Source organism: Bacillus sp. H1a (assembly GCF_000633475.1).
Taxonomy (GTDB): Bacteria; Bacillota; Bacilli; order Bacillales; family Bacillaceae_G; genus Bacillus_A; species Bacillus_A paramycoides.
Window position 1 is genome coordinate 57,672 of the sequence record NZ_AYMH01000003.1, and the last position, 115,343, is coordinate 173,014.

Genomic DNA, 115,343 nt, shown 5'->3' on the forward strand with positions numbered 1-115,343 from the left:
TTTAAATTCTTTTTCTAAAATATCTTTCGCCGTTAATTTAATTTTATCCGAAATCATTTTCTTCACCTCAAATTTTTGCCAAAACTTTCATTAACTAAATTTTTTCAGAAACAACGTCTTTTGTCAATCATATATACGAGCACTATATTACATATTACTCTGCATTATTCCATTGTTCCTCTTCTATTATATCTTGTAAATCAGAAAAAAGAATGAAATAACTGTGATAATTTTCTATTTCTCCTTTTTTCTTTGCTGCTTCTACAATATATTTCGGGCTCCCAGGCTTTTCTTCATCATATACCGCTAAAAGCGCATCGCTTTTTTCAATAAAAAATTGATTCTTTAATTTAAATTGCTCCGGGCTTTCGTACTTCCGTTTCGTAATACTATCAATGTGATCTGCTTGCGAAAGAATATGCTCGTAATATTCACGGTTATCTTCCTTCCAATTTTCTTCTTGCTCTAAAAAAGGGGTAAATACCGCTAATTTCAAATCCGGATACTCTACTTGAATCTCAAAAACAACTTCAGCAGCCCATAACTCGACTCCTAACTGGCCGCTTATAATAACCCACTCCAAACCTTCTTCTACAAAGGCAGTTAATTTACGATGCAACGCCTTTTTTATACATTCTACTCCTGGATGATCATTTTTAAATATTCCAAGTTCAAATGGCTTATATCCTGTTACAGCAACAACTTTCATACCAACACTCCAATTACAAAAAAAGAACTAGCATTTTGCTAGTTCTAACATATCATTTACTTTTTAAACATTCCACCAACATTTGGTCCCATATTTGGTCCAAATGGAGATACATTCGGTCCTGGTCCAAATGGAGATATTTGATGCCCGTGGTGAGGATAGTGATGATGGCCATGACCACATGGTCCATATCCACCACCGAATCCACCGCCGAATCCACCAACAAATCCTGGATCACCAGGGTCCACAACATTTACGTTCGAGTTTGTTTGTGGGAAGAAGCCTTGATTTTTAATTTGTTGATGGTGTACATGTGTTGTATGCGTTGGGAAAATGTGTGGCACCACCGTTGTTGAAAAAGAATGTGTTACGCATTGTTTCGTCGGATGAATGACAGGAGCAGTTGTACAAATAGGTCCTGTTGGCTTATGCCCTCCAAAGCAAGGATGACAATGATGCATAGTTTTTCTCTCCTCTCTCATTAAAAAAATCTGACTACACTTTACAATATGAGAAAGGAGGTAAGGCCGCTTGTTATATATACCCATTTATTTCACGGAAATTTGTCTAGTGCTGCATTTCATTCATAATATACATTACGGACAACATCCTACTATCATTTACCAAAGAACCCCCCGACTTGCTTAACAATCCCCGTCACTTGATTCATCGCATTCATCATTTGTCCAGCCGTATTCATCATTTTATTCACATCATAGTTACCATCTGATGTTTTAAATTGTGAAACAAAACTAGAAAACTGACTTGGTTGCTGTTGCTTTTGTTTATTCATTGTTGGGTATGGTTGTTTTGGTGGATAAAACATAGCCTGTTGATTTCCATATTGAGTTGGTGGCATGTAGTATTGTGAATTCATATACATTTGTTGCGGTTGATCCGTATACATTTGCTGTGGCTGATTCATATGCGTTTGTTGCGGTTGATTCGTATACATTTCCTGTGGCTGATTCATATGCGTTTGTTGCGGTTGATTCGTATACATTTGCTGCGGCTGACTCATATGCGTTTGTTGCGGTTGATTCATAAACGATACTTCAAATGGCTGATAATAATTTTGATTTCCATAATAAGGTTCGAAAGGATACATATTATATCTTAAATATGTATCCTCATTATATTGGTACATATTTTGCTGCGCGTACGGGTTTGCTTGCTGATATACATTAGGTTGTTGAAACATGCATTCTCTCCTCCTTCACATAAGTTTCTACATATAGAATATGTACCTATAAAATAAAATGTGTGAAGGAGTATCTGTCTGTTTTTGTCGGAAGTTTAAATTTTTAAAAAAATTAGAAAGAAAGCCCTTCCATGCTATGATAATAAGGAAGAAGATTCTCATGGGGGAGGAATCAACATGGTATTAGGGGATTTAAAACAAGCGTTTTCTCAAAAAAAGGGGTATTGCACAGAAAATTCGAATGAACTGTTAGACTTTGCAAGACATTGTTATTTAGAAGGAAAAATATGTATATCAGATTACCGAACATTAATACGAGAATTAGAAATAAACGGTGCAACAAAACCTACAACAGTAACAGAGGCATAAAAAAACAAGAGGGTTTTTCCCTCTTGTTACTTACATTGCTCTACGATATTTTGCAAAGTATACGAAATAGCTTGATGAGTTTCAAAGAAACGTTTACCTTTTCCCTTATTTACAAAGCATTGTAGTACATTAGTTTGTAAATTATCGTACACTTGATCAATTTGTTGTACATGTATATACTTAGGTCTTTCTTTCTTGATCCACCTATAAGCTAAGTCTTTCCACAGCTCTAACTCTTCATCTACAGTTTCAACAAATGGCTTCATATCCTTATAAAAATCATACTCAGCAACTTCTCTTTTTTTCACATTCGCTTCATCATTATACTGCATTAACTTTTCCGAGGACTGGATTAATGCTTCATACTCCATTTTATTCCCACCTTACTATGCACTCACTACGATGTTTTGAAATGTCTTTACCCAACTCCCTTTTTCTTGGTGATGCACTAATTTATTTTCCATATGCTCGATATGCATTTCTGTTATTTCTATCTTATTGCATATTTTTTCACGCTTATCCTTCAACGCATGATTTATTCTAATCCCAATATTCATTTCCAGCAAATCGAGAGAACTTAACATTTGATCCATTTTTTTCATAACATCTTCCTTCTGAACCATCGCCATAAATAAAACGCCCCCTTCTTTGCCTTTCCTTTGTCATGTAATTTCGCCGATTTATCGATCACTCCTGCCCACATGACAAAACTAGTTGATATTCGTCAAAGAAATCATTTTGCATGCCATTTATAGAAATGGTAACAATACAAAAAGGAGGTGTATTACGATGGCAAAAAACAAAAACGAAAAAAAGAAAAATCAAAACAAACAACAAAACAAACCTGAGACTGGTAATCCAAAGCTTGATGGTCCAAATTTCCCTGCTACATAAAGTGACACTTTAATCTGAGTGACTCTTACAAACAGCTATTTTCCGACCTAAGCTCAACCTGTTTGCTTTCGCTAAGTTTTGAGGTTAAAGCCGTAATGCCCGCAAATAGCGGAATCAAAAGTAATTTGTTATAGAGCATATTACTTTTAATTAAGAAGTCCCGCCTTCCTAAATGAAGGCGGGACTTCTTTTTAATTATATCATGAATTCATCCATTCTTTTAACAAAACTATTTAATATAGAAAGAGTATGTATTTGCTCTCGCTTCTTTCTATACCATTCTGTTATATTAATTTCCCCTTTAGGTTTTTCAAATAAAAATAATGAATTCGTTTCTAGTCCTTCACTAAACCAATCTTTTTCAATTATTTTTTCATGAGTAACAATAGTATACACATCTCTTAGAGCCGACGTACCTGACTTTCTAGTTCCCTTTAAGTAGCATTCATAATCCATCCTCGATCCTGTATGCCTAGTTTGCAATGTAAATTTATAAAACAAATCCCTATACTTTGGATGATACAATAACCAAGCTAGTTTTTTCCCAAGTTCTATACGTTTTTGTAACGTTTCAAATTGATAAACTGAAAACCCATATATTCTCCCTTCCACCGTTGGAAAAACAACTGCACTAACATGAAATATTTCTTGAAATTTAAACAAAGCGGTATCAAATACATGTTTTTGAAAATATGTATTCTCAATTACTGGTTTTTGAATTATATTTTGTTCATTTATAATAAGGGCCGTCATTAGCCTTATTACATCTCTTTTCTCCCAGAAATATATCCATTCTTTTTCCATAAAAATTGATGTGTTGAAAAATTGTAACAACTGGAAAAGAGGTACACATCTCCTTTTACTTTCCTCATATAGTAATAGTTGAGGGAAGGCATCTAAGAAAATAAGCCAATTAGCCTTTTCGTACGTGAGAAATAAATGTTTCTTTACTGTTGGAGATAGAACATTAGAATAGTACTTTCCTTCTAGATCTGTCATGTTCCAGCCTCCATTCCTTGAGACCATACTCGCTAAAAAAGACCATCGAATTTCTTTATTTCTCAAATAATATTCTTGGTAAGATTGTGTACGTGAAATATTATCTACATTAGCTATATCTGTTCTCTCCTTAATATTGTTAACTATAGATTTTTCATCTTCTGTGCAAAAATAATCATTGCGATTTTGTTTAATTTTTTCGTAATCGTGCCAGCTAAACATGAATAAGTACCATACCTTTCTTGAAAAAGGTCACATCTTTTTTCATTTTTTGATATAATCACCTTTGTAAGTAATTCTTAACAAGTTGGGAGTGGACACAATATGACCATTCGTTACCCAAATGGAAAAAGGTACGATCAAGCTTCACACCCTCATAAAACACCAGTTAAAAAACATACTTATAGTAATAGAGGTATGTCCCTTGAAGAGGAATTGAATGACACAAATCAATATTACTTAACCCATAATATTGCATGCGTACATAAAAAACCTACACCTCTTCAAATTGTAAAAGTAGATTACCCCGCTCGAAGTGCTGCTGTGGTAAAAGAAGCGTATTTCAAACAACCTTCTACAACAGATTACAACGGTGTATACAAAGGGAAATACATCGATTTTGAAGCGAAAGAAACAAAAAATAAAACCAGTTTTCCCCTTCAAAACTTCCACCTTCATCAAATTGAACATATGAAGCAAGTAATCGCTCATAACGGAATTGCATTTGTTATTATTAAATTTACACTTTTTGATGAACTTTATTTATTAGATTCAAAACATATTATTGCATTTTGGAATCGTCAAAATACAGGTGGACGTAAATCGATTACAAAACAAGAAATAGAAGCGCATGGATCTTTATTATCATGCGGTTATCACCCTCGGATTGATTATATCCGTGTACTAGACACGGTTTATTTTTCGTGATAGAGTCATCACTAAGGCTCTTTTTTCGGCTTTTTGGGGAGAGAATGAAAGGTAGGAGAAAGTATAATGTCAGATAATTATCGTTCTCGTACAGAACGAAATCATGTAAAAAATCAAACGAAAGAAACAAATAAAGAAGAAAAACCAAAGAAAAAAGGTTCCTTTTTCAAGAAATTTCTTATAGGTTGTCTACTTCTTGGTATCGTCGGTCTCGTAGCTGGCGTTTCGGCTTTCTTTGTTATGGTAAAGGACGCTCCAAAATTAGACAAATCAAAACTTGTCAATCCTTTATCAACAAAGTTTCTTGATAAAAACGGAAATTTCTTCTATGAATATGGTGCTGAAAAACGAACCCATGTTACATACGATCAAATTCCAAAAGTAGTGGAAAGTGCATTCCTTGCGACTGAGGATGCTCGCTTCTACGATCATAATGGAATTGATTTTATACGTACTGGAAAAGCAGTTATGGAAAATGTCACTGGTGGTTTCGGATCACAAGGTGGTAGTACGATTACACAGCAAGTAGTTAAAAACTATTTTCTAACGATGGACAAAACTGCAAAAAGAAAAGTGCAGGAATGGTACTTATCTTATAAGTTAGAGCAACAGTATTCAAAACATGAAATTTTAGAAATGTACTTAAATAAGATTAACCTAGGTAATCGCTCTTATGGTATTTCAACAGCAGCTAAAAAATATTACGGCAAAGATTTAAAAGACATACAATTACATGAAGCTGCAATGCTCGCCGGTTTACCCCAAGGTCCTAACATTTATGATCCAACAAAAGAAGAAAACGTTGATCGAGCAAAGAAACGTCGTGATGTCGTATTAACATTAATGAATCGACATGGCTATATAACGAAACAAGAAATGAATGACGCAATGCAAATCCCTGTAACAGAGGGACTTCTTCCGTCTTCAGATGCAACTGAAATGCCATATCAAGCGTATTTAGATGCCGTTTTCAAAGAAGTAGAAAAAGAGATACCTGATGTGAATATTGGCTCTGATGGTTTAACAATTCAAACAAATATTGACCTTGAAGCTCAAGACTATGCAGATAAAATAATGGATGGAAATCTTATTAAATATCCAAATGATCAATTCCAAGGTTCATTTGTATTTATGGATACGAAAACTGGAGAAGTTCGTGCAGTCGGTGCCGGTCGTAAAGAAAACAAATCAACATTTAAAGGACACAACATGGCTATCGATTTAAAACGTCAGGTCGGTTCAACAATGAAACCTATTTTTGACTATGGTCCAGCTATTGAAAATCTACAATGGTCTACGTACCATCAATTAAATGACTCAGAGTACACATACTCTAATGGTACAAAAATTAAAAATGCTACAAACAGTTATAAAGGAGATGTGTCCCTACGTGACGCACTAAAAAAATCTTTAAATATTCCTGCTTTAAAAACAGCTCAAGCGGTCGGGCTTGATAAGTCAAAAGAATTCGCCAAAGGTCTAGGCATGACATTTAAAAATGATGATGTTTTTGAATCAACTGCAATCGGTAGTAATGAAAGCTCTCCGTTAGATGTCGCTGGAGCTTATGCAGCATTTGGAAATGACGGTATGTACAATAAGCCTCATTTCGTTAAAGAAGTTATTTTCCCAGATGGGAAAAAGAAAAGCTTTAAACCGAAAGAAAAACGAGCAATGCACGATTATACAGCTTACATGGTTACCGATGTACTTCGTGATGTTGTAAAACCTGGTAGTGGCGGTACTGGGCCAACGGCTTATGTTCCCGGTTTTGACGTTGCTGGTAAAACAGGAACACAAAACTTTGATAAATCTGTTATTGAAAGATATGACATCCCAGCAGATGCAAACAGAGATAGTTGGTTTGCAGGGTATACACCTCAATACACAATGGCTGTATGGACTGGGTACGAAAAAGATAGTAAAGAAAATTACATTGGAGATCGTTCTACTAGAATTGCTCAGCAAATGTTCCAAGTGATGATGAGCAAATTTGCTACAGATAAATCTCGTTTCGAGCGCCCTTCTTCTGTACAAGAATTAAATGGAGAATTATATGTAAAAGGTGCAAAAAAAGATGCAGTTAAACAAATTAAAGTAGATCCGCCTAGTGGCCTTAATGTCGCTTTCGATGGGTCTAGCACAGTTACACTAAACTGGTCTGGACCATCAGAGGTTGATGCATATGCCGCAAGCTATAAAGCTACTGACGGTACTAGTGGTAGCTTATCAGTAAGTGGTACAACAGCTACCCTCGGAGGCATTAAACCAGGTGTTACTTACAGCTTCTCTGTAGTAGCGAAACAAGGTACTGGAACAAGCCCTGCAGTCGGTGCATCCTTTACCGCTCCTGGAGGAACTCCAGACGCGAAAAAAGCCGAGGAAGAGGCTAAGAAAAAGGCTGAAGAAGACGCTAAGAAAAAAGCTGAAGAAGACGCCCAGAAAAAGGCCAATGAAGATAAGGTAAAGCAAGAAGAAGCTAAGAAAAAGGCTGAAGAAGAACAACGTAAACAACAAGAGCAACAACAGCAACAACAACAACAACAACAGCAAGAGCAACAACGCAAACAGCAAGAAGAAGCTCAGAAGAAAGCTGAAGAAGAGCAGCGTAAACAACAAGAGGCTCAGAAAAAAGCTGAGGAAGAAGCTAGAAAGAAAGCTGAAGAAGAGCGTAAACAACAGGAACAACAGAATCACCAACAAGAACAACCGCATAGCGGAGGAGATACTACTCCGCACGCAGACGGAAATGTTGTTACAACAGAATCATAATAAAAGAAGTCCATTTCTCCTAACGAGAAATGGACTTCTTTTTTGTTATGATTTTCTTTACATGTAGCTTCTCTATTTCGATATACAACTGTGCTAATTGAATATAAGAATGATAATTACTTGGTTTCTTGATAATAAATGAATATCGCTCCATAAAATTAACAGGTTGTACTTCCAATTTATTCGTATTTACTTGCATTTCATTCAAACCATGAACAGGTTGCTCATTTAGCCAATATACAACCGATAGCAAGTGAGCTGCAAAAAGAATCATCGGTCCCTCAGCTTCTTGTTTTTTTCTGTTTCGAAATAGCGTAGCAATTTCGTCTTGTTTCGTTTTCCATGTATTTAACACCGCTGGAATACTTTTTTCAAGTTCATTCCATGGCTCATACTGTTTTTCTATATCAAATATAAAATAAATATTTTGTATTATTTCTTCAAAAGATTGATCAGTATGATACGTAATCGATTTTACATCCTCTTCAAAAAATGGTAAATATCGAAACGTTTTCGGCACTTCTACAACTCTCTCCATCCCTTATTTCCCCTTCATCCGCTTTTTCCCTTCACGGCATACATCTAATAGCGGGCACTTTTCACATTGTGGACGTTGCGCTTTACAATGATAACGTCCAAAGAATATCATACGATGATGCGTCACTCCCCATTCATCCATTGGAATTTTCTTCATCAACGTTTTTTCCACCTCTAATACTGAATCTTTCCATCTGCAAATCGCTAAGCGCTTACTCACTCTCTCTACATGCGTATCAACAGCAATTGCTGGAATCCCAAACGCAACCGAAACAACTACATTCGCTGTCTTCCTCCCTACACCTGGTAACTTCGTCAGCTCGTCACGGTCTTCTGGAACTTTTCCGTTATAATCATCAAGTAACATTTGACATAATTTTTGAATGTTTTTTGCCTTGTTTCTATACAATCCAATTGAACGTATATCTTGTTGTAATTCTTCTAAAGGCACACTTAAATAATCTTCTGGTGTTTTATATTTTTGAAATAAGTTTTTCGTCACTTTATTTACAAGTGCATCTGTGCATTGCGCAGATAATGCCACTGCGATTACAAGTTCAAATGGATTATCATGAATTAATTCACAATGTGCATCTGGATACATATCCGCCATTGTATCTAGACAATAACGAATTTGCGTTTTGTTCAACATATCTTTCCTCCTACATTACTGCTCCAACCAATTATAAAAAGGCACTTTCCCAGTAAATTTCGTCTCTTGTTTTGTCGTTTGTTGTGTACGTTGTTGATTCGCTCTAAATTTCTGGCCTTGATTTTGCGCTTGATCCACCGTTTTAATTCCATTCTTTTTCCACTCAAATAAGATGCGATCAATATACCTGAAATTAAGTTTACCACTCATAACAGCTTCCCGAAGAGCCGCTTGAATTAAATTCGGATGATGTTGATCTTGATCTTCCCACATTCCCAATGTTTCACATTCAAATGGCGAAAGTGGTCTTCCAAATTCTTTTTCAAATACTGTATATAAATTTACTTGAATTTGTTTTTTTTCTTGTCGCTCTTCTTCTATAGATTCATTCATTAAAAAGTGCAATATTTTTTCCCATAGTGGTTGTAAAGAATAACTTTCACACATCATCGCTTCAGATCTTTGCCCACCTTCTAGTGCTAAAAAACCTTTTTGAATTAATGTCTGAATCACTTCCATACATTTCATTTCTGTTATCGTCATCCGTTCTGAAATCTCTGAAGGAGTCGGGAACGAATTACCTGATTCTAAAAATGTGTGTACATGAAGTACCACCATAAATTCCGTTTCATTTAAACCTAGCTTTTTATAATGCATCATAAGCAATTTAGGAATCGCTATGCTTCCCTGTTCAAACCATTGTAACATCATTTTCTTTTTCATCACCAAACACCTCGCTCTCTAGTATAACACACCTTTAGCTATTTCTTTTTGCCACAATTCGTCAAAAAAACCTCCCTATATGTAGGGAGGTTTTTTTGTGTTTAATACAAGGAACAGCCGATTAAGCCTGCACTTTACTTTTCATAAATGTATGAATTCGTTCCAATGCTTTCTCTACTTGCTCAAGAGATGTCGCATACGACAGTCGAACGTTATTTGGTGCACCAAATCCTGTCCCTGGAACAAGAGCCACTTTTTCCTCTTCTAATAATGCCTTTGCCCAGTCATCAACTGTCTCATATCCAGTTAACGCTACAGCTTCTTTTACATTTGGGAATAAGTAAAATGCACCTTGTGGTTTGATGCAAGTGAAACCAGGAATTTGAATTAATTTATCATAAATAATGTTCAATCTTTCTTCAAATGCTTGACGCATCGTTTCTACAGGTTCTTGTGAGCCTGCATATGCAGCAATTGCACCGTATTGAGCAATTGAAGTAGGGTTTGACGTACTATGACTCGCTAAGTTCGTCATCGCTTTAATAAGCTGCTTATTTCCTGCTGCATATCCAATACGCCATCCTGTCATAGAATGAGATTTAGATACACCATTAATAATAAGTGTTTGTTCTTTTAATGCATTAGAAAGCTGGGCAATTGAAGTATATTCTGCATTACCATAAATTAATTTTTCATAAATTTCATCAGAAACGATTAAGATATCATGTTCTAAACATACTTCTCCAAGCTGTTGTAATTCTTCTTTGCTGTAAATCATTCCTGTTGGATTGCTCGGTGAATTAATAATAACTGCTTTCGTTTTCTCTGTAATTGCCTCACGCAGCTGCTTTGCTGTAATTTTGTACTCATTGTCTTCTAGACCTTCTACATAAACTGGCTTACCACCAGCAAGCTTTACTTGCTCAGGATAACTTACCCAATAAGGAGTTGGGATGATAACTTCATCTCCTTCATCAAGTAACACTTGGAATAATGTATATAATGCATGCTTGGCACCATTACATACAATAATTTCAGATGGATCATACGCTATCCCTTGATCGCGAGTAAATTTCTTAACGATTTCTTGTTTTAACGATTGTAATCCACCTGTTGGTGTATATTTCGTATGTCCTTCTAACATCGCTCTATGTGCGGCTTCCATAATATGTTCTGGCGTATTAAAGTCAGGTTCTCCTGCCCCTAATGCAATTACATCATGACCTTCCGCTTTTAATGCTTGTGCCTTTGCTGTAATTTCTAAAGTTGAAGACGGTGTTAAAGCAGCTACTCGCTTTGCTAATTTCATTTGCGGTTCCCCCTACATCTATTTTTCAATGCTATATCGTCTTAAAAACTTGCCATCTTTAAATTCAAGATAGTAGTAACTATAACGATTTTCATCATCAATATATGTAACTTCCCATAATGGTATATTGTTTTCAACGCCTAATTTTGCTTTTAAGATTTCTTTCGGTTTGCTTTTTGATTCTTTACTTCCATCGTCGACCTGTTCAACCGTTCTTTGTATAGCTTCTTTTTCAGAAATACCTTCGCTCTTTTTTCTTATTATAGTATCTCCTTTTTTCTCAGGCACCCAAACAATGATTTGTTCTCCTTTTTCATCTGTACCTTGTACGACGGTATATGAAGATTTTCCATTAAAATAATCAACAGATTTTACTTTTGTAAGTTTTGCCTTTTCTTTTGCAATTTCTACAACCTTTGATTCTTTTGGAATTTTATTTTCCATCGCTTTATTATAAACATATGCCCCATATATTCCACTAGCAACGATAACGATAATGATTGCAAAGATCCACTTTTTCATTGTATCACTACGTTCTGTAAATCGTAAATACAGCTGTTTCTTTGTCTTTTTCGTCTAATGCTAATCCGAACATGAGGTCTTGCTCTTTTAACGTACGATTCAAGCTATCAACAATTTTATACAAATCAGACGAATATTTAATACGCGTCGTTGATAGTGCTTCAATTTTCTTCTCCATGAAAAAACTCCTCCGTTACACAAAAATTTCTAATTATAGAAGAACGCAATGCGGTTACAATAAGAGTACATTCTTTACAACCCCTGCTTCATCACCCATCTATTATAGCAGGACATGTACAGCAAAAAAAGGTTTCAAATCGAAAAGCAATACATTTTGTATACAAGAAGTAAGAAAAATAAAATTCCTCCTACCCACATTTTTTACGCCTGAAGTTTAAATGTACTTCAGGCGTATTTTTCTTCCAATTTTTATTTATTTGGCCGTTCTTCTAATTGCTCTAACAATTCTTCTAACGGTCCTTCATAGAGCGGGACAGTCGGGATTGATTGTAAGAATCGTTTTCCATAGGAAGAGCTTGTCAAGCGACGATCTAACACAAATACCGTTCCCGTATCTGTATTTGTTCTAATAAGACGACCAAATCCTTGTTTGAAACGTAATATCGCTTGCGGGAGCGCTAACTTATCGAATACGTCTTCTCCTTGATTTTTTAACCACTCACCTTTCGCTTCCATCATCGGCTGATGAGGAGGTGTGAATGGGAGACGGACAATAACAAGACAACTCAAGGCATCTCCTGGAATATCTATCCCTTCCCAAAAACTGCTTGTTCCTAATAAAACCGATTTGTCGAACTCCTGAAATTTACGAATTAAGCGACTTCGACTTCTATTATTCACACTTTGTGTTAGCAATAAATATCCTTCTAATGCATCATCATTTTTCAAATGCGTATACGCTTCTTTTAACATTTCATACGAAGTGAATAAAACGAGCATTCTACCTTTTGTAGTCTTCGCTATTTTTGCAATATGTTCCGATACGGATTCAATATAGTCCTCATTACTAACTTGCTTAATAAAAGGTACATCCGTTGAAACCATTAATTTCATTTGTTCTTCAAAATGAAACGGCGACGGAACCTTTAATGTATTTGGAGCAAAGTCATGTAAGCCTAGCTCCTCTTTTATATAGTCGAATGTATCGTTAACTGTTAGCGTTGCTGATGTGAAAATAACACTCTTTTTTTGCGTTAAAAATTCATCAGCAAATCTTTCACCAATATGAACAGGCTGCGCATATAAAACTGTTGAATGAATCGTCCCCTTCGTTTCGGTCTCCATCCATGTCACGTATGAATTTTTTTCTAATATGAGTAATTGTAAAGCTTGTGCCATCTTTCTCAACAACTCAATTAGATGCATAAATTCACCTGTAACAACATGCATCTCCCACTCTAATTTACTTTGCAGTATATCAACTTGTTTCTCAAGTGTAGTCACTAATTTTCTTAACTCATATACAAAACGATTTGTTAATTCAGTAATACTATCCCATAACTTACCGTGCTCCACTTCCGTGTTATATCGATAAACGAGCGGCATATTACTCGCTCCTTGTTCTTGCTTTGTTTGTTTAAATATGAAAGCACGTAACATTTGGAATAGTTCATCAGCATCAAACTTCAGTTCCTTCAAACTATGACTCATCATACGAAAAATCGAACGAGAGGCTTGCTCTGATCTTTTCATCATTGTATATACTTTGGACAGCACATCATCTGTTTCTAGCGTACCAAGACGAGATAAAACTAATTGAAAATACATACATGAGAACTGTTCACCTAATGTTCTACTAGCCGCTTCTTCAATATGATGAGCTTCATCAAAAATAATATGTTCACATGAAGCAAACAGTGGCTCTTCACTTGAAAAATCTTGAAATAATAACGCATGATTTGTAATAACAATATCTGCAAATAATGCTTTATTCTTCGCTCGCTGATAAAAACAACGACTAAACCAGTTACTTTGCATTCCGCCCGGGCTATATGCATCACTGCAAATACGATTCCACAGCAACTTTCCGCCCTCAGGAATATTTAATTCATCACGATCGCCAGTTTCAGTTTGCAGTAACCACACTAAAATTTTCGCCTTCGTAAGCGCCATATCATAATTTTTCTCTTCTTCTTGCAAAGCATATTCAAATTTATGTAAACAAAGATAGTGCTTTCTTCCTTTCAGAAGAGCCACCTCAAATGAAAATGGCATTATTTTTTGTAATAACGGAATTTCTTTTTCAAGTATTTGCTGTTGCAGTTGTACAGTTTGTGTACTTATAATGACAGGTTCTTCTTTTTTCCTTGCAAAATAAATACTTGGAAGTAAATATGCAAGAGTCTTCCCCGTACCTGTTCCGGCCTCAATAAGTGAAAACCTGGAGTCTCTTAAAGCTGTGTATATTTCCTTCATCATAAGCTGTTGGCTTTCTCTTTTTTCAAACTTTGGCATGTTCAATTCAAGTTTATCCATTGTCTTATGTAAGAAAGCATCAAATTTAGATGAGCATGTTTCACTTAGACTTAAGGAATAATTCCGCTTTCGAAGTGCAATATTTCGATACACTTCATACCCCTCTGCCTCTTCTTTACCATGCATCATTTTCTTTAAAATATTTTCAGAAAGCACATCAGCTATATCACTTTGGAAAACATCACTTAATTCATAAAGCGATTGTAATGTGACAAGTGGTAAATTTTCAATTTCATTTAAAAATTGTAAAAACAACTCCGCTGTTGCAAGAGCATCACTATCCGCACGATGCGGTTGATCGTGCTCTAATTCATGTTTCTTGGCTAGATCACGTAATTTATAACTATCGGCTGTCGGCAAAAGAATTTGCGCCAATTCAACTGTATCGATTTTAGGACAATGTACTTCTGTATATCCAGCCTGCCTTAATTCTTCATTTAAAAAATTCCAATCAAAGTGAACATTATGCGCAACGAAAGCCGCACCTTGTAATAGCTCAACAATCATCGGGGCTACATCTCGGAATAACGGGGCTTGTTTTACTAGATCTTCATCAATCCCTGTTAATTCTGTAATAAATAGGGGAATCTCTCTCTTCGGGTTAACAAAAGATGAAAAAATTTCTAATATCTCTCCATCTTCTACTACAACAGCTGCAATTTGGGTGATTTTATCCTTCCCATCTTTCCAGGAGTTCCCTGTCGTCTCTAAATCAACAACGACATAACGCTTACTCATATATGTAACACCTCAATTTCTTACCTTTCAAACAACAAAATTCATATATTGTTACTATACCACGTTTTATCTCATCTTAATGAAAAGATACAGAAAAAAGCTATCTCCTTAATAGAGATAGCTTTCCTACTTATAATATCGTGCTAGCTTTTTCAGCACCTAACATTTCAATAATTTGATTATGATCGTCTAGTACTGCAATTTTCGGTTCTTGTTTATGAACATTTTCTTCTGCCACTAAACCATAGCAAATAATAATAACTTTATCACCTGGTTGTACAAGCCTTGCAGCTGCACCGTTTAAACAAACAACGCCGCTACCGCGTTCTCCTTTAATAACATATGTCTCTAATCGAGCTCCATTGTTATTATTTACAATTTGTACTTTTTCATTTTCTATAATATTTACCGCATCCATTAAATCTTCATCAATTGTAATACTACCTACATAATTTAAATTTGCTTCCGTTACAGTTGCGCGATGTAACTTTGCTCTCATCATTGTGCGAAACATAGCTGCTCCCCCTATTTCCCCATTAATGTTATATTGTCAATTAATCGTACATTTTCAAACTTAACTGCAATTGCTAAAATGATTCGTCCTTCAATTTTATCTATTGCTGTCAATGAAGGATATGCATATAAATCAGCATAATCTACAGTGCCTTTCGTATACTTCTCAATATGCTCTTTCACAAGATTCATAATGATTTCTGGATTGTGTTCGCCTGCCTCAATTCGTTCCTTCGCTATACATAGACTGCGGTATAAATGAGAAGCCTCTTCACGTTCTTCTTGTGATAAATACACATTACGAGAACTTTTCGCTAATCCATTCTCTTCCCTTACAATATCAACTGGCACGATCGTAACTGGAATATTAAAATCAGTTACAAACCCTTCAATTACAGCAACTTGCTGTGCATCTTTCATACCGAAATAAGCACGAGTTGGCGTTGTAATATTAAATAGTTTCATTAGTACAGTAGCAACACCAGCAAAATGACCAGGTCTTTGTTTGCCGCATAATACGTCCGTACGTTTCACAACCTCTACTGTTGTTGTTTGTTCTGCTGGATACATCTCTTCTACACTCGGATAAAATAAATAGTCAACACCATTTTCTTTCGCTACACTTTCGTCTCTATCAATATCACGAGGGTATCGATCTAAATCTTCATTTGGTCCAAATTGCAATGGATTTACAAATACACTTAAAACTACAATTTCATTTTCTCCTCTTGCCTTACGTAATAAAGTAGCATGCCCTTCATGTAAATACCCCATCGTTGGAACAAAGCCAATACTTTTTCCACTTGCACGAAGTTCGCTCGTAATTTGCTGCATCTCTTGCACTTTTGTTATGATTTTCATTATTGTTTTCCCCCGTATAACGCTAAGCATTCTTCCTCTTTCATTGTGAACGAATGTTTTTCTTCAGGAAATTGCCCTGTCTTTACTTCAGCAACGTATTGCGAAATCCCTCGCACAATCTCCTCTTGAACAGACGTATATTGCTTCACAAATTTCGGAACACGTTTTACGCCATACGAGATAAGATCGTGATAAACAAGTACTTGCCCATCTACTTTCCGTCCTGCTCCAATTCCGATTGTAGGAATTGTTAATTGCTCTGAAATAAGTTCTGCTAACTGCATTGGCACACACTCTAACACAAGCGCTATCGCACCAGCTTCCTCACATTTCTTTGCATCTTCTATTAATTTCTTTGCACTTTCAGCATCTTTTCCTTGTACTTTATACCCACCTAGAACTCCTACAGATTGAGGAGTTAAACCTAAATGTGCCACGACAGGGATTCCCGCATTCGTTAAGTAGTGAATAGTCGATATAACTTCTCCAGCACCTTCTACTTTTAATGCATGTGCCCCGCTCTCTTGAACGATGCGGCGTGCATTAATCATCGTATCTTGCAATGATACGTGATAAGACATAAAAGGCATATCAGTTACAATAAACGTCTCTTTCGCTCCGCGGTGTACAGCTTTCGTATGATGGATCATATCCTCTACTGTTACTGGAACCGTTGAATCATATCCAAGTACAACCATCCCAAGAGAATCCCCAACTAAAATCATATCAACTTCAGCCTCTTCTGCTAATTTAGCAGATGGATAATCATACGCCGTTAGCATTGTAATCGGCTCACCTTGCTCTTTCATTTTCAAAAAATCTGTTTTTGTTTTCAAAAACTACTCCTCCTTTATGCAGGAGAGAGGAGATGGCCGAAATCATATAAAAAACCCCTCTGGCCATAAAAGGGCAGAAGGGTTGTGTGTTAGTCGGCATTATTCATCCCTCTGTCCCAGTCCGTTATTGGATCAAGGCAGAATCCAAATTATTATTTTTTCATACTGCTTTAAATAATGGTGCAGTTCGCTTTGATACTGCCCATATTCGAACTAATTATAGCAAACTAAGAAAAGGAATTGCTACACTTTTTCGAAAAAATAATTTTCTACTTTCATTACGATATGTGAAATTTACAAATGTCCGATAAGTAAAAGAAGTTCCAATTTGGAACTTCTTTTACTTAATTTCTATATCAGCAGAATGAATGTGATGCACTTGTCCTTGATGATCCTCAAGTACCAATACACCATCGTCCGTAATCCCTTTTGCTATCCCAGTAATCGTTTCCTTCATCGTTCGAGCTGTAATTTCTTTTCCGATACTCACTGCGTAACTTTCCCAAAGAATTTTAATAACAGAGAAGCCATTTCTTAAATACTCTTCATACAATTTCTCTAGTTGTAAGAAAATTTGTTGCATAACTTCCGCACGAACAATCGGCTTACCCGACTCAATTGCTAACGAAGTTGCAATTTGCTGAATTTCCTCATCAAAATGTTCTTGTTTCTGATTTGCATTAATGCCAATCCCCATAATAATAGCATTAATTTTATCCGGATCAGCTTGCATTTCCGTTAGTATACCGACAGCTTTTTTCCCTTGAATTAATATGTCATTGGGCCATTTTATACCTACATTTACACCGGTACATTTTTCAATGGCTTGCGCTACGCTAACAGCTGCTAATAAAGTAAGCTGTGGTGCATGATGAACTGGAATAGATGGACGCAAAATAATACTCATCCAAATCCCTGTGCCTTTTGGAGAATACCATTTTCTACTTAAACGTCCTCTACCTGCTGTTTGTTCTTCTGCAACGACAATTGTTCCCTCTTCTGCTCCTTCATAAGCAAGTCTTGCTGCAATATGCTGAGTAGATTCAACTGATTCTTCAAAATAAACCGTTCTACCGATACGCTCTGTTTGTAATCCTAATTGAATCTCATTAGCAGTTACCTTATCAGGTTTACTAGCAATCCGATAACCTAAGCGGCGTACAGCTTCCAGTTCATACCCTTCATTACGAAGATCCTCCATATGCTTCCATACAGCGGTTCTCGAACAACCAAGTTTATCACTTAGCGTTTGACCAGATACAAATTCACCATCTGCTTCAGAAAAAACTTGCAATAACTGCTTTCTTATAGTAGATTGCATCTTTGTAGCCACTCCCTTACATTCTCATTCTCATTAGCTAAGTTTCCTTCTACGATAGATTCTTCAATTTTTTGAAGCATTTCTGCAACCCAAGGGCCTGGCTTTTTATCTGCCCAAATTAATAAATCATTTCCCGTCACATTCATTTCTTGGCGACTCTTTATAGGTAATGACTCAAATAATGTTTCCACTTGTTTAACAGACGAGCTACCATAACTTTCTATTATCGCTTCATATACTCTCTCCGCCATTACTGCGATGTGAATCCCAGTTTTATAAAGAAAGACTGCATTCCATTCCGCCTTATTTCTAAAACGGATTGCTAATAGAACTGCTACAATATCTTTAATTTTTTTATTTGAAAACTTCCATTGTCGTAAAAAGACAGAAGGATGTTCTTCCCCAATACAATATAAGAAAAATGCCCATGCCTCAACGTCTGTTTCGAAAGAATCCCATTTATATTGCGTAGCTTTTAATAATTTCTCTTCTGACATTTGTAAATATGGGAGATGAGAAAATAACTTCGTTTCTACTAACTCGTGAAGCCCCTTCGCACAATATGTACCAGTCAACAATTTTTCAAATTCTACTGTAATTCTTTCAATTGCAATATGTTCGAGCAAATGCCCATACGTTTCAATTGCTTGTTTCGTCTTTGTTTCCAAAGCAAAGCCTAACGTACTAACGAATCGAATACCACGCATCATTCGCAGTGCATCTTCTTGAAAACGGTCTGCAGCATTTCCAACTGTTGCAATTTCTTTCAGTCGAATTGCTTCTTGCCCAGCAAATAAGTCAATCATTTCGCCTTCTTCTGTCATTGCAATTGCATTCATCGTGAAATCACGTCGTTTTAAATCCTCTTCTAATGAACGGACAAATTGAACACTACTAGGTCTCCGAAAATCTTCATATTCGCTCTCTGTTCGAAAAGTTGTTACCTCATACGGTTCACCATCTTCTACAACAATTACAGTTCCATGCTCAAGACCAACCGGAACATGTCTGGGGAAAATAGCCATTACTTCTTCTGGTAAAGCTGATGTTGCAATATCGATATCTCCAATCGGTCTATCGATAATGAGATCGCGTACACTTCCACCAACGAAGTAAGCCTCATGTCCTTGCTGTTTTAGCGCTTCAATAATTGAACTAGCTTTTTTAAATCTTTCCATTCTTGTCATCCCTTAGTATGTCATAATAAATTGCCTCGTACTGTGAAACGATTTTTTCTGAACGAAACTGCTCATATACAGATTTCATTGCTCGCTCTCCCATATTACGGTGAAGCTCTTCATTTTCTAGTAGTTGAATTGCTTGCTTAGCTATGCCGTCTGTATCTCCAACTTCACATATGTATCCTGTTTCACCATGTTGAATGACCTCTGGAATACCTCCAACCCGCGTTCCGATACAAGGTACACCACACGCCATTGCTTCTAATAAAACAAGACCAAAGCTTTCCTTTTCTGATAAAAGTAACATTAAATCGCTCATCGCAAGAAGCTCTGCAACATTATCTTGCTTTCCTAGGAATAAGACACGATCTTCAATCTGTAAATTTTTCACTAACTGTAAAATCGTACAGAATTCTGGTCCATCCCCAACAAGAAGCAACTTTGCATCCACTTCCTTAACAATTTTAGCGAATGAATGAACAACATCCTGTACTCGCTTAACTTTTCGGAAGTTTGAAATGTGAATTAGTACTTTTTCAGTTTCCTGTATACCATATTCCTTTTTTAACTGATACATATCACGCTTAAAATATACGCGTTCATCAATAAAATTGTATACGGTCTGAATCTCTTTATCTGGTTTTACAACCTCATGCGTTTCTTCGATTAGCGAATGCGATACCGCGGTAACAACATCAGATTGTTCAATACCAAATCGAATTAAATTATTTAACGAAGGGTCGGAACCTAACACAGTAATATCTGTTCCATGTAAGGTTGTAACAATTTTAATACGCTCCCCAATCATTTGTTTTGCTAAATATGCACAAATAGCATGTGGGATTGCATAATGCACATGTAAAATATCAAGATTTTCTCTTTGAGCAACCTCGGCCATTTTACTTGCTAATGCTAAATCGTAAGGTGGATATTGAAATACCGAATATTGATTTACTGTTACTTCATGAAAATAAATGTTTGGATACACTTTATTCAACCGAAATGGTACACCCGATGTAATAAAGTGTATTTCATGCCCACGTTCCGCCAATTGTTTTCCTAATTCCGTTCCAACAACCCCAGAACCACCTACAGAAGGATAACATGTAATACCTATTTTCAATTTCATTTACATCCCCCTATTAAATCAGCATGTAATAAAAGCGGCTTCTTACTCATAAACCCTTCGGCATACTTCACTCCAACTTCTTTCCCAAACATCTTCTCGCGAGCGATTACAGTTTCAACGTATCCGTCAGTTAATGGCGTCTTAACACCATCACTCCCTGTTGAAAACTGACTTTCATACGCTTCTAACGCTTCGACCTTTTTAGAAAGGTACTCACTTATATCTATACAAAAATTCGGCTTATGAAAACCATTAATCATATAATTATAAAAAGACTCTACACGATGCGGTGGAAGTTCAGGCATATATTTACGAATTCCTGCTGAAAAGATAGCTTCTTCCACAAGTTTCGCACAATTCGCATGGTCTGGATGACGATCTTCATAATATGGTGCAAAAATTAGCGTTGGTTTATATGTACGAATAACCTTTACAATTTCACGTATATATTCTTCTTTCATATACAAACCACGGTCTGGCATCGCCAAATTAATTCTCGTATTTACTCCCATAATACGAGCTGCAGCCTGCGCTTCTTCTTTCCTCAGTTCTACCGTTCCATTTGAAGAAAGGTCAGCTTCTGTTAAATCGCAAATGCCTACTTCATATCCTTGCTTCGTATATTTTGCAATAGTACCTGCCATGCCGATTTCAACATCATCGGCATGAGCACCAAACGCTAATATATGTAATCCACTCATAATTGTTCCCCTCATTTTCTTAACTTTCGGTAATCTAAATCTCCTCGCTCTAATGCATGCATTAACATTTCAGCACTTGCCATATTCGTTGCTAATGGAATAGCATATACATCACATAAACGAAGTAGCGCATTGACATCCGGTTCATGCGGCTGCGCTGTTAGTGGATCCCGAAAAAAAATCACCATATCCATATCATTTTTTGCAATCATTGCACCAATTTCTTGATCGCCACCAAGAGGACCAGATTGATATCTTGTTACAACTAAACCAGTTGCCTCCATAATACGAAGTCCTGTCGTTCCTGTTGCAAAAAGTTCATGTTTTTCAAAAATTGGTTTATATGCGTATGCAAACGAAACCATATCATTTTTCTTTTGGTCATGTGCGATTAAGGCAATTTTCATCCGTTGTCTCCCCTTTAGTCGATAATATTTTCTAAACCGTACACAAGATGATCAAGGTTCATTACTGTTTCAATTGATAGTTTTACACCTGACATAAATGATGCACGATTGAATGAATCATGACGAACTGTTAACATTTGTCCATCTCCGCCAAATAACACTTCTTGATGCGCAATAAGTCCTGGTAAACGTACGCTATGAATATGAATACCGTCCACATTTGCACCACGTGCACCTTCTAGTTGTTCGATTTCATTAGGATGGCCTTGCTGCTTTGGCTCGCGGTTTTGACGAATTAATTCTACTGTTTTTACAGCAGTACCAGATGGCGCATCTAACTTTTGATCGTGATGCAACTCAATCACTTCCACATCTTGGAAGTACTTCGCTGCCATTTGAGAGAATTTCATCATAAGTACTGCACCAATCGCAAAGTTTGGAGCAATTATCGTTCCTACTTCTTTTTCTTTTGCAGTTTCCGTTAAATGTTTAAGCTCTTCTTCTGTAAATCCTGTCGTACCAATAACAGAACGTAGTCCACGCTCAACTGCAAGTGTAACGTGTTGTTTCCCAACTTCTGGCGTTGTTAAATCTAACAACACATCTGCTTCTACTTCATCTAAACAAGTATGTAAATCGGCGTAAATCGGCGCATCTAACGCAGGCATTCCTGGTAAATCAGAGATTTTCTCTCCGCCATGTTTATAGTCAATTGCTGCTACTAAATTGAAATGTTCTGTTCTTTCCATAAGAAGGACTGCTTCATGTCCCATACGTCCTCTTGGTCCGGCGATAATTACTTTAATTTCTTTCATGCTTCTTTCTCTCCCTCATCAATACGTGTCCAGCGATCTTTATCACGTGTATTAAATTTATCCATTACAATGTTATGCGCTGTTTCTAAATCAATATTTAAACTATTTGCCATACAAATCATAACAAATAATACATCTCCAAGCTCTTCTTCAATACTTCGTTCTTTCTCAGTCGTTTTCTTCGGTTTCTCACCATAATAATGATTAACCTCTCTTGCAAGCTCTCCCATTTCTTCAGTTAAACGGGCCACCATTGCAAGCGGACTAAAATAACCTTCTTTAAATTGACCAATATATGCATCTACTTCTTTCTGCATATCTTTCATCGTTTTTGTTTCCATACTATTCACCTCTAATCCTTCCTCTTTCATGTTAGCCAATTCATCGCGATTTGACAAATATTATTCTCTCATATCACTATTTACGACCCTTTTTTGGATAGACTATAATAAAGTGAAACTTCTTTTGCGTGCTTTTTCGCAAAAGATTAGCCCGAACCAATCGGCCTCTTACGACGTTTACTATTTTTACTAGCAGCTAGAAATAACTTATTATGTTTTACCGTTTAAGCGGAGCAATGCAAATCCATACATAATTAGGGGGATTTCTATATGACAGCAAACTTAAAGATTCGAAATATCATTTTCATTTTAATCGGTTCCGCTATTTTTTCTTTCGGTATTGTGAATATCAATATTGAAAATCACCTAGCAGAAGGTGGATTTACCGGCATTACACTATTATTATATTTTCTATTTTCTTTTGACCCTTCTTATACAAACTTGATTTTAAATATCCCTATATTTTTCATCGGTTGGAAGTTGCTCGGACGAACGACGTTTTTCTACACATTAATAGGTACATTTAGCGTGTCTTTATTCCTATGGATTTTCCAGCGCTACGAAGTACTCAACTTACATTTAAACTTGCAAAATGATATGACACTTGCTGCTTTATTCGCCGGGGCATTTATCGGTATCGGCCTTGGAATTATATTTAAATATGGTGGGACTACTGGCGGTGTTGATATTATCGCAAGGCTAGCTCACAAATATGTTGGCTGGAGTATGGGAAAAACGATGTTTATGTTTGATGCAGTCGTTATTGTCATCTCTATTCTTACATATTTATCATACCGTGAAGGTATGTATACGTTAGTTGCTGTTTTCATCGGGGCTAAGGTCATTGATTTTATGCAAGAAGGAGCCTATGCAGCAAAAGGAGCAACTATTATTTCTGATAAGAACGATGAAATTGCTGCAAAAATTTTATCAGAAATGGAGCGCGGGGCAACCTTTTTAAAAGCTGTTGGATCCTATACAAAAGTTGAACGAAATGTACTATATTGTGTTGTAGCTAAAAATGAAATCGTGAAATTAAAAAATATCATTACTTCTGTAGACCCTCACGCGTTTGTTGCTGTGAGCGATGTACACGATGTCGTCGGCGAAGGATTTACATTAGATGAAAATAAAAACCCGTTACATAATTAAACATAACTAGAAAAGCCACATGGCTTTTCTAGTTTTTTATTGCTATATATTGCTTCAGCTTCTCTAAATCCTCGTAAATTAACTCCAATAAACTACGATTATAAAAAATTGAAGCCGGATGAAAGGTAGGAAAAATTTTATATTCTTTTTCAGTCCATATAAACTCTGCATGATCTATATCTTTTAGTTTTTGAATCGGCTGCTTTAATAGTTGCCCATGAATATCCGTAATCTTTTTATTCTTTCCGGCTAAACGTTTTAACGCAACATTACCAAGTGTAACGATAACTGGCGGATCCATATGTGCCAATTCAAAATCTAACAACGGAGCGTGTGCAAGTATTTCGCCTTGATTCGGTGTTCTATTATACTTTTTCTGTATTAATTCGCCATTTCGCTCTCTTTTCTCGCGCCACTTAAACGGTCTACTTCGAACTGCACTCGTAATGTACACTTCTTCCCTTTTGATGTGAATACGTTCTAAAAACTCCATTAAATGTTTTCCGGCTTTTCCGCTAAACGGTATGCCATTATAAATTTCTGTTTCACCAGGTGCTTCTCCAACAATCATTAATTTCGGGTTTTCAGGGCCTTGTCCACTTAAAAAACCTTCTAATTGATACGAAACGCTACGCTCCTTCACTTGTTTTACCAAATGATCTGGATATATTATTTCTGTCACCTTCTTTCACCACTACACACTTATATTTATTATTACTAGTTCTAGACCTCTCATTATCTCTATTATTTCCATTTATAGCGTATTATAAGATTCAATCCACAAAACAAAAAAAGACTATCAAAATTGATAGTCTTTAATCGTCGCTACGCTGCATACCAGTATAAATTAATACGAGACGTAATAATTCAAATACTGCCACAGCAGCTGCCGCTACATATGTTAATGCTGCCGCATTTAATACTTTACGAGCTTGACCGTATTCATCTGTCGATACGATACCTAGTGCTTCAATTTGTTGCATTGCGCGTTTTGATGCATCAAACTCAACTGGTAATGTAACAAGTTGGAAAATCACACCTGCTGCCATTAAAATAATTCCTAGTAACAATAAACCAGACATTTGTGCAAATACACCGATTAGGACGAAAATCCAAGACATATTTGAACCAAAATTAGCAACTGGCACTAACGAATGGCGTACACGCATGAAGTTATAATCTTTCGCATCTTGAATTGCGTGTCCTACTTCGTGTGCTGCTACTGCTGTACCAGCAACTGAATGTCCATAATAGTTATCTGTTGATAATCGAACTGTCTTTGCAGTTGGATCGTAATGATCTGATAAATGACCTGGCGTTTCTTCTACAGCTACATTATACAATCCATTTTCATCTAAAATTTTCCGAGCCACTTCCGCTCCTGTCATACCTGATGTTGAATAAACTTGTGAATACTTGCTATAGGCACTACGTACTTTTGACTGTGCATACAACGGTATGATCAAAATGATCGCGAAGTAAATTAAATAAAACATCATAAACCTCCATTGAAGTTTTAATTATAGTACTTCTCATTCTATTTTTTTCTTCCATCATTGTCAATAAATAAACCTTACAATCCGGATCTTTATTTATACGCATTATCTATTTTTAGAATGCAAGTTACTTTTCCGCTTCTCTCTTTCCCCTTTATATTTTCTCCATCCAACATACGTTAAAGTAAATAAAATAAGTCCCCCAGTAATTGTCATAAACCAAATGAGAGAGGGAGCAATCTCATCTTTTTTTACTGTATGAAATATTTTTTGTAAATCACCTTTAATAATTCCTAGTTGCATTTGTCCACCTTTCGTTTTTAACATAACGTTACGAAATTCATCCAAATAAGATAAATGCGCGTTTACCCGCTGCGCTTCGTTATCTGGCAGGGCAATCATTAAACTCGGATAAATAATATTAAATTCATTTAAAAACGTATTTAGCGCCTGTTGGAACTGTCCATCATCCTCTTTTTTCATCGCTTTTTCCACTTGAGAAAAGGCATCCATTATCTTTCTTTCTCTTTCCATCCAAAGTGGCTGATATTTCGATACTTGTGCATCAACTGCAAGTTGTAATGCTAACATATTATCAATTTTGATCTGCTTTCCTACAACATTTTCCTCCGAGAGAGATTGAATCGCCTTGTCATACGCTAAAGAGATCACTCTAAATTGATCTGGGTTTATTGGTTTGCTTTTTTCATTTCCCTTTAATACAAACTGTTCCGAAAAACGTTTCAATACTTGTATTGCTTTTTCATCTTCATTCCGCTTAACTAACTGCAAAGAATCATCTAACAATCCAGTTAGTTCACTCCACTCCTCAGCATATATACGTACTGGAAACATTAAAATTAGAAATGCTATTAGTCCAATTAATGTTCTCTTCATCCCGGTCCCCCCTATAACTACTAGTACAAAATATGTAGAGTTGGACAAGAATAGAACAGAACAAAACCGAAAAATATATTATCTCTATGGAAACAAAAAAAATTCTCTTTAAACAGAGAATTTTTTCTTTGAAATCCTTTTCTTTTTCACTAAATATTTATACACACCGTAGCAAAGTATGCTACCAGTTAAAATCAATAATAAAATAACACATGCAGCATACATAAAGAATTCTTCTGGTAGCATTAAAATAATCGGATCTGTTTCAATATCAAACATCCAATAATCATTGCTAAATAAAAGCTTATGAAATAATACGAAACTCTTTTCAAAATTAATGGCAATTGGTAACGTAAGAGCTATCGGAAAAATAATTGTAAGAATCGATCCGTGAAGTAAAAACTTTTCTTTTTTCTTTTTTAATAAATACGCTCCTCCTAATACAGCAATTACAATCGTTCCATACATTATATATTGAATCTTTACTAAAATGTTTTTAACATCTACAAAATGAATTCGTCCATTTGTAGACATATCTAATGTCGGCAATTGTAATGCCCCTTCATAAAACGGAGATAAATATGTAATAAGCACATCATAGTTTCTCTTAATTTCATCCTTTGTCATATCCGCTAAATCTGGAATGTTTAAAAAATCAATTTCAAAATAATATAGCCACTTTCCATATACCACTGCCATTGTCGCGAGAGCGAAAATAGAAAATGCTATGCTATATGAAACAACTAAAGTGATCATCCGATCCAATATTTTTATACCAATCTTATTTTCCTTCATTTTCTCCCCCTAGATTTTAACATCATAAAGAAAACTGTTTTCGATGCTCACGTAAGCAATAATAATATGTAATACATAGTACAGCAATACTTAACCAAAACGTAAAATAGCCTATCTCCTCTACAAACAAATGCATAATTCCATATCTCGGCATTTGCCAAAATAAATAATCGATTGCATCATTATGTAACGTCCATATCCCAGCTACAACGAAATGCCATTTTTTTATCCGATAAAACGGAGCGTATAGTACTCCCTGCACAGCCATTGCAAAATGAGAAAGCATTAACATGTAGCCCATAATACCAATAGGACCTTTTACATAAATCATAATTCCATTTACAACAACAGCCCATATACCATATTTTATTAAAGAAACAATCGCCAACGCCTCTATTAATCCCCAGTTTTTCTTTTTCAAAAAGGCAATTAAAACAAATACAAAAAAGAGACTTGCCATCGGGCTATCTGGCACAAACGGCCAAAATATTAGAGACGTTTCTTTTAATTGATTTCCATACCATATAAACCCGTAAATTGTGCCTAATATGTTAACAATCAATAAAAATAATAACACTGAGCGCTGTCTTAACATTGCATACACGTAAACCAATCTGTATGTCCAACACCTTTCAAGCAAAGTAATTCATTCACTAAATCCTACTCTATTATAACAAACTTCCTCTAACTAAATAGAAAAGCTGACTACAAAATTTGCAGTCAGCTTTTCTATTATTTTTTATTATACTTTGCAACGAATTCCGAAAGCTTTTTCACCTCTTCATCCGTTCCTTTAAATACACCTTTAGGCATTGCACCTTTACCATCTTTCGCAATTTTAGCGATTTCTTCTGGTTTTAAAGTTAAGTTTTGTAGAGCCGGTGCTGCTGCACCACCTTGTAAATTGTCACCATGACATGTTAAACAAGTATTTTTTTGCATTAATTTGTAGCCGTCATCATTTTTATCAACTTGTGTTGTTTTTACAATTGCACCTTGTTTTTTAGCAGCTTCCCAGTCGTGGTGTGCTACAGATTCCCAAGTTAAAAAGATAATCGACGCAATCGCCAAAAGCATAAATCCAGTTGCTACAGGACGCTTCAATGGGCGTCTTTCTGGACCTCGATCAAGAAATGGAGCTAACAGTAGTGCTCCAAACGCAATCCCTGGCATAATAAATGCTCCAATTACAGTAAATGAACCTGAAGCATAAGAATACTTTAATAACTGATACAAAAATAAGAAATACCAATCTGGAAGTGGTATATATCCTGCATCTGTTGGATCCGCCATTCTCTCAAGCGGTGACGGATGTGCCACTGTTAAACATAAATAACCGATTAAAAAAACTGCACCAACCATCCATTCTTTTAACAAGAAATTCGGCCAAAATGCTTCTGTTTTTCCTGGGTATTCAGAATAGTCTTTTGGAATATTTGGTTTCCGAGCTACTGGTACCCGAGAATCTCCTACAAACTTCATCCCTTTGCCGCGATGCATAATCTCCCTCCTTTAGTTCTTTCCCCTTTAATTTAGCAATCTCTTATAGCGGACCGGAAATACCTTGTTTGCGAATCATGATGAAGTGGAAGGCCATTAAACCTAGAAGTGCTGCTGGTAAGAAGAAGACGTGAATAGCAAAGAAGCGAGTTAATGTTTGAGCGCCAACAATTTCGGAATGACCAGCGAGTAATGTTTTAATATAAGGACCAATGAGCGGCGTTTGCTCTGCAATTTGAATCCCTACTTTCGTAGCAAATAACGCTTTCATATCCCACGGTAATAAATATCCGGTAAAGCCAAGACCTAACATAACAAAGAAAATAAGAACACCAACAATCCAGTTTAACTCACGAGGCTTTTTATACGCACCTTGGAAGAAAACTCTGAGTGTATGTAAAAACATCATTACAATTACGAGACTAGCACCCCAGTGGTGCATACCACGAACAATTTGCCCGTAAGCAACTTCATTTTGTAAATAGTAAACCGATTCCCAAGCATTTTTAATATCCGGCACATAATACATCGTCAAAAACATTCCAGATAAAATTTGAATTACAGTAACGAAAAAGGTAAGTCCTCCAAAGCAATAGACGAATGCAGAAAAGTGATGTGCCGGGTTTACATGTTCAGGTACTTCATGATCAGCGATATCGCGCCATATTGGTGTAATATCTAATCGTTCATCTACCCAATCATAAATTTTATTTAGCATCTACTTTCCACCCCCTCTTGGCTTCGCTTTTCCTAAATACAGCGTTCCATCTTTCACTTTAGACTCGTACACATCAAGCGGAGCAAGGGGCGGTGTGCCTTTAATGTTAATCCCATCTTTTGTATAACGCCCCCCGTGACACGGGCAAAAGAATTGATTCGGATGTGCTTTGTCCGAATTCCAGTTAACTGTACATCCTAAATGTTTACATACTGGAGAGAACGCAACAATGTCTCCGCTTTCATCTTTATGAACCCAAGCTGATTTTGGCTCTTCAGACTTGTACCAACCATCAACCTGCTTCACCTTAAAGTCGAAACGCTTCGGCTCTGTTGTAATATCCTTTACTTGTGCAACAGCAACCATATCCGTTCCTGCTTCTTTTCTTAACACCGGATCAAGCGCAAATCGCGTCATCGGCATTAAAATACCCGCTGCCATAAAGCCTCCTACCCCTGTAAGTGTGTAATTTAAAAACTGTCTTCTTGACACACGATGTTCTTTCTCGCTCACGAAAATTTCCCCCCTCTATCAGAAATTGTCCCCTCGTGAAAAATAATATAAAAAATAAAAACTAGGACACTATCATGATATAATACCCTCATGCACAGGTCAATATCATACTACTCATAATAATAAGAACTTTCTGTTTATTATTGCTTTCCCCATTTTTCTTCTAACATTACCATTATATTTTTTATATGAGCGTGAATGACTTCTCTCTTCGCTTGATCACTAAATTGTTCTAACGCCAATGAGGGAAACCAAAATAAATCCCCTTGTAACTCTTGCATATCTTCTTTCCATGAAAAATCACTTGTCACATAGGCAATATGCTTAAAACCTTGCCTTTGCAAATGGTCTGTCCATTCTTGCAAACGGTCTTTTTCATTCTTTTGACTTTCTACTAAATACGTAAATGCGGGTAATAAAAGCACTCTTCCTTTATATTCCCTTTCCAACTCCATACTCAAAGCCTCAATAAACTCACCTTGTTCTACAACCATTTTCATTTCTTTTGCTGCCGAAATTGACACAAGTGGTATAATCCCTGTATCTACATACTCCCTTGCTTGCTCAAACTGTTCCACATCTTTTACAATCCATTTCACTTTTCTCCCCTCCTCCACTTAAAATGACAGAACTTTCACTTTATATATATTAAACCATACTAAAAGAGGTAAAAAAAGAAAAACTACCTAATAATAGGTAGTTTTTCTTAAAAGACTCTGAAATTTGTAAAAATTGTATAATCCAAATAAATTCTATAAAGTTTTTAACTCCGCTGTTAACTTGTGAAATGCTTCCTTATCTTGCTTATCCAGCGCTTCATCAATTTGTTTCAAAAGACGCTCTCTTCTAAATGAGAATACACTTTCTTCTAAAAATCGCTCTGCAAGTAAACGATCTTTTTCATTCACTTCAATATGCTTTGGCAAATATGGATTTTCTTCTAACACAGCTACATAATTTGCATTTTGGAACGACGATTTAAAATTAAGTTGAATATAAATATCCTCATCTCGATTCAAACGAATATCATGAAACGACTTTTCTGCATCTGTTGTCATTACATTTTGTTTAAAAAAGTGAAACGGTGTATCTTTCACACAATTTGCTGACATTACTAAGCCACGTGGACAAAATTTTGCATGTTCTACGAAGTGGACTTTATGCATTAATTGATCGTGACTCATTAAATAATTCAAAATCCATACACATTCACGCTGTTTCAGTTGGTAATTATTCAAAAACCATTTGACAAAATCCTTCTTCTCGTTTACAGAAACAGGGGTATTCATAGCGCTTAAGTCCCTCCTCTGTCTTTCTCTTTTCTTTTTAGATTCAAGAAGCGGCATTCAGTTTCCTTCCAACTTATGAAAAATCCTCTAAATTATATAACAATTCTTCAATATGAATTTGTGTCGGGTCTAGTTGTATTAACTGAGTAAATACTTCTTTCGCCTCTTTTCGCATTCCTTCTTCTAACAAGAAATAACCGTACTCTTCCAAGAAATCTGGATGATTCTTAAAAGAAGTATATGCACTTTCATAGTGTTTTAATGCATCAGAATACATTTCTAATTGTTTTTTTGCAAATGCAAGATCCCAAAGTAGCTGTGTATCTGGCTCTCCGCTATCAATAGTTCGCTCTACAACTGCAATTAGCTCTTCATATTTCTCTTGTTCTTTTAAAATATACGCATATTTTAATGTCGCACCTAAATGTCCCGGATCTAGCTCAAGTGCTTTTTGAAGCACTTCTTCTGCCTCCGCTATTTCCCCTAATTTCGCTGCAATATTTGCTAATTCTACATAGAAAGGAACAGAAAGCTCATCTACTTTAATTCCTTCGTGAAGTGTTTCATAGCTTTCTTGAAGCATACCTTCTTTTTCATAGCTTTTCGCTAAATACATGTATAACGATGCGTACTCAGGGTCTAATTCTTTTAATTCTTGCCAAGCACCAATTGCTCTTTGATATTCTTCCCCTTGATATAATGTGAAGGCATATCCAAATAATGAGTGAATATCTTTTTGCTCCTCTAACCCTGCTTCATAATATGAGATTGCCTCTTCCCAGTTCCCAATAGCACTTAAAGTTTCTGCTAGACGAAGTGCAATGACAACACCACCCATTACTTTATGTTCTGCTAGTAACGACTCATAATAAGTGATTGCCTTTTGCTCTTCTCCTTTACTACTATACAATTCTGCTAACCCAAACGTAATAACAGGCTCGTCTGGCATTATTTCTTTCGCTTTTAATAGCTTATGCTCTGCTACATCATCAAAACCTTGCATTTGGAATAAATCCGCAACAAGTAATAGCGATTGAACATATAGATCATCATTTTCTGGAATATCATGAAGCACTTCAATAGCTTCATCTTCTTTATCTAAATCAATATATAACTCTGCTAAAAATAACGTAAATTCACTTTCTTCTGGATATAACAAGCGTAAATCTTCAATAATTGCTAACGCCTCATCCATAAACCCAAGTGTATGATAGTAACGAGCGATATCATACCTCTCTTCATCATTAGCAACTTGTAGTTGTTCTTTTAATAATTGTAATCCTTTTTCTGCTTCACCATTTTCAATATACGAAACAGCTTGTTCAAACTTTTGCATAAACGTCTCCTTTAACTCTAAAAAATATTCTCTTCTGTTCATTTATCATAAGCAACTAGGTGTAAGAACGCAACCTTTAGAATGAGTATGCTTCTTCATACATTTTCTCTTATAGCGCAGCTAATTGTTCAAAAAAGTTCGGATAAGATACAGCGACCGCATCACTATTTTCTATTTTAACTTCTCCAGCTACAATACAGGACGCGATTGCAAGCATCATCCCTATACGATGATCGCCGTGACTATTAACAGTATTTCCTTTTAAATTTTGCTTACCATATATAATCATACCATCTGGCGTAGCTTCAATTTTCGCACCTAATTTCCCTAGTTCATCTACAACTGTATCGATACGATTTGTTTCTTTCACTTTTAACTCTTCAGCATCTTTAATAACAGTAATTCCTTCAGCCTGCGTCGCTAATAAAGCGATTACGGGAATTTCATCAATTAATCTCGGAATAAGAGATCTGCCAATTTCTATTCCTTTTAGCTTCGATGTTTCAATCGTAATATCCCCACATGGTTCAAACTCTTCATTTCTAATATTATCGATAGAAATACGTGCACCCATCTTTGTTAAAACATCTAAAATCCCTGTTCTCGTTGGATTTAAACCGACATTTTTCAATACAAGCTTACTATTTTGGACAATTGCACCAGCTACTAAGAAAAATGCTGCGGAAGAAATATCTCCTGGAACTTTTATTTCTGTCCCTTTAAGTTGTTGTCCACCTTGTAATGATACGGTCCGTTCATTAACCTCTACTGTACAACCGAATGCACGTAACATTCTTTCCGTATGATCACGAGACTGCATAGGCTCTGTTACTGTAGTTACACCTTCTCCTTGCAAACCTGCAAGTAAAACTGCTGATTTCACTTGTGCACTTGCTACCGGTGCATGATAGTGTATACCTTTCACTCTTCCGCCACGAATAGATAAAGGGGTATACTGTCCATTTTCTCTACCATCAATTTGAGCATGCATCTTGCTAAGCGGGTCTGTAACACGTTTCATAGGACGTTTTCCAATTGATTCATCACCAATTATAGTACTATGGAACGGCGTATTAGATAAAATACCAAGCATAAGACGAATAGTCGTACCTGAATTCCCTACATCTACTACTTCTTTTGGCTCTTGTAAATTTTCTAACCCTTTACCATAAATCGTGACATCGTTACCACTCTGTTCAATCTTAACACCTAGTTTTTGAAAACATGCAATTGTACTTAAACAATCTTCTCCTAATAAAAAATTAGATACTCTTGTCGTTCCTTCCGCTATTGCCCCAAACATAACAGCACGGTGTGAAATAGATTTATCTCCTGGAACAACAATTTCTCCATTCAAACTATTTTTTCGTCCTACTAGTTTCAAACTGTATCCTCCTCACATTTTAAATAACTCATATGTATAGCAGTTCTTCTTATACGTCTACCTCTATTGTAACGTTTTCTTTCTGGAACGTGCAAACAACTCCCCTTATTACAGTTCAAATAAAAAAGACTCCTGTAATAGGAGCCTTCACTATTTATTAAGAATACGTTTCCTCTTTCTTCACTTGTTCTTTTACAAGTTCCGTAAGCAATTCAATAATTTCATCATTTTCTTCTTTAAGCCCAACAGTAATACGAATACCATCATGTATACCAAATGCTGCACCAGAACGAACGATATATCCTTTTTTCATTAATCGTTCAAAAGCTTCATTACCAGGTATACCGAGCTTCAAGAAAATAAAATTCGTTTGAGATGGATAATAGAATACGTTATATTCCTTACAAAATGCATAATATTGATTTAACCCTTCGGTATTTTTCTTTACGCACTCTTGTAAAAATTGTTGATCCTCTATTGCAGCTACCGCTACCGCTTGTGCGATAGTTGATGTGTTAAACGGTAGCCTCGCTACCTCTAACTGTCCTATAAGCTTTGCATCACCAATCGCATATCCGATACGAAAAGCAGCTAAACCATACGCTTTTGAGAATGTGCGCAGCACCATAAGATTTTCATACTTTTCAAGAAGAGGCAATGTTTGCGGGTAATCTTCTGCCCCTGCATATTCATAATATGCTTCATCCATAATAACGAGCACTGACTTTGGAACTGATTCTAAAAATGAAAGTAATTTTTGTTTTTCTACATATGTACCTGTCGGATTATTCGGGTTACAAATCCATACAATCTTTGTTTTCTCATCTACTTGCTGTAACATTGCATCTAAATCGTGAATGCCATCTGCAAGTGGTACTTCACGAACTTCCGCTCCTTCAATAACAGCATGGTGATGATATTGCGAGAACGTAGGATTCGCCATGACAACATTCGTTCCATTATGTAGCAAAGCACGACTAATCATTTGAATGACTTCATCTAGCCCACTACCAAATAAAAGTTGTTCCGCTTTTACACCTAAATGCTCTGCTACTTTTTCACGAAGCTCAAAAGCTGCTCCGTCTGGATAGAGAGCATATTGATTCGCTAACGAAGTTAACGCTTCTGTCACACGTGTAGAGCAGCCAAATGGATTTTCATTCGATGCTAACTTCACAATTTTTGATAATCCATATTCTCTTTTTACTTCTTCAATATTTTTCCCAGGTACATATGCTCTCAAAGTTAACAATTGCTCTTTTACTCTCATTTCTCTTCCCCCAGTCATTTTATTCAATCGGATTACAATGTGGTTTATAGTTCCTTACTGTAATCTTTTATCATAACCGTCATCATTACGAGAATACCTTTAAATAAGCATTTCATACCTATGCAATAATCTTTTAGGCCATGCCTTTTTGAAACGCCTCTAACGCAATATGAACAGTCTTATCTGAAATAGATACGACATTCACTACCCCGTATTCCTGCATAAGCACCATATGAATTGTCCCACCATTTGCTTTTTTATCTTGTTTCATCAATTGAACGAGACGTTCTACATTCAAATCGCTTTGCATTTTTGGATAGCCGTATTTCAAGAACCATTGCTTCATTTCTTCATAAGCAAGATCAACTTTATACACTTGCTCACTTAAAAATAAAGCAAATAACATTCCAATCGCTACTCCGTCACCGTGAGTAATATTTCCATATCCCAACTCTTTTTCAAGAGCATGTCCTAACGTATGCCCAAAATTCAAATGAGCACGTACACCTTGTTCTGTTTCGTCTTGCGCCACAATATTCGCTTTCACAGGAATCGCCTTCGTTAATATGTGAATTAACTTTTCATCACGAAGGTCAGCTAGTGTCTGCACTTCTTCTTTTAACCAATGATACAACTCTACATCACCAATAAGAGCATGCTTTATCACTTCTGCATAACCTGAGCGCCACTCTTTTTCAGGAAGTGAATGTAAAAATGGCGTATGATATACAACCGCTTCTGGCTGATGAAACGCTCCTATCATATTTTTTCCTAGCGGATGATTAATTGCCACTTTCCCGCCTACTGCACTATCGTGAGCTAATAAAGTCGTCGGAACTTGTACAAAGCGAATGCCACGCATGAATGATGCAGCAACAAAGCCAGCTAAGTCTCCTATCATTCCGCCTCCAAGTGCAATGATTAAAGAGTTTCGATCTAATTTGTTTTCAAGAGCAGACGTATGCGCTGCATAAAAGTTCTCAAAAGACTTCTCTTTTTCACCACTCGGAACAACGAACGAAAACACTTTTTGCTCTACTTGCAAGGCATCAACAACTGTCTCTAAATGCAATGATGCAACAGCTTCATCGGAAATAATCATTATATTAGATACAGCCGGTTTCATATTTTGAATAAGCGTTGTTATATGTGACAACGCCTCTTTTCCAACATGTACATCATATTCTTTTGACTTCGTTTGAATATGTATGTTCTCCATTAAAATCCCCTCACATATTCATTATGTTTCTCAATATTTTCACGTATAAGATCCATACGATCTGATCCAAATTGTTCAATTAAGGCTGTCGCTAACTCCCAGGCCACAACCGCTTCTGCAACAACGCTAGCTGCTGGAACAGCACAACTATCTGAGCGCTCAATACTCGCTGTGAAAGATTCTTTCGTGTCAATATCGACACTTTGAAGAGGTTTATATAATGTCGGTATCGGTTTCATCACACCGCGCACAACAACCGGCATACCAGTTGTCATACCACCTTCTAATCCACCCGCATTGTTCGTTCTTCTTCTGTATCCTTGCACTTCATCCCAAAGAATTTCATCATGCACTTCACTTCCAGGTCTATGCGCTGCTTCAAAACCAATTCCAACTTCAACACCTTTAAAAGCATTAATACTCATAATTGCCGCTGCTAATTTCGCATCTAATTTTCTATCATAATGTACATAGCTACCTACCCCAATTGGCATTCCTTCTACAACTACTTCAACAATGCCACCGATAGAATCACCATTTGCCTTTGCATCATCAATTGCTTGCATCATCTTTTTACCTGCTTCTTCATCTAAACAACGTACAGGAGATGCCTCTGTAATACTTTGTAATTCCGCAATAGAGTTATATGTAATATTTTCTGCCTGCACACCACCAATTTCGACAACATGTCCTGCAACTTGTATTCCTAACTCTGCTAATATTTTTTTCGCTACTGCACCAGCTGCAACACGAACTGTCGTTTCACGTGCGGAGGAACGCTCCAATACATTTCTCATGTCTCTATGACCATATTTAATCGCACCATTTAAATCAGCATGTCCAGGTCTCGGCTTCGTAACTTGTCTTTTCATTTCTTTCTCTTCTTGTTCAGTTAACGGTTCTGCACCCATAACCTTTGTCCAATGGGTGAAATCACGATTTTCAACAACGAGCGCAATCGGAGAGCCCATCGACTTCCCATGCCTAACGCCGCTTACGATTTGCACTTGGTCTTTTTCAATTTGCATGCGTCTACCGCGTCCGTATCCTTTTTGCCTTCTAGCTAATTCTTCATTTATATCATTCGCTACTAAAGATAACCCTGCCGGAACACCTTCTACAATTGTCGTAAGTTGTGGACCGTGGGATTCACCAGCTGTAATATATCGCATACGTTATTCCTCTTTTCGTATATGTATTTATCCCGCTACATAAAGTAGCAATTGTACCTTTCATCATTCTATAAGAAAACATTGAAATTATATAGAAAATCAACTACTTGCTTTATCCTACTTGTAATCATTCTATCATTTTCATAACGGTAAACCTTTTACTTTACATACCAATATATCATAACAGCTCTAGCTTCGTAACAAATCAAAATAAAAAAAGTGCAAGAAGAATACCCCTATTCTTCTTGCACTTTTTACTATTATCACAGTTATTAAAGCGTTTACAAATTATTTTAAAATAATTAGTAAATCCATTGATTCATTAATTTTGAGTAGTCTACTAATTCTTCTTCCTTAAAGAAAATAGCAATCTCGCGCTCTGCACTTTCTAAAGAATCAGAACCGTGGATAATGTTTTTCGCAACAGTTACACCGAAATCTCCACGAATTGTTCCAGGAGCAGCTTCATGTGGTCTTGTTTTACCCATCATATTGCGAGCTGTATCTACTACACCTTCACCTTGCCATACCATTGCGAATACAGGTCCAGATGTAATAAAGTCTACTAATTCACCAAAGAAAGGTTTTTCTTTATGCTCACCGTAGTGTTGTCCAGCAATTTCCGGAGTGACTTGCATTAATTTTGCACCAACCAATTGAAAGCCCTTTTTCTCAAAACGAGCTACAATTTCCCCAATGAAGGCACGTTGTACACCGTCTGGTTTTACCATTAGAAATGTTTTTTCCATAAAAAATCTCTCCACTTCTGAATTATGTATGTAATTGTATATCCCCACACACATATTAACACCCTTATCACAATTGTGCAATAGTTTTGAAATAGAGAGATTATTTTATTTTTTAGAAAAAACACTAAAATTTTCGTTTTCCAATATACTTTGCAACATTTTGTAATGCATACTTTGCCTGCCCACGCGGGAGTGGTTTTATTATTTCTAATGCTTTATGTAAATAACGTTCACTAAACGAAAATGCTTTATCAATAGCTTCGCTCGCTTTAATATCATCAATAATTTCTTTCATCTCAATTGATGTTGTATTTTCGTGCACAGATGTAATTTTCGCACGAAGCACCGGATCTTCCATGGCATATAAAGCAGGTAATGTAATATTCCCTTGCAATAAATCGCCACCAGCAGGCTTTCCAAGCTTCTCTTCTGTCGATACGAAATCTAAAATATCATCAATAATTTGATAAGACATACCAACAAAATATCCATACCAAAATAGACGATTTACTGTATCACGATTGGCACCAGCAGCAATCGCTCCCAACTGACAACTTGCGGCAATTAACAATGCTGTTTTTCGTTTTATCCTTCTTAAATACGTTCTTAAATTTTGATCATAGTTATATTTATCTTTAATTTGTTCAATTTCGCCTTTACAAACTTCTAAAATTGTATGAGACAGCGCCTGATGTGCCTCTGGAATTTCTATGTTCGTTATACATTCAAGAGACTTCGCAAACAAGTAGTCTCCTGTATACATTGCAATACGATCTCCCCATTTCGCATTCACTGTTGCACTACCGCGTCGTAAAAACGCGGCATCAATAACATCATCGTGAACAAGAGAAGCCATATGAATAAGTTCTAATGCAACTGCCACATGCTTAATTGCATCTAGCTTATAATCACCAAATTTTCCAGCCAGCAAAACAAAAACAGGGCGAATTCGCTTCCCACCAGCTTCGATAAGCTGTAATGCAGCTTCTTCTACTAACGGTTGCTCAGATGCAACCGTCTTCTTCAATTCTTTTTCTATTACATTAATATCCGATCGTAAAAAAGAGTACATAAGTTGTAACTTCATATTGTTCACCTTAACCTAAAACGTCTTTTTTCTATTTTGATTCTGGTTTAAAACCTAAATGCATAGCTGCTACACCAAAAGTAAATGGTTTCACTTGCACATGTTCCAGCCCAGCTTTTTCAAACATATTCGCTAGCTCTTTCATTCCTGGGAAAGTACTAGCAGATTCCTGAAGCCATGAATATTCTTTATAACTTTTTGCAAACATCTTTCCAAATAACGGCATGATATATTTAAAGTATAAGATATACCCTTGACGAAAACCTATCATTGTTGGTTGAGATGTTTCTAAACAAATTACTTTTCCACCAGGCTTTACTACACGCGTCATTTCTTTCAATACTTGCATGTAATCCGGAACATTACGTAAACCAAAGCCAATCGTTACATAATCAAACGTATTATCTTCAAAAGGAAGCTCCATTGCATTTCCATGCATAAGTTCTACTTGCTTTAACTCTAAAGCTTCTACTTTTTGTTTACCGACAGCTAGCATATTTTCGCTAAAGTCTAAACCGTAAACCTTTCCATTTTCTCCTACAGCTCCCGCTAGCGCAATTGTCCAATCTGCCGTCCCGCAGCACACATCGAGTGCTTTACTCCCAGGTTTTACATCCATAATTCGCATTGTCTCTTTGCGCCATGCCTTATGCCTTTGAAAACTAATTACAGAATTCATCACATCGTATTTATCAGAAATTTTTTCAAATACGTCATGTACTCTTTCTTCTTTTGATTGTTGCATGCTCGTACCTTCTTCCAATGTAAAATTGCTTATGTTCTTGATTTATCTCTTAACGTAGAAATTATCTCACTAATTTCTGTATGATTTTCTAAAAAATTATTTTCCTGCTTTCTCATTTCCATAAGCCATTCATTAATAACTGTTTTTACATTTTTATCATCATCCAATGAGATTTCTTGAACTGCTTGAAAAACAGGTGAATTTTGTTCATCAGCATACAATTGACACTCTTTTTGAAGACGATTTTTTCCTAACGCATAAGTTATATATGGTTTCCAATTGGATAAATGAAAATGATCACATGTTTTTTGCAAAAGTGCAGATTCAATCATTACTACACTTTCCATTATGTCTTCAATCGTCACATGTGCTTTTTGATATAACATAATTTTATGTTCATTAATCTCCTTAATTCCTTCAGCAAGTGCACGAATTAAGACAATATCACAATTCATTGACAATAAGTAATAGTATAGACCACTATAATAATCACCCGCAAGAACTGTCAATTGGCGACGCTTATGGAAACCACTCGTCTCTTCATTTGCTTTATTTGATACTTTTTCATGTGTATCAAGAGCAATTTGTACAAGCATAATCGTTACTACATAATGATCAATTTGTTCTTTATGTAAATTTGCGCTTTTTAATGCGCCATATAACAGCGCTATTTTTTCTTCATCAATAAATGGTTCTTCAATATAGTTTATAAAATAAGGATGGCGTAATTTCTCCATCAAATTCTCTTTAATATCCGCATACCCTCCGTAGATGTCACACACAAAAAATCACCCTTGTTTTCTAATTCATAAAACTTATTATAACACATACATTCTATTTTCTATAATCAAAACTTGGCTACTTCTGCCAAACTGCCACCGAATTAAGTAACAGCTTTCATTCATACGAGTTATCTTCTTCTCTAACAACTACAAACATTCATTTTCAGAAAAGGAGGATGTAACACGTAACCTTTATATTCTTGCTCTTTCATACTAAAACTATATCATTTATTTACATAAAAAAAAAAGAAAAGCAGTTTCCCGCTTTTCTTTACTTCGTCTTAATAAACGATAAAATTTCATTGCGTGCTGCTGCATCTTTTTCTAACACGCCACGTACTGCTGTTGTCACTGTTTTCGCACCAGGTTTTTTCACACCACGCATTGTCATGCACATATGCTCTGCTTCTACGATTACCATTACACCATGCGGCTCTAATACTTCCATAATAGAATTCGCTACTGTTGATGTAATACGTTCCTGTAATTGTGGACGACGTGCAATTGTGTCTACAGTACGAGCTAATTTACTTAGCCCCGTTACTTTTCCACCTTGCGGAATATATGCAACGTGAGCAACTCCATAGAACGGAACAAGATGATGCTCACACATCGAATAAAATGGTATATCTTTTACTAGTACAAGCTCTTCGTGATCTTCTCCGAACACTTTATGTAAATGCTCTTTTGGATCCTCATGCATGCCCGAGAATACTTCTGCGTACATTTTCGCAACACGTTTCGGTGTATCAAGTACTCCTTCACGATTTGGGTCATCTCCGATTGCCTCTAAAATAAGACGTACTGCATGTTCAATTTGCTCTAAATTAACTTTTGCCATCCGCTAGCCCTCCCGAAAAACCTAAAAGTGATACGAACACATTCTAGCATATTTATGTTTTTAAAAGCAAAAAGAAGAGTTTCCAAAAAGGAAACTCTTCTTCCCTGTTAATATGTAAGGATTATTTAACCGCATCTTTTAACGCTTTACCAGGTTTGAATGCAGGTACTTTACTTGCAGCGATTTCAATCTCCTCACCTGTTTGTGGGTTACGACCTTTACGAGCCGCACGCTCACGAACTTCGAAGTTACCGAATCCGATTAGTTGTACTTTATCACCTTGTTTTAAAGCTTCTAAGATAGAATCAAAAACAGCGTCCACTGCTTTTGTTGCGTCCTTTTTAGAAAGGGAACTTGCTTCTGCAACAGCATTGATTAAATCTGTCTTGTTCATGCCATTCACCTCCTCCCAAAGATAAGACTGTATAATGATCATAAAATGAGTCTTACTTTCATTTGTAGGCAATTTTTACAAATTCTATACTACAAAGATGTAGATAAATCATTATCAACGCCTATATTATACGATTCTCCTTTATAATTCAATATTTTTAAGGAAATTGTTACTCTTAAAATGTGAAAATCTGATGAAACTTGACAAATTACAACAAAGTATTAGATAATGACTGTTTATTTTTCTATTACATAATCAAAAAGAAAGAAAATCCCTCTACAATTAGAGGGATTTTTTTCTTATAATATAATCGCAATTAATCCACCAGATCCTTCATTAATAATTCTTTCTAGCGTTTCTTTCAACTTATATCGAGCGTTTTCTGGCATTAGAGATAACTTCGCTTGAATTCCTTCTCTAACAATGGAGCTGAGAGAGCGCCCAAATATATCAGAATTCCAGATTGATAGCGGATCATCTTCAAAGTCCTGCATCAAATAACGAACTAGTTCTTCACTTTGTTTTTCAGTACCAATAATCGGTTCAAATGTTGATTCTACATCCACTTTAATCATATGAATAGACGGGGCAACAGCCTTTAATTTAACACCGAATCTTGAACCGTGACGAATAATTTCCGGTTCATCTAAACTCATATCAGCTAACGCAGGCGCCGCTACTCCATATCCTGTTTGTTTTACCATACGTAAAGCATCTGCCACTTGATCATATTCTGTTTTCGCATGAGATAAATCGAGCATAAGTTTCAATAAATGATCTTTCCCTCGAATCTCCACTCCTACTACTTCTTTTAAAATTTGATCATATAATTCATCTGGTGCATATAAATCAATCTCCGCTACCCCTTGCCCCATATCAATGCCAGCTAAACTTGCTCGATCAATAAATTCATATTGACTAAACTGCCAAACGACACGATCCACATCACGAAGACGTTTTATATCCTTCACAGTCTCTTGAACTGCTTCTTGATAACTTTGGCGTAACCAATGTCCTTCATTTAGCACCATTACCCAGCTTGGAAGGTTTACATTCACTTCTAAAACCGGGAACTCAAATAGTGCTTCTCGAAGTACATTATACACATCTGTTTCTCTTAAACTCTCAACACTCATTGCAATTACTGGGATATCATATTCTTCAGATAAACTTTGGCGTAACTGCTCTGTATCTGGATGGTATGGCTGCACAGTGTTGATAATCATAATGAAAGGCTTTCCTACTTCTTTTAACTCATTTACAACGCGTTCTTCTGCCTCTATATAATCTCTCCTTGGAATTTCACCAATCGTTCCATCTGTTGTAATAACTACACCAATTGTTGAGTGCTCTTGAATTACTTTACGCGTTCCAATTTCTGCAGCTTCATGGAATGGAATAGGCTCTTCATACCAAGGAGTATTAATCATGCGCGGGCCGTTCTCATCCTCATAGCCTTTTGCTCCTGGAACTGTATATCCAACACAATCTACTAATCGAATATTCACTTCAAGACCTTCATCTACTTCGATAGAAACCGCTTGGTTTGGAACAAACTTCGGTTCCGTCGTCATAATTGTACGACCAGCAGCACTTTGAGGCAGTTCATCCTGCGCTCTTTGACGGTCTGACTCATTTTCAATATTTGGAATAACAACAAGTTCCATAAATTTTTTAATAAATGTTGATTTCCCTGTTCGAACAGCTCCTACAACTCCAAAATAAATATCACCGCCTGTGCGTTCCGCAATATCTTTAAAAATGTCTACCTTTTCCAAGTGATTCCCTCCCTCGAAATTTTTGGGAATAATTCCACATTTATAGTCAACTAATACCTTCTCTAACGTTGCCTATAATATCTGATATAATATAATGGTATTCTAGAAATCCGGACAATATATCATATAATTTTGTCCAATTTCATATGACTATTTAAAAAATACCTTTTGTTTGCATCGCAAGTTGTATAACATAAAAAACCTTTCTTCTAGAACTTATTCGCTAAAAGAAAGGTTCATGACTTATGATTTAAAAAAAATTGGTTCTCCGTCCTTTACTGTATACGGTAAAGAATATGCAGGAACAAATGGGGAATCTTTCGATAGTATATTCCGAATATCTTCTCCCTCCTTAAATTGCCCTTCATTTTTTTTCAACGCTTCATATAAATCAATTCTATAATCAACAAACACTTCACCTTTTTCATTGATTACAAGAGGGAGTCCCTTTCCAGAATATGGACTTTTCACTTGCGGTACATCTTTATATCCTAGTTTTTTGAAATCCAATTCATAAACACCATCTGTAATTACTTTTTTAAAAGGTGGATATTGATGTTCATCACGATACATCTTAAGCTTTAATGTCACTTCTTGAATTTGTTCCGCCATCCTAACATCAATTAACTTTACTGTTGGATTTGTTTCAACATCTATTAATACATATTGATATACGCCACCACTTTCATATGCATTCCCTGGTGCCTCTTGTATGTATCGAGGAGCAATTTTTTGAAAGTCAATTGGATACTTCTGATAAATCGGTGTACTCATATCACGTGTCTTAATTGGTAATAAACCATCAGTTTGCTCCCTATATGTAGTAATGGCTTTTTGTACAACTTGTAACTGATCTTCATAAGGAATAGCATTTTGTTTCATATTTTCTCTCGGATACATACACCCTGTTAAAATGCTTATGCAACAAAATATTAAAATAATATAGATTTTTTTCACTGACAATCACCTTTTCATGCTAGTATGGACTGTTTCTTTTGTAACATTTATCAACTACACATCCTCTATTGCTCAATAGGACCACTAAATACAACAAGAAAAATAACAATTCCAGATACAATCATGAGGGTGTACGCTACTAACGCTGTAATCCCTTTCAAAAATTTATTCTTCATTTTATGCCTACTTAATAAAATAAAAATTACCGCAAGAAACATAAATCCAATTGAACCTAAAGCAAACCACATTTTTATAAGCCCTTCCGACATATATACACCCCTTTGCTTTTTAACTATTTTTATACTATTTTAACAAATTAAAATCTTTAAACAAATAGAAATTATCATTTTACCGTGAATTAACAAAATTTATATAAAATAATAAAACCGAAGCACGTTATTTCGTGCTCCGGTTGACCAAATATGCCCTTAACAGCTCTATTCCCATTCTTTCATGACTATCATATGCATTCTCTAAACTCTTTGTTTCTCATATTTTACTTTTTAAACATTTTACTTAACGAGCTAAAATCCGCTGGCATATTATTGTTAATGATTGCTTTTACAATTTGATCCTCTTGCTCTTTTGGCACTTCACGTCCTGCCATTAGAGCAACTTGATGAATCAATTGGCGAAGCACTTTCTCATCACGTAAGTTCGCATTTTGAACAGACGACGCTAATTTAAAAATATCTTCTTTGTTCACTTTCGCTTCTTTTTCAATGTTACTAAAAATGTTGTTATCCATTCTTTTCACCCTCTCCTCAAGTTACTCTTCATCCTATGCAAAAATGAAAAATTGGTGAAAAGACCCATAAAAAATAAAAAAGCGATAGAAGTACGAAATGTACTTCTACCGCTTTTTTTATAACAAATCAGGTATCGCTTCAACTTCATGTTTTCGAACACGTCCCATCAATGAGCCTACTGCATATTTTACATTATTCTCATTGAACAACACGTCATATAAAGCCGCTGTAATCGGCATTTCAACTTCCATTTTCTCTGCCAGCTCATGAGCAGCTTTCGTTGTTCGTACACCTTCAACAACCATACCCATGCTTTCTAACACTTCTTCTAAAGAGTGTCCTTTTCCAAGCATATTTCCTGCACGCCAATTTCGGCTATGCACACTTGTACAAGTTACAATTAAGTCACCCATACCAGTTAAGCCAGCAAATGTAAGTGGATTTCCGCCCATCTTTCTTCCTAAACGAGCAATTTCCGTTAAACCACGTGTCATTAATGCCGCTTTCGCATTATCACCTAATCCAAGTCCGTCAGTTATTCCGGCAGCTAGTGCAATAATATTTTTTAAAGCACCACCAAGTTCAACTCCAACGATATCTGGATTTGTATATACACGGAAATAGCTATTCATAAACAAATCCTGTACTCCCTCAGCCGCTTCCATACGTTTAGCTGCGGACGTGACAGTTGTCGCTTGACGTAAACCTACCTCTTCAGCATGGCTCGGTCCAGACAGTACAACAACATCTTTGATCAAGTTCTCTGGAATTTCTTCCTCAATCATTTCCGAAATACGTTTTGACGTGCCTGGTTCGATTCCTTTACTTGCATGAATCCAAGTAATTGGTTCTGTAACAATTTCTTTCATCTCTTGCAATACGTCTCGGTACGCTTTCGTCGGTACTACTAGCAGTACTGTGTTTACATCTACTAATGCTTCTTCTAAAGAAGAGTAGGCTACGATTGTGCTTGGCAATGTAATCCCTGGAAGATATCTACTGTTCTCATGCTTTGTATTAATTTCATCCATGAGTTCAGAACGGTTTCCCCAAATACGTACATCATGCCCATTGTCAGCTAATACCATCGCTAACGCTGTTCCCCAGCTACCTGCTCCAATTACTGTGATTTTTGTCATAAAATCACATCCTCTCCATTAGTCTCTTGCTCTAGCGATAATGTGAATCGGCGTTCCTACAAAACCGAACGCTTCACGTAAACGATTCTTTAAGAAGCGCTCATATGAAAAGTGCATTAATTCTGTATCGTTTACAAACACAACAAATGTTGGTGGTTTTACCGCAACCTGTGTCGCATAGAAGATTTTTAGGCGGCTACCATTATGAGTCGGCGTTGGATTCATCGCTACCGCATCCATAATTACATCATTTAATACATTCGTTTGTACACGGATACTATGGCTTTCATTTACTTCATTAATAACCGGTAATAATGTTTGTGTACGTTTTTTCGTTTTCGCAGATAAGAATACAATCGGCGCATAATCTAAAAATTGGAAATGAGCACGGATGTTTTCTTCAAATGCTTTCATTGTTTTCTCATCTTTCTTAACTGCATCCCATTTGTTTACGACGATAATAACAGCTCGTCCTGAATCATGAGCATATCCAGCGATTTTTTTATCTTGCTCAATAATTCCTTCTTCTCCGTCTAAAACGACTAAGACAACGTCAGAACGTTCAATCGCTCTAAGCGCACGAAGTACACTATACTTTTCTGTACTTTCGTATACTTTTCCTTTTTTACGCATACCAGCTGTATCGATGATTACATAATCTTGACCATCTTTACTATATGGTGTATCGACAGCATCACGTGTCGTTCCCGCTACATTACTTACAATTACACGTTCTTGACCAAGAAGTGCATTTACAAGTGATGATTTCCCTACGTTTGGACGTCCAATTAAAGAGAAACGGATTGTTTCATCGTCATACGCTTCTTCTTCAATCTTTGGAAAATGATTCGCAGCCTCATCTAACAAATCACCTAGTCCTAAACCGTGCGTACCTGAAATTGGGAATGGCTCGCCAAATCCTAATGCATAAAAATCATAAATATCACTACGCATTTCTGGATTATCAACCTTATTTACCGCAAGTACAACAGGTTTGTTTGAACGATATAAAATTTTAGCAACTTCTTCATCAGCTGCAGTTACACCATCGCGACCATTTGTCATAAAAATGATAACATCTGCTTCATCAATCGCTACTTCCGCTTGTTGACGAATTTGTGTCAAGAACGGCTCGTCTCCAATATCAATTCCACCTGTATCAATAATGTTAAATTCATGATTTAACCATTCTCCCGCACTATAAATACGGTCTCGTGTTACACCTGGAATATCTTCTACGATTGAAACTCTTTCTCCAACAATTCTATTAAAAATAGTAGATTTCCCTACGTTCGGGCGGCCTACTATCGCTATTACTGGTTTCGGCATATACTTTCATCCTTTCAACTTGCTTCTGTTTATTATGTAAAAAACCCTTCTTTGTGCAAGAAGGGATTTGCATTCCAGAATATTTCTCAACGTATCAAAACACCTCACATTATACCACACGTTGCTAATGTTTCACAATAATATATACATTCTCTTGTAAGCGATGCGCAATACCATCTAAAATGGCTTCTAAATTATTTGCAACAAATTCTAGTTCCTCTGTCGACTCACAAACAAATAAAGGGGCACCACCTGCAAATTTTTCCGGCGTTGTTGTAATAACTGCGAGAATAACACTTTCTAACATCATCTCTTATCTCCCCTTCCCTTCGGAGCTTCCGATGACATATGAACAGCACTCTCTAATGTTGGGACATTTCCAATTACCCCTATCGCTTTCTCTGCATCTTGATCTTGCGGAAGAACAAAAATCCCGACTCTCCCATCCTCTAAATCACGCTTCGCTAACGGCACAAGTGCCGGTGTACCAGAATCTTTATATACCCCTAAAGCAACAGAAACATCATGTAAAATAGCTTGACGTTGTCCTAAATTCGCGATTGTAACCATCGCATCGATCGATTTCGGCTTTAAAATAAAGCCCATTCCATATTTCATAATTTCTTCTTGCCTTGCTGGCAATCCAATATTCATAATATAAATATTATCAATATAAAGTCCCGCCCCTTCAAAATGGAGTGGAACATGCTCAATCTCTACAAGATCATGGAGCCTTTTACCAGACATTAGTATTTTCGAGATAAAAAATGCTATTATACCAGTTATTATCCCGGCAATCCATGAATGGAATCCTATATACGCAAACGTTGTCACAAACGACGTTAACATCGCCAAATAGTTACGACTTTCAAATACTAATGCAATTCCTTCAATGTATGTATTGCCACGCGGTACGAGCTCATATCCATCTAATTGTTGAAGTGTATTTCTTTCCATGTTGCGCACATCACGAAATTGCGTCGCTGCTAATGTAAGAAATGTAATTGCAGAAAAATCTTTTTTCAAAATAGACGGGATAGCAATCGCTCCTAAAGCCGCTGCAATTAAACCCATCGCAATATGAATAATTTTTCCGTGAAGCCTCGTCGGATATTGCCTCGTATCTGTGCGAAGCATTAACACCCTAGTTACTGTCCCTGCAATTACGCCACATAAAATGGCTGGTGTATATTCAGTCATGTATTACCCTCGTCTTTCTTTTACGTGTTTTCCGCTTAAACTGTTCCATGTATACTGATGCTTTTGCAATCCAAAATAAAATTGCCATAAATAATGTAGAAACGGCGACGATATCAAAAAATGCTAAACTACCGTAATCATAGGGGAAATTTAGTTTCCGAAAAATAAGTGTCACTAGCAATTCCCCTTGTAACATCCCTATATATAAGGAGCATAATCGTAATATACGATCCCCATGTAATAAAACCGATGCATACACAAGAGCACTACTTAACAAAAACAACCTATCAACCACGATCCAAATCGGATCATATACTTCTAACAAATGAAAACTTGTATATAACATTGCAATAATAAGTGCCGAAAGTAAGGTATATAATTTTTTCCAAATAGAATATTGCGTGATTCCTACAAAAGAAATAAAACAAAGTAAAAGAGCATTTACTGATACCGTGAAAGAAGCAATCGTCACATTTAATGGAGAACAAATAATAAACAGCAATATAGCAGCACTTAACTTCCAGCGAATAGATTCCTTTTTCATAAAAAACGTCACGACAATCCAGCCTATCCAAGCCACAAAATAAAAAGAACTCCCATCCATCGTTACACCTCCTATGTTTTCCATTATGGGAACTTTTTATAAAACTTAATCCCTCTCTTCTTTTTGCATAGTTTTTCTTATAACAGCAACACTTAGAATAAGGAGGTGTTACATACAATGGGTAAAGATCGCCAAGAACGAAAACTAAGAGAATCACGCCGCGTTGAATCTGATCGCAACCAATCACTACAATATCCTGGTGCAACAAGTCTTGACACACCGGAGCAAGCTCGAAAGCAGAATCAGCATTAAATTTAGTGAAGCTTTAATCAGTGGATTTTTTGTACGCCTCCACTAATTATTAGCCTTCACCAATCGGGCTTTTACGGGCAGTTCGACTCCCACCTAACTTCCTCGCATTCGCCGAATTTTGAGGTGGGGCCTACTGCCCTCAAATAACGGGATAACCTCAAATAGACAATACAAAAAGACGGTTTCGATATTGTACGAAACCGTCTTTTTACACAATTATTTTATTAATTTCCATTCATAATATAATTCTTTCGTTTTCGCATTTTAAACTCGATTACTTAACGAGGCACCAATCGTAACTATACCTGTTGGTTTTTTAGAATATGTAATAACATAATACGTATGAAGAGAAGGATCTTTACTCTTCACTTCTACACGTACCTAATCCGTCTCCCCTATTTCATTTACCTTTCGCTCAACCTCTTTTTTCACGCCTACAATATCTTCTTTTCCTTCCTTGATTTTCCTACTTGCAATGGTATTTCCTCGATCAGAAAGTAATACTACTTCAGCATCACTTAAACTCACTTCATTTGGTATATTAAAATAATAAATTACATACGAATCTTCCGATGGGTTATTTTTGTCTCCTCCTAATTCCCTTGGAAAATTAGTGCTTCCATTCCACTTCCCGCATTCACCATTGGATTCCTATACAATTTATTCCCGACTGCGATTACAATATTCGCCGTTTTAATTGTCGATTGTTCTGTTGTTGAACTAGAACCCCCTTCTCTTACATTTGAAGTTAATGAAATTTCAACTTTTTGATTATATCCAGAAATCGCTGTATTTTCTCTTATATTCCGTGCATGGATATTAACATCTTCACTATTATATGCTTCATCGTGATCTGCATCTACAAAATACCCTTTTAATCCCTCAGCAACACTTTCCTTTTCATTTGCACCACTTTCAATAAGACCAGCATACGCGATTAAATCTTTCTTTACCTCGTTATCAGAAAGAGCAATATTTTCATTTTTGACCTCTTCATTTTTTTGCTTTACATCTCTTTTTTCATCGGCTGTAACTTGCTTATCAGAATGACCATTATAGTACAAATAGCCACCCACGCTCATTGTTCCGATAGTAATGACACTTATAATAGAGAGCAATACTTTCTTAATTTTGTCATGTTTGTGGGGAGAAACATGACAAAATTAAGCACCCTCCAATAATTCAGCAGCACATTTTCTACATTTCTTCATTTGTATAACCCCTTTTTTTCAATTGCAGCTTCTCTAAACAATATTTACATATACTTTAATCATAATATAATTTCTCTCTTTTTTTCATTTATAGAATAAGATCTCCCTACTTCATAAAAAAAACAACCGGACGGTTGTTTTTTTATCTCCTGCTATAATGCGCAGTATCAATACCACGCTGCATTAACCAATGATACGTTTCACCTTTTACAACAAGAGGTACAGATTGTAACTCTTCTATCGTCTTCGCACCAAGAGCCGTCATGATAAATTTCAAATCCGTATGCAATAGATCGATTTCATCAATTAACTTCTCGACACCATCTTGTATTAAAATACGTAAAAAGTATCCAGCAAACGCCGTCGTATTCGCCCCTAATGCGATTGCCTTTGCCACGTCAAACGCTGTTTGTATGCCCCCAGATGCAATAAGAGAGAGGTTATTATTTGTAGAGGTTACTTCAATGATCGAGGTAGCTGTTTGTATGCCCCAGTTATTAAAATAAGAAAGCATTCGCTGTCTTCTTTCGTTTTCAACAGCAGCAAAGTTCGTACCACCTTGTCCGCCGATATCAACCGCTGTAACACCTATATTTGCTAACTGTTGCACCGTTTCCTTACTCATCCCAAAACCTACTTCTTTGACAATGACAGGAACTTTACTCTTTAGAACAATTTGCTCAATTCGCTGAAGTACCCCCGTAAAATCACGGTCTCCTTCAGGCATCGTTAACTCTTGTATAACATTTAAATGAATTTGCAGTGCGTTTGCTTCAATCATATCAACGGCACGCTCTGCCTGTTCAACAGTTGCCTCACTACCCAAATTAGCAAAGAAAATACCATTTGGGTTTACCCTTCTAATGATCTTATAAGAGGCCGCCTCACTTTCATCTTTTAACGCTGCCATTTGCGAACCTACAGCCATAGCAAGTTTGTGATGTTTCGCTACATATGCTAATTGCTCATTAATATGTAACGTTTGCTCTCCACCACCACCAGTCATCGCATTGATAAAAATCGGCGAACTTAGTGAAAGTTCGCCGATTTTTGTTTCACATGTTACACTATCAACAGTTGAGTTTGGCAAACTTTGATGCACAAACTCAATGTCATGAAAGCCATGTGTACGAGACTGTCCAGTGGAAAGAGCGTATTCAATATGATCTAATTTACGTTTTGCCCTTACCACTTGTACCCCTCTTTATTTCTTTAATTTTTTCAGTTGTTCACCGATAATATCACTTAATTGGAACGTTGCAGAATCAGAATTCGGCTCGTATTGGCTATAATCTTCTACTACATTATTTTCTTCAAGCGCTTCTTTTATGCTTAAAGAAATACGTTTTTCTGCCACGTGTACTTCAAGTACTTTAACCGTTACTTCCTGTCCCATTTCTAGTACTTCATTTGGATTTTTCACATGACGATTTGCAATTTGAGATACATGCACTAGACCTTCAACGCCAGGTAAAATTTCAACGAATGCACCGAATGTAACAAGACGTTTTACCACTCCCTCGCGAATATCTCCAGCTTTTATTTCACTAGCAACATTTCCCCAAGGTCCTGGCTGAGCCGCCTTAATTGATAAAGAAATACGCTGTGTATCTGCATCAACAGATAACACTTTCACCTTTACCTTTTGACCTTGCTCTAATACTTCAGAAGGTTGTTCCACACGTTCGTGTGAAATTTGTGAAATGTGAACTAAACCGTCCACACCGCCTACATTTACGAATGCACCAAAATCAGTTAATCGTTGTACTGTTCCCTCTACGATATCTCCTTCTTTCAACGAAGAAATCGCTTCTTTTTTCTTAGAATCTAGTTCTTGTTCTACTACCGCTTTATGCGAAAGGATAACACGATTTTTTTCACGGTCTAATTCAACAATTTTCACCGCTAACGCTTTCCCTTTATATTCAGTAAAATCTTCTACATAATGCACTTCTACAAGTGAAGCTGGAATAAAGCCACGAACACCAAGATCCACAACTAAACCACCATTCACGATATCCTTTACAGTAACATCAAATACATGACCTGAAGTAAATTTCTCTTGTAATTCTACCCAAGCTTTTTCTGCATCAACAGCTCTCTTAGATAATACAAGATCATCATCTTCTAATTTAATAATTTTTAATTCAAGAGTTTGATCTAATTCTACAACATCGCTTGCTTTTTCAATATGAACGTTAGCTAATTCACTAATTGGAATCACACCATCTGTTTTGTATCCAATATTTACAAGAACTTGTTTCTCTTCAACTTTCGTTACAGAACCTGTAACAACGTCACCAACTTGTAATTCTTTTGAATTCATAACTTCTTCATTCATTTTTTCTACCATGGAAATACCTCCCTACAGAATTGACAAAGCATTTTTATGTATATACGAAATGAAAACTAATGTTTTCATTTGCATGTTATAAGAATTTATCATCACATACTCATTTTCAATACATTTTACAAGAAAATCTATTAAACCTATATAAATAGTATACAGCAAAATCGTCTTGAATAAAGTATGTTTTGAAATATAATAGCGAATATATTCTGACAGTTTTATTCCTCTCTAACTAACTTCTTATAAATCGACTCATTTGTCAAGACAAGCGACTCATAATTCACTTATCCTTTACAATTCTAAACAAACAAAAAAGAAAGAGGATTATCCTCTTTCTTTATTTTGCAAACACCCCTGAAACAATCCCCATAATTTTTTGAACAACTTCTTCAATTGATAAAGAAGTTGTATCTAACTCCAATGCATCATCGGCTTTTTTTAGAGGAGAAACTTCACGCTCTGAATCTAATTTATCGCGCTGAGCAATTTCTTCTTTTAACTGCTCTAAATTAGAATCGAAACCTTTATTCATATTTTCTAAATGTCTTCTTTCCGCTCTTTCTTCTACAGAAGCAAGCATAAAGATTTTCACTTCAGCATCTGGTAGTACATGTGTACCAATGTCACGGCCATCCATTACTACACCGCCTTTTTTAGCTAATTCTTGTTGGCGACGTACCATTTCTTCACGAACAAGACGATGTTTTGCCACTATAGATACTCGATTCGTCACATCAGGCGTACGAATAACCTCAGAAACATCTTGTCCATTTAAAAATACAAGTTGCGTATTTTCTCCTTGCTGAAATTCAATATTCACATTTTTTACAACTTCCATTAACTTTTCTTCATTTTCAATATCCACTTTTTGTTCAAGGGCTGCATATGTAATAGTACGGTACATTGCACCTGTATCAATGTAAACATATGAAAGTTTTTTTGCAACAACTTTTGCAACTGTACTCTTTCCAGCAGCCGCTGGACCATCTATAGCAATCGAAATTCGCTTATCCATTGTAACACCTCATTTTTTACTTATAATACAAAACGAAAAGCAGGTATTCGCTCCCTGCTTCTTCTCGTTTGCTTCACGTCATTAAATCCTCAATTATTGTAGCATAATCCATCATAGAAGAAAATGAAAACTACTTATTCACCTTTAAGATTTCCGCCTTATTTTTCGTGACGACACCTTCGTAATAAACAATTTTTGATAAATATTTCACTGAAGATTTATGTATAAAGAGTAGCTGTATAACAGAAAGACAAATAAATTGAATTAGCAATATACGAATAAATATTTTCTCCACTTTTTTCAAAACACTCACTCCTTTTCCCTCTATACTCACGCATCTGATTTCATAAATTTATATAAACAAAACTCCACCTAATAGCCACTTCGCGCAACGCACATGAAGTAATTAAGTTTATTGTCATTTTCTAAGCGTACTTTTATACATTTTCATTGTCGAATTTACTCAAAACATGTTATGTTCTAAATGTATTTTTCAACTTGAAAGGGGCATAAGCATTGAAAAGAATCCTAGTTTTACACACAGGTGGAACAATTGCAATGGAGGAAGATAAAGAAACTGGGGTCGTACAACCAGGCGAAAAAAATCCTCTTTTAAAATTTATTCCTGATTTAGAAGGCGATGTTGATTTAATTGTTGAAGATGTGTTCCATCTTCCATCTCCTCATATGACTCCTAGCGAAATGCTACAATTACAAGTCATCATTGACGAAAGAGCAAAACAAGACGATATTCATGGCGTAGTCATTACGCATGGTACGGATACATTAGAAGAGACAGCTTATTTTCTTGATTTAACAGTGCAAGCAACTATTCCAATCGTTGTGACAGGGGCAATGCGTTCTAGTAACGAATTAGGTGCTGATGGTCTATACAACTTCTTATCCGCTGTAAAAGTTGCTAGTAGTAATGAAGCTGCTGAAAAGGGCGTTTTAGTTGTATTAAATGATGAAATACATTGCGCAACAAATGTAACAAAAACACATACAAGTAATGTTGCGACATTCCAAAGCCCGCAATACGGACCCATCGGTATGGTAACGAAACGTGGTGTTGTTTTCCATCATGCTTTAGTGCATCACGAAACATATACAATACGACAAATCTCTAAAAACGTTGTCGTTCTAAAAGCATACGCAGGTATGGATGATACATTATTATCAGCAATCGAATCACTACCAGTAGACGGAATTGTTATCGAAGCGCTCGGACAAGGTAATTTACCTCCAAGAACACTCCCTAGTCTAGGACGATTAATAGACAAAGGAATTCCGGTTGTATTAGTTTCTCGTTGCTTCAACGGTATCGTTCAAGACGTATACTCTTATGAAGGTGGCGGAAAACAATTAAAAGATATGGGCATTGTTTTCACATATGGCTTAAACGCTCAAAAAGCACGAATTAAATTACTAGTCGCACTAGAGAATACAAATTCTCACGAAACAATCCAAAACATGTTTATGCACGAATAAAAAGAAGCTGTCGAGGTTTTCGACAGCTTCTTTTTATTGTCTTGATGCAATGGTTTGCGCAATCGCATCTCCATGGAATCTTCCGTTTTCGATAAATATTTCATTTGCATTATTTCCCGCAGCAATTACACCTGCAATAAAAACATTTTCAGCGTTTGTTTCCATACTGTCTTCTGTATAAATCGGGCGCCCTGTTTCTTCATCAATCCGAACTCCCATTTTTGTTAAGAAGCTGTGATCCGGATGGTAACCAGTCATAGCAAATACAAAATCGTTTTGAATTGTATGCGCCTTACCCTCTACTGTATATGTTAACGTATGTTCCGTAATTTCTTTTACATGCGCATGAAAATGCATTTGAATTGTTCCATTTCGTACTAATGCCTCAAATTCCGGCAAAATCCATGGCTTAATACTCGGTGAGTATTCCCCACCACGGTATAACACCGTTACACGTGCACCCGATTTAACAAGTTCTAACGCCGCATCTACACTTGAATTTTTACCACCTATTACAACGACATCTCGATCAAAATAAGGATGTCCTTCTTTGAAATAATGAGCTACTTTTTCTAGCTGCTCGCCAGGTACATTCATATAATTCGGATTGTCATAATATCCAGTCGCTACAACAATGTACTTCGCCACATATATTTTTTTACTTCCATCACGCTTCGTCGTTTCAACTTTAAAAACATCACCATCTTTTTGGACTTGTTCTACGCGTTCAAATGCATTTACACGCACCGACTTACGTTTTACTACTTCACGATAATATGCAAGTGCTTGATTACGAACTGGTTTACGGTTCTCTGTAATGAAAGCAACTTCACCAATTTCTAATTTTTCACTAGAAGAGAAAAATGTTTGATGGGTTGGATAATTATAAATTGCATTTACAATGTTTCCTTTTTCAATTACTAACGGATTTATCCCTACCTTTTGTAGCGAAATTGCCGCTGCTAATCCACATGGGCCGCCTCCAATAATAATAGCTGTTTCTTTTTGCATACTCGGTTCACTCCTAGTCTTCTGCCTCTACTCTATTTATATAAACAAGAAAAAACCTACTTACAGCAGTAGGCACCTATCTTTATTGTATTCATTTTTCTTATATTTGTCATCTAAACGAAACGTACATCCGATAGACATCTGCTAAAAACTGCTGAAATTTTATTCCTTGTTGCCCTAATACATTTTCAGGATCAATTTTCCGAGTAGGATCAAGTGTTTTATGTGACACAATATCTTTTTTCGGATTCAAACCGAAATTTTGACATAAATAAGCGTGATACCATGTAAAACGGTTATACGCTTCCCAAAAGTTAATCTCTCCCCCATAACAAAGTTCAACTCCAATAGCAACCTTATTCGCATCATAACCATACAAATCATTATCAGTCGGTGCATTATACCTAACATGATATGCCACTTCATTTATCGGAATAATTTCTAATATTGTTTTGTCATCTATAAATGTATGCGCTGAAGCTTTCGGTTGTATTTCATTAAAGTAATCCCGATTCCCTATCGCATTGCTACCAGGATTCCCGGTATCATGACTAACAATAAATCTTACCTTTGAAAGAGGAATTCCTGGCCGTGAAGTTCCGTATCCAATATAGTTGCGCTCTATAGGGAACATCGCCATCGCTATCAACTCCGCTCTAAAAAATTACCTTTCTTCCTTATATATGTATTCGGTGACAATGTCCATATAGCATATTTCTTACGCGAAGAGAAAATCGAAAATATTTGATGTGAACACCATAAATAATAAAATACTTACAGCTACTCCATAAAAACCGTAAAACCAAACACAATCTTCTTTCGTATCTAAACCGAAAAACTTATTTACTGATTGTAATAATGTACCACGCTTACTATGTTTATTTCGTAAAACTTCCACTCGTTCTACAACATCCGCTGGCATCATAAATCTTTGGTCTACTGTCATTTTCATCATTTATCTCTCCTTAAAATCATTTCCGTTTTGTTTATCTAAGGAAAGTATAGCACGTTTGTTCGCTAGGAACAAGTGTTCTTTTTTATTTTTCATTCTATTTTTCACCAATCTACGTAATAATTCCAAATACTACAGCGATAATCTGCCCTACAACAACCACTCCAAAAACAAAATGTAATAGACCCTCTCCAATAATCCGAATGACACTAGTTCTCTGAGCATTTTTAGTTCTTCCTAGCTCCCTTTCTAATTGTTTTACTCTTTCTTCTAATTAACCTACTTAATCCATTATTTCATTGTTCCTATTCAACACCTCTAACTAGTAACTTCAACAAAAAACGCGATTCCCTCGAAAGGAAATCACGTTTTCTCAAAACATTATATATTATACCCAACCTCTGAAGCGACTAGCCTCAGCCATTTTACGAACACCAACCATGTACGCAGCTAAGCGCATGTTAACTTTACGAACTTGTGATGTTTCATAAATTGAATCAAATGATCTTACCATTACTTTTTCTAAACGTTGTTCTACTTCTTCCTCAGTCCAGTAGTAACCTTGGTTATTTTGTACCCACTCAAAGTAAGATACTGTAACGCCACCAGCACTTGCTAATACGTCTGGAACAAGTAAAATACCACGATCTGTTAAGATTTTTGTTGCTTCTAATGTAGTTGGACCATTTGCAGCTTCAACTACAATTTTCGCTTTAATCTTATCAGCATTTTCTTCTGTAATTTGGTTCTCAATTGCAGCTGGCACTAAAATGTCGCAATCAAGTTCTAACAGTTCTTTGTTTGAAATTGTATTATTAAATAGTTTTGTTACGGTACCGAAGCTATCGCGACGATCTAACAAGTAGTCAATATCTAATCCGTTCGGATCATGTAGTGCACCGTAAGCATCTGAAATTGCAATTACTTTCGCGCCTGCATCATGCATAAATTTAGCTAAGAAGCTACCCGCATTACCGAATCCTTGAACAACAACGCGTGCACCTTTAATATCAATGTCACGTTTTTTCGCAGCTTCACGAATACAAATTGTTACACCTTTCGCTGTCGCTGTTTCGCGTCCGTGTGATCCACCTAATACAAGTGGTTTACCTGTAATAAATCCTGGTGAATTAAATTCATCAATTCGGCTATACTCATCCATCATCCATGCCATAATTTGTGAGTTTGTAAATACGTCTGGAGCTGGAATATCTTTTGTTGGACCAACGATTTGGCTAATTGCTCGTACATAACCACGGCTTAATCTTTCTAACTCACGGAATGACATTTCACGTGGGTCACAGATAATTCCACCTTTACCTCCACCATATGGTAAATCAACAATACCACATTTTAAACTCATCCAGATTGAAAGTGCTTTCACTTCATTTTCTGTTACGTTTGGATGGAAGCGAATTCCACCTTTCGTTGGACCAACAGCATCATTATGTTGTGCACGATATCCTGTAAATATTTTAACAGTCCCGTCATCCATACGAACTGGAATCTTCACCGTCATCATACGAACTGGTTCTTTCAATAATTCATATACTTCGTTTGGATAACCCAATTTTTCTAATGCTTCATTAATAACAATTTGTGTTGAATTCAACAATTCAAAATGTTGTTCCCTTTGTTGTTGTGTTTTCGTTTGAGTTCCCTTTTCGGCTACCATAGTAAGTAAACCCCCTGTAATTTCACTTGTTTAGTAAACCTTCATTGCCTAGTATACACCGTTAAATTTGGAATGCAATAGAAAACGCTAACAAAAATATACAAACTATTTTATATTGCAAGCGTTTTCACTATTATTATAGTCCTTTTATTGCTTTTAGAGAAGTAAAATACTTAAATATTTAAATATTTTTTAATTTCATCAAAATATAGTGCGATAAAATAAATATTTAACCAAGAAAAATTAATTAAGTATTTGCAAATAGATCAGCTATTCTTCTTGTCCCCTCAGTTTTCAAAACTTTAGATTTCCCTATCCTTTTCAGGATAAAAATAAAACCTCAAGCTACTTTACATTAGCTGAGGTTTTGTTTTTTCACAAAGTAATTGTATATTTGTTCAACTGCTTGAGAATCCATTAACTCCTTACCATATTCCATGATGCGGTAAATGGTTGCTGTAGATGAATTACCGTATTCCGCTAAAATAGCTATAAAATCCGCCTTCAGTAATTGAAATTGCTCTTCTTCTTCTATCCAAAGATAAAACCGCCCATCCCACGTATACAACTTTCCACCAGTTACACCAAGGTTATATAAGCGATTTGACAAATTGATTACATCATCCAATGTCGCAAACTCGTAAAGTATATGCTCACTTTCATCAAGAGTCACTTGCATTTCAATAAACTCGTCACGGAACTCATCTTCTGTGTCCATTTCGTGATTTTCTTTTGTTACAATTACAACCATCCCTTGCGCTTGTAGAGAAAATACTTCAACAGCAATCGGACCATCCGCTTCAAATCCTAATTCTTTATTCGCTTCTTGCATCATATCACGGAATAGCTGCTGTACTTTCGGTGCGTTTCTCCACAAATCTTCTTTCGTTAATCCTCGTTCAGATAAATCATCAAATGTTAGGAAAATTTTTATCTTATTGTAATTTAAACGTTCCAGCCTCATCTCATACCCTCCCTACGTAACCATTGAATCTAATTTTTATTATATGAAATAGAAAATAGATGGTTCTTTCCGAACAACTATTCTGATAATTTTAACCATCCATCCCATTCTTCTTTTGTGTTGCCAATTAGGACATTTTGAAGATTTAATTGACCTTGAACACCTTTTCTCCCTATAAAACCAACAGAGAGGTTTTTATTTTTTTCCTGCAACAAATCAATGAATCTCACTGCCTTCTCAAGTTCTCGTTCATCATCAAAAGATATAAACAAATATTTAGGTCGTAATTGTTCAATGGCTAGTATAATACCTTCTTCATCTAAACTTGTCCCAATATACATCGCTTGATATCCTTTTAAACGTAAATACGTCGCGAAAATAAATCCTTTTAATATATTATTTTCTAAAACGAAAACTTTGTGTGCGGAAGGCTGCAGTGACGCATTATGATAAACCATACCTAGACGTGTTTGCAAGAATGATACTACATATTTGAATTGTGACATTGTAATCTCATTATTATTTTTTAAAACTAACAATTTGTTTGTCACTTGAAGGATGATGCTTGTAATGACTTTTTCTGCTGAATATATACTAAAAGCTTCGTTTAATAATGCAGAAGTTGTAATTTCATCAAATTTTAACAAAGCTTGTAGTATATCGTCCACTAAAACAACTTCTTTATCGTAAAGATTTTCTTTTTGAACGTTATTCTGCAACCGATTCCCTTCTAATAACTGAACTGCTTGTCCAATCATCATACCCTCAGAAACTTTGTCCATTAACCATTTCAAAATTTTGATATGCTCTTCTGTATATAGACGATGCCCCGCATGATTCCGCTTTGGAGCAATAATATGATAGCGTCTTTCCCATGCACGAAGTGTACTCGGCTGAATTCCGAGTATATTTGAAACAGCTTTTATATTATATTTTCCATTTAAAGTTGGCATTATTTCCCCCTGCATAGCGTAATGATATGTGTTTGGGAAGGTGCCCGAAAACGAAGAGGGAACAAAGTTGTTCCATACCCATTACTAACAAAGAGAGTCGTATTTGAATGCTTATATACGCCCCCCTTTAAATGCTTTTTAGACGGGAACAATCGAATCTGTCCTCCATGTGTATGCCCACTTAGCACGAGCGAAATTCGTTCTTTCCCAGACATTTTTTTTATTATATCAGGGTTGTGACTAATTAAAATGCGCAAACCCTCTTCTTTGCAATCTGCCAACGCTAAATCTAAACGATCCCGTTCTAATCCAACGTCATCTACACCGAGTAAGCAAATCTTCTCACCTGATTCAGATTCAAATACAACTCGTGTATTATCTAAAACCTTCACGTTATTTTCTAACAATAAAGCATCTAATTCGTGATATTCAATTTCATAATCATTATTTCCCCACACAAAATATACAGGAGCTACTTCTCTTAGTTTTTGAATATTTAAAGAGATTTGCGATAAAGGTACGCCCTTTTCCGCTAAATCGCCGCCAATAATTACGAAATCTACTTTTCCTTTTACTTGTTCAATTAGCGAGTTAGAAATGATCCTTCTATGAATATCCGAAATAAAAAAAACATTAACTTTTTGAAAACTTGCCGGAAATTCTTCGAATACTAGAGTATGTTCCAACACCGTATTACGCATCGCTTCTTTATACATTCCAAGAAGACATACAAAACCAACGCATATGAGAGTACCTAATAATATAATCCATGACATATATTTTTTTACTCCCCCTCCTCGTAAAGTATAGTCCATAATTTTTATATCCAGCTATGAATCACTTATTTTACTAGCTCTCTTGTTTCGTGGACTTATCTTTAATAGGAATTTTTAATTCTTGCCCTACTTTCACTTTATCTTCTTGTAAATTATTATATTTTTTAATCACTTCAATCCCAGTTTCATCTGAAAAATATTGCTTCGCTATACTTTCTAACGTTTCTCCCTCTTTCACAGTATGAGTTGCTACTTTCTCAGACTGCTTCTGAGATTCAGTCTTAGCTGAATCAAAGAAAATTACTTCAAACGCACTTTTTCCAGCATTATTACTATCACTTTTCACCTGTATATATTTATCTGTATACCATAGAATACCAATAGGTAACAATATGAATAGAAATGTTAACACTCGGACGAAAATATGATTCATTTTAAATTTTGGTTTTTTTTCTTTATTTCTACGAATTTCACTACGCGGCGGTAAACCTTCATCTTCTTCCACTCGCTCAACTTCTAATTCCTCTTCAAAATCAGGAATTCGTTTTCTCATGTTGTTCACCACCACCTTCCATTTATTTTCTTAATTGAAGCCCCATTATAAAATCAACAAGAAAGTGTGCAAAGATTGTTATAAACAAATTTCCTGTCCACTCAAATACATAACCAAAAACAAAACTAATAAAGCAGACAAAACAGAACAAAAAAGGCTTCGTTATATATCGAATATGTAACACAGCAAAAATTAAACTCGCTATTACAATTCCAAAATGAGTCTGCATTACACCTCTAAATAAAAATTCTTCAGCAAAACCAATAATAAACGTAATGACGAGTAAATGCATGACAGAAATCCCTTGAAACATTCTATCGTTAATGCCACCGTCATCAAACCAAGACTCTGGAAACACTCTCATTGCAATATAATCTAATAACACAATACCAATCGCTAACAAACCACCTATTACAAGTATGGAAACAGGTTCCCATTTCCACAAACTATAAACTTCTTTCTTATCTTGAAATAATATATATGCTAGTAAACAACCGATACCAATAATAATTAATTGTGTTATGTAGAGATTCAGCCTTATTTCCCTCGGACTCATATCTTCAACATTATGCCTTTGAATGTTCATCATTCCTCCATCTTTTCTAGGCCGAAAAGCTTTTGTAACTCTGTTTCCCAATTATAGTCGAAAATTGATTGTTGCGCTCGTCTTTTTTTATAATCCGTTTTTGTAATACCACAGTAATCACAACAGTTTTTTAACTCTTGGTCTTTTCTATAACCGAATTGTTGTAATAAATATTCACGTCTACACCCTTGAACTTGTATCCATGACTTCATATTTTCTAGCTGACTATATTTATTACGCAATCTCACTTCCACTTCCGCTATTAATCTGTACATTATTTCATCTGACAAGCTCTCTAGCATAAGATTTCGCTGTTGTATGATTCCAAGATGTTCAAGATGATAGCGGATGAAACGCCAATATTGTTCACTAAATCCTGCTGCATCATAACAAATTCCTTCTACATCTTCTATTGGTAATGCTTTCATTTGAAACATTCTTTCTTGTAGTAACGAAAATAAAAATTGTATTTGCGACTTACTTGGCAATTCATCTTCAATGATTGAAATTGGCAAATCATGATCCATTGGGCTACATAATAAAATGGCTATACTCGGTTCGCCATCTCTTCCAGCTCTTCCGATTTCTTGTAAATAGGAAGCTACATTTGTCGGATAATGAAAATGAATAATATATCTCGTATTCGACTTATTTACTCCCATCCCAAAAGCACTTGTACATATTACAAGCTGCAATTGATCATTCATAAACTGTTGTTGAATTAACATACGCTCTTCGTGTTCCATACCACCATGATAAAAAGCTACACCTGTAACCCCTTTTCCTCTTAAATACTCAGTTAAACGCTCTGTCCATGCCCTACTTGAACAATAAACAATACCCGGTCCTTGTAAGTACATTACATGCTCAAAAAGCGCCTCTTTTTTTTCTTCTATCGTCTCCACAAATTGTACTTCCATCGCAATATTTGGACGATCAATTGAGTATACATGCTCAGCGACATTTTTTAGACTTAAACTCTCCGCTATATCTCGTAGGACATCCTTTGTCGCGGTCGCCGTTAATGCTAGTACCGCTGGAGATCCGATACTCTCAATTACTTGATCTAACTTTTTATAATCCGTCCGAAAATCATAGCCCCATTGTGAAATACAATGAGCCTCATCTACGACAAACAATGAAATATGAATTCCCTTCAATTCTCTTATTAACAATTCCGACTGCAACATCTCTGGTGATACAAAAATAAATTTATAAAAAGCTAGCTTTTTCATAGCCTCTCTTTTTTCACTTAACGTCCGAAAACTATTAAATGCAATAACTCGATTTTTCACAACATGCTTTAATTGCATAACTTGGTCTTCCATTAAAGATAATAATGGTGATACAACAAGCACCGTTCCCTCTTGCATAAGCCCCGGAAGTTGATAGCACATGGACTTCCCCCTTCCAGTCGGAAGCATTGCTATAACATCTTTTCCTTCCAATAGGTCCGTAATAACTTCCTTTTGTCCCGGACGAAATTCAGAATATCCAAACCACTTATATAAATATTCCTCAAGCTTCATTTATACCCTCCATCCGTGCCAATACAAGACGGACTTCAAAATAAGAGATTTCCTCCCCAACCGCTTGCTTCAACACACGCAATTTACGTGTTTGTAATGCTTCAATTACTTTTGTTACTTTTTCTATTTTGTCTTTTTCCATAAACATCTCAATAGAAAATTCTTTTTCTCGTAAAGCAATTTCTACAAAATGATCTTCTATTGTTGCAACCTTCAAATTCCTAATTGTTGCTATTTCTTCTAAAGAACGCCCTTGTCTCCAAAGATTGTATGTTCTTTTCGTCGACAAGCTAAACAAATCAGCTCTCTCATTTGGATAAGATATAATTTCAGCTAATAATGGAAACTCATTTTCTTTATTGCGAACTTCTTGAATAAAGAAGTGAATTGTACCCCAAAATAAAAAATGCACTCGAAATACATCTTGTTTCGTAATTTCCGCTAATTGTTGTACAGTACAACCAATACGTTCATAGCCAGTTAAACGATATGTTACAATTGTCGCCTCTACTGGATTACTTTTTTCTAAAAGACCATGTATTTCCTTCCACAATCTTTGAGCCAATTCACTCCTCACATATGGAATTCCAGTGAGAAAACGTTTCACCCACATCATTATTTCTGTATCTTGTTGAATTGGAATAAATTTCGTATTCGCCTGTTGTAAATTCGAAATAGTTTGGACAATTAATGATAATCTCTTCCAAAACGTTGCACCTAATTCACCATAGTGTAAACCATGTAAATACGTCGGAAAAGCAAATACATCTTCCCATTTGTTTAATTGTATTTTACCAGTAGTCGTTAACACGTATGTATTTTCATGTATAGCTTGAACCAACTCCGCTTGTAACAACTTTGAAACTTCTCGATCATAATCAGCTCTATCTAATGATTTATATATCCCAAACAAAAAAGAAATTCGGAACATATTACCATCTTGTAATGTTTGCGAAGATCGCTTTCCTTTTAATAAATAATAAATAGAAGAAACGGTTCTTTCACCATTCAATTGTTTTAAACAATATAATAAAGTATATTGTAGCTGCATTACCGCTTCCACCCTTCAATATAACTTAATTTCTTTTTCAGTATGATTACACGTTTACTGTTACTAATTAAACTTATCATATTCGCGCTCTATACTTGTATATATTCTATTGTATCAAACGTAGTAACATTTAAGTATTTTGGAAATCTTATGAAATAATTCAAAAATAAGTTGACACTCTAATTGATAAGCATTATCATTATAATTTTATGTTGAAAAGTTTTAAAAACCGTTTTACAATAAAGTTATAATTTTTATGGCGAACTTTTCACATACATATTATCAGGAGGGAAAAAAGATGGCAAAATATACAATCGTTGATAAAGATACTTGTATTGCATGCGGTGCTTGCGGAGCTGCTGCACCAGACATTTATGACTATGATGATGAAGGTATTGCATTTGTAACATTAGATGATAACCAAGGTATCGTTGAAATTCCAGATGTATTAGTTGAAGATATGATGGATGCATTCGAAGGTTGTCCAACTGACTCAATTAAAGTTGCTGACGAATCATTTGATGGCGACGCTTTAAAATTCGAATAGTCGTTTATTAACTTCAAAAAAACCCCCTCCTAAATATGAGGGGGTTTTTTTGTTCACTCTTTCATTTCCCTTAACAAAAAACCATCAGCAGTAATACTGCCGATGGTTTAATATTTTCAAGCGTTTTTCATCTTTGCAAATACCCATACTTTCAGGCGTGAAAATAACGCTACAAATACAATCGTCACAACAATTCCTTTAATTATATTAAACGGTAATATAGCCGTTATAATAGTTTGCCGCATAACATCACTAGACATAGCTGGTGAATTTAAAAACCAAGTGTACGCTGGTAAAATAATGAAGTAGTTTAACACACTCATAATAACCGTCATAGTAATTGTTCCTAACATTAATCCTGTAGTTAAACTTTTTACTGAACGATACTTTCGGAATAAGAATGCTGCCGGACCTATAAATAAACATCCCGCTATAAAGTTCGCTATTTCTCCAACTGGCACTCCCGTTAAACTCCCTTGAATTCCATAGTATAAAACATTTTTAATAGCTTCTACAATTACTCCTGCAATCGGACCAAAAATAATCGCTGCAATTAAAGCTGGTACATCACTAAAATCAATTTTTAAAAATGGCGGAAGCCCTGGGAATGGGAAGTCCAACATCATCAGTAAATATGCAATACTACTTAGCATCGCCACACTCACCATCTGCACTACACTGTTTTTTTGTTTCATCTTTCTCTCTCCTTTTCCATCGATCTTCTCATGGAAAGTGGAAAGGTTCTGCTATGCCTATTTTTTCATAGAACGAAAAAACCCCTTGTGATTTACACAAAGGGAGAATTTCAAGGCACATCAAACAGACGCTCAAATACTTATCTTTTTTGAACGCTTGAACCTCCATCTTCTCCCATCCAGACTATACTGTCGGCTTTGGAATCACACCAAATCCTGCCTTAACGGCTCGCGGGCTTAGAACGACATCATTAACTGTTCATCACCGCCGGTCGGGATTTTCACCCTGCCCCGAAGATAGACCGATATTCTATTTTCTCCTTCATTATACAACAACATGATCGTATTGTGAACTAAAAAAGTGTAACTTATTATAAATAAGTTTCCTACTTTAAGTATATGTGATGGACTAAAAAATATTTTACAATACAACCCATATTTTTTATAATTCGGTATTTCTCTTATGAATCCCCTAGTCATATATAGTTAAAAGTGATAAGATGTTGAATTGTTAAGATAAGAACATTTTCTGAATTATGGAGGAAATGTCATGAAGAAAGAGAAAAGACACTCTATTCGAGAAGCAATGAAAAAAAACTTAAGAAAAGAATACTTTTACTTAAAAAAGGAATTGCTTTTCTACTGTCCAATTGATTTAGGCACATTCTCAAGTGAGACATACTACGCTACTTTTGATCAAGATGGCATAAGTATTTATCAGTATGATAAAAAAACAGAAAGTAAATTAAAATTGTGTGAGCGTCATCCATGGAAAAGTTGGAATAAAGTGAAAGTTGATCACTATTTGACAACTTCTCAATTTATTTTCCAAGGTGAGCGAAATTGGATTTTATCCCTTTTCCAAAAAGGAAAAGAAGCTCAAAAAATAATTGAGGAACATACATCTTTACAAACAGAAGTTGTTTCCCGTTCTTTTTTCAAAAAACTTCCTGGTTTCCGTTCTAATACACCATTGAATAAATACATCGGCAGCATTTGTTACACTGCACTTATTGCATTTTTATTAAAATGGATGATTCCATTTCAAGCACCACAAATCGCCCTGTATTCTATTTCAATTGGCTTTATGCTTCTTGGCTTACTTTGTCTTACAATCGGTTTAATCGAACCAACTATTGTACTGTTTCGGACAAAAGAAAAAACAAGAACAAAAGTCTTTTACTTATATAGCTACTTAGCTATTTCTGGATTTATATGTGTCTTTATTTTTTGGTAAAAAAAGAGCTAGTTTGACTAGCTCTTTTTTAATCAACGTATAATTGTTGATTCGGATAGATTCGCTCTTGTTGCAATCCATTTCTCACTTTAATTTCATCAACTGTCATACTAAATTTCCGAGCAATGCTGACTAAAGTATCACCTTTTTGTACGACATATAATGATGATGACACGACTTGATTTTTTTGTTCATTTAAAACAAGCAACGGATTCATCGCATTCCTTTTCTCCATCGTCCATCTTCCTTGATGCACTTCTAAATGTAAATGCGCGCCTCGCGATTCTCCTGTATTACCGACCTCTCCAATTAGCTCTCCTTTTGAAATATTATCCCCTTGAACTACATATCTCTTATTTAAATGCGCATAAACAGCCTCGTATTCTCCATGTTTAATAAACACAACATTCCCATAACTACTTGAAAAATAAGACCTCGTCACCTTACCATTTTGAATAGCCGCAACAGGTGTTCCAATAGGCGCAGCTATATCAATACCATAGTGCTTCCCATGCCTTGTCCCAAAATAATCACTTATCCGCCCTTCAACAGGCCATATCCACTGATTTTCTTCAGCGTAAACATGTAATTGAGATAAAAATAATATACTCAATAGCATCACGCTACATTTTAACGCTTTCATATACATCCTCCGTTTTCTAATAACCATCATACCTTCTCTATTGTGGTATATTACAGAAAAAAGTATACAAAAAAAGAAAGTGAATTACTCCACTTCCTTTTCTTCTTTATCACGAAAAACAATTGCACTGCGGTTATATTCCACATCTTTCACTTGTAAACGAGCATTTATTACTCTAGCAATCGCAAAGAAATAGTCAGATAACCTATTTACATACTTAAGGACAATTTCATTTATTTCTCCTTCTTTTTGCAATGACACGATGCAGCGTTCCGCCCTTCTTATAACTGTACGTGCAATATGGATAGTGGCCGACGCCTCGCTACCGCCTGGTAAAATAAAACGCTCTAACGTCGGTGCTTCTTCTATATACGAATCAATCCTTCTTTCTAAATACTCGACCATTTCTACCGTTACTTTATAAGGAATTTTTTGCTCAACTACCGCTAAATCTCCTCCACAATCAAATAGTTCATGTTGAATATTTTCAAGTTCATTATAAATGTCACGAAAGCGTTCTTCTTGCAACTTAGTCATCGCATATCCGATATGAGAATTCGCCTCATCAATTGTGCCATAGGCTTCTACACGTATATGATCTTTATCCACTCGACCACCTATTACACTTGTTTTCCCTTGATCTCCTGTTTTTGTATATAGTTTCATTTCATTACGACACCCCTCTTATTATTTTCAGTTCTAATCAATATAGAAAAAGTTCTACTATTCTTTATTTAATTGAACTTACAAAAAAATAAAAAACAGTAGAACTTTTATTAATCATCATCCTTAAAGAACATGTATATCTAAATTAAACGATTCGGTAAATATACAGAGAATGTAGTTCCTTCTCCAACAACACTCGATACAGAAATTTTACCATCATGCCCTTGAACAATATTTTTAGCAATCGCAAGCCCTAATCCAGTTCCAACTTTATTCCCGCGCGTTCTCGCTTTATCAGCTTTATAGAATCGATCGAACAAGAATGGAATATCTTCTTCTGGAATACCAGCACCTGAATCTTGCACTTCGAAAGTAAGGCCATTATTTTTCGTATCAATTACAAGTGCAACATGCCCACCTGCATTCGTATGACGGATTGCATTATCAATTAAATTCGTCAACACTTGTTCCATACGGTCTGCATCAAACGGGTATTGTTCAATTGGACTTTGGAAATCAACTGTTAATTGGACTTCTTTATCCTTTGCAATCCCTTGGAATTTACGGCCAATTTTTTCGACAAATGGATGAATATCTACTTCACCTATATGTAACTCTACATGACCACTTTCCATACGAGCTAAATCTAATAACTCATTTACAAGTTTACCTAAACGAACAGATTCATCATAAATAATTTGGACAAACTCATTAATTTCTTCTTTCGTTTGCACAATATCATCTAAAATTGCTTCACTATACCCTTGAAGCATTACCATCGGTGTACGTAGTTCATGTGAAACATTCGCAATAAAGTCTTGACGCATCTTCTCCAGACGACGTTCTTCCGTCATATCTCGCAGTACTGCTACAGCTCCACGAATTTTCGTTTGGTTGTAAAGTGGTGTCATAAGAACTACGTAGTTACCTTTTTGCAAATTAATTTCAACAACTTGCTGTTGTTCGCTTTCTACAACAAGATGGAATAATTCAACAAGTTCAGAAGGCAATTTTTTACTCAATTCTAATTCTTTTTCTTCTTGCCAAACTTGTAAGAAATGTTCTGCCGGTGGGTTGATAACAACGACTTCACCTTCTTGATTTAACGTAATAACACCATCAGCCATACTACTCAAAATGCTAGTTAACTGCTCTTTTTCTTGTTGCAATGCATTCATATTAAACTTCAACTGCTTTCCCATTTGATTTAAAGCAGTTGCAAGCTCACCAATTTCGTCCTGAGACACCATAGGAGCTTTCGTATCAAACTTCCCGCGCGCCACCTCAAAAGCAACCTCACGCATTTTACGGAGCGGTGCTGTAATTCGAGTAGATAAGAAAAATGCAAAGAAAGTTGTTAAAATAATCGCAATCCCGGCTGATAAGAAAATAAAATCAGTTGTTCTCTCCATCCCTTGTATTGGAACTTGCAAAGATTCATATACAAACACAGCACTTTGATTTTTTGACTGCACTGGTTTCCCGACGATCATAATATCATTTTCAGTGTTTTTATTCTTCCTACTATTAGAAGCTTTTCTAATGTTATTCTTAATTTCCTTTTTATCTGTAAAAACAGCTGCTAATTCTTTATCACTTTTCAAATCATCTATTGTAAGAGTAACTAATCCTTCTTGTTTCGGCGAAGAAGAAATTTCCTTACCATCTTCTACAATAATAATCCTTGAAAGTGGATCAGAAAATTTGTAAGCGATATTTTCAATCGTTCTTACATCGGCACCTTCTTCAATTAACTCTGTGACACTTGTTGCAACTTTCTGAAGCCTAGCTTCACTCATATCAACATAATACGTTCTAAAAAACTGCGAAAGTAAAATAGCAACAAATCCAAGAACAAACGAAACGAGAAGTAATATGGTCATCCATAACTTCCCTACTACACTTCTCCAAAGCATCAGTCGTTCACAACCTCAAACTTGTAACCTACGCCCCAAACCGTAACGATCATCTTCGCTGCATCAGGTGATTTTTTACTTAGCTTTTCACGCAAACGCTTTACATGTGTATCAACTGTACGTAAATCTCCGAAGAATTCATATTGCCATACTTCTTTTAGCAATTGCTCACGATCGAATACCTTATCAGGGGCTTTCGCTAAGAATAATAGTAATTCATATTCTTTCGGCGTTAAGTTCACTTCATTGCCATCTGCTGTAACACGGTGTGCATCGTTATCAATTGTTAAATGTGGGAACACAGTAACATCTTTCGTCGTTGTATCTTGTGTAAAGAATGTTGTTGGTACAGCACGACGTAATACCGCTTTCACACGAAGCACTACTTCACGCGGGCTAAACGGCTTTACAATATAATCATCTGTCCCAACTTCAAATCCTTGTACCCTATTTACTTCCTCACCTTTTGCTGTCAGCATAATAATTGGTGTTGCTTTCTTCTCACGAATTCCTTTACACACTTCAATACCATCTTTGCCAGGCATCATAATGTCTAATAGGATTAGATCATAATCATTTTGTAACGCCATTTCTAAAGCTGTATCACCATTATCTGCTTCTTCAATTGTGTATTGTTCTCTTTCTAAATACATTTTCAATAAACGACGAATACGATCCTCATCGTCTACAATTAAAATTCTTGATTCATTTTCCATTTCTACCCGTTACGTATTTTAACGCAACGGTTTACACCTACCCTTCTACAATATGATGCTGCACCTATTCTCGTTTAACAAAGCATATCTTTAAACGTTCCACTTTCCATATTATACTTCACAAGAATAATAAATTTTGTTCATTTTTTTTCCAAAACTATGTATTTTTTTTGAACAGTATATTTGGTCCTCGACATCATTTTACAAAATCAACCGCTACTTTGTCATGTTTTTCTCAAAAAAGAAGAAAAGTTGACAAAAATAAAATAGGAAAGTGACATGCACTCTCCTATTTTATTTCTCTATGCATATGAATGTAAACCCGCGATAATTAAGTTTACTACAATAAAGTTAAACATAATGATTGCAAAACCAATTACTGCAAGCCAAGCGGATTTCTCTCCATGCCACCCTTTAGATAAACGTAAATGTAATACCGCAGCATAAAAGAGCCAAGTAATAAGCGCCCAAACTTCTTTTGGATCCCAACCCCAAAAGCGCGTCCACGCTATTTGAGCCCAGATCATTGCAAAGATTAATGCCCCTAATGTAAACACCGGGAATCCAATTGCAATAGACCGATACCCAATTTCATCTAACAAATCACTATTCGTATTCTTTACTAACGGCTGAAGTGCTGCTGATACTCGTTTGCGCAAAACAAGTCTTAATACAATATAAAGTAGTGTTCCGACTATTACTGACCAAATAACAGTATTTAATTTTTTCGCATTTACAAACGCTGGAACCTCCACTGTTGGCTCTAACTTATTTTCTGTCATTAACTTCCCTTCATGTGGTCCCACTAAAGCTGGAAGGTTATACTTCATCTCAACTTGTTGTTCATTTTTATCAATCCATTGAAACTTCGCTTCGTATTTCATACTAGAGAATACCGTTGTTACTGCAATAAATCCAACAGTACAAACAAGTGTGAAAACTACCGTTTCTAACCAAAATGTACGTTTACTTCTCGTTGATTGATCTACATTTTTCAATAAATACATAACGCCCGTAATAAAACTAATTGCTAAGATCGCTTGTCCTGCTGCTGCAGTCGTCACGTGAATATGTAACCAATTACTTTTTAAAGATGGAATAAGCGGGGATATCTCCCTCGGGAACATACTTGCATAAGCAATTAATAAAAGCGCAACTGGTAATGCAAATAGTCCGATTATACTTACGCGGTACATAAAATACATCACAATAAATGCTCCGACAAGCATCATACCGAAAAATGTACCAAACTCAAAAAAGTTACTAACTGGCGCATGCCCTGATGCAATCCACCTTGTAACAAAATATACTGTTTGTGCAATAAACCCTAATATTGTTATAATTATACCTACATTTGCCCACCTATGACCTTTTTCTTTGATTGCTCCGCCAAAAAATAGAGTTGCAATTAAATATAAGATGAAAGCGGCAAACAGAAAATTACTACTTATTTGCACCATATCGTTTCCCCACCTTAACTAATTTTTTTATCGGTTATTTTATCATGTGGTTGCGGAATCGCTGTTCCTTCTAAAACTCTTTCAATATCTTTCTTTAAACCGAACCAATTTTTATTTGTATGACCTGCAACCCACCACTCATCATTGACGCGTTGTATCCAAATACGGCGATGGTTCCAATACATACCTTGAATCACACCAACCATAAATATAAACCCACCAATACCAAGAATCCAAAGCGTTAAATCTTTTCTTACAGTAAGTGCTGTTGCATTTTGCATTTCCACACCTGCAAATGACATTTTATATTTATTGTTTCCATCAGGTTCTATATTTTGCCGAATACCAACAAAGCTCACTTCACCATCTGGTGTTTCCGGGGTAAACATTTTAAAGACGAATGCAGGATTGTTTGGTAATTTTGTCTTCGTATTCGGCTTTCCATTCTCATCAAAATAAAAATCAGGAAAATAGCTTAATAGTTCTAGAGAATACCCGTTTCCTAGATCATATTTTTCTGTAGGATTCGCTAAATTCACTTTAATCGGTCCCCACTTTTGATTATTTGCTTTATTTTGCAAATGGAAGGACATACTTTTAAATTCACTTTCCTTATAATCCACTTGATAAACAGCAAATTGATCAAACTTCAGTGGCTCATTCACCCGAATTTCAGCTTCTTTTACCTTTTCTAATTTTGGTTTTTGACCTGCTATAGTTTCTCCTACTGCTTTATATAATACGGCATTCGTTTGGAAGTTTTTCGCAATCATTTTATCACCAATACGATCAATCGCATCATCAAAAACTTCTTTGTCCTTACTCTTATCATAAACTTCCTTTATAAACTTTTCGTTTTTCAAATAATATTGACCATCAGTTCCTGGTATTTCTTTCGTTTCACCATCGCGTAACCAAAGTGCTTCGTCTACATACATACTCGGTAAAAAACGTAGCATTGCACCAAATAGAAAAATAATAAGACCGATATGATTTACATATGGACCCCAGCGAGAAAAACGTCCCTTTTCCGCTAAAACGTTCCCGTCTTCCACTTTCACATTATAATTTCTTTTCTTTAAATTAATTTGAACTCGTTCTAAGTCGCCCTCTTGCGGCGAACCAGTCCCGTACACTCTCTGTCTCTTTAAAAAGCTTGGGTGTCTTTTCACCCCTTGTTTTTTTAATGCTTTATAAAGAGGAATTACACGGTCTAAGCTACATATAACAAGTGAAATGCCAATGGAAGCAATTAAAATCATGTACCACCATGATCCATATAAATTATTAAACCCTAATTGATAGTATAATTGCCCTAAAAATCCGTACTCTTTCTCATAATATTCAGCCGGTGCGATTCCTGGAGTTATGTACATTTCTTGCGGAAAAATAGTTCCTATTGCCGATGCAGCTAAAGTTATTACGATTAACCATACCCCTACTTTTACAGAAGAGAAAAAACTCCAAATTTTATCGATTATCGTTTTCGTATGTGTGAGAGATCTCCGGGCACTCCCCTCATATCTCATATCCAATAAATTCACATTTTCATTGCTTTCAAATGGTTTCCCACAAGCTTCACAAAAAACGGTTCCTATCGGATTAACATGTCCACATTCACACTTAATTTCTTTCAACACTCTCACCACCCCAGTATCTATATGTACTATTGTATATTCTACCTTCAAGTTACCGCAATACTCAGAATTCTTAAAACGAAGGTGCTATACACCAAGCACCTCTTATGTAAAGGCTTTCTTTATTATGGAGTAATTTTCTTCAAATAGGCTTCCAGTTGTTCCTTCGTTTGCTCACCTATAATTTTCTCAACAACCTTGCCTTCTTTATCAATTAAAAAGGTTGTTGGTAATGGTCCCACTCCATATGTACCTATGATCTTTTGTCCTTTATCAATCGCAACCGGGAATTTCAAACCATATTGGTTCACAAAATTTTTCACTGCGATATCCGTTTCATCTGCATCTAACGCGATAATTTCAACGCCTTTTTCTTTATACTTTGGGTATAACTCATTCATGTACGGCATTTCTTTTTCGCAAGGCTTACACCAAGTTCCCCAAAAATTTAAAAATACACCTTTTCCCTTTAAATCTTTCAGTTCAATTTTCTTTCCTTCTAAATCAGTCACGACAAAGTTAGGTGCTTCTTTCCCAATTTGCATTTTCTCTTTATCAGCAAAAAATCCTTGATACAGTGTAAATCCTACAGCACCGCTTAAAATGAGCAGAATGATAACACGAAATAATAGGCGATTTTTTTTCATATTTTCTCTCCTCTCTTCGATGAATATATGTATTCTTTTTTACAAATGTTTTATTGAATAAATCACCAGCGGAGCATTCCACTGGTGAAAGTTTCAATCTATAGCTTATCGTGGTTTTGTAGTCGCCAATGCACGTAATTGCTTCACCTCATGCGGTGTCAATTCTCTTGCATCACCAGGTCGCAAACTACCTACTTCTAAAAAGGCATAACGTTCACGTTTTAATTTCATTACTTTACAATCTAACGCTTCAAACATACGACGTACTTGACGGTTACGTCCTTCATGAATCGTTAATTGTACAATCGCCATCTCTTTACGCTTGTCCCAAGAAATAATTTTCACTTGTGCTGGTGCTGTTTTCCCGTCTTCCAGCGCAACACCTCGTTCTAACATGCGAATTTTCTCACCTGTTAATGGCCCTTTAACTTTCGCAACATACGTTTTTTCAACTTTATATCTCGGATGCATTAATACATTTGCAAAGTCCCCATCGTTTGTCATCAATAATACGCCAGACGTATCATAATCTAAGCGTCCGATTGGGAATAAACGTTGTCTAATTTCAGGGAAAAAGTCTGTTACAACATTTCTTCCTTTATCATCTGATACACTTGAAATTACACCAGTTGGTTTATATAGTAAAAAATAAACAGGTTCTTCTTTTTCAAGAGGGATGTTATTTACTTCTACTTTATCTTGAGGAGTTACTTTTGTTCCTAACTCCTTCACTATTTTTCCGTTAACTTTCACTTTTCCTTGCTGAATTAATTCCTCAGCCTTCCTTCTCGATGCAATACCTGCTTGCGCAATCACTTTTTGTAATCGTTCCATTTCTTTTTTTCACCTCAAATTTATCTTACCTTCATTAGAAAGACTTGGCAACCGCCTAAGCTTTACGCCATTTGCTTCGCCTAGCCTTAACAACATAGCGATGATAATAAACGTATAAAGGCCAATACACGTTTTCACCCTTTATTATTGTTTACACTTTTTCATATTGCTCACAATAAAAGTTCATCATTTTGTCAAAAATACCGCATAAAAAAACCACTATTAAGCTACACCTTAATAGTGGTCGTATACGTATTATAAGCGAAATAGCGTAAAAAATGAATACCATTAATGAAACAATAAAGAAACAAACACAATTGAGCAAATAATCCCGATTAAATCTGCAAACAGTCCTACTTTTAGTGCATCTCCCATTTTTCTAATACCAACAGCCCCAAAGTATACCGTTAAAATATAAAAAGTCGTATCTGTGCTACCTTGCATCGTAGAAGCTAATCTCCCAATAAACGAGTCTGGTCCATATGTAGCGATTAAATCGGTCGTTATACTTAAACCTGCAGAGCCCGAAATCGGACGTATAAGTGCCAGTGGAACGATTTCTGCTGGTACATGAATAAAATCTAACATCGGCTTCATTACCGATATCATCGCATCTAGAGCACCTGATGCCCGGAAAATAGAAATAGATACAAGCATTCCAACCATAAACGGCAAAATTGAAACTGCAATTTGAATCCCTTCTTTTCCCCCCTCAACGAACGATTCATACGTTGGAACTTTTTTTATCGTACCATATAAAAGGATAAAACCGATTACACAAGGGATTACCCATAATGAAATTGTATTTACAATGCTCATTTTTTCCGCCCCTTTCTACTCCTTCTCTGGTAAAAATAGCGGTCAATCCAAATTGCCCCGATCATCGATAACACTTGTGCAATGAATGTTACACCAACGATTTCTGTAGGGTTTGCTGATTCATAAGTCATTCGAATTGAAATTACAGTGGTCGGAATTAATGTAATTGCTGATGTATTTAAGGCTAGGAACGTCACCATAGAACGACTTGCAGAATCCTTCCCACCGTTTAACTCTTTGAGTTGCTCCATTGCTTTAATGCCCAGAGGTGTTGCTGCATTTCCTAATCCAAAAAAGTTTGCCATCATATTTGATAAAATGAATCCCATTGACGGATGATCCTTCGGTATTTCTGGAAACAATCTTTTGACTATCGGCATAAAAAGTGAAACTAACTTTTTTAACAATCCTGCTTCTTCTGCAATTTTCATTAAACCGAGCCAAAATACTAAAACACTAATAAGTCCAATACATATCGTAACCGCATCTTTTGACCCTTCAAAAACGGCTTTATTCACCTCTTCCATCGTTCCATTTATCATGGCATATACAATCCCTATAACTGCCATCGCTACCCAAACGAGATTAACCATCTGTACCAACACCTATCATGTAAGAAAAGATTTCTTTTACATTATTCCAATACATTCCCGTCGTAGCTACTAACTTCCGCTTACTGTAAAACAAATTACGTTCTCCAACTTTCTCATTACCAACAAAAATTTCCGTTTTCCCAATTTTCACTCCATCCGAAGGTTTTACACTTTTATCAAGTTCAACTTTTAATAACACATTCTTCCTTTCCTCTGCAGTTAAAGGTACGGAAAAACTATTTTTCGTGTAAACATGATTGGCATACTTCTTTTCATTTATTTCGGCAAGTGTTCCTTGCCCTAAAACTTTTGTTTGCTTATAGCGTTCAAAGCCTTTATCAAACAGGTTCATATGATCGTTCCAATCGCTAGAAGCACTCAAAGTTACCACAATTAAATCCAGCCCATCTTTTGAAGCGGTCGTGACAAGTGTCCGCCCGGCTTTTTTTGTAAAACCTGTTTTCCCCCCTGTTGCAAATTCATAATAAGATGTCACGAGTTTATGTTTATTTTTCCACGGATAATCCCAAGAATCTGATTTATATGTTTTTGTTCCAAAGATTTTCTTAAAAGTCTCGTTCCCCATGGCATATTTCGTTAATAATGCCATATCATACGCTGACGAATAATGCGATCCATCCCCATCCAAGCCATGTGGGTTTGAGAAGTGAGTATCTTTCATTCCGATTTCTTTCGCCTTTTCATTCATTAAATATACGAACCCGTCTATACTCCCTCCAACATTTTCAGCAATTACTTGCGCTGCATCATTACCAGATCTGAGCATTAATCCGTAAACTAAATCTTCTAACTTTACTTTTTGTCCAGGTTTTAAATAAATGGCCGACCCTTCTACCCGTACCGCTTCATTACTAACCGATACCAATTCTTTCATTTTTCCTGATTCAGCAGCTAACAATGCTGTCATAATTTTTGTTATACTAGCAATTTTTTGTGGCTCATGTTCTAATTTCCCATACAGTACACGGCCAGAATGCTGTTCCATTAATACTGCGTTACGAGCACTGACACTACTGTTCATCTCTGCATATGTAGGAATCGGCATAACGCTTGCGTACATTATAATTAGCGTAATGATTATACAAATTCGTCTCATATTTCCCCCCACGTCCTTTTGGCACTTTTTGTACAAGTGTATGCTTGGCCTTTTAAAATATGAACGAAATCTCCCTTCCAATTCCAATAAAAAAGACGCATGGGATATGCGTCTAATACGGTGTCCATTCAATTTGTTTTGCACTTTCAAATCTCTTTTCTACATCGGACCAATTTACAACATTCCACCAATTTTTAATATATTCATCTTTTCGATTTTGATATTGTAAATAATACGCATGTTCCCAAACATCAAGTACAAGGAGTGGTATCGTATCCCATTGTGTAAATAATTGATGAAGCGTGCTCTGTAAAATTTCTAACCTTCCTGAGCGGGGTACCCATACAAGAATTGCCCACCCTGAACCTTCCACTTTAGAAGCTGCTTCTGTAAAATGTTTTTGAAAACGTAAAAAGCTTCCAAAGTCTTGCTCAATCTGTTGTGAAAGAGCACCTCTTGGGCTTCCACCACCATCTTTTTTCATATTGCCCCAAAATATTGTGTGTAAATAATGACCTGATCCATGAAAAGCAGCTTCTCTTTCCCAATGCTTTATTAAATCAAATTTATTTGTTTTTCTCGCTTCTTCCATCATCTTCTCCGCTTTATTTAAACCTTCCACATAACTACGATGATGTTTATCATGGTGTAACATCATAATTTCTCGTGAAATATACGGTTCCAACGCATTATACGGATAAGGTAATGGCGGGAGTGTATGCCCACCAATCGGAACAGCCCGTTCGCTATCCCCTCTTTCATATAATTCATATTCCTCTTCTTCCTGCATAAACACTTCCTGTAAATGGTGCTGAATATGTTCTACATCATCACTTATTTCATACATAAATTCGGCATCTGTATCGTATTCATGCTCTTTCATACGTTCTAATAACGTTTGAATTTTATAAGCAAGCATATGGACATCATACACTTCCATTGCGCGGCTATCTAATACGTGAAGAACACTTTCACACCAGCTTTCTACTTCATGAAAGTAATCTGTAAATACACCTTGCTGACTCATGTCACACCTCCTTGATGCTATCCACTTTAACTATATTCAATTAAAATCCCTTATATAACTGGACAAAAAGAAAAGAAGCTAAGTGACTTTAGCTCCTTTTCCTTCACCTTAATTAGTATTTGTGTAACATCTTCGTTTGGTAATCTGTCTCATAATATTCTAGTTCTTCACGCATCGCCTGAAACTTGCCTTCTAAATCCTTCATCACTTGTTCTATGGATGCAGGGGGTGTTTGCTGAAAAACAATAGAATTTTTCCCTGTATAAGCAGAACGACTATTTTCATACCAATGATCATTCTTTGGTGAAAAAAACTCTGCAATTACTTGATGATAAATCTTATACAAAACTTTTTCAGCTGCGGTCTTTCGAAATGGCTGGCTATTCAACAAAACAAAACATGCATCAAGCCCTTCTTCACAAAAAACAAGAAGCCTTCTTATTGATGCTAATAATCCTTTATAATATCGTTCGTTTCCCGCTGGTGTCTCCTCCACTAAAGAAGGTAACGTATGATAGTTCACATAATTAGTTATCAAGGAAATTACATCTTCTAAAAATATAGAAACTTGTTCTGTTTGATTTTCCACCATCGAATTAGACATTTCTTCTCTCTCCTTTGCCATTTTACGCTATTTCTACTCTTTTATTTTTATGTAATTCAGCCAATATTTCTTGTACTTTCCCCACTGTTTCCTCGTCAAAATATCTTTGAAAGTCTGTTACCTCATTGAGATACAAACGCTTTTGTACACGAAGCTCTTTATTTTTCACTAAACAAGCGATGGCTACAATATCTCGTAAATATACGTCTTGTTCTTCTACTTTATAAACTGGATTTCCTTCAAACGGAGTAATTTCTTGTAAAACTTCTTCAAAATATCGAACATATAAGACAGAAAAGGTTTTTTCTTGATCATTTAGTATATATGTCACTTCAGATCTATTAAAAAAATCTTCTGATGTATTAGGTTTTGCTTTCTCTAATTCATATCCTGCATAACCTATTATTATCATCTACTTTCCCTCTTTTCCTTCTTTTGCTTTATCCCGCTATTTGAGCAGTAAGACTCCTACCTCAAAGTTCGGCTATTACGAGGAAGTTAGGTGGGAGATCCAACTGCCCGTAAAAGCCCGATTGGTGTGGGCTGATAATCAGTAGGGGATGAACAAAACCACCACTGATTAAAGTTTCACTTTATTCTAACTCAATTTTCTGATAAACGAAATATTCTTTTAAATATAACCTATATAAAAAATAGCTTTCATATACAGGAAATTACCTTTTTATTTTTCTTGAAGTTTGTCATAATAATATTATTGTCTCAGTTTTCTTACACAAGGAGAGTTGTATTTATGTCGTTTTCATGGAAACGTTTCTTACAGATTGGGAAAATCATCTTCCCATTTGTTGTCTTAACAATTGTATTCTTTCAGGCTAAAAAAGAATTAGCAGGTATTTCTTTTTTAGAAGCGATCCAAACAATTAAAAACATTCCAACTGGAGGAGTCTTTTTAGCAATTACACTCGGTGCATTTGCCGTATCAACAATGTTCTTTTATGACTTTGTTATGCTTCGTTACTTAAAAGCAGACATACCTGTACAAAAGATTTTCCGCATCTCATGGATTGCTAACACTTTGAATGGATTTATCGGTTTTGGCGGTCTTGTCGGAGCTGGTGTACGTACAATGCTATATCGTCCGCATATAAAAGAGAATGGGAAACTTATTAAAAGCATTGCATGGATGACAACTGCATTTATTAACGGATTAGCTATTCTTTCATTCCTCGGTCTCATCGGAATATTAGATACACGGTTTATTCTGCACGAAAAACCGTGGTTATGGCCTGTTCTTATCTTCTTTGCTCTTTTCGTTCCTATATATATTGGGTTTTCTAAAATTAAAAATAGAAAAACAAAACAAACAGAAGGACAGGAGAATGCAGAAGAAGAGAAAAATCCAACTGTTTTATATTCATTAGTTTCATTAGTTGAGTGGGTATCTGCTGGCATCGTTATGTATGTCATATTAATATTGTTTGGAATTGATATCGACTTTCAAAAGTTTTTAGGTGTTTATGTAATTGCGGCTTTAGCCGGTGTCGTAAGTCTTGTTCCTGGTGGCCTTGGGTCGTTCGATCTTGTCTTCTTAACTGGACTAGGACAATATGGCGTTGATACAGGCGTGTTACTACCTGCTATGTTGTTATATCGCCTTGTCTATTACATATTACCATTCTGCCTTGGTCTCATTTTTGCAGCCTTTGAAATGACAGGAGCAGCCATTAAAAAGATTGAAGATAAACCATTTATTGCACCTGCTTTAGAAACAACTGGTGTGATTTGGACTTTACAACGTGATTTTTTAGGGAAATTAGGTTCATGGGCATCTGCCGCTTTAACAGCATTTGCTGGCTTAATGGTTATTTTATCAACTATTCTACCAACAAGCATAAATCGAGCTCACGCCTTACATATTTTAGCTCCAAAGCATCTTATTCAATTTTCTTTTAGCTTGTCATTAACATTTGGTATTCTCCTCCTTATTCTTTCGCGAGGAATATATTATGGAACAAAGCGTTCTTATTATATGACGATTGTTTCTTTAATTGGAGCAGCAATCTTTAATACCCTAAAAGGAATTGATATTGAAGAAACCTTTATTTTATTAATCGTACTTGCTGTATTATATATGCTTCGCAAAAGATTTGTACGCGAGAAAATGGAAGTCTCTCTTTCTGATATCGTAAAAGTTTTTCTATTCTTATTGCTAACGTTATATTTATATAAAAACCTAGGTATTTTATTTGCAGGTGCAAAAGAAGCGTTCAAACCTGATTTTGTCGTTCGGAATATTACACAAGTTCAACGAAGCGCATTAGCAGCTGCATTCTTCGTTCCCACCTTTTTACTTATAGGCTCACTAATTGCCAATCGTTACCGTAGTGAATTTCCCGGGCAACCGGCTAATGATAAAAGGTTACAAAACTTTTTAGATGAACATGGTGGAAATGTACTTAGTCATTTAGGTTTTTTAGGAGATAAGCAGTTCTTCTTTAGTAGTGACGGGAAAGCACTTCTTCTCTTTTCAATCACTGGAAAACGTCTTGTTGTACTAGGCGATCCAATTGGTGATTCATCCTCCTACCGTACTGTGTTGCAAGAGTTTTTAGCTGAAGCAGATCGATTTGGATATATTTGCGTATTCTATCAAATCGAAAGTAAATGGATGAGTTTATATCACGATTTCGGTTATAACTTCTTTAAACTTGGTGAAGAAGCTGTCGTTGATTTAAATACGTTTACTATAACCGGAAAAAAACGTGCGGGTATGCGAGCTACTTTCAACCGTTTTGAACGAGAAGGTTATACATTCTCTATTCATCAGCCACCATTCTCAGACGAATTATACGAAGAATTAAAGAAAGTGTCTGATGCTTGGCTCGACGGAAAAAAAGAGAAAGGTTTTTCACTTGGGTACTTCGATCGTGAGTATATTAGTCGTGCTCCTATTGCCACATTATCTGACGCAGAAGGAAAAATTGTTGCCTTTACAACCTTTATGCCAGTATATCAAAGCGGAATATTATCTGTTGATTTAATGCGTTATTATCCAGATGCTCCTAGTGGTATTATGGATGCAATCTTCATCCACTTATTCCACTGGGCAAAAGAAAATGAATACCATTCCTTTAATATCGGTATGGCACCACTCTCAAATGTTGGTTTATCAACGCAATCATTCTGGTCTGAACGAGTTGCCGCAGCAATCTTTAATAATGTCCGTTATACGTATAGTTTCAGTGGATTACGACATTTTAAAGAAAAATATAAGCCAGCATGGAGCGGAAAATATTTAGCATTTCGAAAGAATCATTCTTTACCAATTACTATGCTCTCTGTAACAAAATTAATAGGAAAACGAAAAAACAGCTAAATACTTAGCTGTTTTTTCGTTTTTGAACTTGTACAGTAAACTCCTTTTCATACTTCTTACCATTTATATAGAAATTTCCCCACATTTTATATGTTCCTTCTTCTGGAAATGTAATACGATATTGTAATTGCTCATCCGTATCAACAGGAGTGGCATATAAAAAATGTTCCCTCGTTTCATCAACGATATATAGAGAGTCAACTTCTCCTCTTCCTGAATTTAATTTCAGCTTTTCTCCTTTTTTTGCTTGAAACTGAAATGTTAATGTTACTGCCTCATTCGGATGCAATGCACCAAATAAGAGAGAAACTTGATACTCTCCTATTTTTTTTGTAAGTACAGTATCGATTGGAAGTTTCTTTTTATTGTTGTCCTTACTCTTATCCTTTTTTCCTTCTCCAAAATCTTGCTTAGAAAATGATTCCATAGACTTATTTTCGTCTTCATACAAAAATATTGTGTACCCTTCACCTTTCGCTACTTCTGAAGATAGCTTATATGATCCATTCCCAGCAAAGGTAGGCTTCATTTGTTGTATATTTTTCAACTGTTCATCCACAATAACTGCTTGAATTTGATCATTCACACCACGAACTTCATTATTCTTTTTATTTAGCAATTGAAACGAAATGTCGACTTTTTCATTTCCCTTTTTATTTTCCACATCCCATTTTACTTCCTGAACATCTCCTGTCGTTTCTACTGTTTCTTGATATTTTTTTATGTAAAATCCTCCTGCCACAATAAGTACTAATGCGATAAGCCCAATGACAAGATTTTTCAAAACATCACCTACCATTTTTAAAGTCTCTTTCCATACAAAACTTCTTATTATATATTCTAGATTATGATTTATGAAATCCTTCTATTTTGTACATATTACAAATAATAAAAAGATTTTAATTGACAGGATTCGTAGTGTATAATGCAAATGATATTGATTTCTATCAATACATAATAAGGAGGACTTTTCATGAGTGTACATATTGAAGCAAAACAAGGCGAAATTGCTGAATCTATTCTATTACCTGGTGATCCATTACGTGCAAAATATATCGCTGAAACATTTTTAGAGGACGTTACTTGCTATAACAACGTGCGTGGCATGTTAGGTTTCACTGGAACTTATAAAGGAAAGCGTGTATCTGTTCAAGGTACAGGTATGGGTGTTCCTTCTATTTCTATTTATGTAAACGAATTAATTCAAAGCTACGGAGTAAAAAATTTAATCCGCGTTGGAACTTGTGGTGCAATTCAAAAAGATGTGAAAGTACGTGACGTTATTATCGCAATGACAGCTTGCACAGATTCTAATATGAACCGCTTAACATTCCCAGGATTTGATTTTGCACCAGCTGCAAACTTCGCTCTTTTAAAGAAAGCTTATGATGCTGGAACAGAAAAAGGCTTACACGTTCGTGTTGGTAACGTTTTAACAGCAGACGTATTTTACCGTGAAAGCATGGATATGGTTAAAAAGTTGGGAGAATACGGTGTATTAGCAGTAGAGATGGAAACGACTGCTCTTTACACATTAGCAGCTAAATATGGTGTAAATGCATTATCTGTATTAACAGTAAGCGACCATATCTTCACTGGTGAAGAAACAACATCTGAAGAGCGTCAAACTACATTTAACGAAATGATTGAAATCGCTTTAGATGCAGCAATTCAGCAATAGTTTATTAAAGAGCTTGTCATACGTCTGGCAAGTTCTTTTTTATGTTAAGAAAACTTCGACAGTCACTATACCTCCTACTTTATGTGACTTTCTATAAAAAACTACTTTAGAAAGAGACAGATTTCCCCCTCTACTTTTTTGTAACGTTTGTTATAATTAAGAAATCATTTATATTACAGTATTTTCATACGAGGTGAAACAGTGAAAAACAGAAGCATCGTTTTTAAACTATTTTTATTAACATCAACATTATTTACAATCATATTTCTCCTTTTTTTCCTTGGACAATCTCTATTTTTAGAGAAGTTTTATATCAATAAAAAAGTAAAAACGGTTCAAACCGCTTTTGAAAAGTTCGTAGATAATTACGAAAAAAGCGACCAAAGCTTTGAGGAAACTAGAAAATTAAAACAAGAATTTCATGATAAAACAAATGCTGAAATGCAATTTTTAGATTCTAATGGAATTATTAAAAGTGAAAACAATTACTACATTGATGTGACTAACCCTGACAACAATCAAACCTATTCCATCCCACTTAATAATCTTTTAACACCAGAAGAATATAATAAATTCGAAAACTTAGGTTTAAAAACAGATGGAATAATTCACGTAGAGGGATTCATACAAGGTAATATAATAACACCAATAGAACTGACAATTAATTATAATCGATGGCGAAACGAAAATGTCAATTCGGATTTTCAATCAATTAGTGGTAATCCATCTAAAAATAGACTTACAAATCGATATAAAACTATGTCTCAGATCAGTTTTACTGGTGTGATATCTAAATTGCATCTCCCTTCCAAAGCTGAGGTTCGTCTTGCAAATGATATTGAAACATTACAAGCTGTTGATTATTTTGCAAACACCATCAGACAAGGTACTTCTAATTCAAATCAATTAAACACGTATATATTAGATAGTGGAGAAAATATAAAAAATAGTATCTTTGTAAAACCTATTATGGAAAACGGTAAAATTAAAGAATACGCTTTTGCAATCGCCTCTTTACAACCTGTTAATGAAGCAATGCTTGTTTTAAAAGATTATTACGTCTATGCCTTAATTATTGTGTTTCTCGTTATTATTTTGTTATCCTTTTATTACTCGAAAATCATTGTTAAACCATTAATTAAGATAAATCGTGTCACAAAAAAAATGGCTAATTTTGATTTTAGCGAGAAGTTACCTGTTGCAGCAGACGACGAAATTGGTGGATTATCAAGTAGTATTAATACACTCTCTGTAAACTTAAAAGACCGAATTGATCGATTAAATGTTGCAAATACAAAATTACAACAAGATATTGAACGCGAACGCCAATTGGAAAAAACGAGAAAAGAATTCATTTCTGGTGTGTCTCATGAATTAAAAACACCACTCAGTGTTATTCGTAGCTTCGCTGAAGGTATTAAAGATGGCGTAAGTAAAGATACGACATATTACACAGATGTTATTTTGGAAGAAACAGAAAATATGAATAGGCTTATTGTAGAAATGTTAGAATTAGCAAAACTAGAATCAGGTACGTACAAACTAGAAATGTCGACGTTCTCGATCGGCGAATTAATTCAACAAGTCTATGCAAAATTATCATTTAGCATGGAGGAAAAACATTTGCAAGTGGACGTCCATGCCGACGCTTCTCTATTTGTTAAAGCGAATCGTAGTCGTATTGAGCAGGTAGTTGTGAACTTACTTAGTAATGCAATTCGATATACTCCAGATGGAGAAAAAATACATGTCTCTGTTGTAGAAACGGAAGATAAAGTGAAAATTGAAATCGAAAACACAGGTAATCCTATTCCAGAAGAAAGCCTTGAAAAGATTTGGGATCGCTTCTACCGTTTAGACGCTTCTCGTAGCCGTCATACTGGAGGTACCGGCCTTGGGTTATCTATTGTGAAAAACATTTTAGATCTCCATCACGCCGAATACGGTGTGTATAATACTACTAATAGCGTTGTATTTTATTTTAATTTACAAAAAGTAAAAGAAGTCAAATAATTTGTCTTAATTTCACTAGGAGTTCACATGAAATTCACACTCTCCCTTTATAGTAAGAAACAAGTTAATCCTTTCCTTTACACACATAAAAGAGGAGAGTGCGTGAAATGAAACAAGCAGGACAACCTATTCAAAACGAAAAACAATTAGAAACTATCAAAAATATACTTTTACAATCTTCGAAACGTGATGGCTTATTATTCGTATTAGCTGTAAATTCTGGCTTAAAAGTAAGTGAAATCTTACAATTAAAAGTCAGTGATGTAATCGATGAAAATGAAAATGTTCGCCATTCCATTTTATTTTACAATGAAAAAGTAAAAAAACATAAATGGTTTGCTGTAAATGAAGACTTACAGCACGCAATCGAAGACTACATGAAAGAACGTAAAACTTGGAAACGCAATGAACCATTATTAAAGTCTCAAAAAGGAACAAAGTCTATTACGAGACAACATGCATGGTACATTTTAAACAAAGCTGCAAAAGAAGTTGGATTAGAAGGGATTAGCTCACATACACTTCGAAAAACTTGGGGCTATTGTGCATACAAATCAGGTGTTGATATTGCATTTTTACAACACTTCTTTGATCACAGTACTCCATCAAAAACTTTAAAGTATATCGGTATTGCTTAATAACTCTTATACATAAAAAAGGTTACCATTTATAAATTTGGTAACCTTTTTTATGTTTCATATTCTCTTTTCTTGTCTCTCCTATACTGTAGTGGTACTCTAATAGTAAGGGGGAGAAATTATGAACACATTAACAATTGAATTACCGAAAGAAACGGCTGAAAAACTTGATTTATTAAAGAAAGCTTATCAAAAGAAAACAGGTGCTACAATTTCTGAAAGCACTCTTGTTCAAACACTTATCTCAAAGGAATTTATCCAAGCGATAACTCCTTTTGATTTACAACAATTCGTCAATGGAAAAGAACAGCATTAATCGCTGTTCTTTTTTATTTTCAAAAAATAAATATTAAAAGTTTTTTATTTATTTTTCGAAAAACTATTGACTATGATAATGATAACCATTATCATTTAATACGAAGCCAACAATTGATGAATCAACCAAACGCTCAGTAACATTGTTACCCCTCTTTTTCATATAGAAAAGCACTGTACATTCCCCCTGTTTGTACAGTGCTTTTCTTGTTTGGATTTATTCAAATAAATTTAATTGCTCTGGTTTTGGCTCACCATATGTAATACTTACCATTTCCATCAACTGTTTCGCATTGTCCGCCGCATCCCCACCCGAATTATTGTTAAATAATACGTATATGTCCTTAGCCTTTTTTTTCAATTGCTCTAATCGTTCTACCCATTCTTCCAACTCATTATTATTGTAGCGATACAAACAACGAACTGCTCTCCAATTTTCTCCTTTGTCAAGCCACCCATGAACATTCCGGCCATGAAAGCGTATTAATGCCATATCTGAGTTCGTTGCTTCTAATATGAGTGGCACTGATCCTATTCCCGCCTGTGGTTCGTCACAAATTGTATGAATCCATTTTTCCCGTTCTAAAAACTGTAACGTCTTATCTCTCATTTCCGGATAAAACCATGTTTGATTTCGAAACTCTATTGCACACGGGAAGCCTTCCATTTTTTCTTTCGTATATCGAAGTAAATCTACATTTTTCTTTTTACAATCAAACCATGGCGGATATTGGAATAAAATCATTTTTAATTTATTTGCATCTTTTAGGGGCAAAATCGATTGTTTATAAACATCAAACATCTCTTCAAACGTAGAAAAAGGAATTTCACCTTTCATATGTCCTGTCATCCCTTGATAAGCTTTTACTATAAAAGAAAAATCTTTTGGCGTTTCCATCGCCCATTTTGTATAATTTCGTGCAGGTTGTATCGCATAAAATGAGCTATCCACTTCCACGATTGGAAAATTCCCACTATAAGTTCGCAATTTATTTCTATTTTCATAGGGATTAATATATAAAGAATCGTGATCTCCCCATCCCGTCACTCCAATGTAAAGCAAACGAATTCCTCCCTTCCCAACTTCATCTTAAACTCATTCTATTTACTTCACCAAAATCCTATCCGACCAATTTCATAAAGTAGCTCTTTCTTTAAGAGTATCCGTATAAAAATATGATATACTAGATGGAAGAATTTTTAAATTGAGGAGTTATTTATTTATGCTTCAAGACGACACTATTTTATCTCATGAAAATCGAATAAAAGAATTAGAAAATAAAGTACGGTTTTATGAAGAGCTTGTGAATCAATTACCACATCATTTCACATATAAAAATCCACATATTGGTTTACAAATAAAAAAAACGAGAACGTCTCATTCTATTCAGCACATACAAAAAGAAGATAAAGAGCCTAAATTTCATCTTACTTGCGATTCATTGTTCTTATTTGAACAACTCGAAAAACATTTTGTTCATATTTTCGATGCTTTTTCGCATCACGTCACTTTTATTGATAGTAAAGGTAACATTACATTATGTAACCAAGCTGCAGCAGATGATTTGGGTGTAGTACGAAATTCTATAATTGGAAAACCAATTCAACAATTATTAAACTTACCTGAAGAAAAAATTAAAGCTATTGAAACGTTAAAAACGGGAACTGAAATATATAATGAAGAAGTTTTAGACAAAAATTATGGTATCGTAAATAACCGCATTATTCGCGATTATAATGGAGATATTTTCAGGGTTATTAGCGTATTCCATTATTTAAATACAGAACGGGATGCCGAAAAGTTTTCCTTAGCTGGACGAATAGCAGCTGGGATTGCACATGAAGTACGAAATCCCCTTACAACGGTACGTGGATACTTGCAATTTTTACAAGAGAGCGTTTCTCCATCCAATAAAGATTTGTTTAAAAGTCTACTCATCCCTGAATTAGATCGTGCAAATAGCATTATTACAAAATTTTTAGCTATTTCAAAAACGCGTGAATTTACTAGAGAGCCGTTTCCCATCAATACATTTTTACGCGATTATATTCAACAACTACTCGCTAGTGAAGTTTTTTTACACAACATTTCTATTGATTATAATTTTTCTGCCGAATTAGATGATGTACTCGTCAATATTGATCGTCATGAACTCGTACAAGTTTTTTTAAACTTATTTCAAAATGCTGTCGATGCTCAAGGTGAAAAGCCTCTTTCTATTCAAATCACTAGTTATCGCTTAGATAATTTTGTTCGTATTACTTTCAAAGATAACGGAACAGGTATTCCTCCAGCTATTCAAGAATATATATTCGATCCATTCTTCTCTACAAAGGATTCAGGAACCGGACTCGGATTATCAGTAACAAAGAAAATTATTCAAAACCATAATGGCACATTAAAAGTTTCTAGTGATCAAAGTGGTACAACTTTTACTATATCCATTCCATTAATGCCAAAGAGAGATAATTGAAGTTTCGATAAAGTGAACCTTTAATCAATGAGGGATGTTCATCCCCCATTGATTATTAGCCCTCACCAATCGGAGTCTTACTGCCTACAAATAGCGGGATAAATCAAAACAGAGGGGACAGTTAAAAACTACCCCCTCTGTTTTCGTTTCACTCATAAATGTCCCTAAAAAATGATATAAAGTGAAACTTTATATCATTTTTCCATCTCCTACTAATTATTTCCCCCACTAATCAGCCTTTTACTAGATAAAAATCCTTCAATCTCTTTCATGCTCCTTACTAAGTGGGTGAAATCTCTCTTTTAATAAAAAGGAGCACTTATTTGGGAGGACAAGTGCTCTTTCTTTACGTTTCTTTACCTCAAATTTACTCTAGCTTAATCCTCATTTTGTATGATAAATAATGAAGACAAAGATATGAAAGAGGGATGAAAATGAGAGTTATATCACTGACACGTTTTTGGATTGCTCTTATGATATGCATAATTTTATGCATAGGATTTTTTTCAACTCTAAAATATTCAGCTATATCAAAAGCAGATAGCAAAACAGTTCCATACGAACTTCTGTATACAAAGCAAAACAACGTTCCTTATTCCTCTTCCACACAGAATGAAAAAAAGGTTATAAAAGGAATGCTTATTACAGAGGCTTCTAGTTATGAACACCTACTTCAAATTGCCGAAACGATTAAAGATCAATATAAAAATAAAGACGTTGATGAAATAACACTTTCTATCCATAATAAAAATACTGGAAGTTACGAAGAAGAATTACCATATGAACCCATTAGTAAAGGAATAATAACCGTCACGTATGATTCTCAATCCTTCGGCAGTACCAATGTTGCGCTCAACAAATAAAGTGGAATTTTAATCAGTAGGGATTTTCCCCATCCCCCACTGATGATTAACCAACCGAGCTTTTACCACAAAAAAGAGGCGAATCTCGTTATTCGCCTCTTTCTTTTACCAAAATGATGGAATCCACTCTTTCACTTTATCAATCCACTCTTGTTTCTGTTCTTTTCTTTGTTGTTCCTCTTCTTTTCTTCGCTTTTCTTCCTCAATCGTTTTTAATTGTTTTGTATAGTCCGCCTCAGATATTAACGATAACTGAAATGCTTTTTGAGCAGGGTTTCCGTTCGCTTTTTTCATAATATCCCGGAACATTGTCGTTGTAATTTGGCTGCCCCCTGGCACATAATGCTCACTATCAGTTTTATCATACCCTACCCAAATCGCGCCTACTAAATCCGGTGTATATCCAACAAACCATGAATCCTTTGCACCAGCACTTGGTCCATTTACAAGCTGAGTAGTTCCTGTTTTTCCGGCTGTATCAATATTATTAACTTTCGCTTTTTCACCTGTTCCTTTTTCGACAACACCTTTTAATAAGTATGTCATCTTTTGAGCAATTTTCTCGCTCGTCACACGTGTTTCTTTCTTATACCATTTCCCAATTGTTTCACCTTCAGCATTTTGTATCTCTCTAATCGCATGGGCTTCTATTTGGACACCATCGTTTGCAAATGTACTATACGCTTGAGCCATGACAAATGGAGAAGTCCCCATATGCATACCTCCTAAAGCGATCGGATACGTACGGTCTTCAGGCTCTAATGGAATACCAAAGCGCTCTAAAGATTTTAATCCTTTATCTAATCCGATTTGCTCTAACAGCCAAACAGCTGAAACGTTATACGATTTTGCTACCGCTTCATACATGGTCACATTACCGTGAAAAGTATGATCACTATTTTGTGGTTTATATTCTTTAATATTAAACGGTTCATCTTTTAATACATCGTACACTTCATATCCTTCCTCTAAGGCTGGTACATACACAGCAAGAGGCTTTAATGTTGATCCTGGTTGCCTTTTTAATTGCGTTGCATGATTAAACTGTAAAAATTGATAAGGACCTCTACCCCCAACTAAAGCTGGAACACCGCCTGTTTTTGGATTCATAAGGACGACTCCAGTTTGCATAAGCTGGTCTGATCCACTATCTTTAAAGTAGTTATCATTATTCACAACATCTTCTACAGCTTGTTGTTTTTTCGGGTCAAGCTCTGTATAAATACGATAACCACCTGCTAAAATTTCATTTTGTGTCAATTCGTACTTGTCCATCGCTTCTCTAACAATATAGTCTACATATTGAGAATATTTCCCCTTATATTTATCATCTACACCACGCTTTAATACTAGACCTGCTTCTTTCTCCTTACTATACTGTTCTTCAGAAATATATCCTTGCTCTTTCATTAAACTTAATACGACATTACGTCTTTCAATTGATTTATTAAAGTTTTTATAAGGTGAATACGCAGACGGCGCTTTAATTAATCCCGCAATCGTTGCAGCCTCTGATATTGATAAGTCTTTTACCTCTTTATCAAAATAAGATTTAGCTGCTCTTTTTATACCCCAAGCACCTTCGCCAAAATAAATTTGATTCATGTACATTTCAATAATTTCATCTTTCGTATAAGTACGTTCAATTTTTTTAGTTAAAAAATATTCTTTAATTTTACGTGAGAATGTACGGTCTTGCGTTAAAAATACATTTTTCGCAAGTTGTTGCGTAATTGTACTTCCCCCCGCTACAACCTCACCCGCTGTAATATTTTTGAAAACCGCACTAATAATTCCACTATAATAAATGCCATGATGACTAAAAAATTCCTTATCCTCTACTGCAACAATTGCCTGAACCATGATGTCAGGAATATCTTTCCTTTTAACTCCTTCTGTTTTAGAAGAAGCTAATTTGGTTGCAACTTCATTATTGGCATCGTAAATTAAAGTCGGTTGTGGAACAGCTTGTTTTAATTCAGATATGTCTTGAATGGAAATTATTATATTCACAGCAACAAATAGGGTAACGAGTAAACTCCCCAATACAATTAATGAATTGCGCAGTTTCTTCCTCTTATTGAACCATTCAAGCATTTTTTTAAAGTGAGTGTTCTTCAATTTCATTCGTTCACTTCCTTCATTTGTTTACACTCTTCTTTTTAAAAGGAAGAATATACCTCCTTTTAAATTTATTATAATAACGTAGTCTTTCCTATAGTGTAAAGCTTTTCTTTAACATTCATACTTTTTGCAAGAAAAGGACATTCTACAAGTAAGATATTCATTATTAAGTATTAATATTATTAATACAACAATGTGAGTTATGTTAAGTTTTTGTAAACTTTTCGATAAAATGTTTTAAAAAACGACAGTTTTTTGTTAGAATTGACTAGCCAATATATTTTACATATATTACTTTTGTGGGGGTAACAATAATGGTCTTTAAATCAAAAAAAGATAAATTTTCTGAAATGCTAATGAACGTTTCCGAAAATTTAAAAGAAGGCGCGCAGTTTTTCGTGGAGTATAAAATTAAAAATGCTAGCGATTTAAAAGAATTTTCTATGCGCATGAAAGAGTATGAGTCAAAAGGTGACTCATTTATTCACGAAATCATTATGGAGCTAAACAAAGCGTTTATTACTCCTATTGAACGTGAGGACATCCTACAGCTTGCAATGAGTATGGATGATGTATTAGACGGATTAGATCACAGTGCTGGTCTATTCGAAATGTATTCTATTACAGAAGCTGATGAATACATGATTAAATTCGTTGAAGCAATTAATCAATGTGCGATTGAGATTGCAAACTCTGTTGAACTTCTGTCTAACAAAAAATTAGTCGACATTCGTACAAATGCGATTAAAATTAAGGATTACGAGTCACAATGTGATGATATTCGCCGTCATGCGATTAAGCACTTATTCTCTCGTGAAAAAGATCCGATTAAGATTATTCAATTTAAAGAGATTTACGAAGAGCTTGAAGAAGTGGCTGATAGCTGTCAAAGCGTTGCAAACGTATTAGAAACAATTATTATGAAGAACGCGTAAGGAGTTTGATCATGGATACACTCTTGATACTGACCGTTTTAGTAGTCATTTGCGCTTTAGCTTTTGACTTTATCAATGGATTTCACGATACAGCAAACGCTATTGCAACGGCTGTTTCAACGAAAGCTCTAAAGCCTAGACATGCAATTATTATGGCAGCTATTATGAACTTTTTAGGTGCAATGACATTTACAGGTGTAGCAAAAACTATTACAAAAGATATCGTTGACCCATTTGCCTTGCCAAATGGTTCCCTTGTAATTTTAGCTGCTTTGCTTGCAGCAATAGCTTGGAATTTGATTACTTGGTACTACGGTATTCCAAGTAGTTCTTCGCATGCAATCATTGGAGCAATCGCTGGTGCTGCAATTGCTGCTGCTGGTTTTAGCTCATTAAACTTTAAAGGGTTCATAAAAATTCTTGAAGCTTTAATCATTTCACCGATTATCGCTTTTGTTATTGGTTATATCGTATACAGTGTTTTTAAAGTGGTCTTTAAAAACTTTAACTTAACGAAAACGAACAAAAACTTCCGTATATTCCAGATCTTCACTGCAGCATTACAAGCCTATACACACGGTACGAATGATGCACAAAAAGCAATGGGAATCATTACGATGGCTCTTATGGCCAATAACTATCATACTTCTAGCGACATCCCGTTCTGGGTACAATTATCTTGTGCAATTGCAATGGGTCTTGGTACTTCTGTCGGTGGATGGAAAATTATTAAAACTGTCGGTGGACAAATTATGAAAATTCGTCCTGTAAATGGTGTAGCTGCCGATTTATCATCATCTCTTGTTATTTTCGGTGCAACATTCATTCACTTACCGGTTAGTACGACGCACGTTATCTCTTCTTCTATTTTAGGGGTTGGTGCTTCTCATCGTGTGAAAGGCGTAAAATGGGGAACTGCAAAACGCATGTTAATTACTTGGGTTATTACACTTCCTATTTCAGCTTCTTTAGCTGCGTTATTTTACTACTTATTACATTTAATCTTTTAATCAAAAGTCGTCTTCCTTATTTTTCTAGGAAGACGACTTTTTTGTGAACAAGCCTATTTCTTATTAAAAAGCGTGTATAATGATTGATGGATAAGTTATATAGAGGAGTTGGCAATTTTGGAATACATCATGTTACTTTTCATCGGATTAATCGCCGGGACGGTTGGGAGCCTAGTAGGGCTTGGGGGCGGAATTATTATCGTTCCGTTATTAATTGGATTACACAGTTTATCACCACAACTCGCAGTGGGAACTTCTATGGTAACAGTCGTTTTTACAGGACTGGCTTCTACCCTTACTTATATGAAGCATAAACGGGTGGATTATAAAAGTGGACTTATTTTATTTATCGGGAGTGGCCCTGGTGGTATTATCGGATCATGGGCAAATAAATTTTTAAACCAAGATACATTTTCTTTATACTTTGGGATTTTCCTTATATTTGTCTCCATTCTTCTTATGCTACGAGACAAATTAAAACCTCTTTCCTTATCAAATATGACTGTAATTAAGCGTTCTTTTACAGATAACGAAGGAAATACTGTACACTATCAATTCCCACCGTTTCTCGCTATCTTTATTGCCTTTATAGTTGGATTTATATCTGGTTTATTCGGAATTGGTGGTGGCGCCTTGCTTGTTCCAGCAATGATGCTCCTTTTTGCATTCCCAGCACACATTGCTGTAGCCACTTCAATGTTTATCGTATTTCTATCAGCGATTGTAAGTTCTTTAACTCATATTTCTCTTGGAAATGTCAGCTGGATGTATGCATTAATTCTTATTCCTGGCGCATGGATTGGCGGAAAAATCGGGGCTTATATTAATACAAAATTAAGCGGTAATGCCGTAATTAATTTATTACGTATCACATTAATAATTCTTGGAACTAGATTAATCATTACTTCACTTTTATAACGCGTTCTTTCTAGAATGCGTTTTTTCTTATACACATGAATATAAAAAGGATCCTAGGAGAACAAATAAAACTACACAAACACTTAATAGCATAAAATTTGAAATATGTACTTTCTTCAAGTTGATCACTCCTATAGCTGCGACTGTTATCTTTATGATAGCGAAAAAACAGTTCACATGCGGTTACAAAGTGCTAACAATGCAAAATCATTTATTACAAATTTTATCCTTTTATTTCATTTCTTCGTATAATCTATCGATTCAATAAAAAAAGATGTCATATTGACATCTTTTTAGTGAAGAAGTGACCATCCCATAAAGTCTTCATGTACTTGGCACGCCCTCTTATCGTTTCGATCATATAATTCAGCATAACTATCTGTTTCTTCATCATAAGCCATCGTATAAATAATTTGGCCGTCTATTTCAACGGATAAAACGACTCCACCTTTCATCTCTTCTACATGAATGATAGCATTCGCCGGAATTTTCATATCCGTCATCTTCATCGCATCTAACAATATACTAAACCCCCTACAGCGTATTCATTGCTAGTACTATTACACACTAAATAGTATACTACTGTAATAGCATACATTTCGTCAATGAAATTGCTGTTTAAAAAGCATATTGTCTTTATACATATACGCTAAAATAGAAGATATAGAAATGTTTAAATGGGGGGCTAACATTGATTTTACACAAAGGAGATGTACTATTCCGTCAAGGCGAGGACGGTCCTTTATATTTTATAAAAACAGGTTTATTAAAAGTGGTAAGGCTACAAGAAGACGGAACACCATTTTTGTTCAACATTATCGTTCCGGGTGAAACGATACCTCACCATTCTTTAATTTCACCGAAGGAATATCACGGTACAGCTATCGCTTTAATAAAAACAGAAGTTGAACCTATTATTAGTGGTGAATGGTACAATAAACTTCAGGCGAATCCTGAATCCTATGCCGACATCGCTATGCAATTGCAATCAAAATTAAGAATGATGCAACAACGTATTGATCAATTGACAACCGTCTCTCCGAAAGAACGTCTTCATCGTTTACAAGAGTGGTTCACACTATATTTAGGTGACATTCCTATATATGAAATATTAACGCAAACTGAAATTGGTCAACTAATAGGAATACGCCGTGAAACAGTAAATCGATTATTAAGAGAACAAACAAAAAACGAGGCAAAGTAACGCCTCGTTTTTTGTTTGTTCAAATTTCACCTATTGTAAGCTTGCTGCTGGACCGAAAAATTCATAATGAATGTTCTCTGGTTTAACGCCTAACTCGATTAATACAGCATTAATATGTTTCATGAATGGCACTGGACCACAGAAATAAAATTCTGCTTCTGTTGTTGGAATAATAGTTTGTAACCATTCACCTTCAATGAAGCCTTCTTTATCAAAGTTCTTCATTTCCAAATCTTTTTCAGTTGGTGCAGAATAGCAAGTATATGCTTTAACTTGTTCGTATTCATTGTCTACTGCCTTAACGTGTTCTTTCATTGCATGTGTGTTACTATTTATCGCTGCATGAACAAAACATACTTTACGTTTTGAGTCTTGTTCAATTAACGTATTTAACATACTCATCATCGGTGTAATACCTACTCCACCACTAATTAGTACAACAGGTAAAGTTGAATCCATATTTAATACGAAATCTCCCGCTGGTGCACTTACTGGTAAAATATCCCCTTCTCCTACATGATCATGTAAGTAATTAGATACTTTACCGTCTGGTGTATCTACACCTTTTTCTTTCTTTACACTAATACGATAATATTCTTTTCCAGGAGCGTCAGACAAGCTATATTGACGATTATGTGTATATGTTTCACCTTTAATATTTATTTGAATCGTTACATATTGTCCTGGGATGAATGAAGAAACTTTCCCTCCATCTTCAGGTTTTAAATAAAATGACGTAATAACATCGCTTTCCTTCACTTTTTTAACAATCACAAAGTTGCGGAAATCTTTCCATCCACCATCTTTATGTGCAGCTTCTTCATACATCTCAGCTTCAATGCTAATGAATGCGTCAGCGATGACACCATACGCTTCTCCCCATGCATTTAAAACTTCGTCTGGCGCGCCTGCAACCTCTTTAATCGCTTGTAGTAAGCATGTACCTACAATCGGATAATGCTCCGCTTTAATGCCTAAACTTCTATGTTTATGACCGATTTGTTTTACAACTGGAATAATAGCTTCTAAATTATCAATGTACATCGCAGCTGCATAAACAGCATTTGCCAACGCTTGTTGTTGTCTTCCCTTTTTCTGATTTGTATGGTTGAAAATATTTAATAACTCCGGATGTTCCGAGAATAAAATTTGATAAAATCTCGTTGTAATTTCAACGCCTTTTTCTTGTAATAATGGTACTGTTGACTTTACGATTTCAATTGTTTTTGCACTTAACATTGTATCCCACTCCTCTATTTCCTTAACTGTTTTTAGTTTAACTGAATTGTATAATACATATTGTGATTTTAATCACTATTAACATGGTGTTTTTGTGAAAAATATATGAACAATGCACATTCCTTTATAAATTCTTCCTATCATTTCGACACTATTTTCTACACACTTCTCCTTGGCAAGTGCTCTTGCAAAACAACATACCCTTCATAAGCTGTATAACCGAGTATAGCCATTAATCCGATATAACAAGCAAATACTGTCCATTTCGTTTTCGTATCGACTTTATAATAATTTTCTTGTTGTCTCCTTTCTATTTCCCATTCATTTAATTTTCTTTCCGACACTTCAAATGCTTCTCTTATACGAATTGTATACTCATCTTTTTCATCTTCATATGGGACATAATCAAGTGGCTCAAACTTTGGTAAAAGGTACTCTAACACTTCGATTTTTTGAAATTCTCCTGTTTTTAATTCTTTCTCTCTTTGTCTTAATACATTCATCTCATGGTGAATCATATAAATCGTTCGATGTACCGCACCGGTTTCCTTTAGTTCCTCTTCAAGCCTAGCAACATATTCTTTCATTCCATCTATTTTATATCCTAATTCCTTAATTGGCTCATCTCTCTTTATTACTCTATATAGTTCCATACAGCCGATAATAAAAATAAATCCCCCCAAAATACTTTTGAAGTAAATAGAATAGCCGAGTAGTAAAACAAGCCCTGCTCCCCAAATTTTCGTACTTACAACTGAAATAATTCGTCCGCCATCTAATGGGGAAACTGGAATTAAATTGAAGAAATTAATCATACTTCCAAGTAAAATAATTAGCGCCCAAAACGGCTCTTTCGTTACCATATAAAGTGGAATGGCCGGTAAAAATGAAAGCAATCCAAAAAGAGGTCCCATATATGCAATATAAGCTTCATCTTTTGCATTTTTCGGCATCTCTTTCATCCCAATAAGAGCTCCCATAAATGGAATGAAGATCGCTGGTGATGTAGGGATTCCTTTTCTTCTCGCTGCCCATAAATGCCCCATCTCATGAACAAACAACAAATAAACGAGTGCTACTCCAAACTTCCAACCATATATAACTGCGTATGCACCAAGCGATAAGAACATACTAAATACTGTTGAAAATTTTGCTAGCTTAAAAATCGCAAATATCCATTTTAACTTTGATAGTAAAAATAACCCTATCGCGACGATAATTCCCCATAATCCTTTTTTATTATTTTTCATATTCCTCTCCTTTACATCACCTTAATGAGTCATACACTCTCATCAAAGTCTACCCTTTTCTCTATTATGACATATTTTTCTCTTTTCTTAGAAATAATGTTTATATCATCCATTTTTAGCCGAAAATATAAGTGAAAGGAGGTAGAAACAAATGAAATTACAATCTCTCATAATAGGTGCCCTTTCTTTTTTAGCTTCAACTCTTATTTTTTATACAGTTAGCTACTTATTATTATTAGATTGGTTGCCAAATCACTTATTTATAGCTCTTATTATTCTTTCCGCTCTTATGATTTCTTTTCTTATTACCCGAAAATCAATGAATGAGCCATCTGCAAAAGCAAAATAATAGAGGGGGCCTTTGCCCCCTCTATTATCATTTCCTAGGAAAGTCCATATTACTTTTATTATTTACAAACTAATAAAATTTCTAATTTACCCCGCATAAACAGACAGTAAGACTCCCACTGATTATAGTTTCACCTTATCTTTGTAAATTCATTTTTTCACCATAATCTTTTACAATTTGGATGATATTTTGAAACACCCCTAGTTTTTCTTTTTTACTATTTAATATTTGTAAATCATAATTATCATAATATGTTTCTAATGATTTTAATTGTGATAATGAAGCATCTTTTATTGGAACAGTAATATTCACTTCATACTGCTTATATCCTTCTTTTACTTTTTCAGCTGAAATGATTTTACTCTCTTTTGCTCCAACTAATTTTTGAACTTTTTCCGGGAAGATTAATTGCAAATAATATTCTTGTTCCTTCTCCAGCTTGTTGTATAGTGATTGTGAAATTGTATACCGGACCTTATAATTCATTTTCTGCTCATCTGCTTTAATATGGAATGCGGTAATCTGCATATCTTTTTTGGTCACTTCCGTTAAATTATCTATCTTCGTATCATCTTCTTTTTGATCTGAAACATTTGGGAATAAAGATAAAAGCTGTTGCGTTTCTTTTTCGGTAAGCATGTACATATCTTTCTTATATTGAATCCACCCCCGGCGATCTTCTCCTCTTAACCATGCATAATATGTTTCTATTTTCCCATTTCTACTAATTTGTATTTCATATTCCGGTTCGCCAAAGCTACCTGTTATTTCTTGCTTTTCTGCTTTGGTTATAATGTCTACCACTAACTCCGCATCCATTTTCTTTAAATTTTTTTCTTCTTTACCTTTTTGTATAACAGTTACCTGTAATGGTTCTTTCACTTCATTCACTGTCTCCTCTACTTGTTTTGTTTCTTTCTTTTGCTCGGCTTGACCACACGATGCGAGTAAAATCACACATAAAACCATTAAATACTTCCCTTTCAAATCGATCCCTCTTTTCTAATAAGAAACCCTTATAACCTTCATATAAGAAACAAAAACGTGACATGATATAAAATGAGCTACACTATACACTGAAGGGAGGATTTTACAATGTCCATTAATTTTCATGACGCAAATAATAAGTACACATATGCAAATCGTAACGCACATATTTCATGGCGGGAAGCGATAAACAATATTGTAGATGTACAAGACAAACGAATAATTGATATAGGGTGTGGCGGTGGTATTTATACAAAAGAACTTGCACTTATGGGGGCTTCAAACGTTATTGGACTTGATTTTTCAAAAGAAATATTACAAGCCGCAAAGGAAAATTGTAGCAGCTTCCCAAACATTTCATTTATTCACGGTGATGCACATAATATCCCGTTCCCTGATGAAACATTCGATATTGTCATTTCACGTGCAGTGATCCATCATTTACAGGACATTCCTACATTTTTAAGCGAAGTTTCTCGCATATTAAAAAAAGACGGTATGCTTATTCTACAAGATCGAACCATTGAAGATTGCATAATTCCAGGAAGCCCTGAACACATTCGTGGATATTTTTTCTCCGTCTTCCCAAAACTCATTGAAACAGAAGCGAAAAGAAGACCAAAAACCACTACTATTCAGCACTTATTACAAAAGCATTCTCTTCAAGCGTTCCCCATTCAAACACAATGGGAAGTACGAAAAATTCACGATTCAGTAGAAGCATTACTACAAGATTTATCCCCTCGAACAGGTCGATCCATTCTGCACGAATTAACGGATAATGAACTTTCTCAACTTCTACATCATATTCAAACAGCATTACAAAACCGCTCTCCTATTATCGAAAGAGATCGTTGGACAATTTGGAGTGCTTTGAAATTGTAAGGAAGGAAGCCTCACAAAAATAATGTGAGGCTTCCTTCTTTCATAATCTAATTTTGCAACACTCTTGATATCCTCCACTTCTGGCCTGTGCACTTCCACACTTCGGACATACTAAATATCTAGACTGATTTGTCAACAAACTACCTTTTTGAAAGAGTAAAACTTCTGCTTGTTTAAACGAACGCGAATAATATAACCATATAAAACCAGATATAGCAATAATGCCAAATAATACTCCCATCGCAAACATTTCAGTCACCTCTTTTGGTTTGTTCTTTCCAGCAAGTGGATTGTTGTATTATTCTCTGCAAATTCAAATGATTCCTTCTTTACTCCTATAAATATCAATTTTCTCTATAAACTTTACAATTCTCTATAATGTTTTACACCATTTTTACAAATAACATTAAACCTTATATTATCCGCTATATTTCTACATAAAAATATATTTCCCAAAAAATATGTTGACTTTCTAAAAAAAACATGTGAAAATACTGTCAGAATACTTGAATAAAAATTCATTGACGAGAACGAGTACGTTATAGGGCTGTTCCCCAGAGAGTTGGCATTTTGCTGAAAGCCAATGCTCAGTTCGTAACCGAAAATCATCTCCGAGAAGTAGAACCGAATGCTGAAGTAAGTTCTTACCGGCCGTCCCCCGTTACAAGGAACACGTATCATGTTGTACGTTGCAAAGCCGTATACATATAGATATATTTCTACATGTATAAATTAGGGTGGTATCGCGGGTAAATATAACTCGTCCCTTTCTTCAGGGACGAGTTTTTTGTGTTCTTACAATGAATTTACAAAAAGGAGGAAAAACAATGAACACTGTATCAAAAAAACATATTTTTTTCACAGGTCTTATGCTATTTTCTTTATTTTTTGGGGCAGGAAATTTAATTTTCCCTCCTATACTTGGACAAAATGCTGGTGAAAACTTTTGGCCAGCAATGATTGGCTTTTTACTAACAGGGGTCGGTTTGCCGTTACTAACTGTTATCGCTATTTCTTTATCAGGAAATGGAATGCAACAACTTGCAAGTCATGTTCACCCATTATTCGGAATTTTCTTTACTGTAGTTGTATACATTGCAATCGGTCCATCTATGGGAATTCCACGTGTCGCTAACGTCGCTTATGAAATGGGAGTTAGTTCTTTCTTACCAGAAACTATTCGCTCTAGCAGCCTAGCACTATTTTTATACACGGTCATCTTCTTTGCTATCGTATTTTGGCTTAGTTTAAATCCTTCTAAGCTCGTCGATCGTATCGGAAATATATTAACACCTATTTTACTATTCTCTATTTTCTTATTATTTGCCAAAAGTGTATTTTCACCACTTGGGCAATCAGGACCAGCAATGCAAGAGTATCAAACTTCTCCAATTTTCAAAGGTTTTATGGAAGGATACTTAACGATGGATACCATTTCAGCACTTGCATTTGGAATTATTGTTGTAAATGCCATTCGCTCAAAAGGTGTGAATGACCGTAAGTCAATTGCCATCGCAACAGCAAAAGCGGGACTTATTGCCGCGACTGGTCTCGTACTTGTATACGGTGCACTTGGCTGGCTCGGTGCTACAAGCATCTCTCTCGGATACGCAAAAAATGGCGGACAGCTACTTACTGTTATCGTACAGCAATTATTCGGTCCATACGGTCTGATCCTACTATCTCTTATCGTTTCACTCGCTTGCTTAACAACATGTGTTGGTCTTGTATCTGCATGCAGTCAATATTTCTCAACATTATTAACAAAATTTTCATACAAAACATTAGCAAGTATCATTTGCATGTTAGGATTATTAGTTGCCAACTTAGGTTTAACAAAAATTATCGCAATCTCTGTTCCTATTTTACTTGTCGTATATCCAATTGCAATTGTACTCGTGTTACTATCGTTACTTCATAAATATTTCGGTGGATATCGATTTGTTTATGTAGGTGCTTTAATTGGAGCCGCGGTTGTGAGCGTATTTGATGGATTAAAACAAGGGAATATTCCTGTTTCATTTATCACATCTTATTTCGAGTTTATTCCATTATATAATGAAGGTATCGGCTGGTTAATACCAGCATTAGTTGGGGCTATTATCGGTCTTGCTATCGCAAAGCTAAGTGGTGCAAAAGCAGTACCATTAACGGATCATTCATCTGAATCGAAAGCATCATAAAAAAACTCCCGTTTCGGGAGTTTTTTACATTTGATAAGAAATATGATTAAAGCTACTTACTTTACAAGCTTTCGTATAGTAATCAATATTCGTATCCACTGCTTCTACTTTTACAACATCATAGCAATCTTCTTGCTTTACTAGAAAAAAATAATATTCTTCCGTCGCCTCGATAATTGCAATACGATCTGTTTCAATATCATATTGTTCACAAAGTGCTTGCAACGCATTCACATAGTTACCTAATTTTTTCGTTTTATCCATTCCAAATATCGTTTGAACTAACATACACTCTCTCCCCTTTGTATGTACTGTTAACACCTTAATGATAACGCTTACATAATTAACCGTCAACAAAAAGCTTTGACCATATATAGTCAAAGCCTCCTTCTTATTTCGTCAATTGATGTCTAAATGCATAAATAACCGCCTGTGTACGGTCACTTACATTTAGCTTATTTAATATATTACTCACATGTGTCTTTACTGTTTTGAGGGCAATAAACAACTCATCTGCAATCTCTTGATTACTTTTCCCCTCTGCAATTAATAACAAAATTTCAAACTCTCTTTCTGTTAACTCTTCATGCAAAGGTTGTTCTTTCTTTTGACGCATACGAGACATCATTTTGCCAGTAACTTTCGGCTCTAATACCGTTTCCCCATCATAAGTAGCTCGTACAGCGTCTGCAATATCACTCGCTCTTGATGTTTTTAATAAATAACTTGTCGCTCCCGCCTCAATAACAGGATACAACTTTTCATCATCTAAAAAACTCGTTACAACTACAATTTTCGCTTCTGGCCATTCTTGAATAATTGCACGCGTTGCTTCAACCCCGTCCATCTCATCCATGACAAGGTCCATTAAAATAATATCCGGTCTTAATTGCAAAGCTAACTCTGAACCTTTTCTTCCATTTTCAGCTTCTCCAACTACTTCAATATCTGGCTGCGTTGATAAATATGCTGATACACCCATTCGGACCATTTCATGATCATCAACTAGTAATACTTTTATCATGATTCTCCCCCTCTCTCAATCATAATCGGTACTTTCACTTCTATTTGCGTACCTTTATTTGGAAAACTAAGAACCTTTAATGTACCACCAATTTCATGAACTCGTTCTTGCATTGATCTTAAACCGTATGAACCTGCCTTATTAACCCCAACTTTAAAACCAACACCATCATCAATAATTTTCAAAATCGCATATTGATCAATTTTGCGTAGACGTACTTCGGTTTTCTTTGCCTTTGCATGCCGTAAAGTATTAGACAGAGCCTCTTGTACAATACGGAATAAATGATCTTCTACACCTTTTTTTAATTGAATCGGTTCAATTAACCATTCAATTTTCATATGTTGCTTTCTAGACAGTTCTGTTAATAATTCTTCTATACCCTCTGTTAGTTTCTTACCTTCTAACTGCACTGGGCGTAAATGAAGGAGCAATGCTCTCATTTCTGATTGTGCATTTACAACCATATTCTCAACAAGTTGCAACTGTTTTTTCGTCGTGTCTGGAATTTCAGCTACTTGTTCATTAATAGCTGACATCATCATCGACATTGCAAAAAGCTGCTGACTTACAGAATCATGTAGCTCCCTCGCCAATCGATGCCTTTCTTGGGAAATCGCTTCTTGTCTCATCTCTTCATTCCAATGAGCTCGTTCATTCGTTACTTTTTGAAATAGCCCAGCTTGCTCCTCTAATCGACGAGCAAGACCGATTACTTTTCGTTCCACTTCATGAAATTCATCATCCGCAGTAAACGAAACATCACTCGGAAAATTCCCTCGCTCTACCTCAAATAGAAAAGTATTTAATCCTTGTATACGCTGCTCTATATAATAACCGATTGCATAGCCTATAATTCCTCCGATAAGAAGACTAGTACTCATAATAAACAAGCCAATTGGAACAGAAGCAATGGATTCCTTCCATAGTAAATCATAAACTTGTTGCTCACTTTTCCATACATATACAATTGTACAAATGAGTGCAATACTCACAGAGGACAACATAGAATAACGAATATACATCCACGAAATATTCCTTTGTTTTTTCATTATACTTTCCTCACTTCCGTATCGCCTACGACAAGCGAAGAAATAATTTTTATACGGCGAGGAGCTTCTTTATACTGTTCTGTTCTAAACGTAACAGTACGGTTAAATCCTGTTTCCTCGTGTCCTGGCAGGAGCACTCGCCCAACAATAACAGAATGATTTAAAGACAATTCAATGTCATACGGCACATATAAACGAATGTTACCAATGACTCCCCGAATAACAATTACCGTTTCTCCCTCTGGAATCATCGCGGTTGTTAAATCAATCTCGACATCACAAGCACCATATTGGACGTTAATATCCTCAAGTTCATAAATATGATCCATCATTCGTACATTACCTACGAACATATTTTTTATATACGGTTCTGTACGATATATTTGTTTTTCTTCATCTATATATCCCTTTTCTTTAATTTCAACTTTCATTGCTTTTTGCTGATGTCCTTGTTGAATCAGTTGATAACCAATTAAAGCTAAACAAGCAAATACAACAAGTACGAATGCTGCTGATGAAAATAAGAAGAATAGAAATACAATGCCACCAACAAATAAAAATACATTCCCTCTTACATAACGGTTCTTCTTTCGATAATGTCTCCCAAACATAATCATAATAAATGCAAAAATTAGACCACCTGGTTCAAAATGTCCAAGTATCATATCAAGAAAAAGACCGAATCCAAATATGATGAGGAGCATCCCCATTAATTGTGTTTTTGAAAAATGCTTCTTCATTTCAGCTCCCCCCTCTTTGTCACATATACATAGAAGAAAAGGCATTGCTTTCCAACACCTTTTCTCCTATCACTATATCATAAGCCTGTTTTATTATATACTACAATTATTTTGTTACTTCTTTCGTTAACGATACTTCATTTTTCTCTTTCATTTCACGCTCAAGTTTTGCAATTTTCATATCAAATGTGTCGCGCTCATGCTCTTCATTTATACGAAGCTCTAAGTCACGAATGTGATCTTCAATTTCTTCGAATCGTAAGAACGGATTATTTTCATCCATTTTATGAATAGCAGTATTCATACGGCGGTTTGCATGTGCCATATTTTCACGTGCCATGAGTTCCATACGCTTTGCATTCATTTCTTTTAATTTATTTTTCATGTCAGCAAGACGGCGTTCTAATTCATCAATTTGCTCTACAACACCTGCATACATTTCCTCTAAGCGAGTTACTTGCCCTTCATAATACGCTACTTCCTCTAATGCACGTTCATGTAATTGTAATTCGCCTGCTTCTTGTGCGATGATAGCTTGCTTTGATCTTTTATTAACGAAATAACGTGCTTGCTCAAGCTCACGAGCAAAGTTAGATTTTAATGTTTTATGACGCTGAATTAACTTCTCAATTTTCGTTATTTCACGCTCACTATCGCGTAAATATTGGTTTAACATAGCAATTGGATTTTTTCTTTCTTTCTCATCTAGCACATTATGAAAATCAGCTAAAATTGCATCGCGTACACGTCCGAATAAAGATTGTTTCATTATAATCTTCCTCTCTTCTACTTTATAATTTGATTTATTTTGTATTAGTTTTTCATTAATTTGTTCCACTCATCTTCAAAGTTGCTATATGGTTTAGAACTTTCTGGAGCAGAATCAATAACTACATTTTTTTCTTTTTTCCACTCACGGTATCCATAGTATAAAACTACTAATGCTGCGATACCGATTAATGCTGGGGAATGAGAAAGGGCGATGGACAAGCCGATTAAACCAACAATACCCCAAGCTAACTTTCCAAAAAATGATTGTGCTCGCACAAATGATTTATAGCTCCAGTACACAACTCCTGCTCCGATTGCGAATCCTACAATACCAGCAAGACTACCAAGAGCAATTAAAGCCAAAATGCCGGCCGCGATAAACGCTAGAAATTGTTTCATCTTGTGCTTGCCTCCCTTCGATTTGATACTCTTATCTTAACTATTTTTTCACTTTTCCATAACGAGCTTAAGAACTGTTTTCGACTCAGACTTAAGACCGAGTTGAATTCAGCCTTTTGTAAAATAGATATTCCTCTCAACAACATAAGACAAGTTGACAAACACATTTATCCCGTTAATGCCCGATTGATGAGGACTAATAACCAGTAGGTATAGGTGCTGAATCCTCATCAATTAAAATTTCACTTTATTACACATAAAAAGCCGTTCAGAGAATGCTCTCTGAACGGCTTCAGTTGCTACTAATAAAATTCATAGTTGATTACGCTGTTTTATGATACTCTTTTTTCTCCGCACCCTTCGAAAAACGCGGGAAACCAATTAAAATCGAAATGATGCCACATACTCCAACTAATATTGGATAAAATGCATAAGGTAACAATTCAATTGGAGATAATGCAGCAAATCCTGCCGCTGTTAACATTTGAGCACCGTACGGAATTAATCCTTGTACACAGCAGGAGAAAAGATCTAATACACTCGCTGATTTACGTGGATCAATTTCATATTGATCCGCAATATTCTTCGCAAGCGGACCTGTAAAAATGATAGAGATTGTATTATTTGCTGTACACATATTCGTCATACTCACTAAGCCAGCAATTCCAAACTCTGCTCCTTTTTTCGAACGAATATTACGCGTTAAAAGATTCATTAAATATTGAATACCACCATTATACTGGATAAGTTCAACCATACCACCGATTAAAATTGCAAGTAATACTAATTCCATCATACCGCCCATTCCAGTCGTTACACTTTTAAAGAAACTCTCTAACGTATAACTTCCATCTATGAGACCGATAACACCAGATAGTACAGTTCCGCCTGTTAACACGATAAGTACATTCCAACCAAGTAATGCTGTAACAAGTACACCTGCATATGGTAAAATCTTCACCCAATCAAATGTATGAGCTTTAATTTCTGTATCACTTCCTAAAGTAATCATTACTAATAGTACAATTGTAATGATTGCAGCTGGCAATACAATTAAAAAGTTCGTTTTAAACTTATCTTTCATTTCTGTTCCTTGCGACCTTACAGCTGCAATTGTTGTATCAGAAATAAATGATAAATTATCACCAAACATCGCACCACCAACAACAGTCGCCATCGTTAGTGCAATTGAGATATCAGTTTGCCCACTAATACCTACAGCAATTGGCGCTAATGCGGCAATAGTTCCCATTGAAGTTCCCATCGCTAATGAAATAAATGCCCCTATAACAAAAATTCCAGCAACGATAAACCCTTGCGGTAAAATAGATAGCGCTAAGTTAACTGTAGAATCAACTCCGCCCATTCCTTTTGCTGTTTCAGAAAACGCCCCTGCAAGTACAAAGATTAATACCATAATCATAATATCCGGATTTCCTGCACCTTTTGCAAATCGTTCCACTTTCACATTAAAGCTTTCTTTACGATTCATCGCTAAAGCAATTCCTACAGCAATTGAAATCGCTACAAGTATCGGCAATTTATAGAAATCACCTGTAATAATTCCAGAACCAATAAATAGCGCCAAAAATATTCCAAGTGGTAATAATGCTAAACCATTTCCTCTCGTTTCTTTCAAAGTATCATCTCTCCCTAGTTTTCAACCTTTTCTAATGAACAACAAAAGACCTCTTCCAACGAGAAGAGGTCTTATACATCTATAAGAAACGCTCTTCTCATCTGTCAAGCACATGCTTGCTGGATTTGGCACAGCACTCTAAAATCGAGTCCGCTGCCGAGGCATCGTAGGGCCAGTCCCTCCGCCTCTCTTTATAAGAAGGTTTCATATTTATTTTTTAATAATAATTTCTTTCCTAACTTTACTCGCTTACAAAACAAAAGTCAATTATTTTTTGTATAGATTTTTTTGGTAATTATACAAAAACGTGAATACATCAATCATTTTAACTTTTCAATCTCTTTATCTATTATTGAAATCCAATAAAATTCTCCCTTTTTTATCGCTGCTACAATCCATTTTGTTATATGCCAAGCTAATTCATATTCTTCCTTAGTAATATCACCCATACTATAGGCATCCTCTAACTCGTCTTCATCCAATACATAAATCTCACCGTTCGGTAACAATACTACATCTAAATATAAATCATCAAAATAAGGTAAACCACGCTCGTCTATTTTATATTCTTTCGTCACGTCGATATAATATTGCACTAATTTTTTTTGATCGTCTAACATAGCTGTAATTGCAAAGTTTTTCCCGTTTATAAAATATTGCATCCATGTATACTCATCACCTGCAATGCAAAGTTCTTTACCTTTGTATTCTTTATAACTAGGCTCTCTCACGTTTTTTATATTCAGTACTCCTAACATACCTTCTTCAACTTGTTTTACTGTGTATGTCTTCTCTATTAATCGCTTCCACGTAGAACCATCACCGTACTTACGTTTCATAACTCCCTCTCCTCTTTTACATACAGAAAAGCTCTCACATATTATGTGAGAGCTTTATAAATCATAATTAAGCCGCTTGACCCTTTTCAGAAATCTCTTTTAAATAAGCTTGTCCTTTTTCAGCGTCATATTGGCCTTCCCACTTAGACATAACTACAGCTGCTAAAGAGTTACCTACAACGTTAACTGCTGTACGAGCCATATCTAGAATACGGTCAATACCTGCAATAAATGCTAAACCTTCAGCTGGAATACCTACTGTACCAAGTGTCGCTAATAATACAACGAATGATACGCCTGGTACACCCGCGATACCTTTTGATGTAACCATTAGTACAAGTAATAATGTAATTTGTTGTGTAATGGATAAATCAATACCGTACATTTGCGCTAAGAAAATTGCCGCAATTGCTTGATATAAAGTTGATCCATCTAAGTTAAATGAATAACCTGTCGGAATAACGAAAGATGTAATTGCTTTCGGGCAACCGAATTTCTCCATTTTCTCCATAATTTTAGGTAAAACCGTTTCTGAGCTCGCAGTAGAATACGCAAGAATAAGCTCGTCTTTTAAAATTTTAAAGAATTGGAAAATATTAATACCAAATATTTTCGCTGTAAGTCCTAATACAACTACAACGAAGAAGATCATTGCTCCGTATACTACAATTAGTAATTTCCCTAATGGAATTAATGAAGCTAAACCGAATGTAGAAACTGTAACACCAATTAATGCGAATACACCAAATGGTGCAAACTTCATAACTTGGTTCGTTACGTAAAACATTGCGTCTGCTACACCTTGGAAAAATTGTAGAACTGGTTTACCACGTTCACCAATTGCTGCTACACCTAAACCAAATAATACTGAGAAGAAGATAATAGCAAGCATATCACCTTCAGCTAATGATTTCATAATGTTTGTTGGAACAATATTTACAAACGTATCCGCAAACGAATGACTTTGTACTTGCTCTGTTGTAGCTGTATATTTGGAAATATCTGTTTTCGTCAATTTATCCATATCAACGCCTTTTCCAGGTTGGAAAATGTTCGCTATTAATAGACCAACAGCAATTGCAATTGTTGTAATAATTTCAAAGTAAATAAGTGTTTTTCCGCCTAGTCGGCCTAACTTCTTAACATCGCCAACACCAGCAACCCCAACAACAATACTTGCTACAACAATCGGTACAACAATCATCTTAATTAATCGGATGAAAATATCACCAATTGGTTTTAAATAATCTACCACTGCCGGATTGCCAAAGAAAATCGCCCCAACTGCAATACCAAGCGCAAGTCCTATTAAAATTTGCCATGCAAGTCCTATCCTTTTCATACTTGTCGCAACCCCCTCTTTGATGCATTCACTCTACCCTTCTCTTGTTCTATGAAACTAAGAAATTAAGAGTATTACATATTATTCGACAATTCACTACATTTTGTCCCTGTTAAAAATCATAAATCAAAAATTAAAATCTGACAACAAAATAAGTTTGCACGAATACAAATAATTTTCTTGACAAAAACAAAACCCATGTCAGAAAACCTCACATGAGAACGATTCCTCACCAGTGTTTTATGGACTTTTAAAATAATATTTCACTATGTAAAAAAACATTATTTTATCCTTTATTTCCCACTAAAAATAGAGCGTACCTCATCTTTTGCATTCATGAAAATATTAAAGCACAACGACAAACGATACTAAATTCCGACAAAACTTAGCAATTTTATAAAGTTTTCTTTACATTATGATTACAACGATAGACACCCTTCTTCTTCTTATGATATATACATTCATAGGGAAAGGAGCAAGACAACAATGAAAAAGAAATTTGCAGCATTTAGTGTTTTAGCAGCTGGAACGATTTTCGTTTCCCCGTTACTTTCACCCGTATACGCTGAAACGAATGAAAATAAATTATCTAATATTCAATCTGAATTAGAAGGCAAACAAAATGACTTACAAAATAAATCAGCTGAGAAAGAACAAATAGAAAAAGAAATCCAGGAATTACAAAAGAAAATCGACGAATTAACTACTTCTATTAATAAAAACGAAGCTGAATTAAACGATACAAAAAAAGAAATTAGCAAAACACAGCAAGTTATTATTGAAAACAAGAAACATATAGAGCAATTACAAACGAACATAGATACACGTCAGGAAGTTATTAAACAACGACTACAATCTATGCAAGAAAAACCTCGCACAAATATCATTACAGAAGTATTAACAAGTTCTGCAAATATTGCTGATTTAGTTGATAATCTGTACTCCGTAAGTTTAATTTTAAACAACGATACAGATATTGTAAAAAAACAAACAACTGATCAAAATGCCGTGACAACAGAAAAAGAGGCTGTTGAGAAAAAAGAGCAACAACTGAAAGAAGCTGAACAAAAATTAGAGCATAAACAACAAGAGTTACAAAATAACCAACAACAGCAACAAACTCTTATTAACGATCTACATACGAAAGTAGCGAAAGTAGATTCTGAGATTGAAGGATTAGAAGAATCCAAAGGTATTTTAGAAAATCAGCGTCAAGCTGTTCAAAAAGCAATTGAAGAGGAAAAGCGTGCAGAAGAAGCTCGTAAAGCTGAAGAGGCACGTAAGGCTGAAGAAGCTCAGAAACAAGCTACTACATCTGCTCAAGCTGCCCCAACACCACACGATACAAATATCGGTGGATTTATTAAACCAGCGGCCGGATCGAAAACTTCTGGATTTGGCGCACGTTCTTTAGATAACCATAAAGGAATTGACATCGCCGCTTCGGGAACGGTTCCAATTATTGCCTCTGCAGATGGCGTCGTTATCCGTTCAGAATTATCATCTAGTTACGGAAACGTTGTGTACTTATCTCACCGTATAAACGGAAAAACATAT

The 115,343-nt window shown here is 35.5% G+C and carries 126 protein-coding genes, 2 pseudogenes, 2 riboswitches and 1 other annotated feature (2 of these 131 cut by a window edge); of the genes and pseudogenes, 25 read left to right on the forward strand and 103 right to left on the reverse strand.

Annotated features, from left to right (window positions below):
* The 4 genes from gpsB to U860_RS0101940 form a co-directional block, all read right to left on the reverse strand.
* Positions 1-57, reverse strand: the start of a protein-coding gene (gene gpsB, locus U860_RS0101925; protein ID WP_025147198.1) for a cell division regulator GpsB. It extends 279 nt beyond the left edge of the window; only the first 57 of its 336 coding nucleotides appear in the window; its start codon is at positions 55-57; its stop codon lies beyond the left edge, outside the window.
* Between the two features lie 97 nt (positions 58-154).
* Positions 155-709: a DUF1273 domain-containing protein gene (locus U860_RS0101930; RefSeq protein WP_025147199.1), complete on the reverse strand. Its 555-nt coding sequence runs from the start codon at positions 707-709 to the stop codon at positions 155-157.
* Between the two features lie 56 nt (positions 710-765).
* Entirely contained in the window at positions 766-1,170 is a 405-nt protein-coding gene (locus U860_RS0101935) for a CotD family spore coat protein (RefSeq protein WP_025147200.1), read from the reverse strand.
* Positions 1,171-1,325: 155 nt separating this feature from the next.
* Entirely contained in the window at positions 1,326-1,910 is a 585-nt protein-coding gene (locus tag U860_RS0101940; protein WP_025147201.1) for a YppG family protein, read from the reverse strand.
* Positions 1,911-2,087: 177 nt separating this feature from the next.
* Between U860_RS0101940 and U860_RS0101945 the strand changes: the two genes are divergently transcribed.
* Positions 2,088-2,279 (forward strand): YppF family protein, encoded by a 192-nt coding sequence (locus tag U860_RS0101945; RefSeq protein WP_002171200.1) that lies wholly within the window; start codon positions 2,088-2,090, stop codon positions 2,277-2,279.
* Positions 2,280-2,305: 26 nt separating this feature from the next.
* On the opposite strand, the gene U860_RS0101950 is transcribed toward U860_RS0101945, so the two are convergent.
* Both U860_RS0101950 and U860_RS0101955 read right to left on the reverse strand, forming a co-directional pair.
* A complete protein-coding gene (locus U860_RS0101950) occupies positions 2,306-2,650 on the reverse strand; it encodes a YppE family protein (protein WP_025147202.1) in 345 nt (114 codons plus the stop codon).
* Between the two features lie 15 nt (positions 2,651-2,665).
* Positions 2,666-2,908, reverse strand: coding sequence for a hypothetical protein (locus U860_RS0101955; RefSeq protein WP_025147203.1), 243 nt, complete (start codon positions 2,906-2,908; stop codon positions 2,666-2,668).
* Between the two features lie 85 nt (positions 2,909-2,993).
* On the opposite strand from U860_RS0101955, the gene U860_RS36940 reads away from it, so the two are divergent.
* Positions 2,994-3,173: a phage portal protein gene (locus U860_RS36940; RefSeq protein WP_081806572.1), complete on the forward strand. Its 180-nt coding sequence runs from the start codon at positions 2,994-2,996 to the stop codon at positions 3,171-3,173.
* Positions 3,174-3,368: 195 nt separating this feature from the next.
* Here the strand turns inward: U860_RS36940 and U860_RS0101965 are convergent, their stop codons facing one another.
* The gene (locus tag U860_RS0101965) at positions 3,369-4,394 is read right to left on the reverse strand and encodes a DUF2515 domain-containing protein (protein WP_025147204.1); all 1,026 of its coding nucleotides are present in this window, start codon (positions 4,392-4,394) and stop codon (positions 3,369-3,371) included.
* 102 nt (positions 4,395-4,496) lie between these two features.
* Here U860_RS0101965 and recU point away from each other — a divergent pair, with 102 nt between their 5' ends.
* On the forward strand, positions 4,497-5,099 hold the full coding sequence (gene recU / locus U860_RS0101970; RefSeq protein WP_002171195.1) for a Holliday junction resolvase RecU: 603 nt from the start codon (positions 4,497-4,499) through the stop codon (positions 5,097-5,099).
* Between the two features lie 66 nt (positions 5,100-5,165).
* Positions 5,166-7,871, forward strand: coding sequence for a PBP1A family penicillin-binding protein (locus U860_RS0101975; protein ID WP_025147205.1), 2,706 nt, complete (start codon positions 5,166-5,168; stop codon positions 7,869-7,871).
* A gap of 19 nt (positions 7,872-7,890) precedes the next feature.
* On the opposite strand, the gene U860_RS0101980 is transcribed toward U860_RS0101975, so the two are convergent.
* The 10 genes from U860_RS0101980 to panB form a co-directional block, all read right to left on the reverse strand.
* On the reverse strand, positions 7,891-8,409 hold the full coding sequence (locus tag U860_RS0101980; RefSeq protein ID WP_002171193.1) for a YpoC family protein: 519 nt from the start codon (positions 8,407-8,409) through the stop codon (positions 7,891-7,893).
* Positions 8,410-8,412: 3 nt separating this feature from the next.
* Positions 8,413-9,060 (reverse strand): endonuclease III, encoded by a 648-nt coding sequence (nth, locus tag U860_RS0101985; RefSeq protein ID WP_025147206.1) that lies wholly within the window; start codon positions 9,058-9,060, stop codon positions 8,413-8,415.
* 15 nt (positions 9,061-9,075) lie between these two features.
* Entirely contained in the window at positions 9,076-9,783 is a 708-nt protein-coding gene (gene dnaD / locus U860_RS0101990; RefSeq protein WP_025147207.1) for a DNA replication protein DnaD, read from the reverse strand.
* 121 nt (positions 9,784-9,904) lie between these two features.
* A complete protein-coding gene (gene aspB, locus U860_RS0101995) occupies positions 9,905-11,092 on the reverse strand; it encodes an aspartate transaminase AspB (RefSeq protein WP_025147208.1) in 1,188 nt (395 codons plus the stop codon).
* Positions 11,093-11,110: 18 nt separating this feature from the next.
* The gene (locus U860_RS0102000) at positions 11,111-11,614 is read right to left on the reverse strand and encodes a DUF5590 domain-containing protein (protein ID WP_025147209.1); all 504 of its coding nucleotides are present in this window, start codon (positions 11,612-11,614) and stop codon (positions 11,111-11,113) included.
* A 7-nt stretch (positions 11,615-11,621) separates the two neighbouring features.
* Entirely contained in the window at positions 11,622-11,792 is a 171-nt protein-coding gene (locus U860_RS31055) for a YpmA family protein (RefSeq protein ID WP_033795354.1), read from the reverse strand.
* A 251-nt stretch (positions 11,793-12,043) separates the two neighbouring features.
* On the reverse strand, positions 12,044-14,848 hold the full coding sequence (gene dinG / locus U860_RS0102010) for an ATP-dependent DNA helicase DinG (RefSeq protein ID WP_025147210.1): 2,805 nt from the start codon (positions 14,846-14,848) through the stop codon (positions 12,044-12,046).
* A gap of 130 nt (positions 14,849-14,978) precedes the next feature.
* The gene (panD, locus tag U860_RS0102015) at positions 14,979-15,362 is read right to left on the reverse strand and encodes an aspartate 1-decarboxylase (RefSeq protein WP_025147211.1); all 384 of its coding nucleotides are present in this window, start codon (positions 15,360-15,362) and stop codon (positions 14,979-14,981) included.
* Positions 15,363-15,373: 11 nt separating this feature from the next.
* Positions 15,374-16,222 (reverse strand): pantoate--beta-alanine ligase, encoded by an 849-nt coding sequence (gene panC / locus U860_RS0102020; protein WP_025147212.1) that lies wholly within the window; start codon positions 16,220-16,222, stop codon positions 15,374-15,376.
* Entirely contained in the window at positions 16,222-17,058 is an 837-nt protein-coding gene (gene panB / locus U860_RS0102025; protein WP_025147213.1) for a 3-methyl-2-oxobutanoate hydroxymethyltransferase, read from the reverse strand. The genes panC and panB overlap by 1 nt, the downstream gene beginning before the upstream one ends.
* An 86-nt stretch (positions 17,059-17,144) precedes the next feature.
* Here panB and U860_RS31060 point away from each other — a divergent pair, with 86 nt between their 5' ends.
* Positions 17,145-17,369: a hypothetical protein gene (locus tag U860_RS31060; protein ID WP_240184445.1), complete on the forward strand. Its 225-nt coding sequence runs from the start codon at positions 17,145-17,147 to the stop codon at positions 17,367-17,369.
* 29 nt (positions 17,370-17,398) lie between these two features.
* Here U860_RS31060 and U860_RS0102035 read toward each other — a convergent pair whose 3' ends face one another.
* The 7 genes from U860_RS0102035 to U860_RS0102065 are packed head-to-tail and all read right to left on the reverse strand — an operon-like array spanning position 17,399 to position 22,953.
* Positions 17,399-18,379 (reverse strand): biotin--[acetyl-CoA-carboxylase] ligase, encoded by a 981-nt coding sequence (locus U860_RS0102035; RefSeq protein ID WP_025147214.1) that lies wholly within the window; start codon positions 18,377-18,379, stop codon positions 17,399-17,401.
* Positions 18,364-19,557 (reverse strand): CCA tRNA nucleotidyltransferase, encoded by a 1,194-nt coding sequence (locus tag U860_RS0102040; protein ID WP_025147215.1) that lies wholly within the window; start codon positions 19,555-19,557, stop codon positions 18,364-18,366. Before U860_RS0102040 ends, U860_RS0102035 begins: the two co-directional genes overlap by 16 nt.
* Entirely contained in the window at positions 19,544-20,689 is a 1,146-nt protein-coding gene (bshA, locus tag U860_RS0102045) for an N-acetyl-alpha-D-glucosaminyl L-malate synthase BshA (RefSeq protein WP_025147216.1), read from the reverse strand. The genes U860_RS0102040 and bshA overlap by 14 nt, the downstream gene beginning before the upstream one ends.
* Positions 20,686-21,390 carry a bacillithiol biosynthesis deacetylase BshB1 gene (bshB1, locus tag U860_RS0102050; protein ID WP_002171180.1) on the reverse strand — a complete coding sequence of 235 codons (705 nt, stop codon included), beginning with the start codon at positions 21,388-21,390 and terminating at the stop codon, positions 20,686-20,688. The genes bshA and bshB1 overlap by 4 nt, the downstream gene beginning before the upstream one ends.
* A gap of 11 nt (positions 21,391-21,401) precedes the next feature.
* Positions 21,402-21,797: a methylglyoxal synthase gene (locus U860_RS0102055; RefSeq protein ID WP_025147217.1), complete on the reverse strand. Its 396-nt coding sequence runs from the start codon at positions 21,795-21,797 to the stop codon at positions 21,402-21,404.
* 14 nt (positions 21,798-21,811) lie between these two features.
* Positions 21,812-22,612: a dihydrodipicolinate reductase gene (gene dapB, locus U860_RS0102060; RefSeq protein WP_002171178.1), complete on the reverse strand. Its 801-nt coding sequence runs from the start codon at positions 22,610-22,612 to the stop codon at positions 21,812-21,814.
* Positions 22,609-22,953 (reverse strand): nucleotide pyrophosphohydrolase, encoded by a 345-nt coding sequence (locus U860_RS0102065; protein ID WP_050447062.1) that lies wholly within the window; start codon positions 22,951-22,953, stop codon positions 22,609-22,611. Before U860_RS0102065 ends, dapB begins: the two co-directional genes overlap by 4 nt.
* A 270-nt stretch (positions 22,954-23,223) precedes the next feature.
* Here U860_RS0102065 and U860_RS0102070 point away from each other — a divergent pair, with 270 nt between their 5' ends.
* On the forward strand, positions 23,224-24,105 hold the full coding sequence (locus tag U860_RS0102070) for a YitT family protein (RefSeq protein ID WP_025147219.1): 882 nt from the start codon (positions 23,224-23,226) through the stop codon (positions 24,103-24,105).
* Between the two features lie 28 nt (positions 24,106-24,133).
* On the opposite strand, the gene U860_RS0102075 is transcribed toward U860_RS0102070, so the two are convergent.
* The 30 genes from U860_RS0102075 to U860_RS0102220 all read right to left on the reverse strand — a co-directional run bounded on the left by U860_RS0102075 (position 24,134) and on the right by U860_RS0102220 (position 50,048).
* Positions 24,134-24,787, reverse strand: coding sequence for a uracil-DNA glycosylase (locus tag U860_RS0102075; protein ID WP_025147220.1), 654 nt, complete (start codon positions 24,785-24,787; stop codon positions 24,134-24,136).
* Positions 24,788-24,920: 133 nt separating this feature from the next.
* Entirely contained in the window at positions 24,921-25,601 is a 681-nt protein-coding gene (locus tag U860_RS0102080) for a zinc metallopeptidase (protein ID WP_002171174.1), read from the reverse strand.
* Between the two features lie 105 nt (positions 25,602-25,706).
* Positions 25,707-26,498, reverse strand: a complete 792-nt coding sequence (ypjB, locus tag U860_RS0102085; protein ID WP_025147221.1) for a sporulation protein YpjB — start codon at positions 26,496-26,498, stop codon at positions 25,707-25,709.
* A gap of 108 nt (positions 26,499-26,606) precedes the next feature.
* Positions 26,607-27,293, reverse strand: a complete 687-nt coding sequence (locus tag U860_RS0102090) for a TIGR01906 family membrane protein (protein WP_025147222.1) — start codon at positions 27,291-27,293, stop codon at positions 26,607-26,609.
* 22 nt (positions 27,294-27,315) lie between these two features.
* Positions 27,316-27,906 carry a DUF1405 domain-containing protein gene (locus U860_RS0102095; protein ID WP_025147223.1) on the reverse strand — a complete coding sequence of 197 codons (591 nt, stop codon included), beginning with the start codon at positions 27,904-27,906 and terminating at the stop codon, positions 27,316-27,318.
* A 119-nt stretch (positions 27,907-28,025) separates the two neighbouring features.
* Entirely contained in the window at positions 28,026-28,793 is a 768-nt protein-coding gene (gene qcrC / locus U860_RS0102100; protein WP_002171170.1) for a menaquinol-cytochrome c reductase cytochrome b/c subunit, read from the reverse strand.
* A 43-nt stretch (positions 28,794-28,836) separates the two neighbouring features.
* A complete protein-coding gene (qcrB, locus tag U860_RS0102105) occupies positions 28,837-29,511 on the reverse strand; it encodes a menaquinol-cytochrome c reductase cytochrome b subunit (RefSeq protein WP_000932700.1) in 675 nt (224 codons plus the stop codon).
* The gene (gene qcrA / locus U860_RS0102110) at positions 29,512-30,024 is read right to left on the reverse strand and encodes a menaquinol-cytochrome c reductase iron-sulfur subunit (protein ID WP_002171169.1); all 513 of its coding nucleotides are present in this window, start codon (positions 30,022-30,024) and stop codon (positions 29,512-29,514) included.
* A 140-nt stretch (positions 30,025-30,164) separates the two neighbouring features.
* Positions 30,165-30,623, reverse strand: coding sequence for a YpiF family protein (locus U860_RS0102115; RefSeq protein WP_025147224.1), 459 nt, complete (start codon positions 30,621-30,623; stop codon positions 30,165-30,167).
* Between the two features lie 153 nt (positions 30,624-30,776).
* Entirely contained in the window at positions 30,777-31,313 is a 537-nt protein-coding gene (locus U860_RS0102120) for a ReoY family proteolytic degradation factor (protein WP_025147225.1), read from the reverse strand.
* A gap of 73 nt (positions 31,314-31,386) precedes the next feature.
* On the reverse strand, positions 31,387-32,649 hold the full coding sequence (locus U860_RS0102125) for a tetratricopeptide repeat protein (protein ID WP_025147226.1): 1,263 nt from the start codon (positions 32,647-32,649) through the stop codon (positions 31,387-31,389).
* Between the two features lie 109 nt (positions 32,650-32,758).
* Positions 32,759-34,033: a 3-phosphoshikimate 1-carboxyvinyltransferase gene (aroA, locus tag U860_RS0102130; RefSeq protein ID WP_025147227.1), complete on the reverse strand. Its 1,275-nt coding sequence runs from the start codon at positions 34,031-34,033 to the stop codon at positions 32,759-32,761.
* A 157-nt stretch (positions 34,034-34,190) separates the two neighbouring features.
* Complete coding sequence (gene hisC / locus U860_RS0102135; protein ID WP_025147228.1) at positions 34,191-35,303, reverse strand: histidinol-phosphate transaminase; 1,113 nt, start codon at positions 35,301-35,303, stop codon at positions 34,191-34,193.
* Between the two features lie 133 nt (positions 35,304-35,436).
* A complete protein-coding gene (gene aroB / locus U860_RS0102140; RefSeq protein WP_025147229.1) occupies positions 35,437-36,522 on the reverse strand; it encodes a 3-dehydroquinate synthase in 1,086 nt (361 codons plus the stop codon).
* On the reverse strand, positions 36,522-37,694 hold the full coding sequence (aroC, locus tag U860_RS0102145) for a chorismate synthase (protein ID WP_025147230.1): 1,173 nt from the start codon (positions 37,692-37,694) through the stop codon (positions 36,522-36,524). Before aroC ends, aroB begins: the two co-directional genes overlap by 1 nt.
* Before the next feature lie 302 nt (positions 37,695-37,996).
* Positions 37,997-38,443, reverse strand: coding sequence for a nucleoside-diphosphate kinase (gene ndk, locus U860_RS0102150; RefSeq protein WP_025147231.1), 447 nt, complete (start codon positions 38,441-38,443; stop codon positions 37,997-37,999).
* A gap of 124 nt (positions 38,444-38,567) precedes the next feature.
* A complete protein-coding gene (gene hepT, locus U860_RS0102155) occupies positions 38,568-39,530 on the reverse strand; it encodes a heptaprenyl diphosphate synthase component II (RefSeq protein ID WP_025147232.1) in 963 nt (320 codons plus the stop codon).
* 31 nt (positions 39,531-39,561) lie between these two features.
* Positions 39,562-40,275 carry a 2-heptaprenyl-1,4-naphthoquinone methyltransferase gene (gene menG / locus U860_RS0102160; RefSeq protein WP_025147233.1) on the reverse strand — a complete coding sequence of 238 codons (714 nt, stop codon included), beginning with the start codon at positions 40,273-40,275 and terminating at the stop codon, positions 39,562-39,564.
* Between the two features lie 29 nt (positions 40,276-40,304).
* Positions 40,305-41,057 (reverse strand): heptaprenyl diphosphate synthase component 1, encoded by a 753-nt coding sequence (locus U860_RS0102165; RefSeq protein ID WP_025147234.1) that lies wholly within the window; start codon positions 41,055-41,057, stop codon positions 40,305-40,307.
* A gap of 271 nt (positions 41,058-41,328) precedes the next feature.
* Positions 41,329-41,898: a GTP cyclohydrolase I FolE gene (folE, locus tag U860_RS0102170; RefSeq protein ID WP_002171157.1), complete on the reverse strand. Its 570-nt coding sequence runs from the start codon at positions 41,896-41,898 to the stop codon at positions 41,329-41,331.
* A 121-nt stretch (positions 41,899-42,019) separates the two neighbouring features.
* Complete coding sequence (locus U860_RS0102175; protein ID WP_001043860.1) at positions 42,020-42,292, reverse strand: HU family DNA-binding protein; 273 nt, start codon at positions 42,290-42,292, stop codon at positions 42,020-42,022.
* A 299-nt stretch (positions 42,293-42,591) separates the two neighbouring features.
* Positions 42,592-44,070, reverse strand: coding sequence for a stage IV sporulation protein A (spoIVA, locus tag U860_RS0102180; protein ID WP_000416521.1), 1,479 nt, complete (start codon positions 44,068-44,070; stop codon positions 42,592-42,594).
* 243 nt (positions 44,071-44,313) lie between these two features.
* Entirely contained in the window at positions 44,314-45,027 is a 714-nt protein-coding gene (locus tag U860_RS0102185; protein WP_025147235.1) for a hypothetical protein, read from the reverse strand.
* Positions 45,028-45,092: 65 nt separating this feature from the next.
* Positions 45,093-45,296 carry a DUF2768 domain-containing protein gene (locus U860_RS0102190; RefSeq protein ID WP_025147236.1) on the reverse strand — a complete coding sequence of 68 codons (204 nt, stop codon included), beginning with the start codon at positions 45,294-45,296 and terminating at the stop codon, positions 45,093-45,095.
* Positions 45,297-45,523: 227 nt separating this feature from the next.
* Positions 45,524-45,775: a stage VI sporulation protein F gene (locus U860_RS0102195; RefSeq protein ID WP_002171154.1), complete on the reverse strand. Its 252-nt coding sequence runs from the start codon at positions 45,773-45,775 to the stop codon at positions 45,524-45,526.
* A gap of 117 nt (positions 45,776-45,892) precedes the next feature.
* Positions 45,893-46,915, reverse strand: a complete 1,023-nt coding sequence (locus U860_RS0102200) for an NAD(P)H-dependent glycerol-3-phosphate dehydrogenase (RefSeq protein WP_025147237.1) — start codon at positions 46,913-46,915, stop codon at positions 45,893-45,895.
* A gap of 18 nt (positions 46,916-46,933) precedes the next feature.
* Complete coding sequence (engA, locus tag U860_RS0102205) at positions 46,934-48,244, reverse strand: ribosome-associated GTPase EngA (RefSeq protein ID WP_025147238.1); 1,311 nt, start codon at positions 48,242-48,244, stop codon at positions 46,934-46,936.
* A 124-nt stretch (positions 48,245-48,368) separates the two neighbouring features.
* Positions 48,369-48,554: a hypothetical protein gene (locus tag U860_RS0102210; RefSeq protein ID WP_000979059.1), complete on the reverse strand. Its 186-nt coding sequence runs from the start codon at positions 48,552-48,554 to the stop codon at positions 48,369-48,371.
* Complete coding sequence (locus U860_RS0102215; RefSeq protein WP_025147239.1) at positions 48,551-49,444, reverse strand: YIEGIA family protein; 894 nt, start codon at positions 49,442-49,444, stop codon at positions 48,551-48,553. The genes U860_RS0102210 and U860_RS0102215 overlap by 4 nt, the downstream gene beginning before the upstream one ends.
* Positions 49,437-50,048, reverse strand: a complete 612-nt coding sequence (locus U860_RS0102220) for a hypothetical protein (RefSeq protein WP_025147240.1) — start codon at positions 50,046-50,048, stop codon at positions 49,437-49,439. Before U860_RS0102220 ends, U860_RS0102215 begins: the two co-directional genes overlap by 8 nt.
* Positions 50,049-50,165: 117 nt before the next feature.
* On the opposite strand from U860_RS0102220, the gene U860_RS31065 reads away from it, so the two are divergent.
* Positions 50,166-50,300, forward strand: coding sequence for a YpzI family protein (locus U860_RS31065; RefSeq protein ID WP_033795355.1), 135 nt, complete (start codon positions 50,166-50,168; stop codon positions 50,298-50,300).
* Between the two features lie 264 nt (positions 50,301-50,564).
* Here the strand turns inward: U860_RS31065 and U860_RS31070 are convergent.
* From U860_RS31070 to U860_RS31075, 5 genes and pseudogenes are all read right to left on the reverse strand, one after another.
* Positions 50,565-51,139, reverse strand: a pseudogene (locus U860_RS31070) (hypothetical protein); the annotation flags it as partial.
* Between the two features lie 514 nt (positions 51,140-51,653).
* On the reverse strand, positions 51,654-52,703 hold the full coding sequence (gene fni, locus U860_RS0102235; RefSeq protein WP_025147241.1) for a type 2 isopentenyl-diphosphate Delta-isomerase: 1,050 nt from the start codon (positions 52,701-52,703) through the stop codon (positions 51,654-51,656).
* A gap of 12 nt (positions 52,704-52,715) precedes the next feature.
* Complete coding sequence (gene rpsA / locus U860_RS0102240) at positions 52,716-53,864, reverse strand: 30S ribosomal protein S1 (RefSeq protein ID WP_025147242.1); 1,149 nt, start codon at positions 53,862-53,864, stop codon at positions 52,716-52,718.
* A 334-nt stretch (positions 53,865-54,198) separates the two neighbouring features.
* Complete coding sequence (gene cmk / locus U860_RS0102245; RefSeq protein WP_002171142.1) at positions 54,199-54,876, reverse strand: (d)CMP kinase; 678 nt, start codon at positions 54,874-54,876, stop codon at positions 54,199-54,201.
* Positions 54,877-55,006: 130 nt separating this feature from the next.
* Positions 55,007-55,180 (reverse strand): DUF5359 family protein, encoded by a 174-nt coding sequence (locus U860_RS31075; RefSeq protein ID WP_081806583.1) that lies wholly within the window; start codon positions 55,178-55,180, stop codon positions 55,007-55,009.
* Between the two features lie 212 nt (positions 55,181-55,392).
* On the opposite strand from U860_RS31075, the gene ansA reads away from it, so the two are divergent.
* Positions 55,393-56,367 carry an asparaginase gene (gene ansA, locus U860_RS0102255; protein ID WP_071721169.1) on the forward strand — a complete coding sequence of 325 codons (975 nt, stop codon included), beginning with the start codon at positions 55,393-55,395 and terminating at the stop codon, positions 56,365-56,367.
* Positions 56,368-56,400: 33 nt separating this feature from the next.
* Here the strand turns inward: ansA and U860_RS0102260 are convergent, their stop codons facing one another.
* From U860_RS0102260 to U860_RS0102315, 12 genes and pseudogenes are all read right to left on the reverse strand, one after another.
* Entirely contained in the window at positions 56,401-57,378 is a 978-nt protein-coding gene (locus U860_RS0102260; RefSeq protein WP_025147244.1) for a YpdA family putative bacillithiol disulfide reductase, read from the reverse strand.
* Positions 57,379-57,487: 109 nt separating this feature from the next.
* On the reverse strand, positions 57,488-58,018 hold the full coding sequence (locus U860_RS0102265) for an N-acetylmuramoyl-L-alanine amidase (RefSeq protein WP_025147245.1): 531 nt from the start codon (positions 58,016-58,018) through the stop codon (positions 57,488-57,490).
* A gap of 78 nt (positions 58,019-58,096) precedes the next feature.
* The gene (locus U860_RS0102270; RefSeq protein ID WP_025147246.1) at positions 58,097-58,333 is read right to left on the reverse strand and encodes a DUF3961 domain-containing protein; all 237 of its coding nucleotides are present in this window, start codon (positions 58,331-58,333) and stop codon (positions 58,097-58,099) included.
* A 109-nt stretch (positions 58,334-58,442) separates the two neighbouring features.
* Positions 58,443-58,622: pseudogene (locus tag U860_RS36210) on the reverse strand (hypothetical protein).
* A 96-nt stretch (positions 58,623-58,718) separates the two neighbouring features.
* Positions 58,719-60,005, reverse strand: a complete 1,287-nt coding sequence (gudB, locus tag U860_RS0102280; RefSeq protein WP_002171137.1) for an NAD-specific glutamate dehydrogenase — start codon at positions 60,003-60,005, stop codon at positions 58,719-58,721.
* A gap of 355 nt (positions 60,006-60,360) precedes the next feature.
* Positions 60,361-60,969 (reverse strand): genetic competence negative regulator, encoded by a 609-nt coding sequence (locus U860_RS0102285; RefSeq protein ID WP_025147247.1) that lies wholly within the window; start codon positions 60,967-60,969, stop codon positions 60,361-60,363.
* Positions 60,970-61,046: 77 nt separating this feature from the next.
* Positions 61,047-61,922 (reverse strand): MerR family transcriptional regulator, encoded by an 876-nt coding sequence (locus U860_RS0102290; protein ID WP_025147248.1) that lies wholly within the window; start codon positions 61,920-61,922, stop codon positions 61,047-61,049.
* Positions 61,922-62,698: a metallophosphoesterase gene (locus U860_RS0102295; protein WP_025147249.1), complete on the reverse strand. Its 777-nt coding sequence runs from the start codon at positions 62,696-62,698 to the stop codon at positions 61,922-61,924. Before U860_RS0102295 ends, U860_RS0102290 begins: the two co-directional genes overlap by 1 nt.
* A gap of 73 nt (positions 62,699-62,771) precedes the next feature.
* Positions 62,772-63,251 carry a LysM peptidoglycan-binding domain-containing protein gene (locus U860_RS0102300; protein WP_025147250.1) on the reverse strand — a complete coding sequence of 160 codons (480 nt, stop codon included), beginning with the start codon at positions 63,249-63,251 and terminating at the stop codon, positions 62,772-62,774.
* A gap of 22 nt (positions 63,252-63,273) precedes the next feature.
* Positions 63,274-63,837, reverse strand: coding sequence for a CPBP family intramembrane glutamic endopeptidase (locus tag U860_RS0102305; RefSeq protein WP_002171132.1), 564 nt, complete (start codon positions 63,835-63,837; stop codon positions 63,274-63,276).
* Positions 63,837-65,366, reverse strand: a complete 1,530-nt coding sequence (locus tag U860_RS0102310; protein ID WP_025147251.1) for an ATP-dependent DNA helicase RecQ — start codon at positions 65,364-65,366, stop codon at positions 63,837-63,839. Before U860_RS0102310 ends, U860_RS0102305 begins: the two co-directional genes overlap by 1 nt.
* Entirely contained in the window at positions 65,356-66,417 is a 1,062-nt protein-coding gene (locus tag U860_RS0102315) for a helix-turn-helix domain-containing protein (RefSeq protein ID WP_025147252.1), read from the reverse strand. The genes U860_RS0102310 and U860_RS0102315 overlap by 11 nt, the downstream gene beginning before the upstream one ends.
* Before the next feature lie 298 nt (positions 66,418-66,715).
* Between U860_RS0102315 and U860_RS0102320 the strand changes: the two genes are divergently transcribed.
* Positions 66,716-66,964, forward strand: a complete 249-nt coding sequence (locus U860_RS0102320) for a ferredoxin (protein ID WP_002171129.1) — start codon at positions 66,716-66,718, stop codon at positions 66,962-66,964.
* 116 nt (positions 66,965-67,080) lie between these two features.
* Here the strand turns inward: U860_RS0102320 and U860_RS0102325 are convergent, their stop codons facing one another.
* Complete coding sequence (locus U860_RS0102325; RefSeq protein ID WP_002171128.1) at positions 67,081-67,659, reverse strand: ECF transporter S component; 579 nt, start codon at positions 67,657-67,659, stop codon at positions 67,081-67,083.
* 163 nt (positions 67,660-67,822) lie between these two features.
* Positions 67,823-67,962, reverse strand: a riboswitch (FMN riboswitch).
* 247 nt (positions 67,963-68,209) lie between these two features.
* Between U860_RS0102325 and U860_RS0102330 the strand changes: the two genes are divergently transcribed.
* Positions 68,210-68,896, forward strand: a complete 687-nt coding sequence (locus U860_RS0102330) for a hypothetical protein (RefSeq protein WP_002171127.1) — start codon at positions 68,210-68,212, stop codon at positions 68,894-68,896.
* A gap of 28 nt (positions 68,897-68,924) precedes the next feature.
* Here U860_RS0102330 and U860_RS0102335 read toward each other — a convergent pair whose 3' ends face one another.
* The 14 genes from U860_RS0102335 to U860_RS0102405 form a co-directional block, all read right to left on the reverse strand.
* Entirely contained in the window at positions 68,925-69,539 is a 615-nt protein-coding gene (locus U860_RS0102335) for a peptidoglycan DD-metalloendopeptidase family protein (protein ID WP_025147253.1), read from the reverse strand.
* Positions 69,540-69,623: 84 nt separating this feature from the next.
* Positions 69,624-70,205: a cob(I)yrinic acid a,c-diamide adenosyltransferase gene (locus tag U860_RS0102340; protein ID WP_025147254.1), complete on the reverse strand. Its 582-nt coding sequence runs from the start codon at positions 70,203-70,205 to the stop codon at positions 69,624-69,626.
* 140 nt (positions 70,206-70,345) lie between these two features.
* Positions 70,346-72,121, reverse strand: a complete 1,776-nt coding sequence (resE, locus tag U860_RS0102345) for a sensor histidine kinase ResE (protein WP_025147255.1) — start codon at positions 72,119-72,121, stop codon at positions 70,346-70,348.
* Positions 72,121-72,837, reverse strand: a complete 717-nt coding sequence (gene resD / locus U860_RS0102350; RefSeq protein WP_002171123.1) for a DNA-binding response regulator ResD — start codon at positions 72,835-72,837, stop codon at positions 72,121-72,123. Before resD ends, resE begins: the two co-directional genes overlap by 1 nt.
* Before the next feature lie 302 nt (positions 72,838-73,139).
* Positions 73,140-74,297, reverse strand: a complete 1,158-nt coding sequence (gene resC, locus U860_RS0102355; RefSeq protein ID WP_025147256.1) for a cytochrome c biogenesis protein ResC — start codon at positions 74,295-74,297, stop codon at positions 73,140-73,142.
* A gap of 14 nt (positions 74,298-74,311) precedes the next feature.
* Positions 74,312-75,937: a cytochrome c biogenesis protein ResB gene (gene resB, locus U860_RS0102360; protein WP_025147257.1), complete on the reverse strand. Its 1,626-nt coding sequence runs from the start codon at positions 75,935-75,937 to the stop codon at positions 74,312-74,314.
* Between the two features lie 122 nt (positions 75,938-76,059).
* A complete protein-coding gene (gene resA, locus U860_RS0102365) occupies positions 76,060-76,581 on the reverse strand; it encodes a thiol-disulfide oxidoreductase ResA (RefSeq protein ID WP_025147258.1) in 522 nt (173 codons plus the stop codon).
* A gap of 105 nt (positions 76,582-76,686) precedes the next feature.
* Positions 76,687-77,415 carry a 23S rRNA pseudouridine(2605) synthase RluB gene (gene rluB, locus U860_RS0102370; protein WP_002171119.1) on the reverse strand — a complete coding sequence of 243 codons (729 nt, stop codon included), beginning with the start codon at positions 77,413-77,415 and terminating at the stop codon, positions 76,687-76,689.
* A gap of 288 nt (positions 77,416-77,703) precedes the next feature.
* Positions 77,704-78,234 (reverse strand): spore maturation protein SpmB, encoded by a 531-nt coding sequence (gene spmB, locus U860_RS0102375; RefSeq protein WP_002171118.1) that lies wholly within the window; start codon positions 78,232-78,234, stop codon positions 77,704-77,706.
* Positions 78,231-78,827, reverse strand: a complete 597-nt coding sequence (spmA, locus tag U860_RS0102380; RefSeq protein ID WP_025147259.1) for a spore maturation protein SpmA — start codon at positions 78,825-78,827, stop codon at positions 78,231-78,233. Before spmA ends, spmB begins: the two co-directional genes overlap by 4 nt.
* Positions 78,820-79,944, reverse strand: coding sequence for a D-alanyl-D-alanine carboxypeptidase family protein (locus U860_RS0102385; RefSeq protein WP_025147260.1), 1,125 nt, complete (start codon positions 79,942-79,944; stop codon positions 78,820-78,822). Before U860_RS0102385 ends, spmA begins: the two co-directional genes overlap by 8 nt.
* A 112-nt stretch (positions 79,945-80,056) precedes the next feature.
* Positions 80,057-80,971, reverse strand: coding sequence for a superoxide dismutase (locus tag U860_RS0102395; protein WP_002171116.1), 915 nt, complete (start codon positions 80,969-80,971; stop codon positions 80,057-80,059).
* Between the two features lie 112 nt (positions 80,972-81,083).
* Positions 81,084-81,575, reverse strand: a complete 492-nt coding sequence (locus U860_RS0102400) for a YpuI family protein (protein ID WP_002171115.1) — start codon at positions 81,573-81,575, stop codon at positions 81,084-81,086.
* Between the two features lie 22 nt (positions 81,576-81,597).
* On the reverse strand, positions 81,598-81,987 hold the full coding sequence (locus U860_RS0102405; RefSeq protein ID WP_025147261.1) for a hypothetical protein: 390 nt from the start codon (positions 81,985-81,987) through the stop codon (positions 81,598-81,600).
* Positions 81,988-82,326: 339 nt separating this feature from the next.
* On the opposite strand from U860_RS0102405, the gene mprF reads away from it, so the two are divergent.
* Entirely contained in the window at positions 82,327-84,912 is a 2,586-nt protein-coding gene (gene mprF, locus U860_RS0102410) for a bifunctional lysylphosphatidylglycerol flippase/synthetase MprF (protein ID WP_025147262.1), read from the forward strand.
* Positions 84,913-84,916: 4 nt separating this feature from the next.
* Here mprF and U860_RS0102415 read toward each other — a convergent pair whose 3' ends face one another.
* On the reverse strand, positions 84,917-85,711 hold the full coding sequence (locus U860_RS0102415; protein WP_025147263.1) for a hypothetical protein: 795 nt from the start codon (positions 85,709-85,711) through the stop codon (positions 84,917-84,919).
* A gap of 174 nt (positions 85,712-85,885) precedes the next feature.
* On the opposite strand from U860_RS0102415, the gene deoD reads away from it, so the two are divergent.
* The 4 genes from deoD to U860_RS0102435 all read left to right on the forward strand — a co-directional run bounded on the left by deoD (position 85,886) and on the right by U860_RS0102435 (position 89,560).
* Positions 85,886-86,593: a purine-nucleoside phosphorylase gene (gene deoD, locus U860_RS0102420; protein ID WP_025147264.1), complete on the forward strand. Its 708-nt coding sequence runs from the start codon at positions 85,886-85,888 to the stop codon at positions 86,591-86,593.
* A 201-nt stretch (positions 86,594-86,794) separates the two neighbouring features.
* Positions 86,795-88,606, forward strand: a complete 1,812-nt coding sequence (locus U860_RS0102425) for a HAMP domain-containing sensor histidine kinase (RefSeq protein WP_025147265.1) — start codon at positions 86,795-86,797, stop codon at positions 88,604-88,606.
* A gap of 107 nt (positions 88,607-88,713) precedes the next feature.
* Positions 88,714-89,244: a tyrosine-type recombinase/integrase gene (locus U860_RS0102430; protein ID WP_000806236.1), complete on the forward strand. Its 531-nt coding sequence runs from the start codon at positions 88,714-88,716 to the stop codon at positions 89,242-89,244.
* 121 nt (positions 89,245-89,365) lie between these two features.
* On the forward strand, positions 89,366-89,560 hold the full coding sequence (locus tag U860_RS0102435) for a DUF3924 domain-containing protein (protein ID WP_002171109.1): 195 nt from the start codon (positions 89,366-89,368) through the stop codon (positions 89,558-89,560).
* Positions 89,561-89,776: 216 nt separating this feature from the next.
* On the opposite strand, the gene U860_RS0102445 is transcribed toward U860_RS0102435, so the two are convergent.
* Positions 89,777-90,622 carry a DUF72 domain-containing protein gene (locus tag U860_RS0102445; protein ID WP_002171107.1) on the reverse strand — a complete coding sequence of 282 codons (846 nt, stop codon included), beginning with the start codon at positions 90,620-90,622 and terminating at the stop codon, positions 89,777-89,779.
* 160 nt (positions 90,623-90,782) lie between these two features.
* On the opposite strand from U860_RS0102445, the gene U860_RS0102450 reads away from it, so the two are divergent.
* Together U860_RS0102450 and U860_RS0102455 are read left to right on the forward strand one after the other, a co-directional pair.
* Entirely contained in the window at positions 90,783-92,033 is a 1,251-nt protein-coding gene (locus tag U860_RS0102450; RefSeq protein WP_025147266.1) for a PAS domain-containing sensor histidine kinase, read from the forward strand.
* Positions 92,034-92,467: 434 nt separating this feature from the next.
* Positions 92,468-92,896: a hypothetical protein gene (locus U860_RS0102455; RefSeq protein WP_025147267.1), complete on the forward strand. Its 429-nt coding sequence runs from the start codon at positions 92,468-92,470 to the stop codon at positions 92,894-92,896.
* A gap of 105 nt (positions 92,897-93,001) precedes the next feature.
* Here the strand turns inward: U860_RS0102455 and U860_RS0102460 are convergent, their stop codons facing one another.
* Positions 93,002-95,023, reverse strand: a complete 2,022-nt coding sequence (locus tag U860_RS0102460) for a PBP1A family penicillin-binding protein (protein ID WP_025147268.1) — start codon at positions 95,021-95,023, stop codon at positions 93,002-93,004.
* A gap of 311 nt (positions 95,024-95,334) precedes the next feature.
* On the opposite strand from U860_RS0102460, the gene U860_RS0102465 reads away from it, so the two are divergent.
* The 3 genes from U860_RS0102465 to U860_RS0102475 all read left to right on the forward strand — a co-directional run bounded on the left by U860_RS0102465 (position 95,335) and on the right by U860_RS0102475 (position 97,883).
* Positions 95,335-95,955 carry a DUF47 domain-containing protein gene (locus U860_RS0102465; protein ID WP_025147269.1) on the forward strand — a complete coding sequence of 207 codons (621 nt, stop codon included), beginning with the start codon at positions 95,335-95,337 and terminating at the stop codon, positions 95,953-95,955.
* 11 nt (positions 95,956-95,966) lie between these two features.
* Positions 95,967-96,965 (forward strand): inorganic phosphate transporter, encoded by a 999-nt coding sequence (locus tag U860_RS0102470; RefSeq protein ID WP_025147270.1) that lies wholly within the window; start codon positions 95,967-95,969, stop codon positions 96,963-96,965.
* Positions 96,966-97,082: 117 nt separating this feature from the next.
* On the forward strand, positions 97,083-97,883 hold the full coding sequence (locus tag U860_RS0102475; RefSeq protein WP_025147271.1) for a sulfite exporter TauE/SafE family protein: 801 nt from the start codon (positions 97,083-97,085) through the stop codon (positions 97,881-97,883).
* 293 nt (positions 97,884-98,176) lie between these two features.
* On the opposite strand, the gene U860_RS0102480 is transcribed toward U860_RS0102475, so the two are convergent.
* Positions 98,177-98,404: a hypothetical protein gene (locus U860_RS0102480; RefSeq protein ID WP_002171100.1), complete on the reverse strand. Its 228-nt coding sequence runs from the start codon at positions 98,402-98,404 to the stop codon at positions 98,177-98,179.
* A 170-nt stretch (positions 98,405-98,574) separates the two neighbouring features.
* Between U860_RS0102480 and U860_RS0102485 the strand changes: the two genes are divergently transcribed.
* Positions 98,575-99,087 (forward strand): Crp/Fnr family transcriptional regulator, encoded by a 513-nt coding sequence (locus U860_RS0102485; RefSeq protein ID WP_025147272.1) that lies wholly within the window; start codon positions 98,575-98,577, stop codon positions 99,085-99,087.
* Between the two features lie 30 nt (positions 99,088-99,117).
* Here the strand turns inward: U860_RS0102485 and hmpA are convergent, their stop codons facing one another.
* Entirely contained in the window at positions 99,118-100,326 is a 1,209-nt protein-coding gene (gene hmpA / locus U860_RS0102490; RefSeq protein WP_025147273.1) for an NO-inducible flavohemoprotein, read from the reverse strand.
* Between the two features lie 158 nt (positions 100,327-100,484).
* Positions 100,485-101,576 carry a site-2 protease family protein gene (locus U860_RS0102495; RefSeq protein WP_025147274.1) on the reverse strand — a complete coding sequence of 364 codons (1,092 nt, stop codon included), beginning with the start codon at positions 101,574-101,576 and terminating at the stop codon, positions 100,485-100,487.
* Positions 101,577-101,727: 151 nt separating this feature from the next.
* Here U860_RS0102495 and U860_RS0102500 point away from each other — a divergent pair, with 151 nt between their 5' ends.
* A complete protein-coding gene (locus U860_RS0102500) occupies positions 101,728-101,925 on the forward strand; it encodes a hypothetical protein (RefSeq protein WP_002171096.1) in 198 nt (65 codons plus the stop codon).
* Positions 101,926-102,060: 135 nt separating this feature from the next.
* Here the strand turns inward: U860_RS0102500 and U860_RS0102505 are convergent, their stop codons facing one another.
* Entirely contained in the window at positions 102,061-102,912 is an 852-nt protein-coding gene (locus U860_RS0102505; protein WP_025147275.1) for a hypothetical protein, read from the reverse strand.
* 108 nt (positions 102,913-103,020) lie between these two features.
* On the opposite strand from U860_RS0102505, the gene U860_RS0102510 reads away from it, so the two are divergent.
* Positions 103,021-103,797 carry a class I SAM-dependent methyltransferase gene (locus U860_RS0102510; protein WP_025147276.1) on the forward strand — a complete coding sequence of 259 codons (777 nt, stop codon included), beginning with the start codon at positions 103,021-103,023 and terminating at the stop codon, positions 103,795-103,797.
* A gap of 40 nt (positions 103,798-103,837) precedes the next feature.
* Here U860_RS0102510 and U860_RS0102515 read toward each other — a convergent pair whose 3' ends face one another.
* Complete coding sequence (locus U860_RS0102515; RefSeq protein ID WP_025147277.1) at positions 103,838-104,047, reverse strand: hypothetical protein; 210 nt, start codon at positions 104,045-104,047, stop codon at positions 103,838-103,840.
* Positions 104,048-104,309: 262 nt separating this feature from the next.
* Positions 104,310-104,568 (forward strand) — a binding site (T-box leader).
* 56 nt (positions 104,569-104,624) lie between these two features.
* Here U860_RS0102515 and brnQ point away from each other — a divergent pair.
* Entirely contained in the window at positions 104,625-105,980 is a 1,356-nt protein-coding gene (gene brnQ, locus U860_RS0102520) for a branched-chain amino acid transport system II carrier protein (RefSeq protein ID WP_025147278.1), read from the forward strand.
* Between the two features lie 24 nt (positions 105,981-106,004).
* Here brnQ and U860_RS31085 read toward each other — a convergent pair whose 3' ends face one another.
* From U860_RS31085 to gltP, 9 genes are all read right to left on the reverse strand, one after another.
* Positions 106,005-106,361, reverse strand: coding sequence for a DUF3992 domain-containing protein (locus U860_RS31085; RefSeq protein WP_025147279.1), 357 nt, complete (start codon positions 106,359-106,361; stop codon positions 106,005-106,007).
* 10 nt (positions 106,362-106,371) lie between these two features.
* The gene (locus U860_RS0102530) at positions 106,372-107,004 is read right to left on the reverse strand and encodes a response regulator transcription factor (protein WP_025147280.1); all 633 of its coding nucleotides are present in this window, start codon (positions 107,002-107,004) and stop codon (positions 106,372-106,374) included.
* Entirely contained in the window at positions 107,001-108,056 is a 1,056-nt protein-coding gene (locus U860_RS0102535; protein ID WP_025147281.1) for a sensor histidine kinase, read from the reverse strand. Before U860_RS0102535 ends, U860_RS0102530 begins: the two co-directional genes overlap by 4 nt.
* Complete coding sequence (gene liaF, locus U860_RS0102540) at positions 108,056-108,796, reverse strand: cell wall-active antibiotics response protein LiaF (protein WP_025147282.1); 741 nt, start codon at positions 108,794-108,796, stop codon at positions 108,056-108,058. The genes U860_RS0102535 and liaF overlap by 1 nt, the downstream gene beginning before the upstream one ends.
* A 106-nt stretch (positions 108,797-108,902) precedes the next feature.
* On the reverse strand, positions 108,903-109,565 hold the full coding sequence (locus tag U860_RS0102545; RefSeq protein WP_025147283.1) for a PspA/IM30 family protein: 663 nt from the start codon (positions 109,563-109,565) through the stop codon (positions 108,903-108,905).
* 44 nt (positions 109,566-109,609) lie between these two features.
* Positions 109,610-109,966 (reverse strand): hypothetical protein, encoded by a 357-nt coding sequence (locus tag U860_RS0102550; RefSeq protein ID WP_025147284.1) that lies wholly within the window; start codon positions 109,964-109,966, stop codon positions 109,610-109,612.
* Positions 109,967-110,288: 322 nt separating this feature from the next.
* Positions 110,289-111,605: a Na+/H+ antiporter NhaC family protein gene (locus tag U860_RS0102555; protein WP_025147285.1), complete on the reverse strand. Its 1,317-nt coding sequence runs from the start codon at positions 111,603-111,605 to the stop codon at positions 110,289-110,291.
* 94 nt (positions 111,606-111,699) lie between these two features.
* Positions 111,700-111,805, reverse strand: a riboswitch (SAM riboswitch).
* Positions 111,806-111,925: 120 nt separating this feature from the next.
* Entirely contained in the window at positions 111,926-112,444 is a 519-nt protein-coding gene (locus U860_RS0102560; RefSeq protein ID WP_025147286.1) for a DUF402 domain-containing protein, read from the reverse strand.
* A gap of 67 nt (positions 112,445-112,511) precedes the next feature.
* The gene (gene gltP / locus U860_RS0102565) at positions 112,512-113,786 is read right to left on the reverse strand and encodes a glutamate/aspartate:proton symporter GltP (protein WP_025147287.1); all 1,275 of its coding nucleotides are present in this window, start codon (positions 113,784-113,786) and stop codon (positions 112,512-112,514) included.
* Between the two features lie 486 nt (positions 113,787-114,272).
* Here gltP and U860_RS0102570 point away from each other — a divergent pair, with 486 nt between their 5' ends.
* On the forward strand, positions 114,273-115,343 hold the 5' portion of the coding sequence (locus U860_RS0102570; protein ID WP_029952818.1) for a M23 family metallopeptidase. The gene runs 192 nt beyond the window's last position; the window shows 1,071 of its 1,263 coding nt (coding positions 1-1,071); its start codon is at positions 114,273-114,275; the stop codon falls past the right edge of the window.

Excerpts from the sequence above, each read along its gene's own strand:
- U860_RS0101930 (WP_025147199.1), bottom strand. The coding sequence starts at position 709 with ATGAAAGTTGTTGCTGTAACAGGATATAAGCCATTTGAACTTGGAATA.
- U860_RS0101935 (WP_025147200.1), bottom strand. The coding sequence starts at position 1,170 with ATGCATCATTGTCATCCTTGCTTTGGAGGGCATAAGCCAACAGGACCT.
- U860_RS0101940 (WP_025147201.1), bottom strand. The coding sequence starts at position 1,910 with ATGTTTCAACAACCTAATGTATATCAGCAAGCAAACCCGTACGCGCAG.
- U860_RS0101945 (WP_002171200.1), top strand. The coding sequence starts at position 2,088 with ATGGTATTAGGGGATTTAAAACAAGCGTTTTCTCAAAAAAAGGGGTAT.
- U860_RS0101950 (WP_025147202.1), bottom strand. The coding sequence starts at position 2,650 with ATGGAGTATGAAGCATTAATCCAGTCCTCGGAAAAGTTAATGCAGTAT.
- U860_RS0101955 (WP_025147203.1), bottom strand. The coding sequence starts at position 2,908 with ATGGCGATGGTTCAGAAGGAAGATGTTATGAAAAAAATGGATCAAATG.
- U860_RS0101965 (WP_025147204.1), bottom strand. The coding sequence starts at position 4,394 with ATGTTTAGCTGGCACGATTACGAAAAAATTAAACAAAATCGCAATGAT.
- recU (WP_002171195.1), top strand. The coding sequence starts at position 4,497 with ATGACCATTCGTTACCCAAATGGAAAAAGGTACGATCAAGCTTCACAC.
- U860_RS0101975 (WP_025147205.1), top strand. The coding sequence starts at position 5,166 with ATGTCAGATAATTATCGTTCTCGTACAGAACGAAATCATGTAAAAAAT.
- U860_RS0101980 (WP_002171193.1), bottom strand. The coding sequence starts at position 8,409 with ATGGAGAGAGTTGTAGAAGTGCCGAAAACGTTTCGATATTTACCATTT.
- nth (WP_025147206.1), bottom strand. The coding sequence starts at position 9,060 with ATGTTGAACAAAACGCAAATTCGTTATTGTCTAGATACAATGGCGGAT.
- dnaD (WP_025147207.1), bottom strand. The coding sequence starts at position 9,783 with ATGAAAAAGAAAATGATGTTACAATGGTTTGAACAGGGAAGCATAGCG.
- aspB (WP_025147208.1), bottom strand. The coding sequence starts at position 11,092 with ATGAAATTAGCAAAGCGAGTAGCTGCTTTAACACCGTCTTCAACTTTA.
- U860_RS0102000 (WP_025147209.1), bottom strand. The coding sequence starts at position 11,614 with ATGAAAAAGTGGATCTTTGCAATCATTATCGTTATCGTTGCTAGTGGA.
- U860_RS31055 (WP_033795354.1), bottom strand. The coding sequence starts at position 11,792 with ATGGAGAAGAAAATTGAAGCACTATCAACGACGCGTATTAAATATTCG.
- dinG (WP_025147210.1), bottom strand. The coding sequence starts at position 14,848 with ATGAGTAAGCGTTATGTCGTTGTTGATTTAGAGACGACAGGGAACTCC.
- panD (WP_025147211.1), bottom strand. The coding sequence starts at position 15,362 with ATGTTTCGCACAATGATGAGAGCAAAGTTACATCGCGCAACTGTAACG.
- panC (WP_025147212.1), bottom strand. The coding sequence starts at position 16,222 with ATGAAAATCATAACAAAAGTGCAAGAGATGCAGCAAATTACGAGCGAA.
- U860_RS0102035 (WP_025147214.1), bottom strand. The coding sequence starts at position 18,379 with ATGCAATCTACTATAAGAAAGCAGTTATTGCAAGTTTTTTCTGAAGCA.
- U860_RS0102040 (WP_025147215.1), bottom strand. The coding sequence starts at position 19,557 with ATGGAAAGATTTAAAAAAGCTAGTTCAATTATTGAAGCGCTAAAACAG.
- bshA (WP_025147216.1), bottom strand. The coding sequence starts at position 20,689 with ATGAAATTGAAAATAGGTATTACATGTTATCCTTCTGTAGGTGGTTCT.
- bshB1 (WP_002171180.1), bottom strand. The coding sequence starts at position 21,390 with ATGAGTGGATTACATATATTAGCGTTTGGTGCTCATGCCGATGATGTT.
- U860_RS0102055 (WP_025147217.1), bottom strand. The coding sequence starts at position 21,797 with ATGAAAATTGCCTTAATCGCACATGACCAAAAGAAAAATGATATGGTT.
- dapB (WP_002171178.1), bottom strand. The coding sequence starts at position 22,612 with ATGAAAGAAATTAAAGTAATTATCGCCGGACCAAGAGGACGTATGGGA.
- U860_RS0102065 (WP_050447062.1), bottom strand. The coding sequence starts at position 22,953 with ATGGAAACAAAAACGATGAAAGATATGCAGAAAGAAGTAGATGCATAT.
- U860_RS0102070 (WP_025147219.1), top strand. The coding sequence starts at position 23,224 with ATGACAGCAAACTTAAAGATTCGAAATATCATTTTCATTTTAATCGGT.
- U860_RS0102080 (WP_002171174.1), bottom strand. The coding sequence starts at position 25,601 with ATGTTTTATTTAATTTACTTCGCGATCATTTTGATCATACCGTTGTAT.
- ypjB (WP_025147221.1), bottom strand. The coding sequence starts at position 26,498 with ATGAAGAGAACATTAATTGGACTAATAGCATTTCTAATTTTAATGTTT.
- U860_RS0102090 (WP_025147222.1), bottom strand. The coding sequence starts at position 27,293 with ATGAAGGAAAATAAGATTGGTATAAAAATATTGGATCGGATGATCACT.
- qcrC (WP_002171170.1), bottom strand. The coding sequence starts at position 28,793 with ATGCATCGCGGCAAAGGGATGAAGTTTGTAGGAGATTCTCGGGTACCA.
- qcrB (WP_000932700.1), bottom strand. The coding sequence starts at position 29,511 with ATGCTAAATAAAATTTATGATTGGGTAGATGAACGATTAGATATTACA.
- U860_RS0102120 (WP_025147225.1), bottom strand. The coding sequence starts at position 31,313 with ATGAATACCCCTGTTTCTGTAAACGAGAAGAAGGATTTTGTCAAATGG.
- U860_RS0102125 (WP_025147226.1), bottom strand. The coding sequence starts at position 32,649 with ATGCAAAAGTTTGAACAAGCTGTTTCGTATATTGAAAATGGTGAAGCA.
- hisC (WP_025147228.1), bottom strand. The coding sequence starts at position 35,303 with ATGAGAGTAAAAGAGCAATTGTTAACTTTGAGAGCATATGTACCTGGG.
- aroB (WP_025147229.1), bottom strand. The coding sequence starts at position 36,522 with ATGGAGAACATACATATTCAAACGAAGTCAAAAGAATATGATGTACAT.
- aroC (WP_025147230.1), bottom strand. The coding sequence starts at position 37,694 with ATGCGATATATTACAGCTGGTGAATCCCACGGTCCACAACTTACGACA.
- ndk (WP_025147231.1), bottom strand. The coding sequence starts at position 38,443 with ATGGAAAAAACATTTCTAATGGTAAAACCAGACGGTGTACAACGTGCC.
- hepT (WP_025147232.1), bottom strand. The coding sequence starts at position 39,530 with ATGAAGTTACAACTTATGTACTCTTTTTTACGATCGGATATTAATGTA.
- menG (WP_025147233.1), bottom strand. The coding sequence starts at position 40,275 with ATGCAACAATCAAAAGAAGAAAGAGTACATGACGTATTTGAAAAAATT.
- folE (WP_002171157.1), bottom strand. The coding sequence starts at position 41,898 with ATGGCAAAAGTTAATTTAGAGCAAATTGAACATGCAGTACGTCTTATT.
- U860_RS0102175 (WP_001043860.1), bottom strand. The coding sequence starts at position 42,292 with ATGAACAAGACAGATTTAATCAATGCTGTTGCAGAAGCAAGTTCCCTT.
- U860_RS0102190 (WP_025147236.1), bottom strand. The coding sequence starts at position 45,296 with ATGTCGGAAGGGCTTATAAAAATGTGGTTTGCTTTAGGTTCAATTGGA.
- U860_RS0102195 (WP_002171154.1), bottom strand. The coding sequence starts at position 45,775 with ATGGATAACAACATTTTTAGTAACATTGAAAAAGAAGCGAAAGTGAAC.
- U860_RS0102200 (WP_025147237.1), bottom strand. The coding sequence starts at position 46,915 with ATGACAAAAATCACAGTAATTGGAGCAGGTAGCTGGGGAACAGCGTTA.
- engA (WP_025147238.1), bottom strand. The coding sequence starts at position 48,244 with ATGCCGAAACCAGTAATAGCGATAGTAGGCCGCCCGAACGTAGGGAAA.
- U860_RS0102210 (WP_000979059.1), bottom strand. The coding sequence starts at position 48,554 with ATGATGTTAGAAAGTGTTATTCTCGCAGTTATTACAACAACGCCGGAA.
- U860_RS0102215 (WP_025147239.1), bottom strand. The coding sequence starts at position 49,444 with ATGACTGAATATACACCAGCCATTTTATGTGGCGTAATTGCAGGGACA.
- U860_RS0102220 (WP_025147240.1), bottom strand. The coding sequence starts at position 50,048 with ATGGATGGGAGTTCTTTTTATTTTGTGGCTTGGATAGGCTGGATTGTC.
- U860_RS31065 (WP_033795355.1), top strand. The coding sequence starts at position 50,166 with ATGGGTAAAGATCGCCAAGAACGAAAACTAAGAGAATCACGCCGCGTT.
- rpsA (WP_025147242.1), bottom strand. The coding sequence starts at position 53,864 with ATGGTAGAAAAAATGAATGAAGAAGTTATGAATTCAAAAGAATTACAA.
- cmk (WP_002171142.1), bottom strand. The coding sequence starts at position 54,876 with ATGGATAAGCGAATTTCGATTGCTATAGATGGTCCAGCGGCTGCTGGA.
- U860_RS0102260 (WP_025147244.1), bottom strand. The coding sequence starts at position 57,378 with ATGCAAAAAGAAACAGCTATTATTATTGGAGGCGGCCCATGTGGATTA.
- U860_RS0102265 (WP_025147245.1), bottom strand. The coding sequence starts at position 58,018 with ATGGCGATGTTCCCTATAGAGCGCAACTATATTGGATACGGAACTTCA.
- U860_RS0102270 (WP_025147246.1), bottom strand. The coding sequence starts at position 58,333 with ATGATGAAAATGACAGTAGACCAAAGATTTATGATGCCAGCGGATGTT.
- gudB (WP_002171137.1), bottom strand. The coding sequence starts at position 60,005 with ATGGTAGCCGAAAAGGGAACTCAAACGAAAACACAACAACAAAGGGAA.
- U860_RS0102285 (WP_025147247.1), bottom strand. The coding sequence starts at position 60,969 with ATGAGGCTGGAACGTTTAAATTACAATAAGATAAAAATTTTCCTAACA.
- U860_RS0102290 (WP_025147248.1), bottom strand. The coding sequence starts at position 61,922 with ATGCCAACTTTAAATGGAAAATATAATATAAAAGCTGTTTCAAATATA.
- U860_RS0102295 (WP_025147249.1), bottom strand. The coding sequence starts at position 62,698 with ATGTCATGGATTATATTATTAGGTACTCTCATATGCGTTGGTTTTGTA.
- U860_RS0102300 (WP_025147250.1), bottom strand. The coding sequence starts at position 63,251 with ATGAGAAAACGAATTCCTGATTTTGAAGAGGAATTAGAAGTTGAGCGA.
- U860_RS0102305 (WP_002171132.1), bottom strand. The coding sequence starts at position 63,837 with ATGAACATTCAAAGGCATAATGTTGAAGATATGAGTCCGAGGGAAATA.
- U860_RS0102310 (WP_025147251.1), bottom strand. The coding sequence starts at position 65,366 with ATGAAGCTTGAGGAATATTTATATAAGTGGTTTGGATATTCTGAATTT.
- U860_RS0102315 (WP_025147252.1), bottom strand. The coding sequence starts at position 66,417 with ATGCAGCTACAATATACTTTATTATATTGTTTAAAACAATTGAATGGT.
- U860_RS0102320 (WP_002171129.1), top strand. The coding sequence starts at position 66,716 with ATGGCAAAATATACAATCGTTGATAAAGATACTTGTATTGCATGCGGT.
- U860_RS0102325 (WP_002171128.1), bottom strand. The coding sequence starts at position 67,659 with ATGAAACAAAAAAACAGTGTAGTGCAGATGGTGAGTGTGGCGATGCTA.
- U860_RS0102330 (WP_002171127.1), top strand. The coding sequence starts at position 68,210 with ATGAAGAAAGAGAAAAGACACTCTATTCGAGAAGCAATGAAAAAAAAC.
- U860_RS0102335 (WP_025147253.1), bottom strand. The coding sequence starts at position 69,539 with ATGAAAGCGTTAAAATGTAGCGTGATGCTATTGAGTATATTATTTTTA.
- U860_RS0102340 (WP_025147254.1), bottom strand. The coding sequence starts at position 70,205 with ATGAAACTATATACAAAAACAGGAGATCAAGGGAAAACAAGTGTAATA.
- resE (WP_025147255.1), bottom strand. The coding sequence starts at position 72,121 with ATGCTTTGGAGAAGTGTAGTAGGGAAGTTATGGATGACCATATTACTT.
- resD (WP_002171123.1), bottom strand. The coding sequence starts at position 72,837 with ATGGAAAATGAATCAAGAATTTTAATTGTAGACGATGAGGATCGTATT.
- resC (WP_025147256.1), bottom strand. The coding sequence starts at position 74,297 with ATGGTGCAAATAAGTAGTAATTTTCTGTTTGCCGCTTTCATCTTATAT.
- resA (WP_025147258.1), bottom strand. The coding sequence starts at position 76,581 with ATGAAAAAAAATCGCCTATTATTTCGTGTTATCATTCTGCTCATTTTA.
- rluB (WP_002171119.1), bottom strand. The coding sequence starts at position 77,415 with ATGGAACGATTACAAAAAGTGATTGCGCAAGCAGGTATTGCATCGAGA.
- spmB (WP_002171118.1), bottom strand. The coding sequence starts at position 78,234 with ATGAGCATTGTAAATACAATTTCATTATGGGTAATCCCTTGTGTAATC.
- spmA (WP_025147259.1), bottom strand. The coding sequence starts at position 78,827 with ATGGTTAATCTCGTTTGGGTAGCGATGGCAGTTATAGGGATTGTATAT.
- U860_RS0102385 (WP_025147260.1), bottom strand. The coding sequence starts at position 79,944 with ATGAGACGAATTTGTATAATCATTACGCTAATTATAATGTACGCAAGC.
- U860_RS0102395 (WP_002171116.1), bottom strand. The coding sequence starts at position 80,971 with ATGAGTCAGCAAGGTGTATTTACAGATTACTTTCATGAAGTAGAAAGC.
- U860_RS0102400 (WP_002171115.1), bottom strand. The coding sequence starts at position 81,575 with ATGTCTAATTCGATGGTGGAAAATCAAACAGAACAAGTTTCTATATTT.
- U860_RS0102405 (WP_025147261.1), bottom strand. The coding sequence starts at position 81,987 with ATGATAATAATAGGTTATGCAGGATATGAATTAGAGAAAGCAAAACCT.
- mprF (WP_025147262.1), top strand. The coding sequence starts at position 82,327 with ATGTCGTTTTCATGGAAACGTTTCTTACAGATTGGGAAAATCATCTTC.
- U860_RS0102415 (WP_025147263.1), bottom strand. The coding sequence starts at position 85,711 with ATGGTAGGTGATGTTTTGAAAAATCTTGTCATTGGGCTTATCGCATTA.
- deoD (WP_025147264.1), top strand. The coding sequence starts at position 85,886 with ATGAGTGTACATATTGAAGCAAAACAAGGCGAAATTGCTGAATCTATT.
- U860_RS0102430 (WP_000806236.1), top strand. The coding sequence starts at position 88,714 with ATGAAACAAGCAGGACAACCTATTCAAAACGAAAAACAATTAGAAACT.
- U860_RS0102435 (WP_002171109.1), top strand. The coding sequence starts at position 89,366 with ATGAACACATTAACAATTGAATTACCGAAAGAAACGGCTGAAAAACTT.
- U860_RS0102450 (WP_025147266.1), top strand. The coding sequence starts at position 90,783 with ATGCTTCAAGACGACACTATTTTATCTCATGAAAATCGAATAAAAGAA.
- U860_RS0102455 (WP_025147267.1), top strand. The coding sequence starts at position 92,468 with ATGAGAGTTATATCACTGACACGTTTTTGGATTGCTCTTATGATATGC.
- U860_RS0102460 (WP_025147268.1), bottom strand. The coding sequence starts at position 95,023 with ATGAAATTGAAGAACACTCACTTTAAAAAAATGCTTGAATGGTTCAAT.
- U860_RS0102465 (WP_025147269.1), top strand. The coding sequence starts at position 95,335 with ATGGTCTTTAAATCAAAAAAAGATAAATTTTCTGAAATGCTAATGAAC.
- U860_RS0102470 (WP_025147270.1), top strand. The coding sequence starts at position 95,967 with ATGGATACACTCTTGATACTGACCGTTTTAGTAGTCATTTGCGCTTTA.
- hmpA (WP_025147273.1), bottom strand. The coding sequence starts at position 100,326 with ATGTTAAGTGCAAAAACAATTGAAATCGTAAAGTCAACAGTACCATTA.
- U860_RS0102495 (WP_025147274.1), bottom strand. The coding sequence starts at position 101,576 with ATGAAAAATAATAAAAAAGGATTATGGGGAATTATCGTCGCGATAGGG.
- U860_RS0102500 (WP_002171096.1), top strand. The coding sequence starts at position 101,728 with ATGAAATTACAATCTCTCATAATAGGTGCCCTTTCTTTTTTAGCTTCA.
- U860_RS0102510 (WP_025147276.1), top strand. The coding sequence starts at position 103,021 with ATGTCCATTAATTTTCATGACGCAAATAATAAGTACACATATGCAAAT.
- U860_RS0102515 (WP_025147277.1), bottom strand. The coding sequence starts at position 104,047 with ATGTTTGCGATGGGAGTATTATTTGGCATTATTGCTATATCTGGTTTT.
- brnQ (WP_025147278.1), top strand. The coding sequence starts at position 104,625 with ATGAACACTGTATCAAAAAAACATATTTTTTTCACAGGTCTTATGCTA.
- U860_RS0102530 (WP_025147280.1), bottom strand. The coding sequence starts at position 107,004 with ATGATAAAAGTATTACTAGTTGATGATCATGAAATGGTCCGAATGGGT.
- U860_RS0102535 (WP_025147281.1), bottom strand. The coding sequence starts at position 108,056 with ATGAAAAAACAAAGGAATATTTCGTGGATGTATATTCGTTATTCTATG.
- liaF (WP_025147282.1), bottom strand. The coding sequence starts at position 108,796 with ATGAAGAAGCATTTTTCAAAAACACAATTAATGGGGATGCTCCTCATC.
- U860_RS0102545 (WP_025147283.1), bottom strand. The coding sequence starts at position 109,565 with ATGAAACAATCTTTATTCGGACGTGTACGCGATGCAATTTTAGCTGAT.
- U860_RS0102550 (WP_025147284.1), bottom strand. The coding sequence starts at position 109,966 with ATGAAACAATTTCTAGCGTTTATCGCGGCCGGCATTTTGGCTTTAATT.
- U860_RS0102560 (WP_025147286.1), bottom strand. The coding sequence starts at position 112,444 with ATGAAACGTAAGTACGGTGATGGTTCTACGTGGAAGCGATTAATAGAG.
- gltP (WP_025147287.1), bottom strand. The coding sequence starts at position 113,786 with ATGAAAAGGATAGGACTTGCATGGCAAATTTTAATAGGACTTGCGCTT.